The sequence below is a fragment of the Acinetobacter sp. A47 genome (assembly GCF_000805455.1).
In the GTDB taxonomy this organism is placed as follows: domain Bacteria; phylum Pseudomonadota; class Gammaproteobacteria; order Pseudomonadales; family Moraxellaceae; genus Acinetobacter.
Genome location: NZ_JSUS01000071.1, coordinates 519,044 through 634,386 on the forward strand (window position 1 = coordinate 519,044; position 115,343 = coordinate 634,386).

General features: G+C 45.6%; 111 protein-coding genes (2 of these 111 running past the window's edge). 49 read left to right on the top strand and 62 right to left on the bottom strand.

What is annotated here, in order from left to right; translation table 11 throughout:
• The 4 genes from OC23_RS17865 to OC23_RS17880 form a co-directional block, all read right to left on the bottom strand.
• A protein-coding gene (locus OC23_RS17865; RefSeq protein WP_038346315.1) for a hypothetical protein crosses the window boundary here: on the bottom strand, nucleotides 1–68 show its 5' end (the start). It extends 220 nt beyond the left edge of the window; the window shows 68 of its 288 coding nt (coding positions 1–68); it begins with the start codon at nucleotides 66–68; its stop codon lies beyond the left edge, outside the window.
• A gap of 136 nt (nucleotides 69–204) precedes the next feature.
• The gene (locus OC23_RS17870; RefSeq protein ID WP_038346316.1) at nucleotides 205–2,154 is read right to left on the bottom strand and encodes a 2-oxo acid dehydrogenase subunit E2; all 1,950 of its coding nucleotides are present in this window, start codon (nucleotides 2,152–2,154) and stop codon (nucleotides 205–207) included.
• 2 nt (nucleotides 2,155–2,156) lie between these two features.
• Nucleotides 2,157–4,874 (bottom strand): pyruvate dehydrogenase (acetyl-transferring), homodimeric type, encoded by a 2,718-nt coding sequence (gene aceE / locus OC23_RS17875; protein ID WP_038346317.1) that lies wholly within the window; start codon nucleotides 4,872–4,874, stop codon nucleotides 2,157–2,159.
• A 204-nt stretch (nucleotides 4,875–5,078) separates the two neighbouring features.
• On the bottom strand, nucleotides 5,079–5,780 hold the full coding sequence (locus OC23_RS17880) for a M23 family metallopeptidase (RefSeq protein WP_038346318.1): 702 nt from the start codon (nucleotides 5,778–5,780) through the stop codon (nucleotides 5,079–5,081).
• Nucleotides 5,781–5,885: 105 nt separating this feature from the next.
• On the opposite strand from OC23_RS17880, the gene OC23_RS17885 reads away from it, so the two are divergent.
• Nucleotides 5,886–6,326, top strand: a complete 441-nt coding sequence (locus tag OC23_RS17885; RefSeq protein WP_038346319.1) for a hypothetical protein — start codon at nucleotides 5,886–5,888, stop codon at nucleotides 6,324–6,326.
• Between the two features lie 98 nt (nucleotides 6,327–6,424).
• On the opposite strand, the gene lpxC is transcribed toward OC23_RS17885, so the two are convergent.
• The 9 genes from lpxC to OC23_RS17930 form a co-directional block, all read right to left on the bottom strand.
• Nucleotides 6,425–7,327 (bottom strand): UDP-3-O-acyl-N-acetylglucosamine deacetylase, encoded by a 903-nt coding sequence (gene lpxC, locus OC23_RS17890; RefSeq protein ID WP_038346320.1) that lies wholly within the window; start codon nucleotides 7,325–7,327, stop codon nucleotides 6,425–6,427.
• Nucleotides 7,328–7,438: 111 nt separating this feature from the next.
• A complete protein-coding gene (ftsZ, locus tag OC23_RS17895; protein ID WP_038346321.1) occupies nucleotides 7,439–8,620 on the bottom strand; it encodes a cell division protein FtsZ in 1,182 nt (393 codons plus the stop codon).
• Nucleotides 8,621–8,784: 164 nt separating this feature from the next.
• Entirely contained in the window at nucleotides 8,785–10,047 is a 1,263-nt protein-coding gene (gene ftsA / locus OC23_RS17900; RefSeq protein ID WP_038346322.1) for a cell division protein FtsA, read from the bottom strand.
• A 61-nt stretch (nucleotides 10,048–10,108) separates the two neighbouring features.
• Entirely contained in the window at nucleotides 10,109–10,966 is an 858-nt protein-coding gene (locus OC23_RS17905) for a cell division protein FtsQ/DivIB (protein ID WP_038346323.1), read from the bottom strand.
• A gap of 6 nt (nucleotides 10,967–10,972) precedes the next feature.
• Nucleotides 10,973–11,899: a D-alanine--D-alanine ligase gene (locus tag OC23_RS17910; protein ID WP_038346324.1), complete on the bottom strand. Its 927-nt coding sequence runs from the start codon at nucleotides 11,897–11,899 to the stop codon at nucleotides 10,973–10,975.
• Between the two features lie 109 nt (nucleotides 11,900–12,008).
• Complete coding sequence (gene murC / locus OC23_RS17915) at nucleotides 12,009–13,454, bottom strand: UDP-N-acetylmuramate--L-alanine ligase (protein ID WP_038346325.1); 1,446 nt, start codon at nucleotides 13,452–13,454, stop codon at nucleotides 12,009–12,011.
• A 13-nt stretch (nucleotides 13,455–13,467) separates the two neighbouring features.
• Nucleotides 13,468–14,565 (bottom strand): undecaprenyldiphospho-muramoylpentapeptide beta-N-acetylglucosaminyltransferase, encoded by a 1,098-nt coding sequence (gene murG / locus OC23_RS17920; protein ID WP_081407343.1) that lies wholly within the window; start codon nucleotides 14,563–14,565, stop codon nucleotides 13,468–13,470.
• A 226-nt stretch (nucleotides 14,566–14,791) separates the two neighbouring features.
• Nucleotides 14,792–15,739, bottom strand: coding sequence for a glutathione synthase (gshB, locus tag OC23_RS17925; RefSeq protein ID WP_038346326.1), 948 nt, complete (start codon nucleotides 15,737–15,739; stop codon nucleotides 14,792–14,794).
• 392 nt (nucleotides 15,740–16,131) lie between these two features.
• A complete protein-coding gene (locus tag OC23_RS17930; protein WP_038346327.1) occupies nucleotides 16,132–16,614 on the bottom strand; it encodes a glutathione peroxidase in 483 nt (160 codons plus the stop codon).
• A gap of 178 nt (nucleotides 16,615–16,792) precedes the next feature.
• On the opposite strand from OC23_RS17930, the gene OC23_RS17935 reads away from it, so the two are divergent.
• The 3 genes from OC23_RS17935 (at nucleotide 16,793) to ddlA (ending at nucleotide 18,804) form a co-directional block, all read left to right on the top strand.
• A complete protein-coding gene (locus OC23_RS17935; RefSeq protein WP_038346328.1) occupies nucleotides 16,793–17,245 on the top strand; it encodes a MarR family winged helix-turn-helix transcriptional regulator in 453 nt (150 codons plus the stop codon).
• Nucleotides 17,246–17,443 carry a DUF3565 domain-containing protein gene (locus OC23_RS17940; protein WP_038346329.1) on the top strand — a complete coding sequence of 66 codons (198 nt, stop codon included), beginning with the start codon at nucleotides 17,246–17,248 and terminating at the stop codon, nucleotides 17,441–17,443.
• Nucleotides 17,444–17,694: 251 nt separating this feature from the next.
• On the top strand, nucleotides 17,695–18,804 hold the full coding sequence (gene ddlA / locus OC23_RS17945) for a D-alanine--D-alanine ligase (RefSeq protein WP_038346330.1): 1,110 nt from the start codon (nucleotides 17,695–17,697) through the stop codon (nucleotides 18,802–18,804).
• 245 nt (nucleotides 18,805–19,049) lie between these two features.
• Here the strand turns inward: ddlA and OC23_RS17950 are convergent, their stop codons facing one another.
• Complete coding sequence (locus OC23_RS17950) at nucleotides 19,050–19,883, bottom strand: GNAT family N-acetyltransferase (protein WP_052209192.1); 834 nt, start codon at nucleotides 19,881–19,883, stop codon at nucleotides 19,050–19,052.
• Between the two features lie 460 nt (nucleotides 19,884–20,343).
• On the opposite strand from OC23_RS17950, the gene OC23_RS19555 reads away from it, so the two are divergent.
• Nucleotides 20,344–20,559, top strand: a complete 216-nt coding sequence (locus tag OC23_RS19555) for a hypothetical protein (protein WP_227505576.1) — start codon at nucleotides 20,344–20,346, stop codon at nucleotides 20,557–20,559.
• A 35-nt stretch (nucleotides 20,560–20,594) separates the two neighbouring features.
• Entirely contained in the window at nucleotides 20,595–21,239 is a 645-nt protein-coding gene (locus tag OC23_RS17960; RefSeq protein ID WP_038346331.1) for a hypothetical protein, read from the top strand.
• Nucleotides 21,240–21,295: 56 nt separating this feature from the next.
• On the opposite strand, the gene pyrE is transcribed toward OC23_RS17960, so the two are convergent.
• Nucleotides 21,296–21,946: an orotate phosphoribosyltransferase gene (gene pyrE / locus OC23_RS17965; protein WP_038346332.1), complete on the bottom strand. Its 651-nt coding sequence runs from the start codon at nucleotides 21,944–21,946 to the stop codon at nucleotides 21,296–21,298.
• 41 nt (nucleotides 21,947–21,987) lie between these two features.
• On the opposite strand from pyrE, the gene OC23_RS17970 reads away from it, so the two are divergent.
• Nucleotides 21,988–22,812 (top strand): exodeoxyribonuclease III, encoded by an 825-nt coding sequence (locus OC23_RS17970; RefSeq protein WP_038346333.1) that lies wholly within the window; start codon nucleotides 21,988–21,990, stop codon nucleotides 22,810–22,812.
• 415 nt (nucleotides 22,813–23,227) lie between these two features.
• Entirely contained in the window at nucleotides 23,228–23,578 is a 351-nt protein-coding gene (locus OC23_RS17975) for an arsenate reductase (protein ID WP_038346334.1), read from the top strand.
• A gap of 68 nt (nucleotides 23,579–23,646) precedes the next feature.
• On the opposite strand, the gene OC23_RS17980 is transcribed toward OC23_RS17975, so the two are convergent.
• Nucleotides 23,647–24,084, bottom strand: coding sequence for a DUF2147 domain-containing protein (locus OC23_RS17980; RefSeq protein WP_038346335.1), 438 nt, complete (start codon nucleotides 24,082–24,084; stop codon nucleotides 23,647–23,649).
• Between the two features lie 204 nt (nucleotides 24,085–24,288).
• Between OC23_RS17980 and OC23_RS17985 the strand changes: the two genes are divergently transcribed.
• Together OC23_RS17985 and OC23_RS17990 are read left to right on the top strand one after the other, a co-directional pair.
• Nucleotides 24,289–25,200 (top strand): alpha/beta hydrolase, encoded by a 912-nt coding sequence (locus tag OC23_RS17985; protein WP_038346336.1) that lies wholly within the window; start codon nucleotides 24,289–24,291, stop codon nucleotides 25,198–25,200.
• A gap of 273 nt (nucleotides 25,201–25,473) precedes the next feature.
• Complete coding sequence (locus tag OC23_RS17990) at nucleotides 25,474–26,661, top strand: GGDEF domain-containing protein (protein WP_038346337.1); 1,188 nt, start codon at nucleotides 25,474–25,476, stop codon at nucleotides 26,659–26,661.
• Between the two features lie 37 nt (nucleotides 26,662–26,698).
• Here the strand turns inward: OC23_RS17990 and OC23_RS17995 are convergent, their stop codons facing one another.
• The 5 genes from OC23_RS17995 to OC23_RS18015 form a co-directional block, all read right to left on the bottom strand.
• Nucleotides 26,699–27,394 (bottom strand): glutathione S-transferase family protein, encoded by a 696-nt coding sequence (locus tag OC23_RS17995; RefSeq protein ID WP_038346338.1) that lies wholly within the window; start codon nucleotides 27,392–27,394, stop codon nucleotides 26,699–26,701.
• Nucleotides 27,395–27,399: 5 nt separating this feature from the next.
• Nucleotides 27,400–29,247, bottom strand: a complete 1,848-nt coding sequence (dsbD, locus tag OC23_RS18000; protein WP_038346339.1) for a protein-disulfide reductase DsbD — start codon at nucleotides 29,245–29,247, stop codon at nucleotides 27,400–27,402.
• A gap of 79 nt (nucleotides 29,248–29,326) precedes the next feature.
• A complete protein-coding gene (locus OC23_RS18005) occupies nucleotides 29,327–30,094 on the bottom strand; it encodes a transporter (RefSeq protein WP_161792310.1) in 768 nt (255 codons plus the stop codon).
• A 31-nt stretch (nucleotides 30,095–30,125) separates the two neighbouring features.
• Nucleotides 30,126–30,671, bottom strand: a complete 546-nt coding sequence (locus tag OC23_RS18010; protein ID WP_038346341.1) for an ankyrin repeat domain-containing protein — start codon at nucleotides 30,669–30,671, stop codon at nucleotides 30,126–30,128.
• 142 nt (nucleotides 30,672–30,813) lie between these two features.
• Nucleotides 30,814–31,188 carry an HPF/RaiA family ribosome-associated protein gene (locus OC23_RS18015; RefSeq protein ID WP_038346342.1) on the bottom strand — a complete coding sequence of 125 codons (375 nt, stop codon included), beginning with the start codon at nucleotides 31,186–31,188 and terminating at the stop codon, nucleotides 30,814–30,816.
• A 370-nt stretch (nucleotides 31,189–31,558) separates the two neighbouring features.
• On the opposite strand from OC23_RS18015, the gene OC23_RS18020 reads away from it, so the two are divergent.
• The 3 genes from OC23_RS18020 (at nucleotide 31,559) to OC23_RS18030 (ending at nucleotide 33,794) form a co-directional block, all read left to right on the top strand.
• On the top strand, nucleotides 31,559–32,284 hold the full coding sequence (locus tag OC23_RS18020; RefSeq protein WP_038346343.1) for an outer membrane protein OmpK: 726 nt from the start codon (nucleotides 31,559–31,561) through the stop codon (nucleotides 32,282–32,284).
• Nucleotides 32,285–32,421: 137 nt separating this feature from the next.
• A complete protein-coding gene (locus OC23_RS18025) occupies nucleotides 32,422–32,970 on the top strand; it encodes a GNAT family N-acetyltransferase (RefSeq protein WP_038346344.1) in 549 nt (182 codons plus the stop codon).
• An 83-nt stretch (nucleotides 32,971–33,053) separates the two neighbouring features.
• Nucleotides 33,054–33,794 carry a hypothetical protein gene (locus tag OC23_RS18030; RefSeq protein WP_038346345.1) on the top strand — a complete coding sequence of 247 codons (741 nt, stop codon included), beginning with the start codon at nucleotides 33,054–33,056 and terminating at the stop codon, nucleotides 33,792–33,794.
• Between the two features lie 291 nt (nucleotides 33,795–34,085).
• Here the strand turns inward: OC23_RS18030 and urtE are convergent, their stop codons facing one another.
• The 7 genes from urtE to OC23_RS18065 all read right to left on the bottom strand — a co-directional run bounded on the left by urtE (nucleotide 34,086) and on the right by OC23_RS18065 (nucleotide 42,422).
• On the bottom strand, nucleotides 34,086–34,784 hold the full coding sequence (gene urtE / locus OC23_RS18035) for an urea ABC transporter ATP-binding subunit UrtE (protein ID WP_038346346.1): 699 nt from the start codon (nucleotides 34,782–34,784) through the stop codon (nucleotides 34,086–34,088).
• A gap of 9 nt (nucleotides 34,785–34,793) precedes the next feature.
• The gene (gene urtD, locus OC23_RS18040) at nucleotides 34,794–35,621 is read right to left on the bottom strand and encodes an urea ABC transporter ATP-binding protein UrtD (RefSeq protein ID WP_038346347.1); all 828 of its coding nucleotides are present in this window, start codon (nucleotides 35,619–35,621) and stop codon (nucleotides 34,794–34,796) included.
• A complete protein-coding gene (gene urtC, locus OC23_RS18045) occupies nucleotides 35,622–36,692 on the bottom strand; it encodes an urea ABC transporter permease subunit UrtC (protein WP_038346348.1) in 1,071 nt (356 codons plus the stop codon).
• 4 nt (nucleotides 36,693–36,696) lie between these two features.
• Nucleotides 36,697–38,319, bottom strand: a complete 1,623-nt coding sequence (gene urtB, locus OC23_RS18050) for an urea ABC transporter permease subunit UrtB (protein WP_038346349.1) — start codon at nucleotides 38,317–38,319, stop codon at nucleotides 36,697–36,699.
• 81 nt (nucleotides 38,320–38,400) lie between these two features.
• Entirely contained in the window at nucleotides 38,401–39,681 is a 1,281-nt protein-coding gene (urtA, locus tag OC23_RS18055) for an urea ABC transporter substrate-binding protein (protein WP_038346350.1), read from the bottom strand.
• 252 nt (nucleotides 39,682–39,933) lie between these two features.
• Complete coding sequence (parE, locus tag OC23_RS18060) at nucleotides 39,934–41,817, bottom strand: DNA topoisomerase IV subunit B (RefSeq protein ID WP_038346351.1); 1,884 nt, start codon at nucleotides 41,815–41,817, stop codon at nucleotides 39,934–39,936.
• A gap of 14 nt (nucleotides 41,818–41,831) precedes the next feature.
• On the bottom strand, nucleotides 41,832–42,422 hold the full coding sequence (locus tag OC23_RS18065) for a YqiA/YcfP family alpha/beta fold hydrolase (protein WP_038346352.1): 591 nt from the start codon (nucleotides 42,420–42,422) through the stop codon (nucleotides 41,832–41,834).
• Nucleotides 42,423–42,683: 261 nt separating this feature from the next.
• Between OC23_RS18065 and OC23_RS18070 the strand changes: the two genes are divergently transcribed.
• A complete protein-coding gene (locus OC23_RS18070; protein ID WP_038346353.1) occupies nucleotides 42,684–44,030 on the top strand; it encodes a hypothetical protein in 1,347 nt (448 codons plus the stop codon).
• Between the two features lie 156 nt (nucleotides 44,031–44,186).
• On the opposite strand, the gene OC23_RS18075 is transcribed toward OC23_RS18070, so the two are convergent.
• The 8 genes from OC23_RS18075 to gshA form a co-directional block, all read right to left on the bottom strand.
• Nucleotides 44,187–44,666, bottom strand: a complete 480-nt coding sequence (locus OC23_RS18075; RefSeq protein ID WP_038346354.1) for a hypothetical protein — start codon at nucleotides 44,664–44,666, stop codon at nucleotides 44,187–44,189.
• A gap of 100 nt (nucleotides 44,667–44,766) precedes the next feature.
• A complete protein-coding gene (locus OC23_RS18080; RefSeq protein WP_052209193.1) occupies nucleotides 44,767–45,642 on the bottom strand; it encodes a hypothetical protein in 876 nt (291 codons plus the stop codon).
• Nucleotides 45,643–45,740: 98 nt separating this feature from the next.
• Entirely contained in the window at nucleotides 45,741–46,235 is a 495-nt protein-coding gene (locus OC23_RS18085) for a hypothetical protein (protein ID WP_038346465.1), read from the bottom strand.
• Nucleotides 46,236–46,343: 108 nt separating this feature from the next.
• Nucleotides 46,344–46,697, bottom strand: coding sequence for a hypothetical protein (locus OC23_RS18090; protein WP_038346355.1), 354 nt, complete (start codon nucleotides 46,695–46,697; stop codon nucleotides 46,344–46,346).
• Nucleotides 46,698–46,713: 16 nt separating this feature from the next.
• Nucleotides 46,714–48,849 carry a LysM peptidoglycan-binding domain-containing protein gene (locus tag OC23_RS18095; protein ID WP_227505577.1) on the bottom strand — a complete coding sequence of 712 codons (2,136 nt, stop codon included), beginning with the start codon at nucleotides 48,847–48,849 and terminating at the stop codon, nucleotides 46,714–46,716.
• Complete coding sequence (locus OC23_RS18100) at nucleotides 48,846–52,169, bottom strand: type VI secretion system Vgr family protein (protein WP_038346356.1); 3,324 nt, start codon at nucleotides 52,167–52,169, stop codon at nucleotides 48,846–48,848. The genes OC23_RS18095 and OC23_RS18100 overlap by 4 nt, the downstream gene beginning before the upstream one ends.
• A 176-nt stretch (nucleotides 52,170–52,345) precedes the next feature.
• Nucleotides 52,346–52,852, bottom strand: a complete 507-nt coding sequence (locus OC23_RS18105; protein WP_038346357.1) for a disulfide bond formation protein B — start codon at nucleotides 52,850–52,852, stop codon at nucleotides 52,346–52,348.
• A 69-nt stretch (nucleotides 52,853–52,921) separates the two neighbouring features.
• On the bottom strand, nucleotides 52,922–54,499 hold the full coding sequence (gene gshA, locus OC23_RS18110; protein ID WP_038346358.1) for a glutamate--cysteine ligase: 1,578 nt from the start codon (nucleotides 54,497–54,499) through the stop codon (nucleotides 52,922–52,924).
• Nucleotides 54,500–54,768: 269 nt separating this feature from the next.
• On the opposite strand from gshA, the gene OC23_RS18115 reads away from it, so the two are divergent.
• The 5 genes from OC23_RS18115 to OC23_RS18135 all read left to right on the top strand — a co-directional run bounded on the left by OC23_RS18115 (nucleotide 54,769) and on the right by OC23_RS18135 (nucleotide 60,112).
• Nucleotides 54,769–55,308 (top strand): DUF924 family protein, encoded by a 540-nt coding sequence (locus OC23_RS18115; protein WP_038346359.1) that lies wholly within the window; start codon nucleotides 54,769–54,771, stop codon nucleotides 55,306–55,308.
• A gap of 36 nt (nucleotides 55,309–55,344) precedes the next feature.
• Nucleotides 55,345–55,902, top strand: a complete 558-nt coding sequence (locus OC23_RS18120; RefSeq protein WP_038346360.1) for a CC0125/CC1285 family lipoprotein — start codon at nucleotides 55,345–55,347, stop codon at nucleotides 55,900–55,902.
• Nucleotides 55,903–55,919: 17 nt separating this feature from the next.
• On the top strand, nucleotides 55,920–57,227 hold the full coding sequence (locus tag OC23_RS18125; protein WP_038346361.1) for a DUF445 domain-containing protein: 1,308 nt from the start codon (nucleotides 55,920–55,922) through the stop codon (nucleotides 57,225–57,227).
• Nucleotides 57,228–57,494: 267 nt separating this feature from the next.
• Nucleotides 57,495–58,649 carry a methionine aminotransferase gene (locus OC23_RS18130; protein WP_038346362.1) on the top strand — a complete coding sequence of 385 codons (1,155 nt, stop codon included), beginning with the start codon at nucleotides 57,495–57,497 and terminating at the stop codon, nucleotides 58,647–58,649.
• A 95-nt stretch (nucleotides 58,650–58,744) separates the two neighbouring features.
• On the top strand, nucleotides 58,745–60,112 hold the full coding sequence (locus OC23_RS18135) for an MATE family efflux transporter (protein WP_038346363.1): 1,368 nt from the start codon (nucleotides 58,745–58,747) through the stop codon (nucleotides 60,110–60,112).
• A gap of 51 nt (nucleotides 60,113–60,163) precedes the next feature.
• Here OC23_RS18135 and OC23_RS18140 read toward each other — a convergent pair whose 3' ends face one another.
• Complete coding sequence (locus OC23_RS18140) at nucleotides 60,164–60,991, bottom strand: SDR family NAD(P)-dependent oxidoreductase (protein WP_038346364.1); 828 nt, start codon at nucleotides 60,989–60,991, stop codon at nucleotides 60,164–60,166.
• A 302-nt stretch (nucleotides 60,992–61,293) separates the two neighbouring features.
• Here OC23_RS18140 and OC23_RS18145 point away from each other — a divergent pair, with 302 nt between their 5' ends.
• The 3 genes from OC23_RS18145 to phoR all read left to right on the top strand — a co-directional run bounded on the left by OC23_RS18145 (nucleotide 61,294) and on the right by phoR (nucleotide 64,298).
• On the top strand, nucleotides 61,294–61,968 hold the full coding sequence (locus OC23_RS18145; RefSeq protein ID WP_038346365.1) for a TetR/AcrR family transcriptional regulator: 675 nt from the start codon (nucleotides 61,294–61,296) through the stop codon (nucleotides 61,966–61,968).
• A 250-nt stretch (nucleotides 61,969–62,218) separates the two neighbouring features.
• The gene (phoB, locus tag OC23_RS18150; protein WP_004776327.1) at nucleotides 62,219–62,929 is read left to right on the top strand and encodes a phosphate regulon transcriptional regulator PhoB; all 711 of its coding nucleotides are present in this window, start codon (nucleotides 62,219–62,221) and stop codon (nucleotides 62,927–62,929) included.
• Nucleotides 62,930–62,939: 10 nt separating this feature from the next.
• Nucleotides 62,940–64,298: a phosphate regulon sensor histidine kinase PhoR gene (phoR, locus tag OC23_RS18155; RefSeq protein WP_038346366.1), complete on the top strand. Its 1,359-nt coding sequence runs from the start codon at nucleotides 62,940–62,942 to the stop codon at nucleotides 64,296–64,298.
• A gap of 65 nt (nucleotides 64,299–64,363) precedes the next feature.
• Here the strand turns inward: phoR and OC23_RS18160 are convergent, their stop codons facing one another.
• Nucleotides 64,364–64,816: a PACE efflux transporter gene (locus OC23_RS18160; protein ID WP_038346367.1), complete on the bottom strand. Its 453-nt coding sequence runs from the start codon at nucleotides 64,814–64,816 to the stop codon at nucleotides 64,364–64,366.
• A 94-nt stretch (nucleotides 64,817–64,910) separates the two neighbouring features.
• Between OC23_RS18160 and OC23_RS18165 the strand changes: the two genes are divergently transcribed.
• Both OC23_RS18165 and OC23_RS18170 read left to right on the top strand, forming a co-directional pair.
• Nucleotides 64,911–65,804 carry a LysR family transcriptional regulator gene (locus OC23_RS18165; protein WP_038346368.1) on the top strand — a complete coding sequence of 298 codons (894 nt, stop codon included), beginning with the start codon at nucleotides 64,911–64,913 and terminating at the stop codon, nucleotides 65,802–65,804.
• Between the two features lie 402 nt (nucleotides 65,805–66,206).
• The gene (locus OC23_RS18170; protein ID WP_038346369.1) at nucleotides 66,207–67,058 is read left to right on the top strand and encodes an ADP-ribosylglycohydrolase family protein; all 852 of its coding nucleotides are present in this window, start codon (nucleotides 66,207–66,209) and stop codon (nucleotides 67,056–67,058) included.
• 261 nt (nucleotides 67,059–67,319) lie between these two features.
• Here the strand turns inward: OC23_RS18170 and OC23_RS19605 are convergent, their stop codons facing one another.
• Nucleotides 67,320–67,448, bottom strand: coding sequence for a hypothetical protein (locus OC23_RS19605; protein WP_264673654.1), 129 nt, complete (start codon nucleotides 67,446–67,448; stop codon nucleotides 67,320–67,322).
• Nucleotides 67,449–67,540: 92 nt separating this feature from the next.
• Here OC23_RS19605 and OC23_RS18175 point away from each other — a divergent pair, with 92 nt between their 5' ends.
• Together OC23_RS18175 and OC23_RS18185 are read left to right on the top strand one after the other, a co-directional pair.
• Nucleotides 67,541–68,446, top strand: a complete 906-nt coding sequence (locus OC23_RS18175; protein ID WP_038346370.1) for a LysR family transcriptional regulator — start codon at nucleotides 67,541–67,543, stop codon at nucleotides 68,444–68,446.
• Nucleotides 68,447–69,471: 1,025 nt separating this feature from the next.
• Nucleotides 69,472–70,071 (top strand): LysE family translocator, encoded by a 600-nt coding sequence (locus OC23_RS18185; RefSeq protein WP_038346372.1) that lies wholly within the window; start codon nucleotides 69,472–69,474, stop codon nucleotides 70,069–70,071.
• Here OC23_RS18185 and OC23_RS18190 read toward each other — a convergent pair.
• Together OC23_RS18190 and OC23_RS18195 are read right to left on the bottom strand one after the other, a co-directional pair.
• Entirely contained in the window at nucleotides 70,049–70,954 is a 906-nt protein-coding gene (locus OC23_RS18190; RefSeq protein WP_038346373.1) for a LysR family transcriptional regulator, read from the bottom strand. The two genes, OC23_RS18185 and OC23_RS18190, sit on opposite strands and share 23 nt — an antisense overlap.
• A gap of 56 nt (nucleotides 70,955–71,010) precedes the next feature.
• On the bottom strand, nucleotides 71,011–72,138 hold the full coding sequence (locus OC23_RS18195; RefSeq protein WP_038346374.1) for a multidrug effflux MFS transporter: 1,128 nt from the start codon (nucleotides 72,136–72,138) through the stop codon (nucleotides 71,011–71,013).
• A gap of 47 nt (nucleotides 72,139–72,185) precedes the next feature.
• Between OC23_RS18195 and OC23_RS18200 the strand changes: the two genes are divergently transcribed.
• On the top strand, nucleotides 72,186–73,001 hold the full coding sequence (locus tag OC23_RS18200) for an AraC family transcriptional regulator (RefSeq protein WP_264673655.1): 816 nt from the start codon (nucleotides 72,186–72,188) through the stop codon (nucleotides 72,999–73,001).
• 73 nt (nucleotides 73,002–73,074) lie between these two features.
• Here the strand turns inward: OC23_RS18200 and asd are convergent, their stop codons facing one another.
• The 5 genes from asd to OC23_RS18225 form a co-directional block, all read right to left on the bottom strand.
• Nucleotides 73,075–73,926: an archaetidylserine decarboxylase gene (asd, locus tag OC23_RS18205; RefSeq protein WP_038346375.1), complete on the bottom strand. Its 852-nt coding sequence runs from the start codon at nucleotides 73,924–73,926 to the stop codon at nucleotides 73,075–73,077.
• Nucleotides 73,923–74,771, bottom strand: a complete 849-nt coding sequence (locus OC23_RS18210) for a sulfurtransferase (RefSeq protein WP_038346376.1) — start codon at nucleotides 74,769–74,771, stop codon at nucleotides 73,923–73,925. The genes asd and OC23_RS18210 overlap by 4 nt, the downstream gene beginning before the upstream one ends.
• A 320-nt stretch (nucleotides 74,772–75,091) precedes the next feature.
• On the bottom strand, nucleotides 75,092–76,315 hold the full coding sequence (pncB, locus tag OC23_RS18215) for a nicotinate phosphoribosyltransferase (protein ID WP_038346377.1): 1,224 nt from the start codon (nucleotides 76,313–76,315) through the stop codon (nucleotides 75,092–75,094).
• A gap of 116 nt (nucleotides 76,316–76,431) precedes the next feature.
• Nucleotides 76,432–76,941, bottom strand: a complete 510-nt coding sequence (locus OC23_RS18220) for an ankyrin repeat domain-containing protein (protein ID WP_038346378.1) — start codon at nucleotides 76,939–76,941, stop codon at nucleotides 76,432–76,434.
• Between the two features lie 128 nt (nucleotides 76,942–77,069).
• Nucleotides 77,070–78,593 (bottom strand): catalase, encoded by a 1,524-nt coding sequence (locus tag OC23_RS18225; RefSeq protein WP_038346379.1) that lies wholly within the window; start codon nucleotides 78,591–78,593, stop codon nucleotides 77,070–77,072.
• Nucleotides 78,594–78,790: 197 nt separating this feature from the next.
• Here OC23_RS18225 and dtd point away from each other — a divergent pair, with 197 nt between their 5' ends.
• Nucleotides 78,791–79,231: a D-aminoacyl-tRNA deacylase gene (dtd, locus tag OC23_RS18230; protein WP_038346468.1), complete on the top strand. Its 441-nt coding sequence runs from the start codon at nucleotides 78,791–78,793 to the stop codon at nucleotides 79,229–79,231.
• A gap of 47 nt (nucleotides 79,232–79,278) precedes the next feature.
• On the opposite strand, the gene OC23_RS18235 is transcribed toward dtd, so the two are convergent.
• The 3 genes from OC23_RS18235 to serB all read right to left on the bottom strand — a co-directional run bounded on the left by OC23_RS18235 (nucleotide 79,279) and on the right by serB (nucleotide 81,870).
• Nucleotides 79,279–79,758 (bottom strand): hypothetical protein, encoded by a 480-nt coding sequence (locus OC23_RS18235; protein WP_005228046.1) that lies wholly within the window; start codon nucleotides 79,756–79,758, stop codon nucleotides 79,279–79,281.
• Nucleotides 79,759–79,906: 148 nt separating this feature from the next.
• Nucleotides 79,907–80,242 carry a ciprofloxacin tolerance protein AciT gene (gene aciT / locus OC23_RS18240; RefSeq protein WP_038346380.1) on the bottom strand — a complete coding sequence of 112 codons (336 nt, stop codon included), beginning with the start codon at nucleotides 80,240–80,242 and terminating at the stop codon, nucleotides 79,907–79,909.
• Nucleotides 80,243–80,649: 407 nt separating this feature from the next.
• On the bottom strand, nucleotides 80,650–81,870 hold the full coding sequence (serB, locus tag OC23_RS18245) for a phosphoserine phosphatase SerB (RefSeq protein WP_081407345.1): 1,221 nt from the start codon (nucleotides 81,868–81,870) through the stop codon (nucleotides 80,650–80,652).
• Nucleotides 81,871–81,938: 68 nt separating this feature from the next.
• On the opposite strand from serB, the gene OC23_RS18250 reads away from it, so the two are divergent.
• From OC23_RS18250 to glmS, 8 genes are all read left to right on the top strand, one after another.
• Nucleotides 81,939–83,231 (top strand): hypothetical protein, encoded by a 1,293-nt coding sequence (locus OC23_RS18250; RefSeq protein WP_171194823.1) that lies wholly within the window; start codon nucleotides 81,939–81,941, stop codon nucleotides 83,229–83,231.
• 254 nt (nucleotides 83,232–83,485) lie between these two features.
• Complete coding sequence (gene ribBA / locus OC23_RS18255) at nucleotides 83,486–84,607, top strand: bifunctional 3,4-dihydroxy-2-butanone-4-phosphate synthase/GTP cyclohydrolase II (protein ID WP_038346383.1); 1,122 nt, start codon at nucleotides 83,486–83,488, stop codon at nucleotides 84,605–84,607.
• 11 nt (nucleotides 84,608–84,618) lie between these two features.
• Nucleotides 84,619–85,089: a 6,7-dimethyl-8-ribityllumazine synthase gene (gene ribE / locus OC23_RS18260; RefSeq protein ID WP_038346384.1), complete on the top strand. Its 471-nt coding sequence runs from the start codon at nucleotides 84,619–84,621 to the stop codon at nucleotides 85,087–85,089.
• Nucleotides 85,090–85,092: 3 nt separating this feature from the next.
• Complete coding sequence (gene nusB, locus OC23_RS18265) at nucleotides 85,093–85,542, top strand: transcription antitermination factor NusB (protein WP_038346385.1); 450 nt, start codon at nucleotides 85,093–85,095, stop codon at nucleotides 85,540–85,542.
• Between the two features lie 15 nt (nucleotides 85,543–85,557).
• On the top strand, nucleotides 85,558–86,475 hold the full coding sequence (gene thiL / locus OC23_RS18270) for a thiamine-phosphate kinase (protein ID WP_038346386.1): 918 nt from the start codon (nucleotides 85,558–85,560) through the stop codon (nucleotides 86,473–86,475).
• Nucleotides 86,453–86,974 carry a phosphatidylglycerophosphatase A gene (locus OC23_RS18275; RefSeq protein WP_038346387.1) on the top strand — a complete coding sequence of 174 codons (522 nt, stop codon included), beginning with the start codon at nucleotides 86,453–86,455 and terminating at the stop codon, nucleotides 86,972–86,974. The genes thiL and OC23_RS18275 overlap by 23 nt, the downstream gene beginning before the upstream one ends.
• Nucleotides 86,975–86,995: 21 nt before the next feature.
• On the top strand, nucleotides 86,996–88,360 hold the full coding sequence (gene glmU / locus OC23_RS18280; protein ID WP_038346388.1) for a bifunctional UDP-N-acetylglucosamine diphosphorylase/glucosamine-1-phosphate N-acetyltransferase GlmU: 1,365 nt from the start codon (nucleotides 86,996–86,998) through the stop codon (nucleotides 88,358–88,360).
• A 12-nt stretch (nucleotides 88,361–88,372) separates the two neighbouring features.
• Entirely contained in the window at nucleotides 88,373–90,211 is a 1,839-nt protein-coding gene (glmS, locus tag OC23_RS18285; protein WP_038346389.1) for a glutamine--fructose-6-phosphate transaminase (isomerizing), read from the top strand.
• 83 nt (nucleotides 90,212–90,294) lie between these two features.
• On the opposite strand, the gene OC23_RS18290 is transcribed toward glmS, so the two are convergent.
• From OC23_RS18290 to pncA, 3 genes are all read right to left on the bottom strand, one after another.
• Complete coding sequence (locus tag OC23_RS18290; protein WP_038346390.1) at nucleotides 90,295–90,933, bottom strand: YitT family protein; 639 nt, start codon at nucleotides 90,931–90,933, stop codon at nucleotides 90,295–90,297.
• A 210-nt stretch (nucleotides 90,934–91,143) separates the two neighbouring features.
• Complete coding sequence (locus OC23_RS18295; RefSeq protein WP_038346391.1) at nucleotides 91,144–91,608, bottom strand: Lrp/AsnC family transcriptional regulator; 465 nt, start codon at nucleotides 91,606–91,608, stop codon at nucleotides 91,144–91,146.
• A gap of 90 nt (nucleotides 91,609–91,698) precedes the next feature.
• Nucleotides 91,699–92,331, bottom strand: coding sequence for a bifunctional nicotinamidase/pyrazinamidase (pncA, locus tag OC23_RS18300; RefSeq protein WP_038346392.1), 633 nt, complete (start codon nucleotides 92,329–92,331; stop codon nucleotides 91,699–91,701).
• A gap of 292 nt (nucleotides 92,332–92,623) precedes the next feature.
• On the opposite strand from pncA, the gene dapA reads away from it, so the two are divergent.
• From dapA to purC, 3 genes are read left to right on the top strand one after another with little or no spacing between them, the layout of a single operon-like run.
• Entirely contained in the window at nucleotides 92,624–93,517 is an 894-nt protein-coding gene (gene dapA, locus OC23_RS18305) for a 4-hydroxy-tetrahydrodipicolinate synthase (protein WP_038346393.1), read from the top strand.
• A gap of 15 nt (nucleotides 93,518–93,532) precedes the next feature.
• Nucleotides 93,533–94,138, top strand: coding sequence for a hypothetical protein (locus OC23_RS18310; RefSeq protein WP_038346394.1), 606 nt, complete (start codon nucleotides 93,533–93,535; stop codon nucleotides 94,136–94,138).
• A 37-nt stretch (nucleotides 94,139–94,175) separates the two neighbouring features.
• Complete coding sequence (purC, locus tag OC23_RS18315; protein ID WP_038346395.1) at nucleotides 94,176–94,895, top strand: phosphoribosylaminoimidazolesuccinocarboxamide synthase; 720 nt, start codon at nucleotides 94,176–94,178, stop codon at nucleotides 94,893–94,895.
• A 54-nt stretch (nucleotides 94,896–94,949) separates the two neighbouring features.
• Here the strand turns inward: purC and OC23_RS18320 are convergent, their stop codons facing one another.
• From OC23_RS18320 to OC23_RS18350, 7 genes are all read right to left on the bottom strand, one after another.
• Nucleotides 94,950–96,689 carry an amidohydrolase gene (locus tag OC23_RS18320; RefSeq protein WP_038346396.1) on the bottom strand — a complete coding sequence of 580 codons (1,740 nt, stop codon included), beginning with the start codon at nucleotides 96,687–96,689 and terminating at the stop codon, nucleotides 94,950–94,952.
• Between the two features lie 141 nt (nucleotides 96,690–96,830).
• Nucleotides 96,831–97,949: an acyltransferase family protein gene (locus OC23_RS18325; protein ID WP_038346397.1), complete on the bottom strand. Its 1,119-nt coding sequence runs from the start codon at nucleotides 97,947–97,949 to the stop codon at nucleotides 96,831–96,833.
• Between the two features lie 131 nt (nucleotides 97,950–98,080).
• On the bottom strand, nucleotides 98,081–100,339 hold the full coding sequence (locus OC23_RS18330) for an ATP-binding cassette domain-containing protein (protein ID WP_038346398.1): 2,259 nt from the start codon (nucleotides 100,337–100,339) through the stop codon (nucleotides 98,081–98,083).
• A 144-nt stretch (nucleotides 100,340–100,483) separates the two neighbouring features.
• The gene (locus OC23_RS18335) at nucleotides 100,484–101,758 is read right to left on the bottom strand and encodes a replication-associated recombination protein A (protein WP_152607861.1); all 1,275 of its coding nucleotides are present in this window, start codon (nucleotides 101,756–101,758) and stop codon (nucleotides 100,484–100,486) included.
• An 83-nt stretch (nucleotides 101,759–101,841) separates the two neighbouring features.
• Nucleotides 101,842–103,029: a class C beta-lactamase gene (ampC, locus tag OC23_RS18340; protein ID WP_038346400.1), complete on the bottom strand. Its 1,188-nt coding sequence runs from the start codon at nucleotides 103,027–103,029 to the stop codon at nucleotides 101,842–101,844.
• A 24-nt stretch (nucleotides 103,030–103,053) separates the two neighbouring features.
• A complete protein-coding gene (locus OC23_RS18345) occupies nucleotides 103,054–104,217 on the bottom strand; it encodes a PQQ-dependent sugar dehydrogenase (protein WP_038346401.1) in 1,164 nt (387 codons plus the stop codon).
• Nucleotides 104,218–104,327: 110 nt separating this feature from the next.
• Nucleotides 104,328–104,780, bottom strand: coding sequence for a YcgN family cysteine cluster protein (locus OC23_RS18350; RefSeq protein WP_038346469.1), 453 nt, complete (start codon nucleotides 104,778–104,780; stop codon nucleotides 104,328–104,330).
• Nucleotides 104,781–104,963: 183 nt separating this feature from the next.
• On the opposite strand from OC23_RS18350, the gene OC23_RS18950 reads away from it, so the two are divergent.
• From OC23_RS18950 to ahr, 7 genes are all read left to right on the top strand, one after another.
• A complete protein-coding gene (locus OC23_RS18950) occupies nucleotides 104,964–105,122 on the top strand; it encodes a DUF1328 domain-containing protein (RefSeq protein ID WP_004776391.1) in 159 nt (52 codons plus the stop codon).
• A gap of 162 nt (nucleotides 105,123–105,284) precedes the next feature.
• Nucleotides 105,285–106,022, top strand: a complete 738-nt coding sequence (locus OC23_RS18360; protein ID WP_038346402.1) for a dienelactone hydrolase family protein — start codon at nucleotides 105,285–105,287, stop codon at nucleotides 106,020–106,022.
• A gap of 225 nt (nucleotides 106,023–106,247) precedes the next feature.
• Nucleotides 106,248–107,285: an A/G-specific adenine glycosylase gene (gene mutY / locus OC23_RS18365; protein WP_038346403.1), complete on the top strand. Its 1,038-nt coding sequence runs from the start codon at nucleotides 106,248–106,250 to the stop codon at nucleotides 107,283–107,285.
• A gap of 39 nt (nucleotides 107,286–107,324) precedes the next feature.
• Complete coding sequence (locus OC23_RS18370) at nucleotides 107,325–107,861, top strand: M23 family metallopeptidase (protein WP_038346404.1); 537 nt, start codon at nucleotides 107,325–107,327, stop codon at nucleotides 107,859–107,861.
• Between the two features lie 9 nt (nucleotides 107,862–107,870).
• Nucleotides 107,871–108,116 carry a hypothetical protein gene (locus OC23_RS18375; RefSeq protein WP_038346405.1) on the top strand — a complete coding sequence of 82 codons (246 nt, stop codon included), beginning with the start codon at nucleotides 107,871–107,873 and terminating at the stop codon, nucleotides 108,114–108,116.
• A 34-nt stretch (nucleotides 108,117–108,150) separates the two neighbouring features.
• Complete coding sequence (locus OC23_RS18380; protein WP_038346406.1) at nucleotides 108,151–108,705, top strand: DNA-3-methyladenine glycosylase I; 555 nt, start codon at nucleotides 108,151–108,153, stop codon at nucleotides 108,703–108,705.
• A gap of 38 nt (nucleotides 108,706–108,743) precedes the next feature.
• The gene (gene ahr / locus OC23_RS18385) at nucleotides 108,744–109,769 is read left to right on the top strand and encodes an NADPH-dependent aldehyde reductase Ahr (RefSeq protein ID WP_038346407.1); all 1,026 of its coding nucleotides are present in this window, start codon (nucleotides 108,744–108,746) and stop codon (nucleotides 109,767–109,769) included.
• Here ahr and OC23_RS18390 read toward each other — a convergent pair.
• A complete protein-coding gene (locus OC23_RS18390; protein ID WP_038346408.1) occupies nucleotides 109,736–111,181 on the bottom strand; it encodes a PLP-dependent aminotransferase family protein in 1,446 nt (481 codons plus the stop codon). The two genes, ahr and OC23_RS18390, sit on opposite strands and share 34 nt — an antisense overlap.
• 90 nt (nucleotides 111,182–111,271) lie before the next feature.
• Between OC23_RS18390 and OC23_RS18395 the strand changes: the two genes are divergently transcribed.
• Nucleotides 111,272–111,658 (top strand): hypothetical protein, encoded by a 387-nt coding sequence (locus tag OC23_RS18395; protein ID WP_038346409.1) that lies wholly within the window; start codon nucleotides 111,272–111,274, stop codon nucleotides 111,656–111,658.
• On the opposite strand, the gene OC23_RS18400 is transcribed toward OC23_RS18395, so the two are convergent.
• Nucleotides 111,630–112,532: a LysR family transcriptional regulator gene (locus tag OC23_RS18400; protein WP_038346410.1), complete on the bottom strand. Its 903-nt coding sequence runs from the start codon at nucleotides 112,530–112,532 to the stop codon at nucleotides 111,630–111,632. The genes OC23_RS18395 and OC23_RS18400 overlap by 29 nt on opposite strands.
• A 135-nt stretch (nucleotides 112,533–112,667) precedes the next feature.
• Between OC23_RS18400 and dkgB the strand changes: the two genes are divergently transcribed.
• Together dkgB and OC23_RS18410 are read left to right on the top strand one after the other, a co-directional pair.
• Entirely contained in the window at nucleotides 112,668–113,474 is an 807-nt protein-coding gene (gene dkgB / locus OC23_RS18405) for a 2,5-didehydrogluconate reductase DkgB (RefSeq protein ID WP_038346411.1), read from the top strand.
• Between the two features lies 1 nt (nucleotide 113,475).
• On the top strand, nucleotides 113,476–114,663 hold the full coding sequence (locus OC23_RS18410) for an MFS transporter (RefSeq protein ID WP_038346412.1): 1,188 nt from the start codon (nucleotides 113,476–113,478) through the stop codon (nucleotides 114,661–114,663).
• A 39-nt stretch (nucleotides 114,664–114,702) separates the two neighbouring features.
• Here the strand turns inward: OC23_RS18410 and OC23_RS18415 are convergent, their stop codons facing one another.
• Nucleotides 114,703–115,343, bottom strand: the 3' portion of a protein-coding gene (locus OC23_RS18415; RefSeq protein ID WP_038346413.1) for an START domain-containing protein. It continues 10 nt past the right edge of the window; only the last 641 of its 651 coding nucleotides appear in the window; its start codon lies beyond the right edge, outside the window; the stop codon is at nucleotides 114,703–114,705.

Below are 115,343 nucleotides of genomic sequence, written 5' to 3' on the forward strand. Positions count from 1 at the left end.
ACCCATACGCCCATTAATACAAAAACGCTGAGTAATAAGGGTAGCATCACCCGATAAACCACTAACATCCTTGCTCCCTGATCCAAAAAATCGTTATCAATACGAATTTATTTTAGGCAAAAGTATTCTCAAATAAAGCCATATCTTTGTCACCCTAAAAACAGAAAACCCCGCTGATGCGAGGTTTTCCAGATTCAAAAACGATTACAGCAATAAGCTACGAATGTCTTTGAGTAACTTGGTCAGTTTATTGGTAAAGCGTGCTGCATCGGCACCATTAATGACACGATGGTCATAAGACAATGACAATGGCAACATCAAACGCGGATCAAAGTCTTTACCATTCCATACCGGTTGCATGGTTGCAGGTGAAATACCTAAAATCGCAACTTGTGGCCAGTTCACCAATGGGGTAAATGCGGTTCCACCAATACTGCCTAAGCTGGTAATAGTGAAATTGGCACCTTGCAGGTCTTTCGGCGACAATTTGCGGTCACGTGCTTTTTGACTGAGCTCAGCCAGTTCAGTGGCAATTTGCTTAATCGACTTCTGGTCCGGATTACGCAGTACCGGCACAGTCAAACCATCTGGCGTCGCAACCGCAATACCCATATGGATTTCATTACGCAACAGTACTGACTTCTGATCATCCGCCAAATGCCCGGCAAAATAAGGTTCTTCTTTTAGCAGGTGCGCCACAGCCTTGGCAATAAAGGCCAAGATCGTTAAGCTGATCCCCTGCTTTTTGAAGCCGTCCTTCAGCTCGCCACGCCAGGCTTCAAGCTCGGTAATATCAGCCAAATCAAACTGTGTGACTTGAGGAATGAAATTATTCAATGACAATTGCGGTACAGACACTTGCTGTAAACGCGTCATTGCTTTCACTTCACCGCCACCAAAGGCACTAAAGTCTGGCAACTTCGGTAAGCCCGACGCTACTGGCGCTGCTTGCGTAGCAAGCGCTGACTGAGAGGCGGTTAGACGTGATTTTACATAAGCAAATACATCGTCTTTCATGACACGGCCATGTTCACCGGATGCCTTGACCTGACCCAGACTAACACCTAATTCACGTGCCAGTTTACGCACCGCAGGACCTGCATAAACCTTCGCATTTTCAGCTTCTTGTTCTTTGGTCAGCTTTTCTGCTTGCACTGGTGCACTCGGTACTGCGGTCGCTGCTGGCTGCGGTTTTTCAGCAACTGGCTTCTGCTCTGTTGCTGGCGTTGCAGCTTGTGCTTTTGGTGCTGCTGGTGCAGCAGCCTGACCACTGACTTCAATCGTTGCCAAAGCTACGCCCTGACGCACTTCCTGATTGGCAGATACATGAATTGCCTTCACAATTCCTGCAACTGAACTCGGGACTTCAACTGAAGCCTTATCTGACTCAACCACACATAGGCTTTGCTGGGCTTCGACACGATCCCCCACATTGACCAGAATTTCTGAAACCAGCGCCTTGTCTACACCCAGATCAGGCACTTCGATTTCAACATTACCCGTCGTGGTATTGCTTGCAGCAGGTGCTTCTGGTTGGGCCGGTGCTGCTTGTGGCTCTGGTTCGGATGCGGCATGACCAGCTGTCTTGACCTGGATCAGGACCACACCTTCTTTAATGCTATCGCCTTCCTTGATCTGGATGGCTTCCACAATCCCTGCAACCGAACTCGGGACTTCAACCGTGGCCTTGTCTGACTCCACCACGACAATACTTTGCTCGGCTTCAATTTCTTCACCGACCTTAACCAGAATCTCGGCAACCAACGCTTTTTCTACGCCAATATCCGGAACTTTAACATCCACAACCTGGCTTGCTGTCGCTGCCGGAGCGACGGCAGCTTGAGCTGGTGATTCAGCTGCTACCGCTTTGGCTTGTGCTTGCGGCGCTTCCGTCTGCGGTGCTTCTTTCGCAGGTGCTTCGGCAGCAGACTCGGACTCCAGCTCAATCAATGCAACGCCTTCGGTGACTTCATCACCCTGCTGCACCAGAATACTCTTCACAATGCCGGCTGCCGTGCTTGGTACTTCAACCGTTGCCTTATCGGACTCCAGAACCAGAAGGCTATCGTCAACCGCGACATGGTCGCCTACTTTAACCAGGACTTCTGCTACCAGAGCCTTATCTACGCCAATATCAGGTGCTTGGATTTGCATGATTATTTCCCCTCACCTGCTTGATTTTCATGATATTCAGCAACAGCCTGTACTTGAGGATGTGCTTGAGGTGCCCATGCCACCGGACGGTCAGTATCCAGCTCAAAAGATGAAATTGCATCTTTCACCAAGCGATTTTCAACTTCACCTTCATCTGCCAGTTTTTTCAAGGTTGCCACCACGATATGTGCGGCATCGACGCCAAAATAGCTACGTAAGTTGCCACGTGTATCTGAACGGCCATAACCATCTGTACCCAGCGTCACATATGGACGGTTGTCCGGTAGGTAAGCACGGATCTGTTCACTGTAAATACGCATGTGATCTGTTGCAGATACCACAATACCATCCGTATTGCGTAACTGTTGAGAAACCCAAGACTCTTTCGTAGTATCGCTCAATGGATGCAGACGGTTATATTCATCGCATGCCATGCCGTCACGTGCAAGCTCGTTAAAGCTGGTCACACTCCAGACATTGGAATGAATCTGGTATTCATCACGCAGGATCTTGGCAGCCTTGATAACTTCACGCAAGATCACACCGGAACCGAGCAACTGAACGGTTGCCTGTTCATCTTTCTCGAACAGGTACATACCACGTTTAATGCCTTCTTCAACACCTTCTGGCATGGCTGGATGTTCGTAATTTTCGTTCATTACGGTCAAGTAATAGAACACACGTTCCTGATCCTGATACATGCGTTTTAAACCGTCATGTACAATCACTGCCAGTTCATAGCCAAAGCATGGGTCATAAGCGACGCAGTTCGGAATCGTACCCGCCAGGATGTGCGAATGACCGTCCTGATGCTGCAAGCCTTCGCCATTGAGTGTGGTCCGGCCTGCGGTTGCGCCCAACAAAAAACCTTGAGCCTGTGCATCACCTGAGGCCCATGCAATATCACCAATACGCTGGAAACCGAACATGGAGTAGTACATGTACATCGGAATCATTGGCAGGTTATTGGTTGAATAACTGGTGCCCAATGCCGACCAGGCACTCATTGCACCGGCTTCATTGATCCCTTCCTGTAACATGTGGCCATCTTTGGCCTCACGATAGTTCATCAACTGTTCATTATCTTCCGGCGTATATTGCTGGCCATGAGCAGCATAAATACCCAATTGACGGAACATGCCTTCCAGACCGAAAGTACGTGCTTCGTCCGGAACGATAGGCACTACATGATCCTTGATGGCTTTTTCTTTTAGCAATGCCGAAATCAAACGAACCATCAGCATGGTGGTCGATTGTGCCTTGTCACCGCTGCCTTTGAGCACGCCATCAAAAATAGAAAGCTCAGGAATCGGTAAAGACGCACTGTCTTTACGACGTGCTGGCAAATAGCCTCCCAAGGCCTCACGGCGTGCCTTCATGTATTTCAGCTCAGGCGAGTTTTCAGCCGGACGATAGAATGGCAACTCTTCAAGCTGCTCATCATTAAACGGCAGGTTAAAGCGATCGCGTACATACTTGAGGGAGTCAAGCTGCATTTTCTTGATCTGGTGAGTTTTGTTAACCGCTTCAATTTCATCGGACAAACCATAACCCTTAATGGTTTTTGCCAGAATGACGGTTGGCTGGCCATTGCTCTTGGTGGCTTCTGCATAAGCTGCATAGACCTTGTACGGATCGTGTCCACCACGGTTCAAGGCATCAATATCTTCATCGCTTAAGTTCTTCACCAGCTCTGCAGCTTCAGGGTATTTACCGAAGAATTTCTCGCGTGCATACGCACCGCCCTTCACCTGATAACGCTGGTAGTCACCATCTACGGCTTCTTCCATACGTGCTTTTAAGGCACCGGTCGTGTCTTGTGCCAGCAATGGGTCCCAATGACGGCCCCACACCACCTTGATCACACGCCAGCCTGCGCCACGGAACAATGACTCAAGTTCCTGAATGATTTTGCCGTTACCACGTACCGGACCATCCAGACGCTGCAGGTTACAGTTCACCACCCAAATCAGGTTATCCAGTTTTTCACGGCCGGCCAGTGAAATGGCACCCAGACTTTCAGGTTCGTCCATTTCGCCATCACCCAGATAAGCCCAGACTTTACGGTCTTCTTCTTTAATCAGGCCACGATTCATCAGGTATTTTTGAATATGGGCCTGATAGATAGACATGATCGGTCCCAGACCCATCGATACAGTCGGGAACTGCCAGTAGTCAGGCATCAGATAAGGATGCGGATAACTCGGAAGACCATTACCGCCCACTTCACGGCGGAAATTATTTAATTGATCTTCGGTTAAACGGCCTTCCAGGAATGAACGTGCGTAAATACCAGGAGCACAGTGACCTTGGTAATAAATCATATCGCCGCCAAAGTTGTCGGAGGCTGCACGGAAAAAATGGTTAAAGCCAACATCGTACAAGGTTGCAGATGATGCGAAACTGGCAAGGTGGCCACCCAGATCATCACCGGTTTTATTGGCGCGCAATACCATTGCCAGCGCATTCCAGCGAATCAGGGCACGGATACGGCGTTCCATATCCTGATCACCTGGCATTGCAGGTTGCTCTTCAACTGAAATGGTGTTGAGGTAAGGTGTGTTTAAGCGCTGGATTGGCACATGTTTCGCAATTGCCCGTTGATAAAGTTTTTCTAGTAAGAAAGCAGCCCGTTCCGTGCCCATGTGTTGTAATACAGAATCAAATGCTTCTTGCCATTCTTGGGTTTCTTGCGCGTCAGAGTCGCCATAAAACGCCATACAATTCACCTTTTCCCTTAAGTTATTTGTCGACCCTATTTTTATCATGTTTTGCTTTATAAGGGGTATTACCCTGGCTGAATGGAAAACGCCTTATTATTTTCTGATAAAATAGTCATTGACCGAACTGAAACAAAAAACATAAAAAATCGCCAATCAAGGCGATTTTTCTTAACATTTATATACAACTGTCAATAAATTGCCTTAAGGCAACATTGCTAAATAAGTTGATGGGTTTTTACGCTGTCCGTCTTTTACGACTTCAAAATGTAAATGCGGCCCGGTACAACGGCCGGTACAACCGACATTGGCAATATGCTCACCTGCACTTACGCGGTCACCGGCATTTACGATTAAACGCGATGCATGGGCATAACGTGTGATATAGCCATTGCCATGATCAATTTCAACATACTGGCCATATCCTGTACCCCAGCCCGATTTTGTGACCACACCCGGACCTGTTGCATAAATTGGCGTGCCAGAAGGCGCTGCCAGATCTACTCCGGAATGATGCCGGGTTGAGCCTAGCAAGGTACGGTTACCCCAGGAAGAGCTGACCCGCCCTTCTTGCAAAGGATGACTGACTAACCAGGAATAGCCTGTATTGGCAGAGAAAGAGGACGCATTGTCCTGAGACGAGATGGCAGAACGGCCATATTTCTTCTCAATGGTCGCATTGTTCAGTTCAATGGTTTTTTCACGTAATTTAACTGACACATTTGATATGGCCGGCAAATCCATATCAGCAGAATGAGTATAAGAACCTTGGGCCAAGGTTTTGGATAATTGCTCTAAACGGTCATCCCCAGTGGCCTGACCAATATTCTGATAATCTGCAAAAGCAACCGAAGCAGCTGACGCAGCCAATGAAAATGCGAGTAAAATACGACGCGTATGATGCATAAAAAACCTCTTGAAACCGTCCTTCAAACGTTCCTTTATCATCTCTTCCTTGATAACAGCTGAACCAAACGCTTAAGATGGACACATCACCTCCGAGGAAGTTCTATGTCTGAACCTAACAACGTTTTTCAACAGAAAGGACAACACATAAAAACTGGAAACTTGACGTTTCTGACAACGCAAGTGACCCAATGGAAACAACTTACGAAAATTATTCAACCTTTACTGCCCCAACCGGAGCAATGGCAAGTTGTTTGTTATCAACACGGGGTTTTGATCATAACGGGTGAAAATCAGGCCATGATTAGTCAACTCAGCTATTTACAAAGCCACTATGTTGCGCAGTTAGCTCAGCTCGAAGGACTCAAGGAATTACGAAAAATTCAAGTTCGTTTAAGAAACAAACCTGTTGTCTCTCGTGAACCCTCTCCCCCAACAAAAACACTTACATCAGAGACCCAAGAGCAATTACGCAGCGCCGCTGAATATGTGAGCGACCCTAAGCTTAGCCAAGCTCTACTACGTTTGGCAAGCAATAAAAAGTAAACTTCATACATTAGGTAGCAAAGCCTAACAGTATATTTTGTGACAAAAATCTCAGTTTCAATTGTTATAATATAACATAGCCAATAAAAGACAATGACTTATGTCACACTCACATAAGGAATTGGACAGTCATTCTCGTTATTAAATGTTACAATTTCATAGCAGCTTGGATCATTTTGAACATTGCGTAATAGCTGGTTATTCAAGGCGTGGCCCGATTTATAACCGTCAAACTTGGCAATGATCTGATGACCAAGCAAATATAAGTCACCGACTGCATCCAAAATCTTGTGGCGGACAAACTCGTCTGCAAAGCGCAAGCCTTCTTCGTTAACCACACCGGTATCGTCAACGCCAATGGCATTGTCCAGACTGGCTCCCAATGCCAGATTATTGGCTTTCAGATAGTCCAGATCTTTCATAAAACCAAAGGTCCGTGCTTCACTGACCTCGTAAACGAAGGTTTCTGTTGAAAAATCGATGGTGGCAGACTGATATTCCTTGGCAAAGGCAGGATGATCAAAATCAATGGTAAAATTGAGCTGGAAGCCGGCATGCGGTGAAAAAATGGCTTTCTTGTCATCGATTAAAGCCTCAACCGGCTTTAAAATGCGGATAAACTTCTTGGGTGCATCTTGTTCGGCCAGTTCACCTTGCATCAGCAAATAGATAAAGGGCCCTGCACTGCCATCCATAATCGGCACTTCAGACGCCGAAACTTCGACGATCAGGTTATCAATCCCCAAGCCGGCAATTGCACTCATGACATGTTCAATGGTGCCTACCTTGATATCTTCGCGCACCAGATTCGAGCACATGAATGCTTCCTGGATTAGCAGGGCATTGGCCGGAATATCTACCGGAGGGTTCAAGTCGATACGGCGAAAGACAATACCTCCATCAATATGGTGTGGAACAAAATTGATCAGCACCTTTTGACCACTGTGCAAACCAATCCCGCTCGCTTTCACCACACGTTTGAGAGTACGTTGTTTCAACATGCCATACCAACTTCATTTGCAAAAACCGATATAACTTAGCATATTTTGCCATTTTAAAAAAATAAAAAAGGAGGCAATTAATTGCCTCCTTTCTCTAAATATATGATTTTATTATTTACGTTGCTGATTTTTCAGGTAGTCCTGAATGCTCATTGGTGACGAACGTGGCGTAGAACTTGGTACTGCAGCTGCTGGTGCATCAGCATTTGTACGTTTACTAATCGCAGGAACATCATCTTCATCTACCGGTTGCTGCGCCGCTTGTGAAGAGGTGACATGCGAAGCGGCTGTACGTCTCTTCTGGTCAACTTCACTTGCATTACGCGTTAAACCGGTCGCAATGACCGTTACACGTAATTCATCACGTGCATCCGGATCAAATACGGTACCGTAGAAAATTTCACCTTCATCGAGGTCAACAATCTGGTTCACCACATCGGTAATGATCTCAGTTTCACGCAGGGTAATATCATCCCCACCGGTGATATTGATCAATACACCTTTCGCATTGATAATATTGACATTATCAAGCAACGGACTACGGATAGCCTGTTCAGCAGCCTGACGTGCACGATCTTCACCGCGTCCCAGACCCGCACCCATCATCGCATAACCACGGGTACTCATCGCTGTTTTCAAGTCAGCGAAGTCGAGGTTAATGTGACCACGGTTGACCACAAGGTCAAAAATACTGCGTACCGCATTTAACAATACATCATCTGCCTTTTTATAGGCATCTTTCATTGAAATATCACCGTAAACGCTTAACAGGCGCTGGTTCGGGATAATAATGAGTGAGTCAACATGAGCTTCTAAGGCATCAATCCCTTTTTCAGCAGACTTTTGACGGCGACGGCCTTCAAAGTTGAATGGGGTGGTTACCACACCAACGGTCAGGATTCCCATTTCCTTGGCCACTTCGGCAACCACAGGAGCTGCACCGGTACCTGTACCACCACCCATACCGGCAGTTACGAATACCATATCGGTGCCTTCAAGGTGCTGACGGATGACTTCACGGCTTTCTTCTGCCGCAATCTGGCCCACTTCCGGATTAGCACCGGCGCCCAGACCGCGGGTACTTTGCTCGCCCAATTGAATTTTGAATGGCGCGTTCATGCTATCCAGTGCCTGTTTATCTGTATTTGCACAAACGAACTTCACGCCTTGAATATCTGATTGCGCCATGTGCTGCACGGCATTACCACCGCCACCACCTACGCCAAATACTGTGAAACGGGCTTGACCGTTGCCATTGTCTAGTTCATCTTCTATAAATTCAAATGAGGCCATGACCTTTAGATTTCCTAATATTAATGGCAGTTACTTCAGCCCGTTACTGCCCTGATTTTTAAACAACTGATGTTTAGGATGCTGTTCAATAATCGCTAGCTTGTCAAGTACAGTGGCTGATTTAGAACAACTTCCTAACAATTTTTCCCAAAAATAACTACAACTTAAAAGATGGCCTTTAACTTGCTATTTAATGCATTCCAACCATTGGCTACCCGGTCAACAAAACTGCGTTCACTGGCTTCTTCCGGTTCTTCCACCGTATCTTGCAAATCACTCTGGCTAAACATCAGCAGGCCTGCTGCAGTGGCGTACATGGAACGACGCAAAGCAGGCAAATGCTGATCATCAGCATACACTTGCAACGGCGGATTCCCCAGATGGGCAGAGACCCCGAGTGTACGGCGTGCCAGATTTACCATGCCTTCAATCTGGCAGGCATCACCGGTCAGTACCACGCCATGGTATAGGCCATGGATCGCACCGCTATGTTCCAGCTCCTCACGGATTGAAGCAAAGATCTCTTCATAACGTGCAATGATGATTTCAGCAAGCTCAATACGACTGATGGTTTGTGTACCATCAATCCCCTGAACCTGAATCATGTGATCCGGCTTGACCACACTCAGGTCAACGCACCCATGTAAAATCTTGATGCGTTCTGCTTCTTCGGTGGTGGTCTGCAAAACGGCAGCAATATCACGGGTAACATTCTCGCCACCACGCGGCAAGGTGCGTGCCAAGGCCAGACGCCCGTCCAGATATACCGCAATATTGGTAATGCCGGCACCAATATCAACCAGACAGACTCCATATTCCTTTTCATCTTTGAGCAGGCTGGCTTCAGCCGTTGCCAGACAAGACACCACCATCTTTTCAACCCCGATATTTGCCCCTTTCATGGCGCGATCAAGGTTTTGCATGGTGCTGATGGGCATCATCATTAACTGATAATGTCCTGTCATGCTATGGGCAGACATATTGACCGGATTCTGCACCCATTCAGCCGAATCACCGAGCTCAAAGCCTAGTGGCACAGCGCTGGCAAGATAGTAATCCGGTGAGACATGACTGGCTTTGGCCAACTCCAGTGCACGCACCACTTCATTTGTCGTAATAATATGATCGTGGTTGGCAACAGGGGTACGGCCTGAGGCATAAAAACTTTGTAATTCAGTACTCGGAATAGACACCCACGCACTATGGATACGGCACTCTGCCATATCCTCTGCTTCGGATACTGCATTCTTAATCGCAGCAATGACCTTGTCCAAGCTGACAATCTTGCCTTTAACCATACCTCGGTTGCGAGCAGTTGCCATGCCAATGACCTGGATCTTGTCCGGTGCATGGATCTTACCAATCAAAACTGAGACTTTATGCGTCCCAATATCAATCGCAACAACTGAGGGAACAGCTTCACTCATTACTTCAATACCATATCTTTAGTGTTGTTTAGGACCACTGCCCTTTATTTTAAGCCACGTATTATGGCTTTGCCTGAATTGCCCCTGCAAGGCTTGTGTCATCAATCGTTACAACTAACTGACCATTGACAATCTTGGGCGGAGCTGCGTTTTTCCACTGAATGGCCAGGCCATTGCGGTAACGCAAGTCAATTGCCGTGATTTTCGGCCATACAGGTTTGAGATCTGTTTGTGCCAAATGGCTCAAGCGCTGGAGCTTGTTCATGGTTTGATCTTGATCGACAATAATGCGTAAACCTGAATCAAACTGCATAAACCAGGTCATGCGCTCGGTTAAATACAATTCTTTCAACCGTAAATTGACCGGATGAAATAATTGATTAATTTCATTATAGCGGCGCATCATCATTTTGGATTGGCTGACCGGCCCGTGTAACAGCGGCAGGTTTGGATGGGCTTGTGGTACAGCCTCACTGAACACATCGCCATTGTCACTGAGCAAGCGCCCTGTTCCCCAACGTGCAATTGCATGACGCGGCATCACCCGCACCCGGATTGCATTTGGCCAAGCTCGTGACACCACCACACGATCAACCCAAGACACTTTTAATGCCTGATCGCGAATCTGTTCCAAATCAGAAGTGAAGTAATTATCTTTAATGACTGGATTCAGGTATTTGACTAATTGTTGGTTTTCAACCTCGGAATGAGTCCCCACGACCTGCAACTCGGCCACCTTGGCATCGGTCATGACTTTATATAGACCGAACACCCCCAAGGCCAGTACAACAAAGGCGATAACAAGCAGTGCCCAGCCGCCCGCGTTCACCATCTTTTGTCGGGGTGAAGGCGGTTTCTCGTGAATCGAGCTAATGGCCGGTCGCGCTTTGCGACGCATAGATGCAGGAAGTTGAGCCATGAAGAATTAAGCCGACTTTGCCAAGGTTTGCTCTAAAATTGCAACACAGAGCTGATCAAAGTTATAACCGACAGCTTGCGCTGCTTTCGGGACCAAGGAATGGCTGGTCATGCCCGGAACCGTATTCACTTCCAGCAACCAGAAATTGCCCTGTTCATCCTGCATGGCATCAATACGGCCCCAGCCCTCCGCTCCTACTGCCTGGAAAGCACGCAAACACAAGGCTTGCAGGCTTTTCTCTTCCGTTTCGCTTAAACCGCAAGGGATGCCATATTGCACATCATTACGTTGGTATTTTGCCTCATAGTCATAGAAGGCCACATCTGCTGGCGGCTGTAAACGAATCACCGGCAAAGGCTGGCCATTCAGGAATGAAATGGTAAATTCACGACCCGTAATCCATTTTTCGGCCATCACCACAGCATCGTGCTGGGTTGCTTTTTCAATCGCAGCGGCAAAGTCTTCTGCTTTTTCAACCTTGCTCATGCCAACGCTGGAACCTTCATGCACAGGCTTGATAATGACTGGTAAACCCAGCTCAGCAATCACAGGCTCCAGATCGGTGTCTTTGGTGATAATGCGGTAAGGTGCGGTCGGCAAATCACTGCCTTGCCAGATCTGCTTGGTTTTGACTTTGTCCATACCAATTGCAGACCCTTGCACGCCAGTCCCGGTATACGGGATATTCAACCATTCCAATACGCCTTGTATCTGGCCATCTTCACCGCCACGGCCATGCAATACGATAAAGGCACGGTCATAGCCCACCAGTTCAGTCACACTACGATCTTGCGGATCAAATGCTTCTGCCTGTACACCCGAACGCAACAAGGCCTCTAATACGGCCTGACCACTGTCTAATGACACAGCACGCTCAGCCGATTTCCCACCCAATAACACAGCAACTTTGCCGAATTTTGCAGCATTTGACACGTTTATATCCTTAAAACTTTTCTAAATTTCTAAATCTTCCCAAACGTCCCTTTATGAAAAAGGCGCACTCCTTTTTTTAATGAAGGAGGCCGGGATGAATTTTCTAAAACTATTCGGCATACAGGCGATGCTGGGCCAATTCTACCGAAATTGCCCCCACGTTGCCTGCGCCTTGTGTTAATAACAGGTCATTTGCTTGTAACACTTTTTGTAAAACGTTCGGCAAATTGCCTTCTACCGGATCGACCAGAATCGGTTCGACCTCACCACGCAGGCGAATGCTACGGGCCAGCGCACGGCTATCGGCACCGACAATCGGCTTTTCACCAGCAGGATAAACTTCTAGCAATAATAACTGATCGACTTGCGATAACACATCCACAAAGTCATCAAAACAGTCGCGGGTACGGCTAAAACGGTGGGGCTGGAACAGCATCACCAAACGGCGGTCCGGATGGCTGGCACGGGCTGCCTTAATGGTTGCTTCAACTTCTTTCGGGTGATGACCATAATCATCTACCAGTTTCACCAGACCGTCACCCACTTCAAACTCGCCCTGTACCTGGAAGCGGCGGCCTACCCCGCTAAAACCTTCCAGTGCACGGCAAATCGCACCATCAGACACCCCTTCATCGGTTGCGACCCCAATTGCAGCCAGTGCATTCAGGACATTATGCAGACCCGGTTGATTGATGGTGACACGTAACGGTTCGCGATCCTTACGCAATACGGTAAAGTGTGAGCGCATACCTTCCTGCTCAACATCAATCGCACGGATGTCATTACCTTCATCAAAGCCGTAAGTTAATACCGGACGCCCCACACGCGGTAAAATCTCGCGAATATTGGCATCATCCCCACACACCACAGCCAAGCCATAGAATGGCAGGTTATGCAGGAACTGGATAAAGGTATCTTTTAATTTGTCAAAGCTACCTTCATAGGTATCCATGTGATCTGCATCGATATTGGTTACAATTGCGGCCATCGGCTGCAAATATAGGAAAGATGCATCTGACTCATCCGCTTCTGCCACAATAAAACGGCTTTCACCTAAAGCAGCATTCACACCGGTACTATTCAGCAAACCGCCAATCACATAAGTTGGATCAAGGTTTTCTTCTGCCAGCATGGTGGTCAATAAACTGGTGGTGGTGGTTTTACCATGGGTTCCAGCAACGGCAATACCATGGCGGTAGCGCATCAACTCACCCAGCATTTCTGCACGACGCACGATCGGGGTACGCTGTTCAATTGCTGCCTTGATCTCCGGGTTTTCAGGGTCAATCGCCGTCGAAACCACCAGCACATTGGCATTTTTAATATTTTCTGCCGAGTGGCCGATATAAACTTTAATTCCGTTGGCTTCAAGCTGAGCTGTGGTTTTTGAAGCTTTGATGTCCGAGCCCGAGATTTTATACCCCTGGTTACTCAGGACCTCGGCAATACCGCACATCCCCGCCCCTCCAATACCAACAAAGTGGATATTTTTAATACGGCGCATTTCTGGCACTTTAATCAGCTTTTTGGCTTGGTTTGGATTTGTAGGAGACATAAATAAACTCGAATTACAATTTCTTAATCAGTTCAACCACATGCTGTGTTGCATCCGGTTGTGCTTGTTGACGTGCTTTAATCGCCATTTCAGACAGGAGCTGGCGATTGAGCAGACTGGCAAATAGTTCATCCAGAACCGCAGGACTCATTTCTGCTTGCTGGCAAATCTTTGCAGCACCGGCATTGGCCAGATGTTTTGCATTGGCAGTCTGATGGTCGTCCACCGCGATCGGTAAAGGAACAAATACTGCTGCCAGACCCGCTGTTGCCACTTCCGTCACGGTTAAAGCACCAGCACGGCAAATAATCAAATCAGCATCACTATAGGCCTTGGCCATATCATGGATAAATGGCTCAACCTGGACATGCAGGCTTTCAGGCGCACCTTGATATAATGCACGCGTGGCATCCTGCTTATTTTGCCCGCACTGATGAAACACATTGAGCGGGACATTGACCTTTTTCAAGGCTTGCGGCAGGCGTTCATTTAAGGCCTGTGCCCCCAGTGAGCCGCCTACAATCAATATATTCAGGGGCTGCTGTTCCTGTTCACGGCTCTGGTAGCGCCATGACGGATTCAGAATCGCAGTGATTTCGGCACGGACCGGATTGCCTGTGGTGACCACTTTATCACTGTTTGGGAAAGTCTCCGGAAAAGCCTGACATACGGTCTTGGCAATACGTGCCAGCTGGGTATTGGTAAAGCCGGCAATGGCATTCTGTTCATGGATCAGTACGGGAATGCCGAGTAACCGTGCCGCCAAACCGCCAGGACCAGCCACATAGCCGCCAAAACCGGCCACAGCATCAACTTTCAGCTGTTTCATATAGCGCATTGCGCTTAAGGTTGCTTTTAAAATTTTAAACGGCGCACTGAGTTTGCGGATCAGGCCATTGCCGCGTACACCTTGGATATCGATCTGGTAAATCGGGATATTTTGATCTTTGAGCAACCGGTTTTCCATACCCGTAGGCGTCGCCAACCAAGAGACCTGACAGCCCTCTTGTTGCAGTTGTCTGGCAACCGCAAGCGCAGGAAAAACATGTCCACCTGTACCAGCGGCCATCATCATGACATGTTTGGGTTTGTTCTGTGGTGAATTGGTCACGGTTTAATTCTTCAACTCAAAAAAAGGTTATCGTCTATTGTTTTCGGGCGTTATTTTAATCCTAAAGCCTTATTCACGAAAAGCGAATTTCACTTGTTTACAACAGAAAGCCCGGCTTTTTTCGATTGTTTGTTAAAAACAAGTGACTGCCGATATCTAAATGCCCGTTTGCATCCAGAATTCGGGTTTATGCAAACGGGCAATTGGGTCAAAAAACAGAATCGTGCTACTTGTCTGGACGGCCAGCTTCCAGTACTGCAAACAGGTCATCGGCGATGGAAGTGCCAAATTGGCTATCAATTTCGCGGATACAGGTTGGACTAGTAACATTAATTTCGGTCACATAATTACCGATCACATCCAGCCCCACAAACACCAGCCCCTTTTCACGCAGGAAGGGTCCGACTTTGGCCGCAATCAGTTTATCGTTTTCAGTCAGTGGTCGTGCTTGACCTAAGCCACCTGCTGCCAGGTTACCGCGTACTTCACCATTTTGCGGAATCCGTGCCAGACAGTAAGGCACCGCTTCGCCATTGACCATCAGGATACGTTTATCACCTTCTACAATCTCGGGAATATAGCGCTGTGCCATGATTGGACGTGTACCCATCTCGGTCAGCATTTCCAAAGTCGACCCGATATTGACCCCGTCCTGATACAAACGGAAAATCCCCATGCCGCCCATACCATCTAGAGGCTTCACAATCACGTCGCCATGTTGCTTGATAAATTCACGAATCAGGCTTTGTTGTGAGGTCACCAAGGTTGGGACCTGCAGCTCCGGGAACTGCGTTGCAAACAGCTTTTCATTACAGTCACGCAATGATTGTGGTTTATTGATAATCCACGCTCCTTCACGCTCCGCCTGTTCCAGAATATAAGTGGTATAGACAAAATTCATGTCAAATGGCGGGTCTTTACGCATCAGTACCACATCGTAATCGGCCAGCGATTCTTTGCGTTTCTCCCCTAACTCGTAATAGTGGCTGTAATCTTCAAATACCTTGAGTGGCGAGATCAGACCGAAGGCTTTACCCTGATCGATATATAAATCGTGCTGCAATGCATAACCCAGTTCATGTCCGCGACGGCTGGCCGCCCATAACATGGCCATGGTGGAATCTTTTTTAAGATTCACGGTTTCGATCGGGTCCATCACTACCAGTACACGCATAATCTGACGCTCGTATTTTTTAATCTTGGCAAAAAGTATAGCGAAGTTTACGCTCAATCGTGAAACAAGTTGTGTAGGCGCTGCTTTTGACCTGAGCTGCCATAGCGCTGATTGCAACGGGAGGGTATTTTTTTATTATTCGGCGCCAGCTGACAGGTTTGGCACACTTCAATACAGCTAAATGAAGCCGACATAATACCGTCACTGGCACAGCGTTTGGCAAGTTAAACCGCCCCTTGCCTAGCGCTGAGAGATTTAAAAAATCATCCTTTCAAACCATTATCACCTGTTTCACAGATTTGGGCTTATCGTGTCATTTGCTTCGGATAGGGAAATCACCCGTTGACCCGGCTTGAACCCGTCATTTCCCTTCTCCATAGCTTAAAACAGCCTTAGCCAAAAAGCCTTTGAATATCTTGGGCAATCTTTTCAGGCTTGGTGATCGGTGAATAGCGTTTGATAACCTCACCCTGCTGATTGATCAGGAATTTGGTGAAATTCCATTTAATACGTTCACTGCCCAAAATTCCCTTGGCTTCAGCAGTGAGATATTGATACAGAGGATGTGCGGTTGGACCATTTACATCAATCTTGGCAAACATCGGGAAAGACACACCATAATTACGCTGACAGAAGCTGCCAATTTCTTCATTGCTGGACGGGTCCTGATTGGCAAACTGGTTACACGGAAAACCTAGAATCACCAGACCTTGCTGTTGATAGTCCTGATATAACTTTTCCAGCCCTTCAAATTGTGGGGTCAGACCACACTGGCTGGCCGTATTGACCACCAATAATATTTTACCTTGATATTCGGAAAGCTTTTTCTGCTCACCTTCTAACAGTTCCGCCTGAAAATCATAAATCTTGCTCATCGATATGCGCTCCTCTATCCCGTTACGGATGTACTCAAAAATATGCTGCTTAACAAGTCAGCCTGCTTATTTAATATTGCACACAATTATCTTGCACACAAGTTAATTATGCACAATATACTTTTAGTGCATTTCAATTTATACTAATGGCCTAACAATCGAGTCGAGGAAAATCATCATGGCTGAAGTGTCATTTCTGGATAATCAAGTATGTTTTGCCATGTATTCCGCGACCAATGCCATGATTCGCCAGTATCGCCCCTTGCTTCAGCAACATGACCTGACCTATCCACAATTTATCGTGTTGCTGGCTTTGTACGAACAGGACAATGTGATGTTGTCAGAGATTGGGCAAAAGACTTTTTTTGACTCGGGGACGCTGACACCGATTATTAAAAAACTTGAAGAAAAACAGTTTTTAAAGCGTGTTGCAGTCAAAGAAGATGAGCGCATGAAAAAAGTGGTGTTGCTGGAAAAAGCACTCGCTTCAAAAGACGAGATTACCGCGATTCCGTTTAAACTCGCCTGCGCTTTAGGCATGGAGCAGAATGATCTGCTGGCGATTCATAACTTATGTCATCGTTTTTTAAACGGTTTGGAAAAAGCTAAAAACCAAAGTCTGGACAATTAAATGCAGCAAGCCATTGTCGGTTTCCATCTCGATGAACAAGCACATTGGGTTGCTGATCTCGCCTGTGGGCATGGGCAACATGTGCGTCATGATCCACCGTGGCAAAATCGCCCGTGGGTGTTGACGGAGCAAGGACGAAATGAAAAATTAGGGGTGATGCTGGAATGCAAGAGGTGTGAACAGATAAAATCCGGGTAAGTGAACGTGTATTCAGTTTGTATTCGATCAGAAAAACCGGAGCGTATTTTCAAACCAAAAGGTCAAAGCCTTGCATGGGGTATTTAAAAAGTCTGGGGCTGATCAGCCGTGGTTTTTTTACGCTTATCATTTAAACAGATTGTCTCTACTTACCCACCACAAATATTCATCAGGATGCTACACCGTTCAGGGCTAAATTAAGATTTAATTTTAAATACAAGAAATTTGCAAAGACCTCAGGAGATCAGAATATGCAGAAGAAAAATGTTGGCATTATATTTGGAGGAAAATCTACCGAGCACGAAGTTTCGCTCCAATCTGCAAGAAATATTGTTGATGCAATAGACCGAGAAAAATTTGATGTGACATTAATCGGTATCGATAAAAATGGAATATGGCACCTCAATGAAAGTACACATTTTTTATTAAACTCGGACAATCCTTCTCTGATCGCACTTCATCAATCTGGACGCAATATTGCGTTAATTCCAGGAAAAAATGAGCAGCAGATTATAGAATTTCAAAACAAGACCCTCTCTCAACTGGATGTCATTTTTCCAATCGTCCATGGAACACTTGGAGAAGACGGTTCATTACAAGGACTGCTAAGAATGGTGAACCTTCCTTTTGTAGGTTCCCAAGTCCTCAGTTCAGCGATGTGTATGGATAAAGATATAACAAAAAGATTATTAAGAGATGCAGGTTTAAACATCGCACCTTTCATAAAATTAACGAAAAAGCATAGAAAGGACATAAACTTTGAAACTGCCAGTGCCCAGCTTGGCTGCCCATTATTTGTAAAACCGGCCAACCAGGGGTCTTCTGTGGGGGTCAGTAAAGTCACGTCCCGAGATGAATTTGAGGCAGCCTTAGATACGGCATTCAAGTACGACAATAAAATATTGATTGAACAAGGTATTGATGGCAGAGAAATTGAATGTGCCGTTATCGGTAATGCCGAGCCTTTAGCCAGCGTTTGCGGAGAAATCGAACTGGAAGATAGCTTTTATTCTTATGACACAAAATATATTAATGACAAAGGTTCCACAGTCACGATACCTGCAAATATTCCAGATGAAATCAGCCAGAAAATCAGGGCTATCTCGATAAAAGCTTATGAGGTTCTGGAATGTACAGGACTGGCACGCGTTGATGTTTTTTTAACAAAAAATGGAGATGTTTTTATTAATGAAATAAATACCTTGCCAGGTTTTACCAATATCAGTATGTTTCCAAAACTATGGGAAGCAAGCGGGTTAAATTACTCCGATCTCATTACCCGTTTGATAGAACTGGCAATTGAACAGCATCATCATGATGCCCAGCTCCAAAATACTGTTTTGTTAAATAGCAGTATATAAGTTTTTGATGGTATCTTATTATTTTGATGTCAGTTTTATTTAGCTGTAGCAGTTATTTCCTGCTGCCACAGCTTTGCTCTTTTACTTTTACACTATTGTGCTTAAAACCCCCAAAGCCTTGTAGCAGCTTTAAACATTAACACTTGGCTCATCTCATTCAGGCGTTGCTTTTTATGATTTCAAGCAGTAAAGTAGCGGCTGTTAAAAATACGCCTGTAGTGGTACCAAACCAGAATATTTAGCTTTTATGAATAGGCCAAATAACCTACATAAGATGAACCAATACTTTTAAAACCTATTTGCCGATAAAGCGCTACCGCAGAGTGGTTATCCCGATCAACAATCAGATGTGCCATACGACCACGATCAATGATCTGGTTCACTGCAAATGCCAGTACACGCGCAGCATAACCCTGCCGCCGATAGCCGGGAAATGTATATGTTCCACCAAGATTCACCAGACGGCTGGTTTCAATCCCGAAGCGGACGATAGAAACGATCTGTCCCTCAAGTTCATGAACAGCCACTTTAGCCTGCTGTATAAGCAGCTCCCAATCCGGGGTTTCAGCCACCGAACGTTCCTGATTATAGAGATGCTGGTATTCAATCAGCCGCGGAATATCTGATCGAGTTGCCATGCGTCCCTCCGCCTGAGGTAAGTGAAACTCCCTGACCATGACCGATTGCTCATATCCTTGCAACAGGTTTACTTGATCTGTCAGCATAGAAGGCAATATCTCACCTCCAAAAGAGGTCGTGACAATCCGGCGGGGTTGAAGTTTAAACATTTCCGAACCAAGTAATCTGGCCGAGTCACTCTGTTCTGGTAACCAGAAACAGGTCCCGCCAGCACAGACGACTGCAACCTCCAGGAGCCTATCTTGTTGTTTTGAATCATATGACCGTAGCAGTTGCCAGGGCGCCTCAATGCCTTGCGTCTGTGGCAAAAATGCAGTAATCGCTATTGAGTGCTCGAATCGGCTATCCAGCCACTGGGCAATCAGCCGGGCTTCTTTCTGCGTGGTGAGAGGGCCTGTTCTTATGCTCCCAACCGTATCTTTTGGCCATCTTTTTTGCATCCTGTTTTAACTCCCGTAACTCTTCATTTTTATCTTGTGATGTTCCATTTGCTCCCCCCTGTTCTATATTCTGTTTTTTATAAAGACACCTCTGTATACTGTGTTACTGATAGAGCTATTGATCAGTCCAATGTTCCAAAAACGAAAAATTCAATGTATAAAATTCTTTTCATCCTGTTGTTAGGCTGCTTAGCTACGGCCTGTATGAATTCAAGCTATATTGACCGCCCCGATCAATACTTCAATCTGCTGGGTGAAAGCAAAGCTTTCGAAAATTTCGTCAATCAACTTGAACCGAAAGAGACACCGCAGCTCAGCAATCAATTTTGGAATGACGAATTTCCCAAACTTGATTTTTATGACCAAAGCCTAATATTTCCACAAAATGGCATCGAAATGCTGTTAAAGAATAAGAAAATTGTCTCGATCAAGTTATATCTTCCTGACCAGGCAGTTTCTTTTGCCAATTATAAAGGACACAAATTACCCCCTCGGTCTTTTCAGTGATGACTCCGAAAAACAGGTAACGGAAAAACTGAAAACCCATAAAGATACCAATACCAATCCTCATCGGCACGTCAAAGAATTTGAAACGGAAAAAGCCAGTGTGGCGATTGATCAGGCAACCGGAAAAATCATTTACATCGAACTACATGAGCATCCCCTACAAAACTAGAACATTAAGTGATTAATTAAAATGGATAACCTAGAATGAAAAAGCGACTTAAATCGATATGCGCCGGTATGCTGCTACTGCAAGCGAGTCACAGTTTTGCAGATCAAAAGATCAGCGTAGAAGAAAAAGCCGTTTATCAAGATATCGGTGCATTATTGTTAGGGCAGTCAAAAGATACTCAAGTGACCTCCACCCCTGACGGTGTTTATATTGAATCGTTATTTTGCAGAAAGCAGACCCCAGCATTGACCGCTTTATTAAAAGACCGTCTGGCCATCCAGCAGGATCAGGCCCTCATTGCTCTTTTCCAGAAGATGTTTTGTGCACCGGCAGATGCTGACTCGCAAGTGAACTTAAGTGCTTTTTCAAACCAAATTCAGGATCCGCTTCCCTTTAGTTTGGCTACTTATAGGGGAATGCAAGCATTAGGACACTGGTCTCTCAATGATTCTATCGTCCTTTCCACCACCCCGGCCAAACAAGTTGAAGTCAATATGTTTGGAATCAATCCTAGACTGGTGTCAAACTCGGTGCTGTACTGGGAAGTTGTATCCCCAATCCATGTCCGGGTCTGGTATGGCATGTTTAAAATGGCGCCTTCCGATGCGATCATCTATGAATTTGAATATGCTGACCAGCACTGGACACTGACTCACTTATGGTCAAGTAGCCGCTTGTAAGAGAGCCGCCAGAAATAAAAAAAGGAAGCCTCTGCTTCCTTTTTTACACCTAAAACCTAGATGCCATATTTTTCACGATACGCCTGCATATTGGCCAAAGCGTCTTTTTCGCCTTTGGCATCCAGATAATCCATCAAATCTGTCATGGTAATTAAGGCATGCACCGGAATTTCGAGTTCTTTTTGCACTTCCTGAATCGCAGAAAGCTCGCCCTGACCGCGTTCCTGACGATCTAGCGCAACCAGCACACCGGCAATTTCCGCACCGGCATTTTTCAAGATGGTCACCACTTCACGGATTGCAGTCCCTGCCGTAATCACATCATCAATGATCCAGACTTTTTGACCCGCAACTGAGGCACCCACCAGTACGCCACCTTCACCATGATCTTTGGCTTCTTTACGGTTAAAGCCCCATGGCACACTTTTGCCATGAACCTGAGATAAAGCCACGGCGGTTGCGGCCACAAACGGAATCCCTTTATAGGCCGGGCCAAAAATCACACCGACATTGTCACACTGAACCAGTTTGTCGGCATAGCCTTGTGCCAGCAAAGACAGTGCTTCACCATCGTTGAGCAAACCCGCGTTAAAGAAATAAGGACTGACACGGCCTGATTTTAAGGTAAACTCACCAAATTTAAGCACACCACGTGATAATGCGAGTTCGATAAAAGCTTGCGGATGAAATGACACAGGCGTTGTCATATAAGGTGCTCCAAATTCTTCAATTGAGGTTAAACAGACGTATGATACCAAAGGATAGCTATCCAAGTGATGTAAAAATTCTTCGAGTCGTTTCAATTAACGTAAATGGCCTGCGTGCTTCTGTCACCAAAGGCCTGCTCGAATGGCTGGAGCAGTCTGGTGCAGATGTGGTGTGTATGCAGGAAAGCCGCATTACCCATGAGCAATGGACCGATAAATTTAAGCCTGAAGGATGGTACACCCACTTGTTCCCTGCCGAACGTGCAGGCTATGCAGGTACAGCCATTTATAGCCGCTTACCTTTTGTATCCGTGACCACGGGGCTGGGCTTTGAACTGGCCGATACGCAAGGCCGCTTTATTTCGGCCGAATTTGATTTAGGGCTGTCACAAACCGTTCATATTGCCTCGTTATACTTGCCATCAGGATCAAGTGGTGATGAAGCACAGGCACGCAAAGACGTGTTTTTGAAAGAGTACGCGCAAGTACTGAAACAATGGCGCGACCAGAATAAATCCATCATCGTATGTGGCGATTACAATATCGTGCATAAGCGCATCGATATTAAAAACTGGTCGGGTAACCAGAAATCGTCTGGCGTATTGCCGCATGAACGTGCCTGGCTCGACCATATTTATGATGAACTGGGCTATGTCGATACCTTCCGTGAGGTGCGACCTGAAGCAGAGTTGTACTCATGGTGGTCAAATCGTGGTCAGGCCCGTGCGAAAAATGTCGGGTGGCGTATCGACTACCATGCCTGCTCGCCAGACTGGAAAGCCCGTACTGTAAATGCATGGGTATATAAAGATCAATGGTTTAGCGATCATGCGCCCGTAATTATCGACTATAAAATACACGAATAAGTGAACACTTGTTCACTTTGACCGCTTCTTTAGCTTACATAACTTGTCGCTTTTGAGTATTTTTATTTACCTGCTAGAACGGCATTATAGCTTCACGGCACAGGGAAGCGGTCAGGATGACCAGAAAGGGATAGGACGCCGTAGGAAGATAAAATAAACTTGGTTCAAGTTTATTTACATGGATGAGACATTGGACGTTGAAATGAGACCCGCATAATCAGGAAGATTAAATGCGGGTTTTCTCTTTTTTGATATTAGATATTTTCTGTTTATTTTGTCATTCGCCATTTTGAGCATTGCATCACGATTGAACCGCTCTACCGATAAACTTAATAAAAAATTTCAACTGGCGTACCGGCTGCTTTTTGCGTTAGGCTTTCATCCATATTTTTCACTCTTTCTATGGTTTTTTCTCATGTTTAAAATTTATGGTATTAAAAATTGTAATTCGATGAAAAAAGCCTTTGATGCATTACAGGCAAAAGGGATCAATTACGAGTTTCATGATTATAAGAAACAAGGCATTGATGCCGACACTTTAGCAATCTGGTTAAAAGAAATTGGGGCAGATAAAGTCTTGAATAAAAAAGGCACCACCTGGCGCAAATTAACTGCTGACGAGCAAACACACGCGACCAGCAATGAACATAACCTGATTGCAACCCTGATGGCCCAGCCTAGCCTGATCAAGCGTCCTGTACTGCAAACCCCAAACGGCTTTGTGATTGGTTTCGATGAAGCAGCTTATCAAGCGCTATCTGCTTAAACCAGAATAAACGGCAGATACAAAAAAACCGGGTCATGAAACCCGGTTTTCTTATTTATATCTTGTATTTAGTTGGCACGAATCCAGGTCTGGTTACGGCCCAGTGCAGCTACACCAATATAACCACGCAGTTTCAGCTTTTTACCGCCTTCAAGAATTTCAGCTTTTAACTTGTAGGTTTTGCCATTTTTCGGATCGATGATCGAACCCTCATCATAATTGACGCCACCAACATTTTTCAGGCCATGCACGATGGTCACGCCTTTTAGCGGCTTGTTGTGATAAGGGCCTTCGCATTTAGAGCAGGCATTTTCCTGACCTGCTACCAGATATTTCTGAATAGACGCCGTGAGAGTGCCATCCTTTTGCTCGGTAAACTTTACGATCGCCTTGGGCTGCTTTGTTTCATCATCAATGGTTTGCCAAACACTGCCGTTCAGCGCATCTGCCGCATTGGCAAAAGTTGTTAAACCAAGCAATCCAAATGCTAAAGCAATTTTCTTCATTTTTGTAATATCCTTAAGGGGTCTTTCAAACTCAAAGTATTGAGAAGTTCAAACAATATTGCAATTCTTGATTATGACTATTTGGTATAACCTGCGTAAGAGTGACATACCCCACTATTTTTCATTTTTTATCATCATGCGTAGGCGCTACTTATATTCAAGAACTTTGTTATTGCTCTACCTCTCTAACAATATGGAAAAATTATGAAATTTGCTACTGTTTGGAAATATTATTTTACTGAATCTTTACTTAAAGCCACGATACGTACCCCCAGCCAGCTGAACCTGTCTCCCAATGCCCTGCGTCCTCTGCTCGACCAGTTCTGCCGGGTATTTCCACACAATCCAACAGTACAAATCCGTCCGTTGCGGTTAGCAGGGGTACGGGGCGAGGAAATCAAGGCACAAGCTGCAGCGACACAGCTGATATTCCATATTCACGGCGGAGCCTTCTTTCTGGGCAGTCTCAATACCCATCGTGCCCTGATGACCGATATTGCAGCACGTACCCAGATGCAGGTGATTCATGTTGATTACCCGCTGGCACCGGAACATCCTTTTCCCGAGGCCATTGATGCGATTTTTGATGTCTATCAGGCCTTGCTGGTACAGGGCATCAAACCCAAGGACATTATTATTTCCGGAGACTCATGTGGTGCCAACCTCGCTCTGGCACTGTGCCTGCGCCTGAAGCAGCAAGCGGAACTGATGCCAAGCGGTCTGATTCTGATGTCGCCTTATCTGGATCTTACCCTGACCAGTGAATCATTGCGCTTCAACCAGAAACATGATGCATTGCTTTCCATCGAGGCCCTACAGGCTGGCATCAACTACTATCTTGGCGAACATGTTCAGGCCGACGATCCGCGTGTTTCACCATTATTTGACGATCTGGCAGGCTTACCCCCAACGCTGGTACAGGTCGGTTCCAAAGAAATCTTGCTGGATGACTCCAAACGCTTTAGGGAAAAGGCGGAACAGGCAGGTGTTGCAGTGGACTTCAAGCTTTATACCGGGATGTGGCATAACTTCCAGATGTTTAATGCCTGGTTCCCTGAAGCTAAACAGGCACTGGCCGATCTTGCCGAATTTGCCCATGCCCTGGATCGCGACTAAAACCGGATAAAGACATGTAAAAAATGGTCAGCTGATGCTGGCCATGGTCATTGTTCTTCCACTTTGGTCAGATGCCAACAAAAACCATTGAATATTATAATAACCAACTATTTTTTAAGATATTTTTCCGGTAAAAACGGGTATATTTTGTCTTGGCAGCAGACTTCTTTCCCGCGCTAAAGATGCTATTGTTATTTTCATCAGCCTCCCTCAACAGGTTGATGACGGATAACCAGTTACCACGAATCTGATTGCATAAAAGGATGCATGCCCATGATCAGGATTCATTTACACCGGTCAACTGAGGCAAGAAGATGGAGCTGGGAGCTGTCCTGGAAACGTCATATTGTCGCCAATTGGACCCAGCTTAAAAAAAGTATTTTATTACTGATACTCGCGGCCTTGATGAACCTGTTCTGGATCATCTGGGATATTGTGGTGTTAATCAATCCTGAGTATGCCGAATGGGTACACCTCAGACTGGTTCGGTCCCAGTTATGCACCAGCCTGATCATGCTGGTTGTTCTGAGCGTGCTGGTTATTCCCTGCCATCTGTTTAGGGAGCAGCACTGGGCACAGGAAATACTGCCAATCCTGAATGTACAGGTCTTTACTGCCATGCTGTGCCATAACAGTTATCTGGTCGGCAGTTTTAGCCCCGCAACCATGGTGGGCTATGTCAGTATCGTCGGGGTCGGGCTGGTACTATTTGACCGGCGCATGGTGTATTGCGCCCTGATTCCTGCCACACTGGCACTGCTATTTTGTAATTATCTGAGCATGACGGGTGTTCTGACTTACGCACCGCTATTTAATATGCAGCATCTTAATCAGACGGTCATGCACCCCTTCTGGGTCGCCAGCATGCTGTTTTTTCTGGTACCGATCTTGCTGGCCTGCCTATTTCTGTTTGAAGTTTTACTGACCCAATGGCGCACCCGCGAGCAGACGATCCAGAATTTAAGCCGTCTCGATCCATTGACCAATGTCTTGAACCGGCGCAGTATTGGCCATTATCTAGACAGATTACACCAGCAACCGGAGCAACAATATTCGATTGTGCTGCTCGATTTAGACCATTTTAAAAATATTAATGATCACTTCGGGCATACGATGGGAGATCAGGTTCTGATCCGGGTGGCGCAATGTCTCACAGCCCATGTCCGGGAACACGACCTTATTGGACGTTTTGGCGGTGAGGAATTTATCGTGTTACTGCCCAATACCGCGACTGCTCAGGCACATCAGCTTGCCGAACGCTGTCGGCTAGCGATCTCCCGGTTAGGTTTTATTACGCAGCAGCGACAGGCATTTACCGTGAGCGCCAGCTTCGGGGTCAGCAGCTCACTCAGTGACGATGAGCTACATCTGGTTATTAGTCAGGCAGATCAGGCCCTGTATGCAGCAAAAGCCGCAGGGCGTAATCAGGTCAGAAGCTTTACTGACCTGATCAAGAGTTAGAAAGTGCAGGATTGATTTGCCTTCACTTGAGTGCCGGTCAGACTTTTAAAAATTCTGTACGCTGTTGGCGGTAGGGTTCGTCAAAAGGCACAAACTGCTGTTCTTGCCTGGCTTCGGCAATCCATTGCTGCACTGAAGGCAAAGCCAGTATGGTCTGCATATAATTTTGGCTGGATGCCGAAAGTGGCAACTGATAACAGTCAAAGCGCATCACCACTGGCGCGTAAAATGCATCTGCAATACTGAATTCGCCACATAAAAAGCCATCTTCTGTCGCACGCTGTGACCAGATCTGCTCAATCCGGGCCACATCAGCACGCAACTGGGCATGGTCAGACCAGAGCTGCCGGCCAATATGCGTCAGGTCAGCCTCGACATTCATGGGACAAAGATTGCGTAATGCCTGAAAGCTGCTGTGCATTTCGGCACTGATACAACGCGCCTTGGCACGTAAGCTTTGATCTTGTGGCCATAAGCCATGTTCAGGATGCTGCTCTGCCAGATACTCACAAATCGCCAGCGTATCCCAGACCACCCGTTTTCCATCTACAAGTGCAGGTACTTTGCCGGTCGGATTCAGTTTGAGAATTTCTGTTTTAAACTGGCTATCTGCGTCAAAGCTATCAAACCGGATCAGTTGTTCCTGAAATGGTATGCCCGCCTGTTTCAATAAGATCCACGGACGCATGGACCAGGTTGAGTAGTTTTTATTGCCTATAAAGAGTTGGTACATATTTATTATTTTCCTTTAAATAAAGCCAGTTGTTGTAATAGCTCTGCTTTCTGGAAGGCACCGGTTAAACGTAGCGAGCGAATTTCCTGTTGCTGCTGGTCCAGAAATAAATAGGTCGGCGGTCCCAAAATATCCCACTGGGCTAACAGGGCCTGATGTGATGCATCGTATTGGCTTAAATCCAGTTTAATCAGATAATAACCCGCTAACGCCTGCTGCACCTCGGCATCTTTTAAAATACGATGCTCAATCGGCTGACATGCCACACACCAGTCTGCATAGACATCAATCACGATGCCACGGTCTTTCGGGGCATGGGCGAGAATCTGCCGGAACTCGTCTGCTGTGTGTGCCACATGCCATTCAGCCAGCTTGTCTGCCTGAACTGAACTCAGGCTCTGGATATGCTGGTATTGGTTAAAAGCCAAGCCGGGAATCACTAAAACCAGCAAGAGCGCATATAGCCATTGCAGTCTGGATTTCTGCCCGAACAGGCGATAAACCGCATAGATAATAAAGGCCAGCCCCAGAATTAAACTCAGGATCTGAATGACAAGTTCTGGCAATAAAGGACGAATGAAATAAATGCTCAAGGCCAGCATCAGGAATGCAAAAATCACCTTGATCTGGTTCATCCAGTCACCCGCCTTAGGTAAGGCTTTTGCCCCTAACACGCTGGCCAGCAGCAAGGGAATACCCATCCCGAAGCCAAGCGTAAAGAGTAGTAATGCGCCCTGCCATTGATTTTGTGTTTGCGAGATAAACAGCAATACCCCGGCCAGCGGTGCTGTCATGCATGGCCCAACCAGCAGTGCGGAGATCATGCCCATGGCACCGGCGCCGACCAGCGTGCCACCTTTTTGATTGGATTGCATCTGATCAAGCCGGTTGACCCAACGCTGTGGCAGTTTGAGTTCAAACAGACCAAACAGGTTCAGGGCAAACACCACAAACAACAGACTAAACGCAATCAGGGTTGCAGGTTGCTGTAACCAGCGCTGGAAATTCAGTCCTGCTGCAGAGGCAATTAAACCGAGTACCGCATACACCAGTGCCATGCTGACCACAAAGGTCAGCGCAATTGACCAGGCTTTCACGCCTTTATTGTCACGTACAATCAACGAGGTCAGGATCGGCAGCATCGGCAAAGAACACGGCGTAAAAGCCAGTAAAATGCCTAGGCCCAAAAATAATAAAAGACTATAAGCGAGCGAATGTTGTTCCAGCGCACTTGACCATTTCTGGTCTTGGGCCAGCACACCCGGGTTGCCTGATGAGGTTGGCTCTGCGGCTGTTTCAGCCTGTACTGCCTCATCTACAGGCTGTTGTGCATTAAAGGCACTGGAAGAACGTGCCACATCCAAAAAGCTTTTTTGTGTATTAGCGCTGACATTCTGGGCACTGACCAGACCATCCGCATCGGTCTGGAATTCAATATGCTGTGGCGGATAGCAAATCCGGTCTTTGGCACACCCCTGCCAGGTGACACGATAGTGCTGCGATGCCTGAGTCGGAATACTGAATTCAGCTTGCTGATAATAAACCTGGCTATGGCCATAGTTTTCATCATATTGCTCAACCGCTTTGGGCAGTTTCAGGGCAACCGGTTGATTGCCCTGCCTTACTTCAAATTTATGCTGATAGAGATAGTAATTGGGCTGAATCGACCAGTGTAACCGTGCCTGATTCACTTGAGTCGATTCAACCGTAAATGCAAATGCCTGTTCAGGACTGAGTAAGGGTGCCGATACATGCTCCTGGGCATAGGTCAATGACCCACATAACCATACTAATGTCCCCAGAAAATAACGCATCCGTGCAGAACCTTCTCCACCTTGAACAGACAATTTCATGCTCATCTCACTCGTTTTCTCCCGAATCTCCTTCCCACTGCTGTAGAAGTGAATTTAAGAGAATTCAGGTGCATTGTTATTAGAATAAAACCGATACGCCGAAGCCACCGTTATAGCTTTTCTGGTTGCCATTGAGATCCACTCCAATGCTGGCATCCAGTTGCGTACGGTTATTCAGGGCATAGACCAGACCTGTACCTAGACCATATTCATAGTCCTGACTCTCGGCTTTACGGTAAATAAATTCCGAGAACCCGGACAATTTACCTGCGATCTTATAGTCAATTGTTGGGACAGCGGTCACCGCCCAATTGCTGTTTTGCGCTTCATAGCGCATGGTAATCGAAGTCCCGATCAGGTCGCTGAACTCATAAGCAACTGCTGAGCTTAAGCTATAAATATCATCATGATTGCTAAACTCATCATTACCCGTTGCAATGATGGCTTCTGCCAGTACAGCCATAGATAAGCGGTCATCATTGAGATCAATGGCTTTTTTCAAACCAATGCTGACATCCCCCAAACCATTGGTTTCCTTTTTCATGCCGGCACGTTTGTATTGCTGCCAGACCGGTCCTTGCCAGCCCAGTTGCAATTCAAGACCATCTGCCAGACCGGTACGCAACAACATATCGCCATTCAAGGTCAGGGTCTTATCTTTGACGCCATCGACATTGCCTTCCTGATAGCTGACGCTTGGCAGGCTTTGTTCCCATGCCAGTTTGCCAACAGGAGTAATGCCTGTGCCCATACCTGCACCAGGACGGTCAAAGGAGAAATCAGCCGCAAAAGCTGTGCTTGCCATCAGCGATACCGCAATCACGCTTAAAGTTTGAAATGTTTTCATCATGTTCCTCTTGCTTTGGTGTAGGCTGGGCTTATGCACCTAGCTCTTTTGACATTTTTGCGCCACGTTGACGTAACAATTTCAGTGTTGCCCGCTCTTCTGGCAATGATTCTGACCAGTCAATTTCATCAAACTCACAATCAAAGAACAGCTGGCTGATTGAGGATAAAACAGTTAAGCCTTCTTCATCACGGGTGTTTGGATCGACATCTTCGTCAAGTAAACGTTGTACCACCGGCACACAAGCCGAACTTGCAGCATCCCAAAGCGGCCCATAAAACTCTTCAGCATCCCATAAGTGCAAATTGGCTTTGGCCTGAATCAGGGCATCTAAAATATCCAGATAAACCTGAAGTGATTGTTGCTTTTCTTGTTCGCTTAATGGCTGGCCTGCTTCATACGCTTCGCAAATTGTTTCCCACCAGCTGAATAAACCATCACAAATCACCGATACAGGTGGCCCCTGTTCCGGATCAATAAAATTCGGGTCGAGACCTTCAGCAAGTAAAGATTGCACCTGGTCCACATCGAGTTGTTGTATGGCTTGCACCAAGGCCTGCTGTTGGTTATTTAACATGACCAGTTCTCACAATATTTTTTAATGCAGGTATTATGCCGAATATCCTGACAGGTTTTTATAAAACCGCTAAAAAATCATGTATAAATTTGATACAGGCATAAAAAAAGCCCCAAATGAGGCTTCTTTTATGCGTTGATGTTTACGCTTCGTCATCTACTTTTACAGCATCATCTGCATCGACATATTCGGGTAAACCGCCACGGTGATGATCTTTTTTCTCATAAAGATGCTCCAGACTGCGTTTTAATTTATCAATTGCACCATGAATCGAGTTATCAATATTTGCTGCTTTATGTGTTACGGCCACAGGTTTCAGACCTGCCGGACGGGCCTCGATCATACAACGCTTGTCATGCTCGCCCGTTTTATCCCCATTTTCATCACTAATATGAACCGAAAAATGCGTAATACGCTCGCTATAACGCTGGAATTCCTGTGTAAGTTCTGCACGAACATAACTAATTAAACGTTCACTACCTTGAATGTTTTTATCTGTACGGATTTCAATATTCATAAATATCTTCCTCTCTTTTTCGGTGAGACGGTGCTACAAAACTTTCTTATTCAGCACACTTCGAGCATGCAATCATTCAATGCAGTTGTATATTCTGATTATGTAAATGCTGCTGGTCTCCTCGCTTTTCATCTATTGATTTTCAGTGGTTAAGAAGATCTTCTATAATTCCAATATCTGTCTTTCCTGCAAAATATGCAAGCTGATTTTTGACATTTTTATTAAAACGTAAACAAAAACTCCTTTAACTTTACAGCTTTTTCGGCATGACCTGCCTTCTATAATTATTTTGTACTTTCGCTCCGATTTGGCTTTATTTTTGCTTAATACCTTGTATGCTTTACACGCCTTTTTGGGGGGAGATTTTTAAATGCAATTGAAGCAAGTTACAGCGGCATGCTTACTGGTATCTACAGCAGCTTTAGCACAGGCAAAACCGATCTGGCAGGACTTTAGCCTGACCGGTTTATACGGTGAAAACTACGAAGTTGTTGATGAAAAACAAACGACATTAACGATTGAATATGCGGCAAAAGTAAAATATGCCGATGTATTTTTCTTTATGGACCGTATGCGCGGCAACGAAGACCATAAAGTGACCTATTTCGAACTTTCTCCTCGGTTTAGCTTGGGCGAGATTTCAGGCCACAAACTTGCTTTTGGTCCGGTTAAAGATGTGTTGATTTCAACCACATGGGAAAGCAACAATGATGACTTTTCCAGTTTTGACAACTTCTTGTACGGCGTAGGTTTTGATCTTGCAGTTCCATATTTCCAATATGCAAATGTAAACTTCTACCGCGCCAACAATGAAAACACATCTGATGACTATCAAATGACCATTGCCTATGCATTGCCATTTAAAGTCTCCAATGAAGATTTCCTCGTCGATGGTTTCCTGGACTGGTCTACTGGTGAAAAAGATCACGCCAGTGAACTGAACTGGACCACACAATACAAATGGAACGTGGGTAAACACATTTCACCCGATACCCGCCTTTATTTAGGTGTGGAACATTCGGTCTGGAATAACAAATTCGGTATGAAAAACCGTGACGAAAACAATGTCAGCGCATTAGTCAAATATCACTTCTAAACCTTTAGACCGTGAAAAAAACAGCAAGGAAATCCTTGCTGTTTTTGTTTGTATCAATAATAGTTAAGTTATGGAAGAATCATTGGCTGTAACAAGGATTCACTGTTTCTTTTGGCTTACCTTGATGGCTGTTACTCATGTCTGTGAATATTGCGCTTGCACCTTATTATCTCGCTCCCCGGTTCCAGATTCGCTTTGCAACCGCCGATGATCTGGAAGCAATTCTGGCGATTTACAATGCTGAAATTCTCAATGGTACCGCCAACTGGAATGATCAGGCTGTCTCGCTGGCAGATTACCAGCAACGTTTCCAAAGCATGCAACAGCAACAATTTCCAATGATTGTGGTCGAAGATCAGCATCGCCAGCAAGTCGCGGGTTATGCCTATTATGCCGCGTTTCGTGCCATCAGTGGTTATCGCCAAAGCATTGAGCATTCTGTTTTTATTGATCCAGGCTATGCACGACAGGGGCTAGGCAAGGCGCTGATGCAACAACTGATCCATCTGGCTATACAGCAAAATATGCATATTATGGTGGCCGCAATTGACAGCGAAAATAAAGGCTCGATCGTGCTGCATGAACAATTGGGCTTTGTGCAAACCGGGTATATGCCACAAGTGGGTCAAAAGTTTGGGCAATGGCGCGATCTGGTCTGGATGCAACTGCAACTCACACAAGCCTAATAAAACATCACTTTTGTCATACGATCCTGACCGCAATTTTTGGCTTAAAATGAACGACATAGATTATTTCAAAAATAGCCACAATGATTAAAACATCCCAACTCGGCCTAGGTCTTACAATCGTCCTTGCTTCAAGTGCCAGCTTTGCCGAACTGTCCTTCGAGCAAGAATTGCAGCAAGGCTGCGCCAAAGTGAAGCACTATGCCCAGACAGGTAAAAAGCTTTACGATCAAAAGCAATACCTCAAGGCCGCCAAGCAATTTGAAGATCAGGCTGCATGGGCACATTTCTGTCAGGCCAATGCAGATGAAAGCGGGATTCAGGTCAGTGACCGGGACATTGAAATCGCCAATAATAATGTCGGTTTAAGTTATGCAAAACTCGGTCAGCCGCAATGGGCCAGAGTCTGGTTTTTACGTGATAAAGACTCGAAAACCAGCCAATACAACCTAAAACAGCTCCCAAAACCCGAACTATCTTCTGATTTACAAGGGACTTATGTGCGTGCCAATGGCTTTGGGCAATGGGACTATATCAAGGTCAGCAAAAAAAAGAATCAATACCAGATTGCCTTCGATGGCTACTATTTCGGCCCACGCGGCCTGATCTATGGTCCCAATATGGGACAGTTTGAAACCAGCATGCCACTCAAGTCCAAACAGGCAAACTATCGCAATGAAGACTGTGTGATTAAACTTCAATTTGCCAATGACGCAAAGCTTGGACAAAAAATTGAAGTTGAACAGCGCAATAGCGAGTCCTCATGTGGCTTTGGACATAATGTCTATGCTGGCGGAACGTTCTATAAGGTTGAAAACAAATGAGTGATCTTTACACCCAAACTCAACAAAAATTTAAGAAAAAGTATGATACTCGGAAACGTCATTCACAACCTGCGTGATCTTTGAAAGATATTGTTTCTGCGAAACAATAGAAAAAATCCAAGAATTGAACAGGTTTTGTGAATGACAATGCCTTTGGTTACTTTGGGCAAATCCAAAGTAACTCCAGCCGAAGGCTTATTTAGAAATTAGAAAATTGCTTGGTATGACTCCGTAAAGATAATCATTTTTTTAATATCTACTTTTCTAAATAATGATATGTAGAGATTGATATTAAATCGCCACCAACTCCCGAATCCCCTTCTCAGCCATCTCCTCCCCCCGCCCTTGTGCAATCACTTGTCCACGTGCCATCACGGTATACGCATCGGCCAACTCTTCGGCAAAATCATAAAACTGCTCCACCAGAATAATCGCCATCTCGCCTTGATCTGCTAACTTGCGAATCACCCGGCCAATATCCTTAATAATTGAAGGCTGAATCCCTTCGGTCGGCTCATCCAGAATCAAGACACGTGGTTCTGACGCCAACGCCCGGGCAATCGCAAGCTGCTGTTGCTGACCACCGGATAAATCCCCCCCACGGCGGTGTTTCATTTCATCCAGTACAGGGAAAATTTCATATAAATGCGTCGGCACCTTACCCGTCTTGGCACCCGAAAATTTAGCCATGCCAATTAAAATATTTTCTTCAACCGTTAAAGTCGAAAAGATATCACGACCTTGCGGCACATAGGCCAGACCGGCACGCACCCGTTGCTCAGGAGACATCTTGGCGATGTCTTTACCATCTAACAGAATCTGCCCTGACTTGATCGGCAGAATCCCCATCAGGCATTTCAGCAAGGTAGTTTTGCCTACACCATTACGCCCCAGCACCACACTACATTCACCCACAGGCGCGTTAACAGACACATCACGCAGAATATGACTGCCACCATAGAACTGGTTAATTTGTTTCACTTCCAGCATGTGCCTCTCCTAACGCCCTAGATATTTTTCAATCACATCTTCATTGGCCTGAACCTCTGCCAATGTGCCCTCAGCCAGAATCGCGCCTTGCGCCAAGACCGTGACTTTTTCACTGATGGTGTCAATGAAACTCATGTCATGCTCCACCACGACCAGCGTGTGATTTTTTTTCAGTTCCAGACACAGTTCAGCCGTGCGCTCAGTTTCAGCATCAGTCATGCCTGCAACCGGCTCATCCAGCAAAATCAACTTGGGCCGTTGCATCAGCAGCATGCCGATTTCCAGCCACTGTTTTTGTCCATGTGACAGCAGCCCTGCGGGCTTGTGTACAAATTCCTTTAAACGGATCTGCTCCAGACTTTCATCCAGTGCCAGCTGCGCTTCTGGGTCTAAACGGGAAAACAAGCTTTTTTTCACCCGCTTATCTCGTGGCGCTGCCAGTAGCAGATTTTCCATCACGCTAAAATTTTCAAACACGGTGGGTTTCTGGAATTTACGTCCAATCCCCGCTTCAGCTATTTGCTCGGTACTCATTTTGGCAAGATCATGGTTTTGCCCAAAGAATGCGGTGCCTGTGGTCGGACGGGTTTTACCGGTAATCACGTCCATCAGGGTGGTCTTGCCTGCGCCATTCGGTCCGATAATACAGCGTAACTCCCCCTCGGCAATGTACAGTGACAAATCATTCAGGGCCCGAAATGAATCAAACCAGACGCTGACTTTTTCCAGATATAAGGCAATGCCGTGACTAAAATCCGCACCTTGCGGTTTGGCACGTCCATACCCTTCACCGAGTTGACCGCCATGTTGAGCAGCGTCTATTAATACATCACTCATCTAATTACGCTCCTTTTTAAAACGGTCGAATACCCCAATCACACCCTTAGGCAAGAACAAGGTCACCACGATGAACAGTGCACCCAAAATCAATAACCATGCTTCTGGTGCAGCCACGGTAAAATAGGTTTTCACGGCATTGATTAAACCGGCCCCTAAAATCGGGCCAATCAAGGTACCGCGTCCACCTGCAGCCACCCACACCGCCATTTCAATCGAATTCACCGGATTCATTTCACTTGGGTTAATAATGCCAGCCTGCGGCACATAGAGCGCCCCGGCAATGCCGGCAATCACCGCGGACAGCACCCATGCCGACAGCTTGTACCAGAGCGTGCGATAACCGAGATATTGCAGCCGGTTTTCACTGTCGCGAATGGCTCCCAAGACCCGTCCATAAGGCCGGTTCATCAATTGACGTAACCCGATAAAACACAGCATCAGCATCAACGCTGTGACAAAGCACAAGGTTGCGCGCATCGGTGCCGAGGTAATATCAAAACCGAGAATGCTCTTAAAACCGGTAAAGCCATTATTGCCACCAAAGCCTGTTTCATTGCGAAAGAACAGCAAGGCTGCGGCAAAGGTCATGGCTTGAGTAATGATGGAGAAATACACCCCCTTGATTTTGGAGCGAAAGGCAAAGAATCCAAAAATAAATGCGATCAAGCCGGGGATCAGCACCACCAAGGCCAAAGCCCAGGCAAAATGCTCCGTCCCGACCCAATACCAAGGTAATTCGGTCCAGCTGAGGAAGCGCATAAAATCAGGCAGTCCATCCCCTGCAGATTGACGCATCAGGTACATCCCAAAGGCATAACCGCCCAGAGCAAAATACAAACCATGCCCCAAGCTCAAAATTCCGGCATAGCCCCAGACCAGATCCAGTGCCAAAGCCACCAAAGCCAGACACATGATCTTGCCAATCAGGGTAATCCAGTAAGCAGACAGATAAAACGCCGAGTCAGGAGACAACAGATGCAACCACGGCAGCAGCAATAACACGCCAAAACAGAACGCAATCGCCATGGCGCTATACGGTTTGTCAGCAAATAAATAAGTGATTTTCATTGGCTTACTCCACAAAACGGCCTTTGATGGCAAACAAACCTTGTGGACGCTTCTGGATAAACAAGATCACAAGCACCAGAAGAATAATTTTGGCCAGAACCGCACCGACACCAATTTCCAGCACTGTGCCACTGATGCCCAATCCGAGTGCGGCCAGTACCGCGCCCCACACTTGCCCCACGCCACCGACTACAACCACAAGGAAAGCGTCAATAATGTAGTTTTGACCAAGATCAGGTCCGACATTACCGACTTGAGCCAAGGCGCAGCCTGCCAAACCCGCCAGACCTGAACCGAGGCCAAAAGCCAGCATGTCAATCCGTGCAGAGCGAATCCCGACCGCACGCGCCATTTGACGGTTTTGTGTCACGGCACGAACGAATAAACCAAATCGGGTCTTATTGAGTAAAAATACCAGCAGCAATAACACGGCGACGGTAAACGCAATGATGGCAATCCGGTTATATGGCAGCATCAGGCTCGGTGTCACCGCAATCCCGCCACTCAACCAGCTCACATTGGAAACTTCGACATTCTGCGCACCAAACACCATCCGTACCAGTTGCATCAGAATCAGACTCACCCCAAAAGTGGCGAGCAAGGTTTCCAGTTGACGACCGTATAACGGGCGAATCACGGTACGTTCAATCAACATCCCGATCAAGGCACTCACCAGAAAGGCCGCAGGAATGGCTGCCACCAGATACCAGTCCACCCACCCTGCAAAATGGCTTTTAAAAAAACTTTGCATCACGTAAGTGGTATAGGCACCGATCATGATCAGCTCGCCATGTGCCATGTTAATTACCCCAAGCAGGCCATAGGTAATGGCTAAACCAAGCGCGGCAAGCAGTAAAATGCTGGCGGTACTCAGACCTGAAAACACATGCCCTGACCACTCACTGATTTGTAGGCGGGTTTTAATTTTATGTTGTGCATCCAGCAAGGCAGCCTTCAATGCAGGACTGAGTTGTGGTTGTTCTAAAGTTTGAGTGATCAAAGCGAATACGTCAGGCCGATTTGAATCTGCCAAGATTTTCACGGCTTCAAGCTTGGTGAACTCATCAGGGCTATTAAAATCCAGACGGGCCTTGAGCTGTGCTAGACGCGTTTTGACCTGATCATTTTTTTCGTTGACGTAGAGTTGCTTGACAGTTGCCAGCTCTAACTCATCCAGATTATTTTCTAAAATATCGACCGCGGCCAATCGTTGCGAGGCATCGCTTGAATTAAGTTTAGCCTTGGCTTGACCAAAATTCAGGGCCTTGCGTAAGGTATTGACCAAAGTCACTTGGGATAAATCGGCAGGCCATTGTTGCACGACATGTTGCTCAGGATAACGCAACAGTTTTTCATCATTTTCCAGCAAATAGGTATGGCCAGCACTATCGGTATACAACTCATTTTGATCAATATAGGTCACCAGTTGATCCAGTTGTTCAATACTGGCAGGCCACTGATTGAGCATGGCCCGACGTGTGGCAAAATCAGCCTTTACAAAGGTCTGAATGGCATCCGGAGAAGCTGTAGACGTCACAGGTGCTGTGGATGTGGCCTCTGCCCAGGCCGGGCTCAACATCAGCTGTGCCATGATGCAAAGCAGTGCCAAGACAAAATGTTTCGCCATAGAACGCCCCTTATGTATGATTAAAAAATGGATCAAGCAAAAGCATAGAAAACCTGCTACCGGTGCAGCAGGCAAACCGTCTTATTTAGGGATATACGGACTCCAGGGCTCTGCCTTGAGGGTTTGCGGGGTTTTGTAGACCACATCAAACTGGCCATCGCTACGGATCTGTCCAATCATCACCGGCTTATGCAAGTGGTGATTGCTTTCATCCATTTTGAGGGTATAGCCTGATGGTGCAGCAAAAGTCTGACCGGCCATCGCATCACGAACCTTATCCACCTCAGTGGTGCCCGCTTTCTCAACCGCCTGCTTCCACATATTGATCCCGACATAGGTCGCTTCCATCGGATCGTTGGTCACCACTTTGTCAGCATTTGGCAGTTTGTATTGCACTGCATATTGTTTGAATTTATTCACAAACTCAGTGTTTTTAGGATGCTTGACCGACATGAAATAGTTCCATGCCGCTAAATGCCCCACCAAGGGTTTGCTATCAATACCACGTAATTCTTCCTCCCCCACCGAGAAAGCCATGACCGGAATATCGGATGCCTTAATGCCCTGGTTCCCCAGTTCACGATAGAACGGCACATTGGAATCACCATTGATGGTCGAGATCACGGCTGTCTTTTTACCTGCGGAGAATTTCTTGATATTGGATACAATGGTTTGATAATTGCTGTGACCAAACGGGGTGTATTCTTCCATGATATCGGCATCGGCGACGCCCTTCGATTTGAGGAAAGCCCGCAGGATTTTATTGGTGGTGCGTGGATAGACATAATCGGTACCCAGCAACACAAAGCGTTCTGCCTTACCGCCTTCATCGCTCATCAGATATTCAACAGCCGGAATCGCCTGCTGGTTCGGAGCGGCCCCGGTATAGAAGATGTTTTTCGATTGTTCCTGACCTTCATACTGCACCGGATAGAACAACAAGCCGTTGAGTTCTTCCACCACAGGCAATACAGATTTACGTGACACCGAGGTCCAGCAACCAAAAATCACTGCGACTTTATCCTGGGTAATCAGCTGACGCGTCTTTTCTGCAAACAATGGCCAGTCCGATGCCGGGTCAACAATTACCGGTTCCAGTTTTTTGCCCAGTACCCCGCCATTGGCATTGATTTCATTGATGGTCATCAAGGCGGTGTCTTTCAGTGAGGTTTCAGAAATCGCCATGGTGCCTGAAAGCGAATGTAAAATCCCGACCTTAATGGTGTCCCCGCCAGCGACAGGTGTGGTTGGGGCTGCCGTTTTGGTTTGTTCTGTTTTTTCGGCCGGTTTGGAACAGCCCACCAGACCAATCCCCAGCATGGCTGCCATGAGCACTGACATCGACATCAATTTGTTTTGCATCATTCTCTCCACCCATCAATATTGTGATTTTTACTGGATGGTGTTATTCAATTTTTATGCCAATGTTTTAATTGATTGTTTTTTCTATCATTTAATGAATTTTGTTGATGACTTTCTGCATCTTGTATACAACATTGCATACAAAAAATACGCAGCGACCTAAAATGATGCGAATGTGTTCAACTCACAAAGCACTCTTAAAGAAAAAGCCAGACGGGTGTCTGGCTTTAGAATGTTCAATCATCTACCTGCTTAAACGGTAATATCAGCAAGGTTGCCTTTTTGTTCCAGCCAGTGCTTACGGTCTGCCGAACGTTTTTTGGCCAGCAACTTATCCAGCAAACCTGCAGTTAAATGGGCATCGTCCAGATCCAGCTGTACCAGACGACGGGTATCCGGGTCCATGGTGGTTTCACGTAACTGAATCGCATTCATCTCGCCCAGTCCCTTAAAGCGGGTGATTTGCGGGTTCTTATTGCCTTTGACTTTTTTCAGGATGGCGTCAAGCTCGTCATCATCCAGCGCATAATACACATCCTTACCAATATCGATACGATACAGCGGTGGCATCGCCACAAACAGGTGACCTTCCTCGACCAAGGCAGGGAAATGTTTCACAAACAATGCACATAACAAGGTCGCAATATGCAGACCATCCGAATCCGCATCGGCCAGGATACAGATCTTGCCATAACGCAATTCAGACAAATCATCACTGCCCGGATCAACCCCGATCGCGATGGCAATATCATGCACTTCTTGCGACGCCAGAACCTCATCGGAAGACACTTCCCAGGTGTTCAGGATTTTTCCGCGAATCGGCATAATCGCCTGAAAATTCTTGTCACGTGCCTGTTTGGCACTACCGCCAGCCGAGTCCCCTTCCACAATAAACAGTTCACTGTCTTCACGGGTCAGGCCTACACAGTCGGCCAGTTTACCCGGCAGCGCCGGACCTGCGACGATTTTCTTACGTTCGACTTTTTTGGCTGCTTTAAGACGACGTCCCGCTTTGGCAATTGCCATTTCCGCCAGCTGTGTTGCAATTTCGGCATGCTGGTTTAGCCATAAGGCAAATGCATCTTTGGCAATGTTCAGCACGATATTGGAAGCTTCACGGCTAGATAAACGTTCTTTGGTTTGACCTGAAAATTGCGGTTCCTGAAATTTCAGCGATAAAATGAAATTTACCCCATCCCAGACATCTTCCGCCGACAGCTTCATATTACGCGGCAACAAATTGCGTAATTCACAGAACTCACGCAGCGCTTCGGTGACACCTGAACGCAGACCATTGACATGTGTTCCGCCCTGGGCCGTAGGAATCAGGTTGACATAACTTTCCTGAATCTGTTCACCGCCTTCCACATTCCAGCAAATTGCAAATTCACAGGCTGCCCGATCCGCCTGTCCACTACTGACAAAGGCCGGATCAGGCAGGATTTCACGATCTTGCAGTTCATCCATCAAATAGTCGACCAGACCATTTTCAAACTGCCATTCAATTTTTTCTTTATTGATCTTATCGTCATAAATAATTTTCAAGCCCGCAGCTAAAACCGCTTTGGCTTTCAAATTATGCTTCAGTGCCTTCAGCGCAAACTTGGGACTGTCAAAATACTTGGCTTCAGGCCAGAAACGAACCGTTGTTCCTGTGGCACGCTTGGGCACCTTGCCTTGCACAACAGCTAAAGGAGCGACCGGCTCGCCCTGCTCAAAGGCCATTTGATACAGGTTACCCTGACGCTGTACCGCCACTTCCACACGGGTCGACAGGGCATTGACCACCGAAATACCCACGCCATGCAAACCACCCGAGAACTGATAGTTATCGGTACTGAATTTGCCACCAGCATGCAGCTTGGTCAGAATGATTTCGATCCCGCTTTGACCATATTCAGGATGGATATCGACCGGCATCCCCCGGCCATTGTCCTCTACTGACAGCGAACCATCTTCGTAGACCGTCACACAGATCTGGTTGGCATGACCCGCAAGTGCTTCATCGACTGCATTATCAATCACCTCTTGCGCCAAATGGTTTGGGCGTGAGGTATCGGTATACATGCCTGGTCGACGACGAACAGGATCTAAACCAGAAAGAACTTCAAGGGATTGGGCCGTGTATTGTGTCACTTGGTCTGACTTCCTTATTGGAGGGCTGCCGATAAAAATTCGAGGACTAAAGGTAATTTTTCTTCAAAATCATCCATTGCATGATTACCACCAGCATCAGTTAAAATCAATGATGATGGATGAACTGCACTATAATAGCGTTGAGCCTGACGATAATCCAAGACTTCATCGCCTTGTTGCAAAAGCACGAGAATTTTATCAGCATGCTTTAACTTCGTGTCAGCAATCGATTGTAATTGCCGCAATTGATCGGTATCAAGTACCCATGACCCGGTGACTTTGAGCGGGATTTGTTCAATCCCGAATAAATCCTGAAACAGCTGCCATGGTTGCATAGCAGGATTGATCAGTACAGCCGGACAGCCATATTTAGCGACAAGATACGTCGCATAAAACCCGCCCAGGCTGCTCCCGACCAAAACGACTTTATCAGCCGGTAAATTTTCGATAAGCTGGGACAGCTGTAATATCACCTGTTCCGGTGCCCGGTTGAGATCTGGCAAATGAACCCGGACATGTGGATGAGCGGCACAGTAGTGTCGCAACTGTTGACCTTTTTTGGACATGGGACTGCTTCGGAAGCCATGTAAATAAATAATTTGCATATATACCAGATGAGGCAGCGCCTTGACTTGGGGTGAAATAAATCACATTATTTTGATTAAACGTTATGCAAATAACAATATTAAACCCAGATAAGCTCAACATTGTCAGACATAAATAACCATACTGTCTTCCATTCATCAGTATTCTAAAAAAATTAGCTATGAAAGACATAAGATGTAAAGGTTTGTTGTAGTTTATCTAAACAGTCTCATGTGAATCACGACAAACTTTGGACATAGATCAAGGATGGGGAAATCAATATGCCAAGTTTAACACCTCTGCATGAAACCTACTGCAAATGGGACCGTACCCCCCCAAGTCAGGCAGATGTTCTGGAAGGTTTGGCGCAACTGGTCAGCACCAGTCTGAGCGGAGTACATGATTTGGTGCAACTGGTACAAACCGAGGTATTGAGAACAACACTCGGTTTAAGTGCCCAAAAGGCCAAGAATCTGCAAAAGCATCCACAATTGCAGAAGTTCTACCAGTTTTCCTATGTCGCCTTACAAAAATATGGCAGTCATTTTCTGGCGCCCAATTTACGCCGTATTATTGCCAAATTCCCGGCTCTGCATGACAAGCCGCTGACCCCGACTTTACATTTTGTGGTTGGCGCACTGAATGGCATCTTCGGTGATTTCTTTCTAAAACAGCATAATCCCATGGCCTTGCCGATGGTGCTGTATGATCACTATGGTTCTTTGCAACAAGGTGAACTGACAGGTCGTGTGGTGATCCTGACACATGGGTTATGCATGAACCATCTGACCTGGTCCAACCACCGTTATGGCGGCATTGGCGAGCGCCTGCTTGCCCAGCGCGATAACAACACCATGTTGTATCTGAACTACAATACCGGGCGCCGGATTTCAGCCAATGGCCGTAGTTTTGCCAATACGCTGGAAGATCTGGTACAGCGTAATCCACGTATTACCAGTATTGACCTGATTGGACACAGTATGGGCGGGCTGGTTTCACGCAGCGCCCTGTTCTATGGCAAGCAGAATCTGTATCAATGGGTGCATATGGTTGAGAATCTGGTCTGTATCGGTTCGCCTCATCATGGTGCCGTACTGGAACGTTTCGGTTTTGTCTTACAGGATAAACTGGGCGCCTTCCCGTTTATCAGCCTGATTGGCCAGCTGGTCAATGTACGCAGTAACGGCATACTCGACCTGCGTTATGGCAGTGTCCGTGATGATGACTGGGAACATAATGATGCCCGTATCGGTTTTGCCGATGATAATCGTAAGCCAGCACCACTCCCATCACATATCAATACTTTCCTGATCGCGGGCACACTGGAATTTGAAAAGCTGCGCAATAAAGCCCTGACTGTGATTGGCGATTATCTGGTCAGTGTCAAAAGTGCCTTGGGCGAGCATCCAAATCCCCGTTTTCAACTCAAACTGCCCGATACGCATAAGGCTGTTTTTTATGGACTGAACCATTTTGAAATCCAGTATCACTCAAGCGTAGCCGAGCAGATTACGCGCTGGCTGTATCCTGATGCGAGAGAAAAAGTGGAAGCTGGGGTACAGACCCATATGATCAATGTACCGAACAACTACACTTTTGATGACTTAGAAGGCATTGTTGAGACCTGAAATATAGAAGCTCAGTTAGGTTCTAGCTGAGCTTTTACGACCAAAAACTGTAACAAGCTTAATCGCATTATGAATGGCCCTTTAATTAATAAACTCACCTGGTTTATTTGGCTTAAGCTTGTGATCTTTACCCGATTCTTTATATAGAGCCGTATATTATTTTTTTAGAATATTTAACAAGTTAGTATTATTATAGCCTATATCTTTAATTACTTTACACATATCTTTATTTTCTATATAAAAATCAATAAAATCTCCATGCGTTGGTGTATCAAATTTCACAGTCACAATATTGTTTGTTGCTTGCAATATTTTAAAACTTCCAAGATCATCTTGAGAATTACTTAATATATTAAAATCTATATTACATACGCTACCAGTTTTTTCTCTACACCTATAATCGCTTAATAACATGTTAGTCAGACCACTCGAAAAGAATTTAGATATTATTTTCTTGTCAGAACTTTCAACAATTTTATTCCCATCAATAGGAAAAGTCGCATATAAATTTTGTATCAGATCTTTTGAATTCAAAAAACACTCTACCTCATTTTTTGTATTAGCAGCTGAAATACAGAAAGATGACAAACCAACTAGGCTAATCATGCATAATTTTAAAAAGATTTTATTTATCATTAGGAAACACCGACGACTTCAAAACTATTTATCAACAGCAATATTCATAATGTTATAAAAAACAAAATCATTAGAACATAAATATAATATAAGAATACTCTTATTTTAAATTTTTCTTTAATAATTTTCCATTTTCATCTTCATAACCAATTATTCCTGAGCTATCAATTGAGTAATAATTACCTATTTTCTCCACCACCAGCTCAGGTTTTATTTTTATTAGATAAAATTCAGAATTAGATTCTTCATCTGTATCAATATACTTTTCGGCAATAGAATAAAAACTATCTTTAATTTTAGGAAGAAATCTAAATGTATCTGCATTTAATGATTTTACTTTTGAGTCGTTTAATAAAATCACTAAATCAGGAGATATTTTTTGTAACTCAGATAAAGTATAAGGTCTATTATTAGATCTTTCAAGTTGTTCACACTTTTTCACTGGATTTTTCTCAGTACAGTTAGAGAAAAAATCAGACGATATTGGTGTTTTTATAAAAACTAAGTTATTATCATTATTTTTTTGACTTATATTTTCTATAACACTTACCTTTACAAAAGCGTTATCAATAATTTTAAAGCATGCTTTTGAGTTTAAATAGGTATCTCTATAAGAATATAAATCCCCAGATATGCACAACTCATCTTTTTCAGCAGAGTAATTAAAATCAGCTTTCGCCTTATTTACTTGATAATTCAAAGGGTAAACTTTATAATTTTTTTGATTTAAAACAGCTAACCTAAAATATTTACCATCATCAATTTTTATTACAGAATAATCTTTATTAAAATCTGGTTTCATTCCAATATTTTTTTCAAAAATTTTAATCTTATCCGTTTTACAGTAATAATTATCTACATCATAGTCAAAACCACAAGGCTCAACTTTAATATTTTTATTATTCTCTTTAGAGAATCCATAACTTGATACTACTAAACCAATAAAAAATATCATTACTTTTTTTAAAAATTTCATTTCAAACTTCCTATTAGTTTAAGTCAATTACTATAAATTTTTTATTTTAAAAGATATACCCCAACTTAGTTAGGGTATATCCAATATTAATTTATTTTTTATTTCAATTTTTTCTTTAATAATTTTCCGTGCTCATCTTTATAACTAATTATTCCTGAGCTATCAATTGAGTAATAATCACCTATTTTTTCAATTTCTATTTTTGGATTAATCTTAATCAAATAAAATTCTGATTTAGCCTCTTCATCTGTATCTACATATTTTTCAGCTATAGAGTAAACTATATCATTACCTTTAGATATAAATCTAAAATTGTCTACATTGAGATCTTTTATCCTACCATCTGATAAAATTTTTCCTTCCAATGGAAGTTCATCTAAAATTTTCGTTGACTGATAAGAATAATCTTTTATATTACTTATTTTTCTACATTCTTTTTCAGATTTATTTTCTCTACATTCTGAATAAAAATTTGATGATATAGGATATTTAATTACTTTAACATTCTCCTCTGTTTTATTAAATTCTTTGGCAACTGACGAACTACTTGAGCAACCAATAATAGGAGTTAGCATTAATATAGCTAAATACATTTTTACAGGATTAAAAACTTTCATAAAATTACCTACTTATATTTACACAACACAAATTCTTAACGAAATAAAAACACTTATTTAAGATTTCGATTATCTTTATAAAAACTAAAGACATCTATCAATATAATCTTTTTTATCTAAAACATTCATTGGAATTTGATTTTCATCATCATAAGTAACATTATATAATTTATTATTTTTTTTATCAATTTTAATCCATCCAAATGTCGCCCCATTGTTTACCCCATTTTTACTTTTCACAAATATTTGTATGTAATCCTTTTCTGAAAAATCGAAAGTAACATCTTTCTTATTAATTTTTTTCATATCAAAATTTTTATAAATGATATCCTTAAGATCATTATCACATTGAGAGTATTGATCTGAACTATTAATATTTATTTTTGCACTGCATCCGCTAGTTAATAAAATAGCAAATAAAAAACATATAAATTTCATCAGCAAACTATCCCTATTAAAATGTTGATACAATCCTAACTTTAATTTTACTTAATTCATTTCTATAAACCTCTTGTTTGTCCTTTTCTTTTGAAAACCATCTAGCATAATTCCCATTGTATTTTTTAATGTACTCAGAAACATATGTCATACCAACCAAAACAGATGAGACACAAACAAATACTTTTTTCTTATTTTTTTCTTGAGCATTTCCTCCAGATCCACTCAAACCTTTATTTTCATATGCTGACCATGTTCCTGTAGGTGGCTCAATAAATAATGATGAATCCCAACCATAATAAGGCGCAGAACCATGTACTTCCATACCGGGGGTTCCGCCATATTTATATTGCTCTGAAGAAAAATGTCTAGTCTCTGCTCTATACATTCTTTCTACTATTTCTGCTATTTCTTTACCATATTTATCGTAAATAATTTTTAAAGCTTTTCTTGCATCATCTTCATCAAATAGTTTATTTTTCTTTTGTTCTAATTCGGCCAATTTATTTGAAACAGGAATAATACCACTGCATGATAATAAATTCTGCAAATTGCTTTCCTTAATAATTTGAGAAAAATAACGACCATTTAAACCATCTTTAGTTTCAGAAAATAGATTATCAACTTTATAAATATCTATAAATTCTCGTACATCTAAATGCACCCATGTGGTTGCCCCATCAGATAAACGCTCTAAACCAAATTTATTTGTAGACCAGCCTAAACTAGTATTTAAATATTTACAAAACCATTCTGTTCTTACTTTATTCTCAAGTTCATTCATACTAACTACTTGATTATTTTTATTTTGAACTACGATATCTAAAGCACACCCCATATGATTAGTTGTTGCACGTCTTTTTTTCCAGTTATTATCAATACAACGATAACCTGATGATATTCCTGTAATTTTATAACCATTAGGATTAGCTATTTTTTTAAAATAAAATAGCATTGCTTTTAACCCCCATATGAGACTCTTATGCATACCTTTGTATTCATGTGCAGGTCTTGTAACCTTTATATATCGCCCTGAACTTTTTTGATAACTCTCAAATTCAAAATTATCATTTCGCCCTTTTCCAAAACCCGAGCAAACCCCACAAGGACATTTCATTGAATCAAAGAAGGGAGCTATTCCATATTCATCTCTAAACTTATCTAAAGCAGCTAAAACAGAACCACAAATTTTCCCCGTCTCTGGTACCCCCATATAATCCCTTTGGAATTGCTTAATACATTTTGTAGTTAGTTCGGTAAACTCATCCGTAGGTAAAGCTCCACCAAAGCCTGCCAAACGAATATTTACTTCTCGGATCAGCTCACTCTTACCACTTGAAATACATTGTGGGTTAGTTTTACATAAATTTGGTGCATCTACTTTAGGTGTCCCGCCATCCTGACTACGGTCATCCACTGTCAGTATCTTGGAAACCGTTTTTGTAGCTTCGTTCAGCGTTTTTTTACCTTCTTCATAAAGTTCATTTACTTGATCGAGGATTTTACTACCAAAATTTGCTCCAAAAATTCCTTCTTCCTGCTTTTTCTGAGGTAGTGTACTAGAAGGCTTTACAGGTGGAGTCTGTGATGGTTTTGGTTTAGTAGTAGCTGAAGGTTGTGTTCTCGGCTGAGTAGCTGGTTTAGATTTTTCTTGATGGGCATTATTTCCTGCAGCAGGAATATTTACTGGTAACTTAATAACTTGGCCAATATTAATCTTATTCGGATCATCTATTTTATTCAAACGCTCTAATGCTCGAACTGTTGTGTGATTTTTTTGAGCTATTTCAAATAAAGTTTCACCCTTTTTTACAACATGCGTTTTTCTTTTATATTGGCCACTATTACCTTGAGTTGTTAATGTTTTTAAATCTAACATTACTTTTGGGCTTGTAATTTTTACGAGCATGCGATCTCTAGACATTACAAAGCTTTGTACCTTGACCATCAGGCCATTAAACATACTTTTAATATAAACATCTAAAGCCGTACCTTTATCCCGGCTAATTTCAACAATACATCCTGAAGAATTTGTTGCTCCAGCAGCAATAACTTGCCCTGTTCTCTGATTTTTTACTTCATATTGTGCTTTTGAGATTGGACGACCAAATAAGTCTAAGATTTGTATGGTAACCAATGATTTTTTATTCATTTCCAATCCCCACTTTCTACATTATTATCTGTTTCTGAATCATTCACATTTTGCTCGATCCAGAAATCATCCTCATCAAAACTGTCAATGACTAATCCCCATTCATCATTAGAGCCAACCAGAACTTGAACCTGTGTTGGATCTGGGGTAGTAATTTTCCCTGTACGTCCATGTTCATCTATTGATCCTGAAGTAAACGAGTTTGTTCCAGGGACAAAAGCTTTATAACTAAGCTTGCTAAAATCACTCTCCCAGAATAAATCGTAAATATCTAAACGATTACTAAAAGTTGGCGTATTAGGTAATTCGGGTACCTCATATGAAACTTTAGCGCCACTGGTAAATAGATGCTGCCCAGCCTTGCTCTCAAACTTACCACCTGTGGTTGAAAACACACCGTTGGCATTAATCTTCAGCTGAGAACCTCCTGCTGTCAGGACAATCTCTTTCGGACTAGTGATTTCAATCTTATCTTCAGTAGAAATCAGTTTAATCACCTTCCTCGCAATCGCTTCAATCGCATCATCCTGCGCCTGCAACTCCAGCTTCCCTTTTGCTGCATAGGCTCTAAAGCCTTTCTGTGCGGCAAACAGACTGATCTTGTCCTGTGCATGTCCGATAATATTCTTTTGTGCACTCAGGTTAATTGAACCACTGGCACTCTCGGCAATATCCTGAGAAGCCTGCAAAATAATATTTTCAGGTGTCGTTAATGCAATCCCGTTCGGTGATGCCAACAACATCAGCGCCTGTCTGAAAATCTTGCCTTGTTCTTGCTGCCTGGCATCGGAACTGCTTTCCAGACCCTGGGTATACCCCTCCATAAACCCCTGTAACGAGCTCAATGCTTTAGAGGGGGTAATATCTAACTTGCTGCCTTTACTAAAAGTCCCACAGGTACTCATCAGCTCAAAATCTTTAATATCGACATTGGCCAAGACTTTTCCCACTTCTTTAATACTCTCGAACGGGTTCTGCTCAATCCGGTCTTTAATACTGGCCAGCTTGCCTTTCACAAGATCAGCACCATGCTCTTCGACGTTTTCGATAAACTGTTTTAGATTTTCAACCGCATCTTTGGCATCACTAAAGAAAGCATTAAACTCCTCTACCACACCTCTGGCATCACCGCCGAGAGCACCAATATCTTCAATAAAACCACCGCAGTCCTTTAAGGCATGAATCGGGTCATGACTCATGCCCTGTTTAAACAGGTTTAAAGTCCGATCAAGTGCCTCTCCACTGGTTTTGAGTTCTAGAGACTGGATAAACTTCGGTAAACGGTTAATCACGTTCAGCGCATCAGTTTGCTGCTTTGCAGCCATTTCGCTGAGCATTTTCATGCTGTCATAACCCTGTGACAGCAAAGATTGTGCCTGAGCAGCTTCCAGATGATCAGCAATTGCCTGTTCCTGGGCATAGGTACTAATCAGCATGCCTTTACCTGCCCGCACCGCACCCCAGGCATCCGTTCTGAGTTCAAAGCCTTCTCCACGCCCTTCACTGGTCTCTTGGGTTTTGGGATGGCTTAAATTACCCAGATTCAGCTGTGATGCTGCATGGCTACTTTGTAGCTGGGTGCTGATTTGCCCGGTGGTATCATCAAAGCGCAACTGGTTAAAACCACTGCCATTGACTTCCTGACTGCGGATCCCACTGAGCTTTTTGGTGTCAGGCAGTTGTCCCTTAACGTCAAACTTGGTCGGGGAGCGTTGTGCTTCATGGATACGTCCAGTCACAAAAGGACGATCAATGTTGCCATCAAAAAAGTCGATAACCACCACCTCTCCAATACGCGGCAAGAAGCGTGCTCCATAGCCTTCCCCCGCCCAAGGCGTGAGCACATCTACCCATGCGGAGTCGGTGTCATTGTCATTGCTGCCAGCACCTCCATCATGGCCATGGTCATCACTGCGGGTAAACAGAAAGCGAACCTTGATCCTCCCCCACTCATCCACATAAATGCTTTCACCTTCAGGCCCGACCACTTTGGCACGTTGCGGATAGGCAATCGGACGATGCTGTTCTGGATCATATTCAGGAATGATTTTGACCTGACGGCGAATCAAGGTCAGTTCATTGCCCTGACGTTCTGACTCATGCTCCGGCTGTTGCCAATGGCTCTGGCTTAACAGCTGACTAACCTGTTGCTGCAAATCTTTGGGTAAATTATTCTGGTTATAAAAATGCTTGGCAATAATCAGGAACTCCTGATCGGCCCCTTGATGCAGATCAATCTCAGGATGTTCCCTAAACTTGAACCAATAGCCGACCTGGCTATCGCGCACGCTACTATAAGCCTTAAAGTACTTGGCCTGACTGGCGTACATGTCATTGAATTGCTGATTCAGTTTTTCTAACTGCTGGCTACCTGAAGCAGTGGCCTGGTCTTCGCCCTTTAAGTCCTGCATCCAGGCGGGGCTGATATGCCACGCCTGCTCCAGACTTAAGCTGGCCGAATCAAAATTTTCAGAATGACGATGGGTGGTGACAACTGAACCTGCACCTTCTTCTTGAGCCAAGGCATCAGGTTGCCAGCGTTGCAAATGCACAGCTGTCGGTTGCAAGCTTCTTACCGCTACAAAGCCGGTAATGCTGTCCTGAAACTCTGTGGCACTGCTCCGGTGATAACGAATACTTCGTCGAGGCAAAGCCTGATACTCGCTATTGTCGTCCATTAATCTAAGCTTTTGCGCCTGTACTAGCGTACTTGAATGCGGCACAAACAGCTCGGCTTCATCAATCAGCCAGCTTATGCCTTCACTGCGCCATAAGCGGGTAAGAAAGGTATAGTCTGATTCATTGTGCTGCATCACAAATGGCCGAATATCATAATTCTGGCTTAGCCCATCCAGATCAAGGCTCAGACTTGCCGCAAAAAGCGGGCTGTTTTGCTGCCATTGCTTGAATAGAACTTCAGTAATCTCGACCACGGTTTTATTCATAAAAACACGGCTGTTACGACGCTTATGCCATAAACTGGTCGCATCTTTTAAGCTCAGCTTGTACAGGGTTAAAGCCCCATCACTCTGCCCGTAACTCGCTTCTGTCACGATTCCTGTGGTACGGAACAGTTGTCCTGCATCGGTAACCTGATCCACCGCCACCTGAACGCCGATAAATTGTTTTAAAGCAATCCGGGTATTGGTCGACAGACAAATCAATTCGGCTTCCAGCCCTTCATTGAGCTGGTGCTGTCCTTGTATACGTTGTAAAAAAACTTGATGATTCAGTAAATTATTAGAAAATTGTACGTGAATGGCACGTTGCTGTGCATTTAGCCCCATTTTTTCTAATACGTTAAATATATTAAAAAGCATTTTTTATAATCAGATCGTACGGGAAATCGGCTGAACTTTACAAAAAACAGACCTATCTGTCTATAAAAATATCTTTTGGATAAAAAAATGGCACAAATTATTGAATGATCGAGAAAATAAAACCCAAAATATGTTTCCATATTTCAGGTTTGAGCAAGGTATTGAGAAAGTTGTTGTTATTTTGAGGTAGGGGTGTAGCGTCTAAACAATTGCCATAGGCAGATCAGCAAAATCAGGCTGAAATACAGTAAAGACCATACCGGTAAGGATTGTCCCAGAAAAGTCCAGTCCACCACCGCACACTCTCCTGAACCGGACAGTACTTCTTGTAATACTGCTTTCATTGGCAAGACATCGACCAGATAGTCCAAACCGGGCCCGCAGCTTGGTACCTTATCCGGTGGTAAATGCTGCAACCAGATATGACGTGCGGCAACACCGACTGACCAGCCAATCGACAAGGTGGCAAGCAAGGCATAAAAGCGCTTGAATACGCTTGAAACCGGATTATGGATAAACGCAACCAAGGCTACCAGCCCCATCCCGATCAGGCCAATACGTTGGAAAATGCAGAGTGGACAAGGATTCAGTCCTTGCACATGTTCTAAATACAACGCAAATGAGATACCAATAATGCTGGCCAGTACCAGTAATGCACTGACTAAGCGGTAATTCCATCGCATGGGAAATCCTCTAAAAAATGCCCACTACCGCGATGCAAGCGATAGCACGTAAGATGTAATAGCAACAGGCTAGCGGTATTGTGCAAGATATTGTTCAAAACTCATGTCGTTATCTTGTTCAAGTTGCGCCTGTTTTTGCAACGATATTTGTGCCAAGCGTGTAAAATATTGCTTGCGTTCCTCGCTGAGCGGATGCTGGTCATAATGATCAACATGCTGCTGTGCCATAACGCTGCCAAAGTTCCAGGTTCCGCCATGTTGTAAGGTATCGGCAATTACCTGGGCAGACAGTGTCTCTTCAATGTGATCCAAACGCTGCTGCATCACCTGTAAGGCAGCTTGATATAGTTGTGTGCCTTCCATCTGGTCCAATAAAGTTGCACAACCCCGGATCGCATTTAAATGCGCTTGTGCCCATACTTTAAATGGTAGTGTCTCATTGCCTGCTTCGATTCTGGCATCTGCTGCGCGGCCGCGATTTACCACTTCGGTCTGGTTCCGGTCAATCTGCTCCTGTTCTTCAGCAAATAATTCCGGGCTGTCCTTTAACAGGCAATACAGGGCCAAACTTTCTAGAAAACCTGCCGAAACCTCGTCAATCCCAATTGCACTATAAGGGTTAACATCGACCGCACGCAGCTCTACATACCCCACCCCGCGATTTTTCAAGGCCTGTGAAGGTGTTTCACCTGCTTGAGGCACCTGTTTAGGGCGAACCAGACTATAGTATTCATTTTCAATTTGCAGGACATGATCATTGATCTGGATCGGTTGCCCCTGTTCATCATTCAAGCCAAGCCGGGTAAATTCCGGATAAGGCGTATGTACCGCTTTTTGTAAGCCATCCAGATAATCATGCAGGTCGTTATAATGAATACCCAGTTCTTTTTGTGCCGAGTTCTGGTAGCCCAGTCGTCCCATCCGTAGCGCGGTTGCTTCAGGCAGGTATAAGGTTCCTTTGACCAGCGGTTGTAAATGATGCTGGCGTCCGGTTAGGAAACAGCGGCATACCGACGGACTGGCCCCTAGCATATACATGACCAGAGGAATCAAACGGATAAAATTCCGGATCAGGCCAAAGTAACGGTGGCTACGGTAGTCTTGCAGGCTCAGCTGTTTGAGTTGCGGATTATGTTCATGCTGCTGTAAAACCGCAAAAAGCGGATCAGGGAAAGATAAATTATAGTGGACCCCTGAAATGGTCTGCATACGGCGACCATAACGCACTCCAAGCCCACGGCGATAAAGTGTTTTAAACCGACCGATATTGGAAGATCCGTATTGAGCAAGTTTAATATTTTCTTCGTTATCATCCAGCATGCACGGCATGGACAATGGCCAGAGCCGTTCCCCGTCTTCAAGTTGCTGATGCACCACACTATGAATATCGCTTAATTCATTTAAAGCCGCTGCAATACTGCTTTGAGGCGTAGTGATAAACTCCATCAACGCTTCTGAATAGTCGGTGGTGATATGCGGGTGTGTCAGTGCCGAACCCAAAGCTGCCGGATGATTTTTTTGTGATAAAAATCCATTGCTTTGCATACGCAAACTTTCACGCTCAATCCCTCGTAACATCCCTTTTAATAGCGATGCATCTACCCAAGTTGGTATCACAGAGGAAGTAAGTGTGCTGGGTTGATTCATATTATAGGCTCGCTTATTCAAGAACAGCCGACCACATCAAAGGTAGCGACTACGTCGATTATATAGACATCATGACAATGCCAATCCCTTCGACTCAGGCAATTATAACGACAATTATGATCTAGTCATCTAGGCTCTGTTAACATTTCATAAAAGCTTGCAACAGAAATCCCTGTTTAGTCTGGCAATTTTTATCACAATCTTGTTACATAAGACACGCCGAAATTGTGATTTTATTGAAAAATAAATCTTCCCGAGGATACTCGCCCATGCAAGCGCAAGACATTCTTAATTTTTGGTTTGACCCGGCACACCGCTCACTCTGGTTTGCCAAAAGCGAGGATTTTGATGCAAAAATCCGCGAGTCATTTCAGGAGATTCATCATCGGGCGGCTCAGGCGGAACTATGGTCTTGGCGCAACACGCCTGAAGGCCGTCTGGCCGAAATTATTATACTCGACCAGTTTTCCCGCAATCTGTACCGCGATCAGGCACAGGCATTTGCCTATGACAGCCTTGCCCTGGCCCTCTCACAAGAAGCGATCAGCTTACAACTTGATGCCCAGCTCAGTCCCGAACAACGTTCATTTCTATATATGCCATTCATGCATAGCGAATCCAGACGCATCCATGAATTTGCCCTCAAATTATTCCAACGCCTCGGCAATGAAATTAATTTAAACTTTGAGAAAAAGCATAAAGTGATTATTGATCGTTTTGGACGCTATCCGCATCGCAATAAAATTTTAGGGCGAGACTCTACTCCAGAGGAAACAGAGTTTTTAACCCAACCCAATAGCAGTTTCTAAGTCGACCAGTCTCGACCCTCTATACAGGAATGGCATATGAAAGCTTTATTAATATGCACCCCGCTCCTTGTCGCATTGACATTTGCAGGATGTGCAACGGTTCCGTCCAAACCCAGAACCTTTGACCAGCTGGGCCAGTTCACCGCTTATCCGTTAAATAACAAAACCTTCCGTGTCGGTTTTCAGGCAGATAACAATTTGAGTTATGGTAGTGCAGAAGAAATTACCTTGCTCAAGGCTGCGCAGACCACGGTTAAAAACGGTTTCCGCTATTTTAGTGTGGTGGATGACCCAAGTAATGCCCGGCACAAAGCGCCACGTCAGGCCGTGATTTATCCGACACCGTCGTACTACCCTTATGGCTACTACCGTCGTCATCCGGCGTTTTGGCCTGATCCATTCTACGATACCCCGCAGGTGGTCAATATTGATCCAGTGCAAGTGTCGTATACTATCGAGTGTTTCAAGACTCAGCAGCAAGCACCAGATGCCTTTGATGCCCAACTGATTTTACAATCCTTGGGGCCAAAATACGGTCTGGGTCCCACAGGAGACGTGTTGCAGCCGCCTGCACCACCTCAAGAGAAAAAGTAAATTAAAAGGATGACTCAATGAGTTCAGTCGAAGAAATTCATGTACCCAGCCTGCAAAGAAGTAAATACTTCGCCACCCTGGCCTTGATCATTGCCGTCGTGTCATGGATTGCTTTCATGGTCGCGGCGCATTTTCTTCCTGAATATAAATGGCTCATCCATATTTTCATGCTCGGGGCAGAAGCAGGCGTGGTAGGCGGTTTGGCCGACTGGTATGCGGTCACGGTCCTGTTCCGCAATCCCTTTGGCAGAATGCCTTTACCGAAACTATTGCGTGACCACACTGAAATTATTCCACGCAATAAAGCACGCATTGCCGAGTCGATGGGACGTTTTGTGCAGGAAAATTTCCTGTCCCCGCAGATTGTGGAACGGAGTCTGCAAAATACCGATATCAGTCTGGCTGCCGGACAATGGCTGGCCAGTCCAAACAACAACCAGCAAGTGGTACAGATGATCCAGCACACCGTACCCAAAATTTTTGAATTTGTCAGTCAGGATCAGATTGCCCGCTTTGTCCAGAATAACAGTGTGCAATGGGTCAGAAGCACCAAAGTCAACAAGCTGGCCAGCGAAATGTTGCGCGCGGTACTGGAAAATGATTTCCATCAGGATGTGTTGCAACGTGGCCTCGATCTGGCACATGAATGGATGGTCTCGCATCCGGAGGAAGCGCGGGACCTGTCACGTAAACTGTTTCAGGAACTGGGAGTCTGGAAGCTGGCCAAAGGTGCCAGCTGGATCGGGATTGATGTGCAGCAACGGACCATTGACTCCCTGATTGAAAAAGTCGAGTCGATGCTGGCTAATCCCGAACACCCGTGGCGTCAGGACATTGAGACTGCCACCCACAACCTGATGCTGCAACTGGCCAATCCCGACAGTGAAGCCAGCCAGCGTTTAAATCGTGGCAAAGATGCGCTGCTGGATAGCCCACAGGTGTTAAACTTTATCAGCGGTACTGTGGCAATTTTATGTGATGCCATCAAGACCGATTTAATGCAGCCCGATTCCGGCATCGCCACCAATTTACAGGCCGCGATTCAGCAACTGGGTGAAAGCCTGATCCAGAATGAAAAAGTACGCCATGTGTTGAATGAAAAAATGGTGGGCTTGGCAACCAATTTCAGTGAGCAATATAGCGACAAGATCATCCGTTATATCAGTGAGCGCATTCATGAATGGGATTCACGGGAAATGATTGCCAAAATCGAAAGCGAGGTGGGCGGTGACTTGCATATGATCCGCGTTAACGGCGTAATTGTCGGTGCCTTTATTGGTTTAGCGCTTGGTGTAATTCGTGCTATTGTGGAAAATGTTTTGTGATATCGAATAAAAAACTGTTCCCTGTTCTAAATAAGATATGCGGGACAGGTTATTCGCAACCTGCGTGGTTTCAATTCAATGTTGTTTCTGCGAGGTAATCGAAACAATGCAAGAAGTGAACAGGTTTTGCGAATGACAATGCTTTTGGTTACTTTGGGCAAAACCAAAGTAACTCCAGCTGAAGGCTTATCCTGAAATTAGGTGAGTACTCGGCAAGACACCGCCACAATAAATAATTCATTAAAATTTAATTAGGTAATTTCAATCATGTTGCAACTTCAGTCAAAACTCCCAAGCCAAGGCGTGACCATTTTTAGCATCATGACTGAACTCGCACACCGGCTCAACGCTCTCAACCTGTCCCAGGGTTTTCCCGATTTCCCGGCCCCGCCTGCCCTGCTGGAAGCACTGACCCGGGCCACCCTCTCAGGCTATAACCAGTACCCGGCAGGTGATGGTGTCATGGCATTGCGTGAACAGCTCGCCGCCCAGTTTTTACAACGCGACCACCTCCCCTTGGATCCTGCCACAGAAATCACCATTACTTCAGGCGCAACCATTGCCATCTTTTGCGCCATTCAAGCCTGCATTCATGCAGACGATGAAGTGATTATTTTCGATCCAAGCTATGACAGCTATGCCCCTGCGGTTCAACTGGCGGGAGGAAAATCCATTCATCTCAATCTGGAAGCACCTTCTTTTCAGGTGGACTGGCAAAAAGTCAAAGACCGTATCAATGCCAAAACCCGCATGATCATTGTCAATACTCCGCATAACCCAACCGGTGCCATCTGGTCAGAACAGGACTGGCGTCAACTGATTGAACTGATTCAAGATAAAAATATCGTGGTGCTGTCAGACGAAGTCTATGAGCATCTGGTCTTTGATGGGCAGAAACACTATAGCGCCCTCCAATTCCCAGAACTAAGAGAGCGTAGTTTTGTCATTGGCTCTTTTGGTAAAACCTATCATGTTACCGGCTGGAAAACGGGATATTGTGTAGCCTCACCACAGCTGATGCGCCTGTTTCGACAGATTTACCAGTTTGCCAATTTCTGTGGCAATATGCCGTGTCAACTGGCACTGGCCGAATACATGCAACAGCATCCTGAACATATTCAACAGCTCCCTAGCTTTTATCAGGCGAAACGGGATCTGTTGAATACCCAGCTGCAACACTCACGTTTTCAGTTCAGGCCTTCGCAAGGCACCTATTTCCAGAATCTGGACTATAGCAAGATTCGCCCTGATCTGAATGATGTCGAGATGTGTCAGTTTCTGGCAGAGCAACACAAGATTGTGGCGATTCCGATTTCCGTGTTTTACCGACAAGCGCCAGAATCACTGCGTCTGATCCGTTTCTGCTTCGCCAAAACCGACCAGACCCTACAACGTGCAGGAGACATTCTCCTCCAGTGTTGATCAACAAAAAATAAACCGAACCATAAAGCTTTCCCTGCTGCTGATGATGCTATGTTGACAATGAGAGACATGCAGGAGAGGGTAAAGGAAACCGAATGACTCCACGTCAACCGCTGGTGATGCAACCGAATCTCTGGAAAACTTTTTTTGTATTTCTGGTGCCTTTGATTGCCACCAATATTTTGCAGAACTTATCAGGTACCATTAACACCGTTTTTGTCGGGCAAATGATGGGCGTAGATGCCATTGCCGCCGTATCGGTCTTTTTTCCGATCCTGTTCTTTTTACTGGCCTTTGTGATCGGGATTTCAGCCGGTACCACCGTGCTGGTCGGACAGGCCTGGGGGGCACAGAATCTTGAAAAAGTGCGCTGTGTCATCGGTTCTACGCTGTTCATGACCTTGATTGGTGGCTGTATCATTGCCGTGCTTGGGCTGGTGTTCGCCCGGGATATTCTGGAGCTGCTCGGTACGGATGCCCGGGTCATGCATCTGTCCTTGCCCTATATGCAATGGATGCTGGTGGGTAGCCCGTTGCTGTTTGTCTATATTATCTATACCTCGATTTTGCGTGGTGTCGGCGACAGTGTCACCCCACTGATTGCATTAAGCCTGACCAGCCTGATTGGGCTGGCAGTCACCCCGGTCCTGCTCAAAGGCTATTTCGGTTTTCCTGCTTTAGGTATTGTTGCCCCGGCTATTGCAACCATTCTCGGCTATGCCTTGGTGCTGATTTTTTTAACATTTTATCTGAACCATAAAAATCATCCCCTGAAGATTGATCGCCAGTTAATCCGGCATATCCGACATGATGCTACGTTAAGCAAGCTCATTTTGAAGCTCGGGATTCCCACCGGAGTCCAGATGGTCACCACCTCTTTAGCCGGACTGGTCATTGTCGGCCTGATTAACCATTACGGCGCGCATGCCACCGCTGCCTATGGTGCCGTGAATCAGGTGCTGAACTATATCCAGTTCCCAGCGCTTTCCATTTCCATTGCAGCCTCCATCTTTGCCGCACAAGCCATTGGTGCAGGCCAGCCCGACTTACTGGCCAGAGTGACCCGTACCGCCCTGGGTATGAATATCCTGTTTACCGGAACCCTGATTGTACTGGCCTATCTGTTTTCCAAATATTTAATGGCCTTATTCATTACCGATGAAAGCGTGATGATACTGGGGCAAAAACTGTTATTTATTGTGCTGTGGTCAATCCTGTTCTTTGGCGCCAGTGCAATTTTTGCTTCAATCATGCGTGCCAGCGGTACAGTCAACATGCCGATGCTGATCAATATTTTCACCATTCTCCTGATCGAAGTTCCCTGTGCCTACTGGTTTAGCTCAATGTGGGGCTTAACCGGGATCTGGATTGCCTATGCACTGTCCTTTGTCAGCCTATGTATCTTCCAAGGCTTTTATTATCAATTCTTCTGGAAAAAATCAAAAATCAAGGTCCTGATTTAAAGAAAATAAAAAAGCCATTCACAAAGAATGGCTTTTTTATGGCGGGACAAATTACAGCATTTTGGTCGCAAGCGCCGCAATGCGTTGATAACCAGTCGGGAACAGGCGCTGGAAAGAATCCACAATACGTGCATCGGTACCAATCAATAAACGGCGTTTGTCTTTGAGTACTGCATTCAAGATCTGGCGCGCAGCTTCTTCTGGCGGAGTACGCAGGAATTTATCAAATTGTGTAATCGACTTGCCCGGGTCCATGCCCAGACTCTTCAGGCTGTCATTCATTTTTGCGGCTTTGGCAATATTGGTACGAATCCCGCCCGGGTGCACGCAGAGTGAGCTGACACCGCTCTTTTCAATGTCCAGTTCCTGACGCAATGACTCTGTAAAACCACGCACTGCGAACTTGGTTGCATTATATGCAGACTGGGTCGGCTGTGAGGTTAAACCAAAAATACTGGAAATATTGATGATATGCCCATCTTTGGTTTGTTTAATCAGCGGCAGGAATTCCTTGGTACCGTAAACCACACCCCAGAAGTTAATTCCGACAATCCATTCCAGATCTTCATAGCTGGCACCTTCCACCGTTGAACCCAGTGCCACACCTGCATTATTGAAGATCATATTTACCGAACCATGATCCTGTACGGTGTCCTGTGCCCACTGCTTTACCGCGTCACGGTTTGAAACATCAACCACCTTGGTGGTGACGGTTACAGGATACTGTTTTACCAGCTCGACAGTCTGTGTCAGGCCTTTCTCATTGATATCACTCAACGATAAATGGCAGCCCTGTTTCGCCAGCAAAACGGCTAACTGTTGTCCAATCCCAGAACCTGCACCGGTGATCGCTGCGACTTTATTTTTAAAATTTTTCATTGCCTATCCTTTGTATTGCGAATGATGTGCACATATTCACCGAGACCATGTGCAGTTTAAGCTGTAACCAATATAATTTTGACAATACAGGTTGTCAATATAGTACAGCCGGGCGTTAAGACAAATAGCAATAATAGACATCCAGCATGTCATAATAGGCCTATTTACATTCCTGAGCGAAGCGGGTTAAAACAGACAAGGCATATTTTCAAAATTGCGATATGCTAGTCCAATAGTGCATGGCAACCCGGTAAAAAAGCACCAGTGACACGATTTAGAGAATTTTAGGGAACGGTTTTTTAATGGCAAAACAGCAAGCGACAGACAAGAAAAAAAAGACAGCGACCAAAGAGCGCCAGTTCAAGGGGCTCTCTTTAACCGAACGTAAAGAGGCACGGCGTGAAAAGCTGATTGAAGCAGGGATTGCGACTTATGGCACCCATGGCTTCTTCTCGGTCACGGTCAAGGACGTCTGCAACGAGGCCAAGCTGACAGAGCGCTACTTTTATGAATCGTTTAAGAAAAGTGAGGAGCTGTTCCAGACCGTATTCCTGAAAATGATTGAAAAGATGCAGAGTTGCCTGACTCAGGCCGTGCTCATGGCAGCACCTGAACCTAAAAATATGGTCAATGCCGGCTTATCCGCATTATTAAATGCCATCAAGGATGATCCGCGTATGGCACGGATTATTTATATTGATGCCATGCTGGTGCAGGACCTGCATAATCAGGCCACCATTCAGGAAACCCTGACCCAGTTCGACCGTATTATCCAGGGCTTTGTGATGATCACCATGCCCAATGCACCGCAGAGCACGGAAGAAGTATCGCTGATGGCAACCGGCTTAAACGGTTATGTAACCCATATTATTATCCGCTGGGTCTCGGAAGGCTTCAAACAACCGCTCGAAGATGTTTTATCTGCCTGTTGTGCGGTATTTTTATCCTTTATCGAAACCACCTCGCAAAAAAGATAAAATCATTTTACAGTTTTGTGACAGGCAGCTGCATGAAATGACAGTTTAGTTAAACAAATGAATTTATTTGCTTTATGGCTAGATTCACTGTCATCATATGGTCATTGTGCTGCCCCACAATTGTCACAATTTATTGCTAAATTCGACTTTATTCCCTCTTTTGCAATGATATTGTCATAATTAATCTTTGTAATAAGCCTGTCATAACAACAAAACGGTTCACCGTTACAGATTTTAAGGGTATTGCGCTGTGAAAGATGACTATATTTTAATTGTCGATGATGAGTTACCGATCCGCGAAATGATCCATACCTCTTTGGATATGGCAGGCTTCCAGTGTTTACAGGCGGAAGATGCCAAACAGGCGCATCAGATTATCGTTGACCAGCGTCCTGCACTTATCTTGCTGGACTGGATGTTACCGGGCGGTGTCAGTGGTGTAGACTTATGCCGTCGCCTGAAGCGCGACGAAAACCTGTCTGAAATTCCTGTGATCATGCTGACGGCACGGGGTGAAGAAGACCATAAAGTCCAGGGGCTGGATGCTGGTGCAGATGACTACATGACCAAACCCTTCTCGACACGTGAACTGGTTTCCCGTATCAAGGCGGTATTACGTCGTGCCAATGCCCTCAGCGGTGAAAAAGTCATTGATGCCAATGGCCTGTTACTGGACCCGGTCAGCCAGCGCGTCAGTTTTGGCAACAGTATTTTAGACATGGGGCCAACCGAATACCGTCTACTGGCCTTCTTTATGACGCATCCGGAACGGGCCTATACACGCGCGCAACTGCTCGACCAGGTCTGGGGTGGCAATGTCTATATTGAAGACCGTACCATTGATGTACACATCCGCCGTTTACGCAAAGTACTGGAGCCTTTTGGTGTTGACCGCTTTGTGCAGACGGTTCGTGGCACCGGTTACCGTTTCTCGACACGAGCTGATTTAGCAGTAGGTTAAAAAATCTTTTATGTACGAACCGTATCCCGTTCCTGAACTCGCACGTGAACACCAGCGTTTTCGCTACAGCAGTTTATGGACGTTTGCAAAACAAGATTTAAGGCTGTTACTTTTTTTCTTGGTGATTGCAAGCTTAATCGGATTGGGGGCCGGTTACTTCTGGAGCTGTATCTTTGTTGCTTTTGTGGTGTTCTTTGCCTTGCAGCTCCGTTCACTTTATCTGGTCAATGAATGGATTTCAAACCGTCCTTATGATGTCCCACCCAACCTGAACGGGATCTGGGGCGCATTACTGTTCAATGTCTACCGTGCACAACGTCAGGAACGTATCGTTCAGGCCGAAATGGTCGGCCTGATTGACCGTGCCCAGTCTTCTCTGGTGGCACTGGCCGAAGCCGTGGTACTGATTGATGATCAGCACCAGATCGAATGGTGGAATCCGGCAGCGGAAAAACTGCTCGGGATTAGCCCGCTGGATCGTGGCCGCAATTTATTGTCTATTCTGCGCCAACCCAGCTTTATTGAATATTTTAATCATAGCGAACAGTCTCCTGATGGCATTCGTCTGCAAGCCCAAATGGATGAAGAACGTTATGTACAGGTCAAGCTGACCCGCTTTGGAGGCGAAAGCCGTTTGCTGGTCGCCTATGACACGACCCGTGTCCATAATCTGGAACAGATGCGTAAAGACTTTGTTGACAATATTTCCCACGAGTTACGTACCCCGTTAACGGTATTGAGCGGTTATATCGAAACCTTTACCGATCAGGATGATATTACCCCACGCTGGAAACGTGCTTTCACGCAAATGCAATCCCAGACCAAACGTATGAATGCCTTGGTCAATGATCTCTTGTTATTGTCCAATCTGGAAAACAATAAAAAAGTTGCAAAGAACCAGATTATTGATATGGCCAACCTGATGAACCAGATCTTTGATGATGCCCGTGCCTATAATCTGGATTATGGTCATACCCTGAATCTGGATATTGATAGCCATTGTGACCTGATTGGCTCGGACATCGAGATCGCCAGTGCATTCAGCAACCTGATCACCAATGCAATTAAATATACCCCGCCCGGCGGCATTATTACCATTGGCTGGCATGAGGCCGGCGATCATGCTTTCTTTAGCGTACAGGATAATGGAATCGGCATTGACCCCAAACATTTACCGCGCCTGACTGAACGCTTCTATCGGGTGGATAGCGCACGTAGCCGGCAAACCGGCGGTACCGGCTTGGGACTGGCCATTGTCAAGCATGTCCTGATGCAACATGGTGCCCATCTGGAAATCACGTCCAAGGAAAACGAAGGCTCGACCTTTACCGCAGTCTTTCCGAAAGAACGCCTGTATCGTATGCTGTAGCAAGAGCATGCTGATAAAAAAAGCCGATTCTTCCTGATCGGCTTTTTTTGTGTGACCCGTTTCGGTTAGTGACTGGCAGTCGCCTTAGGCTCTGTTGACTCGAGCAAATGACTCGGCAACCCAAAAACATGATCAAAAAAGTAATTATAAACAAAGGTATAGCATGGGATCAGCACCATCAGGCTAAAGTCCAGTAAAAAGGCCTTGACCAGACTGATTTGCATCCACCAGGCGATCAGTGGAATCAAAATCATCACCAGCACAACCTGAAAACCGATCGCATGAGCGACCCGTCTTAATACAGTACGTTTTTTCAAAGACTGTGTTTTTTCCCACATCTCAAACACGTAGTTATAAAAAAAGTTTACCGTCACGGCGATGACTGCAATTAAAATTGATAATGGGCCGGTATGGCTAATGGTGGTACCTGACAGTACTGCCAGCACCATTGCACAAATAAAAAAGCTAAAGACTTCATAGAAAAAGACATACGTGATTCTTCTCTTGGTTCCTTGCATGAGCACACCTTAAAATCAATAATGAGTGGATTTTACGCTTAAATTTTGATAAAAAAAGTCAATCGTTATCAGTATGACTGACAAGGAAACAGACATGAAATTGACCAGTGAACAGCTTGAGCTGATTCTGGAAATTATTGATCGTGGTAATTTTTCGGCGGCTGCACGGGCGCTAAACCGGGTTCCTTCCGCAGTCAGTATGGCGATTGCCAATCTGGAAGCAGAATTAAATTTAAAATTGTTTGAACGCAGTAAAAATCATCTGGCCCCGACTGAGATTGCCTTATCGATTGAGCCGCATGCCAGACTGGTGGTGACCAAGCTACGTCAGCTGGAAATGCATTTAACCGAGCTTTCAACAGGACTGGAAACCCGGATTGCGCTGGGAATCGCAGCCGATGTTAACCAGAGGCCGCTATTGTCGGGCATACAACATCTGTTGCAACGTTATCCCCTGTTAGATATTGAAATGGTCAGTGCGCCACAACAGGAATTAAAAGCACGTTTACAGCGACATGAAATCGATCTTTATATTGCCTATAGCTCATCCGAACTTGACCTGAATGAACGTTTTCGCTTACTGGGTATGGAAAAATTTGTGGCTGCAATTTCTCCCCAAGGCGCACAACAGCTCAAGGAAAATCATAAAAATGAGCTGACCATGCTCTCTGAGCTCCGGCAAATCATTGTAGCGAGCAAGCATTATCCACTTCCCGACCGGCGGGTTCTGGTATCCGACTCATACTGGTATAGCGATAGTTTATTGATGGCAATCAATATGGTAGAACAGGGCTTTGGGTGGGGAAATTTTCCGCTCTCTATCGTACAGGAACATTTCGCCAAAGGCAGTTTGATTCGGCTGGAATTTGACGACACCACCAACCGGCTGGATATGCCCATTCATGCCATCTGGCCCAGCCATAAGCCGTTAAGCCAGACCATCCGGATGCTGATTGAATTGTGGAGTAAAGAAATCCTGATTGAATAAAAAAAGCCCGACATCCTGTCGGGCTTTTTCGTATTTCGTGATTAGGTGCAACTCCTGTCATACCTCACGTCCTGGTGCGCAAACTTATCATTCTTGTTTTATGTTCTGGAACTTCCTGTTCCTGATGAGTTCATATTAGACAATTCAGCTCTGCCTGAAAATGGGACATTGACCTTGATTGGTGTAAGCAAAAGCGTACACAATTTTTATGATATTCATTAAATGAAATTTGCTTTAATAAAACAGTAATACTTCAAAATACGCCGTTCCATTAGTTTATTTGATGATAAAGTAACTAAACGTAGAGGGATTTTCTTAACTCATTTTACTCAAGATATGAAATAGATTATTTTTTCTGCTTAGATTTTATTAAAAATATGGTGGAAAAGAGGGCTAATTTGCGTGTTAACTGAAATAGCTATTGCAGATGCATATGGTGCAGGATTTGAGTTTTGTACCACAGAAAAAATTAATGCTCATAATAACTTAGGGTCATACTGCCAACATGAGTTATACGATATTTCAGGTCAATATACAGATGATACTCAAATGTCGATTGCTATAGCTGAATTTATCTTGTCTGGAGCAGAATGGACTAAAGAAAATATAGCTACAAAATTTATAGAATGTTTTCAAAGAGATATTAGGTTCGGCTATTCTGAAGGTTTCTACAATTTGTTAACTCAAGTTAAATCTGGGAAAGAGTTACTTAATATGCTGATCTCAACCAGTGAAAGAAATGGTGCAGCTATGCGTTCAGTACCTATAGGTTTTTTAAAGAATAGGAGTGATGTTATTACGTTTGCTACATTACAAGCACAAATAACACATAACACTAAACTAGGGATATCTTCTAGTTGTGCAGTAGGTTTAGCAGCATACTTTGGCTTACAAGAGAAAGGTCCATTAGCAGAGTTAAAGAGTCTCTTAGAATGTGAAGGCTTGAATAAATGGGATTTTAATTGGCAAGGAAGGGTTTCTTTAAGTGCATATGATACCGTTAGTGCGGCTTTTACCTGCTTATTAAAACATAACTCAATGAGTTCACTTTTGAAAGCATGCATTCAATTAGGTGGAGATACTGATAGTGTTGCTTCTATAGCTATAGGCCTAGCCACATGCTTTACAGAATATAAAAATGATTTACCAAATCATCTTTTTGAAATGCTAAAAGAAAATGTTTATGGAATCCATTTTCTAAAGAGCTTGGATAGTGATTTGATTAATTTACTAAATCCTATTGATAATCATTAAAAAAGCCCGACATCCTGTCGGGCTTTTTCGTATTTCGTGATTAGGTGCAACTCCTGTCATACCTCACGTCCTGGTGCGCAAACTTATCATTCTTGTTTTATGTTCTGGAACTTCCTGTTCCTGATGAGTTCATATTAGGCAATTCAGCTCTGCCTGAAAATGGGACATTGACCTTGAATGGTGTAAGCAAAAGCGTACATCGTCATACACTCATCTCATTGATACAATTGGTCATGATCTCAAAGAGGATTGAAGCTTTAGCTAATCTCCTGATAAATCAGTCTGCTGTGATAATGCCCGTACATTCATATAACGATCATAGTCCTGTGCAAGCAAACAGATCAGCACGGAGCCCAGCAAAATCATAATCTGCTTTTTCAGTCTCATCATTTGTCCCCTCATAAACATGTCTATAAAAAGGTATAAGATTTTTTCCATCTCATCTAATATAGAAAAAGCAGCTACCAATCTAATTTTGAGATATGTGGACCTTTAAACAATTCAATTATCTAATCACGATTGTCGAAACGAGCGGTTTTGTGGCCGCTTCCGAGCAGCTGTTTATTGCCCAATCGGCCTTAAGCAGACAAATTAAAAATTTAGAAGAAGAATTAGGCTTCGAGATTTTCGACCGCTCTGAGAAAAAGATCAAACTCACCGTTGCAGGAGAAGCACTGTATAAAAGCTTAAAAACCAGTCTTGATCACTTAAAAAGTTCTATTGCCAGTGCCCAAAGTATCAGTCGGGGGGAAGGCCGTATTCTTAAAATTGCACATTCCAGCAGTATCGTGCTGGATCACAGCAAACTGGATATCTTTGAGCAACTCTGCAATACCCATCATATTGATATTGAGATGAATACTTTATCCTCTGAATTACAGCTCGAATATTTATTAGATGGCAGTATTGATCTGGGTTTTATCCGGCCGCCGATTTATCACAATTTAGATGAAGTGAATTCGATCAGTTTATACACTGCCCCGCTCTATGTTGCTGCCCATATTGCCGACCCAGTTTTAAGTGAAAAAGAAAGTATCTCGATCCGTGAATTAGCGTCATTAAATTTTGTTTCTGTACCGCATAAAGCGCGTGGCGGTCTCAGCTATCTGGCCGCCAACTTATGTCTGGTCAATGGTTTTTCTCCGAAAAGAAGCCGAATTTATTCAAGGAAAAAGTCTCAACTGGAACTGGTTGCCAATGGCTTTGGCATTTGTATTGTGCCTGAAGAGTTTAAAATGATTCTGCCTGGCAATGTCCGGCTGATTCCGATTCAGGATGAGAACACACTCAGCGAAGTGAAACTGATCTGGAAAAAGGATGAAGATATACTCATCGAGCAGTGTGCAGCCTCGATTCATGCTTATTACCGTGCCCAGTCCATAACATAAGTTGGCATTTAAAGCTGAAGATCAAATGAAAAAAGCCCGACATCCTGTCGGGCTTTTCCGGTATTTCGTGATTAGGTGCAACTCCTGTCGTACCTCACGTCCTAGTGCGCAAACTTATCATTCTTGTTTTATGTTCTGGAACTTCCTGTTCCTGATGAGTTCATATTAGGCAATTCAGCTCTGCCTGAAAATGGGACATTGACCTGAATCGATGTAAGTAAAAGCTTACAAGGTTTAGGTTAAATTTCTATCAAAGTTAAATAAAGTCTATTCCCTTTTTAAAAGATAAAAACTACTGAAAACCAAGAACGCTAGCTGAAAAATAAACCATATCAGCACGGAATAATTAGCACAGTATGTAATTGAATCATAAATAATTTCATTATAGGGCACGGTTTCCATCATATTTAATAGAATCAACTCTAAAACAAGTAATAGAAATGCCGTAGCAACATAAACGTATTTGTTTTTTATGAAGGTTAAAATTATTGAAAAGATGATGGATACTCCACCACACATCACTAACATAGATGGATCATTAGCGGAGACCCCATTTAACTGGTTAAAATAGGTAATCGTTGCTATCGCGATATATTCATTAATACATAAATCCTGGCCAAATTTATCAATCGTATATCCACCTATACCTGATAGGAATAAAAACACTATAGCTACATATCTAATCATACGTTATAGGCTCAATTTTAATGATGGATCAAATTTCCAAGTTTCAACTTGTCTTTCAGGATCTATACGACACGTCTCTTCACACCCATCAGGTATGGCAATAACATCGCCCTTTAAGGCTGATTTTATGAATTATTGCCATTTTTAGCCGTACTTTGACAATATCCTCTATTTACCAGCGATCTTATGCCTTTTCAACGCGAGGAATAACAACTCAACCTAGTTCGTCATACGGAAGAGCAAAAAATCAAAATCAGTTTTTGATAAAACCCGTCTAATCTTCTTTGAACTACACGATATCATTTCAATCTAATAATTAATTTTAAAAGTCCAAAACAATGCCAATCTCTGTACTTATCAGCATGTTTATATTTTCACTTACAATGTCCATTTCACCAGGACCAATCAATATTACAATCCTTTCCACCAGCTTAATGCATGGATTTCGAAAAACACTGCCCTTTATTTCAGGTGCAACCATTGGCTTTAGCTTACTGCTTATATTTTTAGGTTTTGGATTTAGTCAAACGATTAGCCAATCTCCTGTTTTTTTCAAAATACTAGAATGTGCAGGTGCATTATTTATTTTTTATCTGGGTCAGAAGATTATTTTTTCTAAACCACAAATTGAACTTGTAAAAAATATATCTGTTGCCAGTTTTACAGAAGGATTCCTCTTACAATGGCTCAACCCTAAAGCATGGATTGCATGTCTCTCGGGCATCTCCTTATTCACCTCACCCGTCAGTTATTTTCCCCTTATTCTGTTTATTCTTATTTATTTTATTACTTGCTATCTCTGTTTCATTGTTTGGGGTGTTTCAGGGCATAAGCTCGCAAAAATCTTAACCAACACACATCAGCTCAGGCTCCTGAATATGTTGATGGGCGGATCTTTAGTCATGCTATCTATCTTTATGCTGATCCAGCTATTCTAGAATTAAATGATTGATAAATTCGCTCAATCAAAGCATGGACAATCCCATTAACGGGTATATTCGCAGGCCAAACGGCATATACACTCAAGGGTTCAAGTACCCAATCCGGTAAAACTTTCACAATATGCTGCTGTTCAAGATCAGCCTGAATTAATTCATCAGGAGGCGCTGCCAGTCCCGCATTTAATTTTGCCAGCTGATACGCAGCTTCAACATTATTCACATAAATATGAGGCTGATATGAGATTTCGACCTCTTCTCCGGTATGTTGATGCCGTAATATTCTCTTATTTTTTCTCATACTTAAACCCAGCCATTTCATATTGGCCAGCTGTTTGGGATGAGTAATGGGGGGATATTGTCGTAAAAAATCCGGCGTCGCAACGATACTTCGGGCTAAGGGAAACAGATAACGCGCTTTAAATGAACTATCTGCAAGCTCACCAATTCGAAAAGCAATATCCACATTTTCAGCGATCAAATCTGTTCGGCTATCATCACAAGTGATGTGTACAGTTAAATCCTGATACATCTCAAAAAATGTCGTGATACATTGCATAAACTCGCTATGGATAAAAACTGCAGGGATGGAGATATGCAATTGTGTTTTTCTAATAATCGAACGTTGTTTGAAATCTGAAATACCCGACTCATAGGTTTCCAGCATGCCTTTGGCCGTTTCTAAAAGTTTTTGCCCATCATGTGTTAAGGTCATTTTTCGTGTACTACGATAAAATAAGGCACATTCCAAATTTTTTTCTAACTTGGCTAAATGCATACTCACTGTCGTGGTAGATAGGCCTAATGCTTTAGCACCTTTTGAAATTGAACCAAATTCAGCAATTTTTGCGAAAATAATTAAATATCTTATATCTTCAATCATATTTTAATATAGAGTCATTCTTCAAAACTAAAATATACTTATACATTCTGACGATTTCAAAATAACCTTTTTCGCAACGTTAAAAAACCCGCAATACATGTACAAACAACCAAAACAAGACCTAAGTTCTGAACAAAACCTGCAATAGCCAACATCACACTCAGTAATAAATAGTAAGTCAGTCCCAATATTGCGCCTGCGGTTCCCGCATTCTGCCGATAATCAGTTAATACGGTACTGAGCACATTTGGAATAACAATATTATAAGCCATCACGATTCCCATCATCGGTGCTAAAAACCATGCAGCGTCTTGTAAAGCAAAAACCAATAGACTCGATAATATTGCAAAAAGACAGGCATATCGAATCAATAATTCAATCTTCCAGCCTTTCATTAACATCCTGCGATTGAAAAAACTTCCCGTTAGCGAGAAAATCGCCAACAATCCTCCTGTCCATCCAAACTCTCGTACGCCCCAACCCAAACGCTGAAACAGAAATGGAGCAAGACCGTAATAGCTAAAAATCATTGTATTGAATAATGAAACTAAAAGAACACCTTTCCAGATCTTTGAATCTCTTAGCATAATAAAACCCAGCCTAAAAAACATAGGCTTCACCATTTTTTGCGGACGAGTTTCTGGTAGTGCAACCGCGGTAACCACAAATAAGCCTATGGCTAATATAGACAACCCAATAAAAATCCCCATATGCCCATACAGAGAAACGATCCAGCCGCCACTCATTAAGCCAAAGACCGGACTGATTGCAAGTGCAGCTCCCAATACGGAAAATACACGTGCCAAAGCTTTTGACTCATAGCTATCGTGCAAAATCGTTTGGACCACAACTGATCCAGCAGCAGCGCCTAAGGCTGCAATCATTCGAGCAAGCAACAGAATATTAAAATCAGTGCTAAACATTGCCAGTACAGCACCGCATGCATAGCACATTAATCCCAACAGCATTGTAGGACGACGGCCGATCCAATCGCTTAACCAGCCCCAGAGGGCGACCCCTAAGGCAAAAGCAAAAAAATAGACTGAAAGCGTTTGGGAACTTTGTTCATGACTGACATGAAATGAGGAGGCAATACTCGGTAAAGCAGGGCTATAAATCGTTTCCACCAGTTGCGGAAACATGATCAATAAAATTAATAACCATAGCGGAGGTTGTTTCTTCATTTGCACAATTTTTATCTATTGACTGAGTTCTACCTATTGTTGTGAAAATGAATTCGTCTGATTACAATGATTCAGACTTAAACTATAAAAAAACGGACAAGATGGCGAGAATCAGTCCAACCACCTGTTTTAATGCCGATCATTTTCATCTTCCCGTGATTGGTATTGCTGCTGATATGCCTGTACATGACTCGGGCCAACACAGTCATGGGCGACATCAACTCCTGTTTTCTGCAGCAGGCTGTATTAGCATCGAAATGGACACAAAAGTTTATTTACTTCCCCCTGGCCGGGCGGCATGGATTCCAGCAGGTGTATTACATCGTGCAATCATGCGTGGGGTCATCGCTTATCGCTCTTTATACTTCTCAACGGATTTACCCCTGAGACAAATCCCACTTCAGATTTTTACGGTTAATCCGCTTTTATTTGCAGTTATTGAACGAATGGCATTTTGGCCTTGGGATATGTCTGCGGAATCTCAAAACAGTCTTTTGACCGTATTTATGGAAGAATTAAAGACAGCGCCAAAAGAAAACTGGAGACTATCATTTCCCCAAGATCGCCGTTTATCTGTCTGGATAGAACGTATTCGTCAAGGTGAACTACCCTTACGGTTAAATGTATTCGCCCAACAAGCTGGTGCCTGCGAACGCACCATTAGCCGAATATTTATAAAAGAAACAGGGATGAATTATCAAAATTGGCGTCAGCAATGGAGATTATTGAAAGCCATAGAAATGTTAGCTGAAAAGGAAACAATCAGTAAGATTGCTCAGACGCTAGAATTTAGCAGTGACAGTGCATTTATTGCTTTTTTCCGCCAACATACAGGCGTGACACCCACATGCTATATCTGTTAAGAAAAAGCATAATGCAGATAAAAGCCTCTCAAATATACGCTTTGAGAGGCTTTTATTTTTAGTTCAAAACAACTTAAACCGAATGACCTAAACGCTCACCCATCACCACAGTCGAATTGGCCTTGAACTGCTCTTCCCAAACCATTTTATCTTTTTCAAATAAAACCACAGCAGTTGAACCTAAATAGAAGCGGCCTAACTCAGCACCCTTATCTAAATGCATTTGATGATGCTGCAACTCGACACGGCCTGTCGGTTTGACCTTACCTGTCGCAACGGTTTCAATCCCGGCCACAATCATGGCGCCCACCAAAACCACTGCCATACGGCCCAGTTCGGTATCAAATAAGCAGACCATACGTTCGTTACGCGCAAACAGGCCCGGTACATGTTCAGCCGTCACCTGGTTCACTGAAAATAATTCACCCGGAATATATAAGGTTTCGGTCAATGTACCCGCCAAAGGCATATGTACGCGGTGATAATCTTTCGGTGATAAATAAACGGTCGCAAACTGTCCGTCATGGAACGGTTTGGCCAACTGCGGATCACCAATCAGTTTCTCGACTGAAAAGCTTTGTCCTTTGGCCTGAAAAATATCACCTGCTTCAATTTTACCGAGCTGTGAAATCGCCCCATCGGCAGGACAGACAATACTATCGGCCTGTTCATCAATGCCACGCACGCCTTCTTTCAAGGCACGGGTAAAAAATTCGTTAAAAGATTTATAGTGTTGTGCATTGCTTTGCTCGGCAATGCTCATATCAATTCCATATTTGGCCTTAAATGCCTGAATCACAGCAGTTTTGACTAAAAGATTTTCACTTGCGGCAACCTTGCCAATCACACGGCTGAGCTGATGTTGCGGCACAAGGTTTTGTGCTTTGATAAATAATTGTTTTTTTAAATCTGCTGCAAAACTCACAACGGCGACTCTCCTGAAATAATAGGACTATCGAGGCGATTGCCCCACTCACTCCACGCACCGTCATAGGCTCTAACTTGCCAGTTCAGCAACCTTGCCAGAATATATGCCAATCCAGAACGATGATGAGACTGACAGTACACCACCACAGGTTGCTGTAAATTAAAGCCTAATTGTTCTAAACGTTGTTGTGTGCGTTCAAGCGGGTGTAATTTTAGATGATTTTCACGGTTTAGGGCAGTACTCCACTCAAAATGCAGTGCATTTGGGATGTGACCGCCGCGTCGCGCAGCCAGACGCAAGCCTGTATATTCATCATTGCTGCGGCAATCCCACAGCTGGATATGGTTTTGTTCGACCTGTTTTAACAATTCTTGATATTCGACCCGATATTGCTGCACCGCAGCTAAATCAACCTGCAACAGATCAGTTACAGCTTGAACCGGATCCACCTCGGTGGTGGTTGGCAGCCCGGCCCCCAGCCAGCCATGAATTCCACCATTTATCAGACTCGTCCGGTGAAAACCCAGACAATGTAAATTCCAGATTAATCGCCCGGCCCAGGCACCGCCTTCATCGTCATACACCACCACATGATGTTGCGGTGAAATATTCAATTTCCTGATCAAGGCCTGTAGACCGTCCAGATCAGGCAGTACCCCGTTGGCTTGTTCTTGTTGTGCCACCAGATATTTAGGCTGCAAATGGATTGCATGGGGAATATGCAGTTGTTCGTACACCGAAGCCCGGCTTAAATCAACAATACGAATGCGTTCATGTCCTAAATACGGAACCAGTTGTTCCGGTTCAATCAGTAAACCCAGTTTAAAATCTACATCAGTCATTGTTATGCTGTTTCGTCATCCGCCTTGTACATAATTTTAACATAGCCGACTTTTTATCTTTGTCTGATTTTTTGCATTGATTTAGCAGAAAAGAAGATATAGAGAAGTTAAATAATTGAATTTTCATTACAGAGTCTTACTGTGTTCTCATCCTATTTCGGGATAAGCCTTCGGCTCGACCTACTTTTGTTTCGACAAAAGTAGGCAAAACCATTGTCATCCACAAAACCTGTTCACTTCTTTCATCTATTTAACTGTATCGCAAAAAAGACGTCTTGCTTATATCACGCAGGTTGTGGATGACGTTTACGCGTATCGAATTAAAGTTTTAAAGTCTTACTTGTTTCTTCAATATCAAACACCTGACGCAAATACGCCAAGAAGGTATCATTATCGGTCATGGTCTTGCCCGGACTATCCGAAATTTTCGCCACCGACTGACGGTTACACTCCACCAGTTTCAACACAATATTCAACGGCTTTTGCCCCATATCATTGGTCAAATTGGTGCCAATCCCGAAACTCACCTGAAAACGGTCTTTAAAATATTGGTGCAATAACCAGGCTTTTTCCAGATTCAGGCCATCACTAAAGGTCAGCATCTTGGTCTTGGTATCAATCTTGAGTTTGCGATAATGTGCAAACGCCTTATCGCCCCACTCATACGGGTCACCACTGTCATGACGCAAGCCATCAAACAGCTTGGCAAAGTACAAATCAAAGTCACGCAAGAAAGCATCCATGCCAACCACATCAGTCAAGGCAATACCCAGATCGCCCCGGTATTCTTGTACCCATGCTTCGAGGGCGGCTTTCTGGAAATTACGCAGCCGCACATCAAGCGCCTGAAAGGCTTGCAAAAATTCATGCGCCATGGTGCCAATCGGGCTAATTCCTAACTGTTTCGCCAACAACACATTACTGGTGCCGCGGAAGACTTTTGGTGCTGCAGTATGAAAGGCTTGTACCACGTGTTTTTGCCAGTCAAAACTATAACGACGACGTGTCCCGAAATCAGACACTAAAAAAGGTGGGACATCATCTTGCTGTTGTTGTGCATAGTGTTGCAGCTGTACCAGTTTTTGCTGCAAACGGCGCTCACCTTCAGCCATGACCTCATCCGTACGGATACGACGGAAATATAGTTCATTGACAATCGCCAGCACAAAGATTTCAAACATCATCGCCTGGACCATAGGCCCTTCAATACGGATATCCAGTCGACCCGCTTCATCAATGCTGGCCTGAATAAAGCGGCGTTTCAGCTGGAACAGCTCCAGATAGTCAACGAAATCACTTTTAATGAAGCGTAATGAACGCAGGTATTGCAGTTCATCTTCGGCAAAACGTAATTCACACAGCCAGTCTAACTGCTGATTCAAGTCATCCAGAATTTCAACCAGTGGATAAACCGTATCTTCCAGATTTCGGCAACGGAATAAATACACGCTATGCGTTTGTGGAAACTGATGCAAGATCACCTGCAACATGGTGAATTTATATAAGTCGGTATCAAGTAATGATTGAATAATTGGTGTAGACATGACTGACTTGAATCTATTCTCGTTCAAGCATTAAAGCATACTTTTACCCAGAAATGAGTTTATCGATTGCAATGGATGACTTTTCAAAAAAGTAAAAAAATAATGTTTCTTTAGATTCAATCGATTAGCTCAGCCTTATGCTCTTTTTGTTGCGGTGGCAGAATCTCTTTTAAACGTTGCTGCTGCCCAAATTGCAGCGCAAACTGTTCTGCGGTAAGTTGTCCATCTTTGCCAGCATTGGCATCACAGTCCACCTGACGCAACTGTCTGGCAATGCCCCACTCGGCTTTGACAATTGCTCCCATCAGCGCCGTATGTCCACGCTTGTCCCGGAGACACCGATTGGCCCCGTGTTGAATCAAGACATTGACGGCTTCTTTTTGCCCGTAATAGCTGGCCATCATCAATGCGGTATAACCCGAATGATCCTGCACATTGACCGGAAAACCATGCTTTAAAAACTCTTGCAAGACTTCTGTATTTCCCACCTTGGCCGCAGAAAAGAACAGCTCAATCACTTCATCTGATCCGTTGACTGTGGCAGATGGCGTCCCCGCATAGGCTGAGGCCGATACACCGCTACAGAGTATGCTGATCACAAATAATGCAGCTCGTAAATGAATCATCACAACATCCTGAAAATCTAAACAAGGAGTGCCTGTAACACTCGCCCTAGGTGCAGGAAAGGCTATTGAGGTTACAGGACTTTCTGGGGGTAACTTTCAGGCACCTGTTACCACGTCAACGAAAGCGTTTATTCGTCTTTCAGCTGAGCTGCCTTGCTCTGTACATTTTTAAGGTTAACGCCTACGGCTTTGGCCAGACGCGTGCCATAGTCGGCATCGGCCTTATAGAAATAAGACACCATAATGCTCTTGGTTTCGGCATCTTTGACTTGGCCCAGATCCGCTGCAAGGTTACGGATCAGGTCATTCTTTTCCGCTGCCGAATAACTGCGGTAAAGCTCGCCGGCCTGTTTAAATGGCTGCTGTTTTTGAATGGCATGCTGCATGACCGTGCCTTCGAGCGGCGTAGCGACTGCACGTGCAATCTCGGTTGCAGGCTTTGGCTCGATCGTACTTGGCTCATAATTGACATGAGATTCTGTTTGTCCCATGTTCATCGCACCTTCCTGATTGTTGTTGTTTACCGCAACACGAGGACGGTTCACAGGAATTTGCTGGTGATTGGCCCCCAAACGGTACATCTGGGTGTCTGAATACGAGAAGATACGGCCTTGCAGTAAACGGTCTTCCGATGGCTCGATGCCCGGAATCAGGTTACCTGGTGCAAAAGCAGACTGTTCGGTTTCCTGGAAGAAGTTCTTCGGCATCCGGTTTAGGGTCAAGGTACCGACTTTCATTTCAGGTACCAGATGCTCTGGCCAGATCTTGGTGGCATCTAATGGATTGAAATCAAATTTATCCAGATCTTTCGGGTCAAGCACCTGAATATACAAATCCCATTTCGGATAATTGCCGGCGTAGACATTTTTATACATGTCATTGGTCAGGTGGTTCCAGTCGCGCCCTTGCACTTCTTTTACCTGATCCAGATTCAGGCCTTTCAGCCCTTGCTTGGAGCGCCAGTTAAACTTGACGTATTTATACTCACCCTTGGCGTTATATAGCTTGAATGCATGCACACCAAAACCGTCCAGGGTACGGTAGCTTTCCGGAGTCCCCAGGTTTGAATAAACATAGGTCAACATATTGATTGACCACGGCTGGCTCTTCAAGAAATCAAAAATACGGTTCGGGTCCTGTACATTGGTCACAGGATCCGGTTTCATCGCATGGATAAAATCAGGAAACTTGATCGCATCACGAATAAAGAATACCGGCAGGTTATTGCCGACCAGATCCCAGTTACCTTGCTGGGTATAGAATTTCACGGCAAAGCCATGCGGATCACGGGCCGTTTCCGGTGAACCTTTTGGATGGATTACGGTCGAGAAACGGACAAATACCGGGGTGGTTGTCCCGGCCTTAAACATCGAGGCAACAGTTAAGTCCGACAAATCTTTTGTGGCAACGAAATCACCATATACGCCTGTACCACGTGCATGCACGACACGCTCAGGAATACGCTCACGGCCAAAGCGCTGTAATTTTTGAATGAGCTGTACATCTTGCAGCAAGGTCGCACCATTTGCACCTGCTGTAGTGGAGTTCTGGTTATCACCGACAGGCGCACCGTTATCTTTTGTCAAAGGCGCTGCATACGCGGTGCCCAGCGTTGCTGCCATTATTGTAAATAAAAATGTTCGCTTAAACATAATGTTAAATCCAAAATCAAATGCCTTTCCTGCACGGGGACTATACAAAGATTTTAACAATAGATAAAAAAGATAATTTTAATTAAATAAATCGAAAAATAAGATCAAGGCCTCAAAGCAGCATGTTTGCTCAGTTTATCCGGCCTTTAAATCTGCTAGACTGCATCACTGACGGAACAGGTAATCTAAGTTTTATTATGCGTGCACTCATTCAACGCGTCCTCGAAGCCAAAGTTGTGGTTGAGGGCCAAACCACTGGCGAGATTCAACACGGTTTATTGGTTTTTTTAGGTTTGGGCAAGGAAGATACCTTAGAAAAAGGCCAGAAACTGATTGACAAGATTCTGAAATACCGGATTTTTGACGATGAGCAAGGCAAGATGGGCTGGAATGTAGGCCAGGCCAATGGCGGTATCTTACTGGTTTCCCAATTTACCTTGATGGCCCAAACCCAGAAAGGCTTACGGCCAGACTTTGGCCCGGCCATGCCACCTGCAGAAGCCAAAGCATTATATGAGCAGCTGGTAGCCTATACTCGCCAGCAATTTCATCATGTGCAGACGGGAATCTTTGCAGCAGATATGAAAGTCCATTTAATCAATGACGGACCCGTGACCTTTAATCTGGAAGTTGAATAATTCAAGCATAAAAAAACTCCCGAATCGGGAGTTTTTTTATGGCCTTTTTATTTGCCGGTTTTTTCTTTAATAAATGCACGTGCCTGACGGATTTTTTCTTTTACCGGTTTTGGCACTTTAGGTGGAATCAGTTTCGCAGCCTGGTTAAACCATACCAGCAGGCTAAAATCCCCTTCCATTTTGATGCTGCCATCCTGCATGCCCGTCATAAATGCAGTCGGGTCGCCTTTTAGCAAGGTTTTTACCCCTTGCTCGCTTGAAGCAAACTGCAAAATAAAATCGGCCTGTTCCGGTTGACCAGCCACCGTATCAATTTTACCACGATTCACAATAATCTGGCGGGCAAAACCGGCATCTGTACCAATCTGGATACGGAACTCACGGTCATGAACCAATTCAATAAACTTCGGGCTAGTGCGTGCCAATTGCTTCATACGTAACGCCAAACCTGCCACCAGCAGATCGAGTGGATCAGTGCTTACATCAACGATAGGTAACTTAACCACAGGTAAAGAAGAAAGCTTCATGACATTTATGCCTACAGTATTATGATGAAAATTAAGACAACTGTATCCTAGCACAATTGTAGAAAAGTCGGAAAAAGCTTTGTTGCAGAACGTTAGTGCAAAAAAGGCATGCCAAGCATGCCTTTGATGTTATTAAAATTATTATCATTTAACGACTAGAACATTGTTGCTGGTCATCCTTATAAACAGGTGTGTGCTCAATATACTGACGATTTGCCAGCTGTTTTTGAGCTTGTTTATCTTCACGTAACAGAATAAATGTAACCGTCATCATCGCGAGGCTCAATGCGGTCAGATAGCTATAGGCGACTGACATCTCGAACATGGTTTGCACACCGAAGCGTACCACTTCCAACAGTCCCCAGCAGAGCATACCTGCCATCATGAAACCTAACCAACGACGATAAGGAGAAAAGAAAACAGCAATCAGTGCGACAGCGATTAAGCCAAATCCAACCAACATGGTGAAATTCGCTGCTTCCATAGAAACCTCCGTCTTAAAAAGGGTGGCCGGCAATTGTGTCCAGACCTCTATCTTGTTCTGTAATCTCAAACAGTACTTGGTGTTGCATTAACGTCTTTATGCATTATGGAGAGTTTTTTTTAGAAAAAAAGAGCCTGAAATTAACCTTACGACATAAGCTGTCGCAATATGCTTTTGTAATTACATTTTTTCAAATTACAAAAGTCCCGAATCTCCATATAGCATCAATTGCGGCGTGTCATTACAAAAAAATATCGTTGTTTTCGACCGTAAAAAAACTTTTTTCAGAAATTTTTTATTGTTGTTTTTCTATACATTTAGACATAAATATGACGGAATCGTGACGGATGCAAAATAGAGAAAGCCGCCTTGCAAGGCGGCTTTCTCCAAATCAAAAAATAAAGGATTTAAGCGCGATTAAGATCCTTGTCGTGCATACCTAACAGGTACAACACCCCATCCAGACCTACACTCGAAATCGCCTGATTGGCATTTTGGCGCACCAGTGGCTTGGCACGGAATGCTACACCAAGGCCTGCAATCGAGAGCATCGGCAGGTCATTGGCACCATCTCCCACCGCCATGGCCTGTTCTAAAGAAATGCCCATTTTCTCAGCCAGCTGGCGAAGCAGCTCGGCCTTGCGCGCGCCATCCACAATAGCGCCCTTGACTTCACCTGTGACCACCCCATTTTCAACATCCAGAATGTTGGCATGGACTTCATCAATTCCTAATTTTGCTTGCAGGTATTCAGCAAAATACTGGAAACCACCCGATAAAATTGCGGTCTTGTAGCCCAAGGCTTTCAGCGTTGAAATCAGGCGTTCGGCACCTTCGGTTATGGTCAGGCGCTCTGCAATTTTAGGTAACACCGAAGCATCCAGCCCTTTGAGCAAGGCAACACGGGCGCGGAAACTCTGCTGGAAATCCAGCTCGCCCTGCATGGCACGTTCAGTAATTTCTGCCACCTGCGCACCCACGCCAGCTTCTAACGCCAATTCATCAATCACTTCCTGCTCGATCAGGGTCGAGTCCATATCGAAGCAGACCAGACGGCGATTGCGGCGATAGGCGTTATCTTCCTGCACTGCAACGTCGATATTCAACTCGCCAGACAGGCTCAGGCAGGCAGCGCGCATGGCCTGCGCATCCAGCATCTGTCCGCTCAGTCCAAACTGGACACAGGCCCGGCGCGGGAACGTACTTTGCTTTTCCCGTTCTGAACGGCCAGATAAACGGGTTACTGTTTCAATATTAAAGCCCTGACCTGACACAATCTGTGTGACGGCCTGCAAATGCGCAGCCGTAAGTTCGGGGGCCAGTGCGGTCACGATATAACGGGTTCGGCCGCCTTCACTGACCCATTGATCATATTCTACGTTGGAGATTGGTTTAAATCGCACAGTTAGGCCAATATCATGTGCTAAAATCAGGATCTCTTTCATTGCCAATGCTGTCGCAGTCTCATTATCCGATGCCACAACGATCCCGAGGGTCAGTTGATTATGGATAACGGCCTGACCGACATCAAGTATTTGCAAAGAATGTACGGATAGTACCTGCATTAATCGAGTAAACTGATTCGGTTGATCGGGTCCTAGAAAGGATATAAGAATGATTTCTCGCATGAATTGACTCGTGGTTGAGCGACAACTATTGTATGTAAGAATCATAACATAACCGAACCTAAATCTATTTGCCTTGGAAGTTTAACTTGAATGCGCCTCGCCAAGGGCTATTTGCTAGCCTACTGATCGTAAGTTTTGCATTGCATACCTTTTTATTGGTGATTGCAACGACACACCAACTCAATGAAAACCGCGCCAGCCAAGGGCAACTGATGACCAGTCAGCTAGTGGCTGATACGCTTTCCGAGCTGGAGCCTGCCAATACCGTTTCATTGGCACTGGTGGCCAACCGTTATGCCACCAACCCAAGTGTTGCTTCAATTCGTATCCTGGACGCCAACAAGCAGGTGCTGGCCACCAGCGGCATGTCGAAAACCCGTCAGGGTGAAGTGTTCGTCCGTGATGCGTTGCAAAATGAGAAGAAAGTTGGCACGGTGGAAATTACCCTGATCCAGCCAAGTATCGGTGAAATCTTACGTACCCAGTGGCTAGCAATTTTGGTTTCGCTATTTATCCATGCCCTGATCTGGCTTGCCTATCGTGCCATTGCCCGTCCAACACGCAGTGAATATCTGGCCCGTATCAATCAGGAAAATCATCTCAAGCATGAAATTCAGCGTTTAACCCAGGCATTGGCGCTGGAAAAACAGAATACCGTAACGTTGGTGGCTCAGGCCCAACAGCAGGCTAAAGCGCAAAGCAAGGCCCGTAGCGAGAAGCGCCCGGCAGAAAACGTACAGCTGGATGGACAGGCATTGGCACTGAATATCCAGTTCTACGATCCGAAACAGCTGCTCAATAGTGTCAACCAGTCGGTGTCGGTGCCTTATTTTAAACTGTGTCAGTTATTCCTCGACAAGAGTATTGACCTGTGTGCCAAGCATTATCAGATTGATGCGGCTAAAATCCAGGTGGCTCAGGAATTTGACCGTGAAGGTGCAACATTAACCACCAATGCCGAACAACCGCAGGCGCTAGAATGTCTGATGATGGTCGGGGCCGTGTTCCAGCTGTTGTCGGATGTGCTGTATAAGCGTTATCGCGAAGATAAGCGCTTTGCCTTGCAAACCCGGGGTGCGGTTGCCAGCGCGGTCGAAGCCATGCAGCTGGATGCAGTTGAAGCAGCGAAACGCTTAACCCAGCATTTACATGCTAAAGAAGCGGCATTACACCTGAACCACGAACAGCTTAAAATCATCCAGAATCATTATGAGCTGGTGGCGTTGCCAAACCCAAGCAACATCATGACCCGCCATGCATTCATGATTAATGGCATGAACGAAGCCTGTGCAACCGTGGCTCAGACGCTACGTACTGAAATCCTGATGGGCAAAAAAGCCAAGGCAGCGACTGAGTCCTGATTCAGGCGTCGCAGCTTAAATTTAAATAAGGCTCTGTTGAATGACAGAGCCTTATTTTTTTCCTCTGTCCATTCATCATGCCAGCCTGTTAAAAAGTTCAAGGCGACAGCTGCCGATCAGGCCAGGCTGTGCTTTTCCAGCCTGCATACGGGAATTGATCAAGAAGCACAGGCGAAATTTTTTAAAATGCGGTAAACTATGCCAGATTTATCGAATACTAGAGCCTTAAAAGGCAACATCAAAGGTGAAAGCGAATGCCGCTGAGTCGTGTTGAAGAGCTTGTCGCAGATATTCGTGCAGGCAAAATGGTCATCCTGATGGATGACGAAGATCGTGAAAATGAAGGTGACCTGGTCATCGCCGCGACGCATGTCCGCCCTGAAGATATTAACTTCATGATTACCCATGCACGCGGTCTGGTCTGCCTGACCCTAAGCCGTGAACGCTGCAAGCAACTCAACCTGCCGCTGATGGTTGATCAGAACGGCGCACAGCACGCCACCAACTTCACGCTTTCCATTGAAGCAGCAGAAGGTATCAGCACCGGTATTTCAGCAGCAGAACGTGCGCATACCATCCGTACTGCGGTGGCTGCCCACGCCAAGCCAAGTGACATCGTCCAGCCAGGGCATATTTTTCCGTTGATGGCACAACCGGGTGGTGTGTTACACCGTGCCGGCCATACCGAAGCAGGTTGTGATTTAACCCGTTTGGCCGGCCTCGAACCGGCATCCGTGATCTGTGAAATCATCAATGATGACGGCACCATGGCACGTCGCCCTGATCTGGAAGTATTTGCAGAAAAACATGGTTTAAAAATTGGAACCATTGCAGACCTGATTCATTACCGCATGACCAATGAGCAAACCGTTGAACGTTTGTCTCAAGAGACCATTGAAACTGAATATGGTACCTTTGAGCTGTACAAATACCGTGAGCTTGGCAATCCGGACATTCATGTTGCCTTGGTCAAGGGTGAACCGAAACAGGGAGTTACCACTGTTCGTGTACATGGGTTCAGCCCGGTTCGTGACCTGTTAAAACTCAATAAAGCAGACGGTTCACCGGCATGGAATCTTGATCTGGCCATGAAAACCATTGCTGCCAGCGAGCGCGGTGTACTGGTCTGGATCGGACAAGATCACCTGGAAGATTTAGGTCCGGCCTTAAACAGCTTGAATCAGCCAAAACCGCTGAAATCCAATGCCGCACTGTCTCACCAGTACCAGACCATTGGTGTCGGTGCACAGATTTTACGTGACCTGGGTGTTGAAAAAATGAAGTTGTTGAGTTCACCGCTTCGTTTCAATGCCCTGTCAGGATTTAATTTAGAGGTGGTGGAATACATCACTGCCGATCAAATCACAGCAAAATAATCGAGGTTGCTATGGCAATTCGCCGTATTGAAGGTTTATTACATCTCGCCAGCGAAGGTCGTTATGCGATCTTAGTCGGTCGTTTCAACAGCTTCGTGGTTGAACATTTACTTGAAGGTGCCATCGACACATTAAAACGTCATGGCGTTTCAGAAGAAGCGATCACCGTTATCCACGCACCAGGTGCATGGGAACTGCCGGTCGTTGCAAAAAAACTAGCGGCTTCAAATAAATTTGATGCCATCATTGCCCTGGGTGCAGTAATCCGCGGCAGCACGCCACATTTTGATTTTGTTGCAGGCGAATGTGCAAAAGGTTTAGGTGTGGTTGCACTTGAAAGCACAATGCCGGTCATCAATGGCGTGTTGACAACAGACAGCATTGAACAGGCAATTGAACGTTCTGGTACGAAAGCAGGTAACAAAGGTAGCGAAGCTGCATTGACTGCAATCGAAATGGTTAACTTATTAAAGGCAATTTAAAGCATGTCGCAAACACTTCAGGCCGCTTATGCAGCGAAACGCAAAGCACGTCGTTTTGCTGTACAAGGGATTTATGAATGGCAAATGAGTCATAACCCTGTACATGAAATTGAAGCACGCACCCGTGTTGAAAATGCGATGCACAAAGTTGACCTCAACTATTACCATGAATTGCTCACTCAAGTGGTTGCTCAACATGAAGCTTTAGATGAGTTACTCATCCCGGTACTTGACCGCGAGCTTGCTGCACTAGATGGGGTCGAACTCGCCACATTAAGACTCGGTGCATACGAGTTGCGGGATCATCTCGAAATTCCATACCGTGTGGTTCTTGATGAGGCAATCGAGTTAGCAAAACACTTTGGTGGTGCAGACAGCCATAAATATATCAATGGTGTATTGGACCGTCTTTCATCAAAGCTTCGTGAAGCTGAAAAAAAACAGGCAAAATAACAGGCTTGATGTGACATGGCTGAGTTTTCCATTATTGAACGTTACTTTAAGCGTCCATCCCGTACAGGGGTCAGCTTAGGTATCGGTGATGATTCAGCCATCGTCACCCCTCCTCCTTCCCAACAGCTGGTGATCTGTGCCGATACACTGGTTGCGGGTCGTCATTTTCCCCTAGATACAACAGCGCATGCCATTGGCTGGAAAAGTGTCGCCGTCAATTTATCGGATCTGGCGGCTATGGGGGCAAAACCCCACAGCATTTTACTGGCACTCAGCTTACCAACCGTTGATCATGACTGGCTGGCGGGTTTTAGTCAGGGATTATTCGACTGCTGCGATCAGTTCGGGGTCAGCCTGATTGGGGGCGACACCACCCAGAGCACCCAGCTCACCATCAGTGTCACTGCCCTGGGCTGGATTGAACAGGGACAGGCAATTACCCGTGCCGGCGCACAGGTTGGTGACTATATCTGTGTCAGTGGACAGATCGGCGATGCCGCTTTTGGCTTGCAACATTCAGGTCATGCCTTGCAACAGCGTTTGGATTATCCGACACCACGCTGTCAGTTAGGACAGCAACTCAAGGGACTGGCTTCCAGCATGATTGATGTGTCTGATGGTCTGGCGCAAGATCTGGGCCATATCTTGAAAGCCTCTCAAGTAGGTGCAAAATTACAGCTCGAACAGCTACCGTTAGATCCATCACTAAAACAGCTCAATCTGCAACAGGCTTGGCATTATGCCCTGGCTGGCGGGGATGATTACGAATTATGCTTTACAATATCACCGCAAAACTTTAAAGAACTATCGCGACAACAATTAGATGTTCCGCTTACAATAATCGGCGAAATTACCCAACAGTCCGGATTGTTATTTGAGTATATGGGCGCCCCCTGCCCGTTACATGTTCATGGATACCAACACTTTGCATAAACCGCCCATTCACTTTAGCCAAATGACTTGGTTTGACCGCTTCATCGTTTTTTGTGGTGTGGGTTTCGGTTCTGGTCTGGCACCTAAAGCGCCAGGCACCTTCGGTTCGGCTTTTGCTTTGCTGTTCACCCCCCTATGGCTCTATCTGGGTCTGTCCGCAAGCCTTCTGGTTATCATCGGCATGTCTCTCATCGGCATTTATATCTGTGGACATACAGCAAAAGTCATCAATGTCCATGATGATGGGCGCATTGTCTGGGACGAATTTGCAGGACAATCGATTACCCTGCTGCCTTTGCTTTATTTACAACAGCTGAACTGGATATGGGTCATTGCCGGATTCGTATTATTCCGTATATTTGATGTCTGGAAACCGTTCCCGATCAGTTGGGCCGACCGGAAAGTATCCGGCGGTTTCGGGATCATGCTGGATGACATTATTGCAGGGCTTTGGGCAGCCATCTGTATTCTTATTATTCATTTTTATATTTTGACTTAAGCCATTACATTAGAGTTAGTTATGTCAACAACTGTTATTATTCTTGCAGCAGGGAAAGGAACGCGGATGCGTTCAAAATTACCAAAAGTATTACAGCCACTGGCAGGTCGTCCATTATTGGGTCACGTCATCCAGACAGCCAAAAAACTCAATGCCGATAATATCATTACCATTTTCGGGCATGGCGGCGAGCTGGTTAAACAAAGCTTTGCTGCAGAACAGGTCGAATGGGTCGAGCAGGCTGAACAGTTAGGTACCGGGCATGCCGTTCAAATGACTTTACCGGTCTTACCACAAGATGGCATTTCCCTGATTTTATCGGGCGATGTACCTTGTATCCATGCCAATACCCTGCAAAAATTATTGGATGCCGCTACACAGACCGGCATTGGCTTGGTCACACTGACCGTGGAAGACGCCACTGGCTATGGCCGCATTGTGCGCCAAAACGGTAGAATCCAGGCCATTGTTGAACATAAAGATGCCACCGAAGAACAGCGCCAGATCCGGGAAATCAATACCGGTATTTACTGTGTCAGCAATGCAAAACTGCATGCGTGGCTGCCTAAACTTTCCAATGATAATGCCCAGGGTGAATATTACCTGACCGATATCGTGGCAATGGCCATTGCAGACGGTCTGGAAGTTGCCTCGGTTGAGCCGGAACTGGCCTTTGAGGTCGATGGTGTCAATAATCGCCTCCAGCTTGCGACCTTGGAACGTCAGTTCCAGCAACAGCAGGCCAAAGCTCTGATGGAACAGGGCGTGCATTTAATTGACCCGAGTCGTTTTGACTTACGTGGTAGCCTTAAATGCGGCCAGGATGTGCAGATTGATATCAATGTCATCATTGAAGGTGACTGTGAACTTGGCGATAACGTCCAGCTGGGTGCAGGCTGTATCTTGAAAAATACCCGCATTGCAGCAGGTACCAAGGTCCAGGCCTATAGCATTTTTGAAAATGCAGTGGTGGGAGAAAATACCCAGATCGGGCCTTTCGCGCGTTTACGTCCGGGTGCCAATCTGGCCAATGAAGTGCATATCGGTAACTTTGTAGAAGTCAAGAATTCCAATATCGGTCTGGGCTCCAAAGCCAATCACTTTACCTATTTAGGTGATGCAGATATTGGTGCGGGCTGTAACATTGGTGCAGGTACCATCACCTGTAATTACGATGGTGCCAACAAGCACCGTACCCTGATCGAAGACAATGTCTTTATCGGAACCAATAATTCACTGGTTGCACCGATCAAAATCGGTCAGGGTGCAACAACAGGCGCAGGATCAACCTTAACCCGAGATGTGGCTGAGCATAGTTTGGCTGTCGAACGATCAAAACAGTTTGAAAAAGCAAATTATCAACGTCCCCAAAAACTGAAAAAATAAGAGGATAAAATTATGTGTGGTATTGTTGGTGGCGTTGCTGAACGTTGTGTAACCGATATCCTGATTGAAGGACTCAAACGTCTGGAATATCGCGGTTATGACTCTGCAGGTTTGGCATTACTCAATAACCAGAAAATCCTGCGCGAACGTCGCGTAGGTAAAGTGGCAAATCTGGCCGAAGCGGTGGCAGAACAGCATTTGACCGGTAACATCGGGATTGCACATACCCGTTGGGCAACCCATGGTAAACCGACTGAAAACAACGCGCATCCGCACGTGTCAGGTAATGTGGCCGTTGTACATAACGGTATTATCGAAAACTACCAGGAACTGAAAGATCAATTACAAGCTTTGGGCTATGTATTTACCTCCCAGACCGACACTGAAGTTGTTGCGCATCTGGTCAATGATGCACTCAAGCAAACCGACAGTCTGCTTGAAGCTGTACAACAGGTCATTCCCCAGTTGAAGGGTGCCTATGCCCTAGGCATCGTACATACCGCACATCCGGACGAGCTGATTACCGTACGTGAAGGTTCTCCGCTGGTGATTGGTGTCGGGATTGGCGAGAATTTTATCAGTTCGGACCAGCTGGCCTTATTACCTGTGACCAATCGCTTCGTCTATCTGGAAGAAGGTGATATTGCACGCTTAACCCGCAACAGCATTGAAGTTTTTGCAAATGGTGAAGCGGTTGAACGTCCAGTAAAAGAACTGGATGCAACCGTCAGTAACGCTTCCAAAGGCGAATATAAACACTTCATGCTCAAAGAGATTTATGAGCAGCCTGAAGCCATCCAGCAAACCATTTCTCAGGCATTGAATGGCAACAGCTTACGCGACGATTTCCTCGCTCATGCCGATGCTGATTTCAGCAAGATCCAGCAGGTTCAAATTATTGCCTGCGGTACCAGCTACCATGCCGGCATGATTGCCAAATACTGGTTCGAGCAGTTGATTGGCGTACCTTGCCAGGTCGAGATTGCCAGTGAATTCCGCTACCGCACGCCTGTTATCGTTGCCAATACCCTCTATATCTGCATTTCTCAGTCTGGTGAAACGGCAGATACTTTAGCTGCGTTACGTGAAACCCAGAAACGCGCCAAAGCCAACAACATTGACATCAGCACCATGACGATCTGTAACGTTGCGACCTCGTCAATGGTACGTGAAACAGATCATCACTTATTGACACTGGCGGGCCCTGAAATCGGGGTGGCTTCAACCAAGGCTTTCACAACCCAACTGGCTGCCTTGATGTTATTGATCCTGAAAATGGGTCAGGTGAAGCAACGCCTGTCTGATGCACAGCTCAATGAAATCACCACCGCATTATGGCACTGCCCGAAAGTGATTTTAGATACCTTGCAGGGTGATACTGAAATCTTGCGTTTATCTGCTCTTTTTGTTGAGAAGAACCATTGCCTGTTCTTGGGTCGCGGTACACACTTCCCGATTGCACTGGAAGGCGCTTTGAAACTGAAAGAAATTTCATATATCCATGCTGAAGGTTATGCAGCAGGTGAATTGAAGCATGGCCCTCTGGCATTGGTAGATAATGAAATGCCGGTGGTGATCCTGGCTCCTCACGATGAAATGCTTGATAAACTCAAATCCAACATGGAAGAAGTTCAGGCGCGTGGCGGTGAATTATTTGTTTTTGCCGATGAAAACAGTGGTATTCATGGTAAAGAACGCCAGCACGTGGTGCATGTGCCAGCCGTCAATGAATGGTTGGCTCCGATTGTTTACAGCATTCCTGTACAGCTGCTGTCTTACCATGTGGCGGTATTACGCGGAACTGATGTCGACCAGCCACGTAACCTTGCCAAGAGTGTAACGGTAGAATAATCATGTACAGAGAAGAAGGGTTCGCCCTTCTTCTTTGTGTTTAGCCTTGATCAAGCCATACTGAACAAGAATGCCGGGCCGGATCAGGCAATATAACGCGTGCTTTTGTGGTTCAGCAAAATAATCGAATTTAGAATAATTACGCCCATAATTGAAACCAGAATCAGCTTCCAGTCCACGAACAGCAATGATGTCAGCAAGATAGCCATATCAATCCCCAACTGTACCTTGCCTGCCGGAATGGCAAAGCGTTCCTGTAAATATAAGGCCAGCAAGTTAATGCCACCTAGACTGGAACGGTGTCTAAATAAAATCAGGAAGCTCACGCCCATCAGGACATTGGCAAAAATCGCCGCATAAACCGGATTGACATCGGAAAGATGAAAAAATTGCGGAATGATGGCGCTAAAACCAGCCAGCAAGGCCACCGCAATAAAGGTTTTGACCACCAATGCCATCCCCATCTTTTTATAGGCAAAATAATAGAACGGGATATTGATCAGGAAAAATAAAAGTCCAAACTTGAGGTCAGTAATATAGTGCAGCAGTAACGCCAGACCTGCCGTTCCCCCGGTCATGATCCCGGCTTGCTGTAACAAGGTCATGGCAAAAGAAAGGATAAATGTTCCTGTCAGCATCGCCAATACATCTTCCATCTTGGAATGTTGGTCGATGACAGGCACAACTGGACTGGCCAGAGTGACATTTTGCTCGGCATTCATAAGGATTAAACTCAATTACAGAACAGCAGAAGGGAGAGAAGCCTTCAAAACAAAGGCGGGGCATATTTGAGCATTTTTCTCTTAAATACGCAATTTATTCTTATATTTTTGCCATAAATGCAATTTATATTCAGAATCACCGTTGCAGCATACAACCCGGCTTTAACAAGGAAATGCTTTTTTATCTGCCTGCAGGCACAAAACGGCTTTTTACTTAATGGCAATTCCGTTTTCTTTGATTTTTTCCAGCACGATAGAAGTATTCAGGTTGCTGACCCCAAAGCTTTGTGACGAAAGAATACCGATCAGCTTGACCATTTCATCCAGATTTTTTACCGCAACCTTGAGGGCAAAATCATAGCTGCCGGTCAGTTTATGAATGTCTTTCACTGCCGGTTCATTCAGCAGAAATTCGACAAAACGGTCATGCGTAGCATCATGATAATTTTGCAACTTTACTTCAATGATCCCCATGATCGGTGCCGGATCGGCACTCAATGCAATTTGTGCATAATAGCCGGTAATGATTTTTTTCTGCTCAAGGTTCACCCGACGGCGTGAACACTGGGAGGTTGACAATCCTACCAGCTCAGCCAGTTCCTGATTGGCCAAACGGCCGTTCATTTGCAGGTGATGGATAATTTTCTGATCAAAATCATCAAGTTCTACGCTCATAGCACGCTCAACACAGCTTAAAATCACAATTTGACTGATGTTTGTTCATCATCGGGCAAGTTTAACGCCTTTCGCTCTGGCAGCTCAAGCTTATGCCAAGATTGCATCCGAATGAATGCGTTGAACGCCCTGTGCCGACATGCTTTGCCATGCATGTTGCAATGAACCTTGCAGATCTATGGCTTTACAGGCATCTTCAATCACATAGGTGTTAAACCCCAGTGCCACGGCATCCAGCGCGGTCCAGGCCACACAAAAATCTGTAGCAATACCAACGATATAGACGGTATCGACCTGATGCTCTTTCAGATAGCCATTCAGTCCGGTCGGGGTGGTTCGATCCGCTTCCATAAAAGCCGAATAACTATCAATCTCCGGGTGAAAACCTTTCCGGATAATCAGCTGGGCAGCCGGAATGTCCAGGTCTGGATGAAATTCGGCATCTTGCGTGCCCTGTACACAATGCTTGGGCCACAACACTTGTGTGCCATAGGGCAGTTCAATGGTTTCAAAAGCGGCTTTATGTTCATGGTTATCGGCAAAGGAAATATGCTGCTCGGGATGCCAGTCCTGCGTCAGCACTACCCTTTCAAACTGCCGTGCCAACCGGTTAATCAGCGGAATGATCTGGTCGGCTCCTGCAACAGCCAGATTTCCGCCGGGTGTAAAACCATTCTGGACATCGACAACAATCAGTGCGGCATGTTTCGGAAGTGTATGCATATTGTGTTTCATTCTGGATTGATCACTGCTTTTTAACATACGCTGCTCTTTATCGTCTGGCTACTTGAGACTTCACTTTTCTTCACATGAAAAAAATTCAGTCCCAAGTTGAATTAAAGTTTTCGGCTGTTTGACTAAAGCATATTGTTCTTATGCCGCTGATCAGTCATAATTTGCATAATTGTCATTCAATCGAATTCATTCTTGGACGACGAATCAAAATACTGCAACCATCCAATATTTCGTTTCAACTACTTCAATCTCGGATGGGAAAATAGGATAGTTTTTTAAAATGACTCAGCTAGCACAGAATATTCAAGGCTCAATTGTCGCACTCGTCACCCCAATGTTTGAAGATGGTCGCGTAGATTGGAAGAGCCTTGAGAAGCTCGTTGAGTGGCACATCCAACAAGGTACACATAGCATTGTTGCTGTTGGCACAACGGGCGAAGCTTCGACATTAAGCATGGAAGAACACACACAAGTCATCAAAGAAGTGATTCGTGTAGCCAATAAACGCATCCCGATTATTGCGGGTACAGGTGCAAATTCAACCCGTGAAGCAATCGAGCTCACCAAAGCAGCAAAAGAGCTGGGTGCAGATGCTGCTTTGCTGGTTACGCCATATTATAATAAACCGACCCAGGAAGGCTTATATCAGCACTACAAGGCAATTGCTGAAGCCGTTGATATTCCTCAGATCCTATACAATGTCCCAGGCCGTACCGGTGTGGACATGCAAAATGAAACCGTCATTCGTCTTGCTGAAATCCCGAACATTGTCGGCATTAAAGATGCAACTGGTGATGTGCCTCGTGGTCAGGCGCTTATCGAAGGCCTGAACGGTAAAATCGCGGTTTACTCGGGTGATGATGAAACCGCCTGGGAATTGATGTTACTGGGTGCACAAGGTAACATCTCGGTTACAGCCAATGTTGCCCCGAAACAGATGAGCGAAGTTTGCGAAGCTGCTCTGGCAGGCGATCAGGCAAAAGCGCAAAGTCTGAATCAGAAAATTGCAAATCTACACAATATTTTGTTTTGCGAATCAAACCCAATTCCTGTGAAATGGGCATTGCATGAGATGGGATATATCAGTACAGGTTTACGCCTGCCACTCACCGCTCTAGCAGAACAATATCGTGAACCGCTCCGCACAGATTTAAAAACTGCGGGAATTATTTAATACGAGCAATTTATGATGCAATTACGTCTTGGTGTTGTCCTAGTCATTTCAGCTTTAAGTTTGGCTGGTTGTGGTCGTTTTGCCCTCAATAATCATTCTTTAGATTATAAAAAAGCGCAAGCGCTTGAACCACTCAAGTTTCCTGACAATGCGACGGTAAGACCATTTACGCCATTGTATCCGGCACCAACGGTTGATCCGCTTGCAATTGAACATGCACCGACATTTGAAAACAAAGCGGGTACCCGTTATGCCCTGCCTCGCCCTGAGGCCATGCAGGCTGCAGCCAATACAGCAACAACCGCAACGGTCAGCAGCTTAGGCCGCCCACAGCTGGTAATGGATGGCAACAAGAACCCGTTACTCAAGGTGGAAGGACCAACCGCAACCGCTTGGCAATATACCTTTGCAACGCTCAGCAGCCTGAATTACAAGGTGATCTCACAAGCTGATCATGGCTATGAAGCCACGATTAAGGTGGGTGACCAGAATTACCTGTTGAAGCTTTCAGCTGTTGGTTCAAACAATACCATTGCTCTTTTTAAACTTGACACGACCTTTGCAGACCCTGCGGTTGCAACTGAAGTGTTAGCCCAGATTTACCAAAACTGGCCAGCCTAGTCGTTTACTAGGCATTTTTTTTTCAAAAGGTTCCCTCATGTTAAAACAAACCTTGCTCTATACTGGTAAAGCAAAATCTGTATATGAAACAGATAACGCTGATCACCTGATTTTAGTCTTCCGTGATGATGCCTCGGCATTCAATGGCGAAAAAATCGAGCAACTCGATCGTAAGGGCAAGGTCAACAACCGTTTTAACGCCTTCATCATGGATAAACTGGCTGAAGCGGGTATCGAAACGCATTTTGAAAAACTGCTTTCACCAACTGAGGTATTGGTTAAAAAACTTCAGATGATTCCGGTTGAATGTGTCATTCGTAACTATGCTGCCGGCTCTCTTTGCCGTCGTTTGGGCGTTGAAGAAGGTAAGGAACTCACCCCACCAACGTTTGAATTGTTCTTCAAGGATGACGCGCTTGGTGATCCAATGGTGAATGAGTCTCAAGCGATTGCTTTAGGTTGGGCGACTGCTGCACAGCTTGAAAAAATGAAAGAACTGACTTACCAGGTCAATGATGTACTGAAGGCATTATTCGATGCGGGTAATATGATTCTGGTCGATTTCAAACTTGAATTCGGTGTGTTCCACGACCGTATCGTACTGGGTGATGAATTCTCTCCAGACGGCTGCCGTTTATGGGACAAAGACACCAAGAAAAAACTGGATAAAGACCGTTTCCGCCAAGGTTTAGGTGGTGTGGTTGAAGCCTATGAAGAAGTTGCAGCACGTTTAGGCATTAACCTGGACGATATCTAAGCCTAGCTTAGATCGCATCAAAAAACCGAGCTCAATGGCTCGGTTTTTTTATCTTTAATTTTTTGAAGCCTGATAAATCAGCTGACCTTCTTTATAGGTCGCCATCACCTTGATGTTTTTAATCTCGCGGTCTGGAATCGTCAGCGGATTCTGATCCAGAATCACCAGATCTGCCAGTTTACCTGAGGCTAATGTTCCCTTGTGCTGCTCTTCAAAGTATTGGTAGGCAGCCCAGTCCGTCATGGACTTCAGCGCCAGATAAGGGCTGACCCGTTCATTTGCACCCAATACATAATTACTCCGTGTGACCCGGTTTACCGTCGCATCGAGCATCATCATACTGCTGGGTGGTACCACAGGTGCATCATGATGTTCGGTAAAGATCAGATGCTTTTTTAAAGCTGTTGCGGTTGGTGAAATATGTGCAGCCCTGTTTTCACCTAAGGTTTGCTGACGATGCCAGTCTCCCCAATAAAAAGTATGCAACGAGAAAAAGGAAGGAATAATATCCAGGGCCTTCAGCTGATCCAGCTGATCATCACGGATGGTTTGCGAATGGATCAGTACACTGCGTCGATCGGCTTTACCTTGCTTCTCGGTCGCATCTTTTACCGCTGCAATAAACTGGTCAATTGCGGCATCACCATTGGCATGGGCAAGCACCTGCCAGCCTTGCTTAAAGGCTAAATTGATATAGTCCTTCACCTGTTGATCATTACTGATTGCCGCATAGCCTTTGTAGCTTTTATCCTTGCCTTCGGGTGGCACGACATAGGGTTGAGTTAGCCATGCGGTTTTGCCCTGAGGTGAACCGTCCAGACTGATTTTCACCCCACCAATACGGAAATGCTGGTCATAGTGATGACTGCTGCCCTGTTTGAGCATGTAGTCCTTACTGGTGGTAATATCCGGATAAGACACCACATCAATCGGCAGCCGATTCTGTTTGGCTAAGGCATGCCACATCTCGGTCGTGCCCTGATCTGCCCGTCCTTCCTGCACGGTGGTAAAACCATTTTTCACATAGGCATCTATGCCTTTTTGTGCAATCTGCAGCATCACCGCTGGAGGGACATCTTTAAAAATTGAGCCAATGGCGCTAAATAAAGCGGATTCTTCTAACACGCCATTTGGAATATTTGAATGGTCTTCACGGCGAATCACCCCACCCGCTGGATTCGGCGTGTTCTGATCAATCTTCAGCAATTCAAGGGCTTTATGATTCACAGAAGCCAGATGTCCGGATTGATGCAGAATCATCACCGGCTGCCCGGTTGAGACGCGATCGAGATCGGCTGCGGTAGGATGTCTTTTTTCATTGAGTTGTGCGTCATCATAGCCATTGCCCAAAATCCAGCCGCCCATGCTTTTAATCACAGCCGGATTCTGGGCTATCCATTGCTTCAATACATTCACCAGTGAATTGATATCCGAGACCTGTCCATCGGGCTCCGGATACAGATTGGCAACCATCTGGTGGAAACCCACCATATTCACATGGCTATGCGCATCGATAAAGCCGGGCAGCAATATTTTATTTTTTAGATCAATCGATTGAACGGTTTTATCCGCCAAACGTTGGGCCTGCTGTCTGGAACCCACAAAACGGATTTTTCCATCTTTGACTAACAGCGCCTCTGCATATTCAGGTGTATTGCCCGACATGGTCAGAATCGGGCCACCATAAAACAGTTTTTCACTGGAACTGACGGGGATGGAAGACATTGCACAGCCAGATAGCACAATCGAAAAAGAAGTGACCCATGCACATTGACGCAGATGGTTACGGTTCATATTTTTAAACCCATATTTTTATTATGCCTTTTCTGATTAAAGCTGATTCCGGGCCGAATAGAAAGCATTCACTGAGTATTTTTGTAATGTTTGTTCAATTTTTTATGTGCTACCCCACAGAATCTGATTGGGCTCTAAAGACTAAAATAATTTTGCCAGTTTGTTTGAGAGCTTGATTGCGGCATCATCAACATAATGGCTATATAACTGCGCCAGCACGATACTGACCGACAGGGTAAACAGGCTCGCCAGCAAACCTGCATTGACATAGGACAATGCCAGCTGCACATGTAAAAGATTAAAGAATGGAATCCCCAGCGCATACAGGATCGCTAGGTGAATCAGATAAATTGAAAAAGACACTTTGCCCAGAAACACCAGAACATGCCGGTCAAAACACCGGGCCAGCCATTTGCCTTTTAATACCGCATAGACCACCAGAAAACCGCCGAGAAAATTTAAATAATCATAGGTCTGTTCGCCAAGGAATGCCGTAAAAAACTGATAGCTCAAGCTACTATTATGTGCCCCGCAAAAGTACAGTCCTGACAAGAACAACAGGATAGACAGGGCCGTGCCTAACTCTGCCGCATATAGAAATAGCCCCATTCCCAGGATAAAGCTGAGTATGCCAAGCAATACGGTTTGCGAAATCATGGAAGCGGCGGCAATACTGATTAGCAAAAAGAGGCCAGATACAAGGGGCTGTTTGCCATACAGATAACAGGCCAGATAAATCACCAATGAGCCAAGCAATTCAATTTGCATGGTCCACAGGACCCAGTTGTAGCTTGAATCTCCAAACAGAAATGCCCCGATACTGCCCTCATAAAGTGCCGTGGTCAGCTGGGGATGAGGATTGGCCAAAGCCGCTCCCCATTCTGAAACATGCGAGACATCAACAGGCACGAAACAGACCAGATAGGCCACAATACATGAGACAAACGCCGGAATCGCCAATCTGGGATAGCGCTTGACCAGTGATTTTTTCAGTTGTGCTGCGGTATTGTGTTTTTTAAAACTGGATAAGGTCAGCACAAAACCGCTTAAAACAAAAAACACAAACACCGCGCCGGTGCCTGAATAAAAAAAGGCCAGCGGAGAGTGATGCAACTGTGCAAAAACAGGATATCCGGGAACCTTGCTCCAGCCAAAATTATGCATTTGCGGAAAAAAGGTCAACGACAGATGTGACAACACAACGGCGAGACATGCCAAGCCCCGGATACTTTCCGCTGCATTAATTTTGTTTGTGGTCATAGGGGTGCTTTATCATCCTTGATCAGCGGGGATGATGCGATTTTTTCAGTCAGGTGTCCAGTGCCCACTTACAAAAATATCATGACCAGTCATAAGCCCTTGCCTGTCCTGCCCTGTTCCCGGTCTGGTATTTAACGATTTAAATAGCGTCTTAGATAATGCGCCGTATAAGATCCGGTGTGCGCAATAAACTGGCTAAGCGGGCCGGCAAACATCAGTTCGCCCCCCTGTTCCCCAGCCAGTGGCCCGATATCAACAATCCAGTCAGCCTGAGTCATGATATCCAGATTATGCTCAATCACGATAACCGTATTGCCCTGATCAACCAGCCGGTTTAACAACCGGATCAGTTTAACTGTATCAGAGGGATGCAGACCTGAACTGGGTTCGTCCAGTACAAATATATGATCATTTTCATTCAGCTCCCGGGAGAGCTTCAGGCGCTGCCGTTCTCCACCGGAAAAAGTATTCAGGCGCTGGCCAATCGCAATATAGTCCAGCCCCAAATCCATCAGGATATTAAACTGTTGCCTTAATTTAGCGACCTCAAAAAATTCATACGCCTCTGCCACCGTCAGTTTTAGGGCTTCGGCAATATTCTTGTCTTTATACAGATAATCCAGTACCTGCACCGCATAACCGGAACCGTGACATAGCTCGCAGACCAGCTCGACATCGTCCAGAAAAGCCAGCTCGATTTTCTCGATGCCTGAACCTTTACACTGCGGGCAGGCCCCTTCACTGTTAAAACTAAACAGTTTCGGACTCACCTGATTATGTTGTGCATAAAGCTGGCGGATACTGTCCAGCAAATCCAGATAGGTCAGCAGATTTGACCTGTGATTTGCACTGATGGCAGATTGATCAATAATTTTCACTTCCGGATACTGTTGTGGCAACACTTTGCGCATCAGCGTGCTTTTGCCCGAGCCGGCAACACCGGTCACCACGGTCAGGCAATGCTTGGGAATCTCGACAGAGATATTTTTCAGGTTAAAGCATCGCGCATTTTTGATGGAGATTGTTTCCGGGCTACTGCGGGGCACCTGTTTATAGCCATGAGGACGCTGGAAAAACTGTCCGGTTAAACCGGAGGAATTTTTCAGCCCGGCAAAACTGCCCTGATAAATCACTTCGCCCCCGTTTTTTCCGGAACAAGGCCCTATATCGATCACCTGATCTGCAATCCGGATCAGGTCCGGATCATGTTCCACCAACAGTACAGTATTGCCCTTGTCCCTGATTTTTTGGATGATCTGGATGATATTGTCCAGATCTTTGGGATGCAGGCCGATGCTCGGCTCATCGAAAATATAGAGCAGGTCGACCAGACTGTTGCCCAGATGTTTGACCATTTTGATCCGTTGCGACTCGCCCCCGGACAGGGTATTACTGACCCGGTCCAGTGTCAGATAACTGAGTCCAACCAGATTTAAATTATGCAGTTTATTGCGAATTTCATGTAACACCGTCTCCAGCCTGTCATTCCCGATCGATTCGATAAAGTCCAGTAATTGAGTCACCGACAACGCCGTGCAGTCGGAAATATTTTTACCCTGTATTTTACAGCTCAGTGAGGTCTGATTCAGACGTTGCCCGTGACAGAGGCTGCATTTTTCAACGGTAATGATCTTGTCTAAAAGCGTACGGTAACGGTTGCGCTCCTGGGCTTCACCTTTTAAAAAATTACGTTCAAACCGTGGAATCAGGCCTTCATATAAGGCGGTTTTTCTCCAGTTCTTGCGCGGATGGCGCGGTTTATGCTGCGCTGCATTTAACAACAGCTCCCACTCTTCGGCATTATAATCCTTAAGCTTTTTGTCCAGATCAAAATAGCCCGAGTCGGCATAACGGGTCCAGCGCCAGGCATGGGGCTGATAGGTCGGAAAATTGATTGGCCCTTCATTGAGCGATTTTTCCAGATCCAGAATCTGATCAATATCAATGGTCTGTTGCAATCCAATCCCGTCGCATTGCGGACACATGCCATTGGGATGATTAAATGAAAAAACATGTGAATAGCCAACAAAAGGCTCCCCCATGCGTGAAAACAGCAACCTTAAATTGGCATATATATCGGTAATGGTGGCGATGGTTGAGCGGATATTTCCGGTCAGGGGTTTCTGGTTAATGATTACCGGTACATTCAGGTTTTCAATTTTGTCGACATCCGCCACACCAAAGTGCTGCAAACGGTTACGCACAAAACTGTCCTGTGTTTCATTAATTTGCCGTTGCGCTTCGGCGCCAATGGTTTCAAACACCAGTGAAGATTTACCTGAACCTGAAACACCGGTGAACACAACGATTTTATTTTTGGGGATGCTTAATGAAATATTTTTAAGATTGTTTTGCCGCGCGCCGTAAATATTGATTGTTCTGCTGCTCATCTGCCGTCTCGCTGTACCCTTTAAAACCACGATAAGCCAAAAAGAATGACAGAGATGTAGCTGTTTTTATTGATAAATGAAATTGATGTAATGAGCGGATATCGGACTTGTGCGCTATCCGCCATATTACAGGACTGGAAGATGTTATGACTGCTGCTGTTCCTGCTGCCATCGACGCTGCTGCAACCGCTCAGCCTCTACCTCACGCTTGTTTAAGGCCCGCTCATACAGTCTGGTGCCACGTAACTCAGGGGGCAGGTATTCCTGTCGTACAAAATGTTCAGGATAATTATGCGGATACAGATAATCGGCTCCGTAACCCTGCTGTTTCATCAGCTTGGTCGGTGCATTACGCAAATGTAAAGGCACAGGCAGGTTCGCCGTTTTTTCAGCAAGCTCCAAAGCCCGGTTAATTGCCAGATAAGTACTGTTACTTTTCGGACTGGTCGCCAGATAGACCGCACATTGTCCCAAAATAATCCGTGCTTCCGGCATACCCACCGCCTGCACCGACCGGAAACATTCACCCGCCAGTAACAGGGCATTGGGATTGGAGTTACCAATATCTTCCGATGCTGCAATCAGCATACGGCGTGCGATAAACACCGGATCTTCACCACCTTTCAGCATCCGCGCCATCCAGTACAGCGTGGCATCCGGATCGCTGCCGCGGATGGACTTGATAAAGGCCGATACCAGATCGTAATGCTGCTCGCCGGATTTGTCATAGCGGGCAATATTCTGCTGCGCCACCTTGACCACAATCGCATTGGTAACCATGTTTTCCACGTCAGGCTCAAAAGTACTGGCGATCAGGTCAATCAGGTTCAAGGCCTTGCGCGCGTCACCCGCTGCAAACTGGATCAGCGCATCATATTCTTCAATATGAATAAAACGTTCTTTTAAAAACTTATCGGTTTGAAGCGCCTTATTCAGCAAAGTCTGGATTGCATCGGCATCCAGACTGTTCAGGGTGTAGACCTGACAGCGCGATAGCAAGGCACTGTTTACCTCAAAGGACGGATTCTCCGTGGTCGCGCCAATCAAGGTGATTTTGCCTTTCTCAACGGCATTGAGCAGGGCATCTTGCTGCGACTTGTTGAAGCGATGAATCTCGTCGATAAACACCACAGGCGTCAACAGGTCACCACTTTCGGCAATCACTTCCCGTAGCTCTTTCACGCCGGTATTGAGTGCAGACAGGCTCACAAAAGGACGGTCTACCGCTTGCGCCAGTAATAATGCAATTGTGGTTTTCCCTACCCCGGGCGGGCCCCAGAAAATCACCGAAGGCAAATGCCCCTGATCGATCATCTGGCGTAAAGGTGCATTTTCGCCCAGCAAATGATCTTGTCCGATAATTTCTGACAAATCACGAGGACGTAAACGTTCAGGTAAAGGAATATGCGTATCTGACATCATCAATGGCTTTATGCTGTTTTATCCTAGTCTATTGTGTCTGGCACAAATCTACAATTTGAATCTGCACACACTGCGTCATTCTATCGCGCACTGTTGTGCTGAAGCAGCTGCTGGATCACCTGATAGCTGGCCTTAATCCGTTCTTCATTGGGAAAATTGGTATTGGCCAACATCACAATCCCGATCTTTTGCTGAGGAATAAAAGCCACGTAAGCACTAAAACCGTTGGTCGCTCCGGTTTTATTAAAGAATGTTGCTGCCGGCGCAACTTGCGGCTGCCGGATCGGGGTGACTGCATGACTTTCCAGGGCCATTTTGCTGGAATTACCCTGTAACAGGGTTTCCAATTTCGCCGGATAGGCATATTGCTCCCACCCCAGCCCCTGTGTCATCGCGCCGACTTTAAAATAACCCACATGGGTATTTTCAATGGCTTTACGCAGGGGTTGCGGCAACTGTTGCGGGTTGATTTGTGCATCCACAAATTTCAGCATGTCTGCGCTGCTACTTTTCACGCCATAAGCTTCGGCATCAAACATGCCCGGAGAAACACGCATGGCCTGATCGGCTTTATATCCCCAGGCATAGTCCGGCATCTGTTGCTCAGGTACCTGAATGAAACTCTGCTTCAGGCCTAACTGCGGAAAAAGTGTTTGCTCCAGCAATTCGGTATAGGGCTTTTTCATTGCCAAGGCCGTGACATGGCCCATCAAGCCGATACTCGGGTTGGAATATTGACGGGCCGCACCGATTGCGGTCTTCGGCTGCCATGTCTGAAAATACTTGAGCATATCCTGCTGCTGAACCACATTATCAGGGAACTGCAACGGAAAACCGCCTGCCGTGTAGGTGCCCAGATTCAATAGGCTGGCACGGTTCACTGCACTATTTTTCAGTTCCGGAAAATATTGGGCAGGATGATCAGCCAAGGAAAGCTGGCCTTGTGCCTGTGCATAGCCTGCCAAGGTTGCATTGAAGGTTTTGCTGACCGAGCCAAGTTCAAATAAGGTATTGTTGCGAACCGGCTGCTGGCTCTGTTTCGAGGCCACCCCATAATTAACAAAATAATGCTGTCCATTCAGGGTGATGCCAACCGCCATTCCCGGAACGTTGTAGCGTTGCAATAGCGGTTTAAATTGCTGGTCAACCATCTCCTTGACCTGCTGTTCGCTCAATGGTTGTGCCCAAAGCGGCATACTGCAAGAGATCAGTCCTGCCAGCATCAGTAATTGTTTAACAGGTCCAGAAAAAGATTGTGTATTTTGCATGAATCATTTCACTTCAAGTTAGTTTTAAGGGGCACTGAGTTTTAATAATCGGGCTTGCGAACCATCCTCCATGACCCAGATCGTCCCGTCCTGCGCCTGGTGTAGTCCCCGAACCCGCTGCTGCATATCCAGTCGCTGAATCTCGGTTACAGGTTGTGCTTTCAAGTCTACCACCACAATCGCTTTGGAAGACAAGCCCCCAATCAGGGCCTTATGTTGCCATAAAGGGAGCTGCTGTCCCGAATAAATGATCAGGCTGGACGGAGAAATCACCGGTGTCCAGTCAATTGCCGGGGCTTTAAATTCGGGACGGGTACTGTGGTCAGGAATTGGCAAACCTGAATAATGGTCACCATTAGACACTATCGGATATCCATAGTTGGCCCCTTTCAGGATCAGGTTCAGCTCATCGCCGCCTTTAGGTCCCATTTCGACCACCCAGAGTTGTCCTTTCTCATCAAAAGCCATGCCGAGTGGATTACGGTGGCCCAGAGACCAGATTTCGGCAGACACACCGTCTTGCTGTTGAAATGGATTCCCCTCTGCAGGGCGACCATCATCATTCAGGCGCAAAATTTTGCCCAGATTGGTGTTGAGATCCTGAGCCGGGTCAAACTTTTGTCGCTCCCCTGAGCTGACCCACAACTTTCCATCGGTCCCAAACAGCATCCGGTGTGCATAATGCCCTTGCCCCGAGACCTTCGGCACTTGCTGCCAGATGGTTTTTACCCCGGTCAGTTTAGGTTGCTGCGGACTGGATAAATCCAGTTTGGCACGCGCAATCACCGCGCCGTATCCACCTTGTCCCTTGCTGGCATAACTCAAATAGAGCCAGTGATTGTTCTGGAAATCGGGATGCAATACCACATCGCCAAGGCCACCCTGCCCGCCATAACTCACCGCAGGAACGCCTGAAACATTCAGGCTGGTTCGGGTTGCAGGATCAAATAATTTTAATTGTCCTTTACGTTCTGTAATCAGTAAACGCTGGTCTGGCAAGCTGGTCATTGCCCAAGGCTGATCAAATGTCGCTACGCTCTGGAGGCGATAGTCCTGTCTGACCGTACTGCTGGAAGCGTGTTGTCCTGCATTTTGTTCAGGTGCTTTAGAATTGGCAGGGTTCGGGTTGCAGGCCAACAAAAATAAAAAGCTGCTACACATCAAGGGTGTTACGAGTAATTTATTCATTGTCTATCTCCCTGTTTATAAGACTTATCTTACGGAGATACACCGATCAGAATACGGTAAAAATGTTGTTTTATGCAAAGCCGGGATTAAATACCAGCATAATGCTGGCCTTAGCGGACCCAACGCACAATATAGTCTTCGATCTGCTCTTCATCGATCTCGCTTTCTGAAATACAGCGTCCGGCAGCAGATTTTTTGGCCCGGATCACACTCTGGCGCGAACCGGTATTTAGGTAATGCCATGAGGGCAAGTTCTTGCCTTCACTCAAGCGCCGGTAAGCACAGCTCGGCGGTAACCATGAAATTGTGCCAAGCCGCTCGGGGGTCAGCTGGATACAATCGGGAACCTGTTGCTGGCGGTGCGCGTAATCAGAACAGCGCGCCGTTTTACAGTCCAGTAATTTGCAGGCCACTTTGGTATATGCTACTTCGGCGGTCTCTTCGTCTTCAAGTTTGATTAGGCAGCACAAACCGCAACCGTCACACAAAGCCTCCCACTCAGCCGTATTGAGCTGATCGAGCGAATAGTGTTTCCAGAAGTTGGGGCGCAGTTCGATGGACATACCAGTGGTTTCAAGTTCAGGCGGGTTTGTATTATAACATTGCTGCCCGGTCTCTTTACGGTAATCTGGTTTTTGATTTAACACTTTGTTAAGTATTAAACATTTGAACCACAGAAACGCCACACTCCGCTTAAAAAACGCACGTTATAGTGAAAGCATAACGAAAAATTAGGAGGACACGACATGTTCCGTTGGGCCATTATTTTTGCTGTAATCGCACTCATTGCCAGTTTATTAGGTTTTGGTGGGGTTGCGGGTTTATCCAAAGATTTCGCGGTCATCTTGCTGGTTGTCGCGGTGATTCTGGCAATCGTTGGTTTTATCTCCAGAGGTAAAGTCTAAGGATTGAACCCGACTCAAGAAAAAAAAGAAGAATCCTGTATTCTTCTTTTTTTATGTCGGAACCAACGCCAGACAGCCGCTTTTCATGTTTGACAATATCTTCATTTTTGCTTTTTTATGCTTTAATCAAGGCAGGCTAAAAATACAGATCAGGATTAGAGAATGAGCTTTACAATCAACACGCGTGAAATTGAATACACTGCTCCGGATGGCCAGCGCTTGATTGGTTATTTTGCAGCGCCGGTCACCGACCAACCTGTTGCCGGAGTGATTGTGGCACCAGAATGGTGGGGCCGTAATGACTATACCGAACAACGCGCACGTGAGCTGGCAGCGCATGGTTTTGCTGCACTGGCCATTGATATGTATGGCGACAAGAGAGTCACAACGGCTGTACCACAGGCCTCAGCGTGGATGAACCAGACCTTTGAACAGCCAGACACGATTGTAGACCGTGCTCAGGCAGGCCTGCAGACTGTAGCAGCCCAACCTGAGGTCAATGCGGAAAAGCTGGCTGCGATCGGTTTCTGTTATGGCGGAAAAGTCGTGCTGGATCTGGCGCGCTCTGGTGCAGCGATTGAAGCCGTGGCCACCTTTCATGCCGTGTTGAGTCCAAAAGCCCCTGCTGAAAAAGGTCAGGTCAAGGCTGAGATTCTGGTTCTGCATGGTGAACTGGACAGTATGGTAACGCTGGATGACGTAGCCAGCTTCCGTCAGGAAATGCATGATGCCGGAGTCGACCATGAGGTGATTATTTTTGAAGATGCCAAGCATGGCTTTAGTAACCCGCTGGCCGATGAACGTGCCAAAGCCAACAATGTTGACCTGGGCTATAACGCAGAAGCAGAGCGCCAGGGGCTGGAAGCGATGTATGAGCTGTTGGACAAGCATCTGAAATAATCAGAAACCATCCGCTTTTATCTGCTATGAAGTAACTTGAGTAAACACTTACCAGTGTAAAGGCGGCATTGATGCCGCCTAACCAAAAACAATAATGACTGAAATTTAATACAAGTTTGAAATGCTTTACTGTCTCTACACGGTTTATGTTTCAACAGAATTTTAACGCCGCAAAAAAGTCCCATTTCCGCTATACTACAGTCCTGCTTTTTACTGACCTGATTCATGCCTGATTTCTCATTTTCTGATGCACTGCTTCACTGGTACGACCAACACGGGCGCCACGACTTACCTTGGCAGGTCGCCGATGATCCTTATAAGGTCTGGGTCTCGGAAATCATGCTGCAACAGACTCAGGTCAAAACGGTCCTGCAATATTTCGACCGTTTTATCGAGCGCTTTCCAACCGTGGAAAGTCTGGGACAAGCCAGCTGGGATGACGTCGCCCCCTACTGGGCTGGCCTCGGTTACTACGCCCGGGCACGCAACCTGCATAAAGCGGCGGGAATCGTCAGCCAGCAAGGCAAATTTCCCGAAACGCTGGAACAATGGATAGAACTTCCGGGCATTGGCCGCTCAACCGCCGGAGCACTGATGTCACTCGGCCTGCGCCAGTACGGCGTGATTATGGATGGCAATGTCAAACGTGTTCTGGCGCGTTTTTTTGCCATTGAAGATGATCTCTCCAAGCCTCAACATGAACGGGCCCTGTGGCAGATTGCCGAACAACTTTGTCCCAAAGAGCGCAACCATGATTACACACAGGCAATCATGGATCTGGGGGCGACGGTGTGTACCCCGAAAAAACCGCTATGTCTCTATTGCCCGATGCAACAGCATTGTCAGGCATACCAGCAAGGTCTGGAACAGGAACTCCCTTTTAAGAAAGCCAAGAAACCGGTGCCGGTCAAAACGGCCAGCATCCTGCTGATCCAGTCGGGAGATGAATGGCTATGGCAGCAGCGTGAGGCACACGGGTTGTGGGGAGGCTTGTATTGTCTGCCCATCATTGAACAGGCAACCGAATTACAACAGATTGAACAGCACTTTAACCTGCAAGCTCAAGTATCATCCTTGCAGATTAGCCATAGCTTTACCCACTTCACCTGGTTACTGAATGAGCGGCTGTTCCACGTGGAACACGACCAGAAAGAACAGCTCGGTATCGAGCTCAATGGCGTATGGCTAAGTCCTGAAACAGCAATTGCCAAGGGAATACCTACGGCGATGAAAAAACTGATTACAGCAAAGCAAAAAGCTTAAATCTCCTCGATGCTGTATCTCAAAAGATAAGGAGTTTTTGTGCGCCATCCGATTTCTTATACGCTGCTGGGTGTATTCATTCTTTTAATTTCAGCATGTGCCACAGCGCCCAAAAAACCGACACCGTTGCCTCCGGCACAGGTCAATAAACTGAAAAACATGCGTCTGGACAGCCGCTTGCCTGTTCCGGTCAAGGGTGTCAGCCGCAATGAGCTAAAAGATACCTGGGGCGCTGCCCGCAGTCAGGGACGTAGCCATGAAGGCATAGATATCATGGCAGAGCGTGGCACCAGGGTGTATAGTGCAACCGAAGGCTTAGTTGCTGATTTGCGTAATAATAATTTAGGCGGCAAGGTCATCTGGATTATTGGCCCGGCAGGTTCATGGCATTATTATGCCCACCTTGACGGCCATAAACGCGGGCTCAATGTTGGAGATTATGTCCGTAAAGGCGACCTGATCGGCTATGTGGGCAACACCGGTAATGCACGTTACACCGCGCCACATTTACATTATGGAATTTATTTAAATGGCAAAGGGCGTGGAGCAGTCAATCCATACCCGTATTTACGTTAGGAAGCTACAATGTCTGAAGCATTGATTGAACGTCTGGTTGAGTTTGCAGAGTCAGGTAACCAGCAAAAAATCATTCTGGATGGTACCAGCTACCAAGGCTGGATCATGGAAATTAGTGAAGATGCCTTACTCATCAGTACAGGCTTTGCCGATAAATCGGGAAAAGACTTCTGGCTTAAATTTGCTGATTTAAACCGTGCAGAACTGTATTATTGGGATACACGCCCAAATGAGTGGGTGGCATTCAAACTTTAATTATTCGTACCCATAACAATAAGGAGCACCCGATATGTCAACTCAACGCTGTGGCTGGTGCTCCGATGATCCTCTCTATATGGCTTACCATGATCAGGAATGGGGCAAGCCCCAACACGATGAAGCGCAGCTGTTTGAAATGCTGTGTCTGGAAGGTCAGCAAGCGGGGCTGTCTTGGATCACGGTGCTGAAAAAACGCGAGCATTACCGCGCCCATTTCTTTGACCATCCCATCACGGCGATTGCAGCACTGAGCGATGATCAACTGCAACTCAAGCTCAGTGATAGCGGTTTAATCCGTCATATCGGCAAGCTGAAAGCGATTCGCGACAATGCCATTGCCTGGCTTAAACTCAAAGATGAAGTGACCGATGTTCCAGCCTGGTTGTGGAGCTTTGTCGATCAGCAAACCCAGCATAATGATGTCAACAATTATCGCGAGGCACCTGCACAGACCGCAACCAGCCAGAAACTCTCCAAGACCCTTAAAAAGCATGGTTTTAAATTTGTCGGCCCGACCACCTGCTATGCCTTTATGCAAGCGGTGGGTATGGTCAATGACCATGAAAATCATTGCCATTTTAAATAACCAAAACGATAGATTTTCCTTCAACAGGAGTTTCCCGAATGAGCAATAACCAGATTCGTGCCTACGCCGCCATGCAGGCGGGCGAACCGTTGGTTCCTTATCAGTTTGATGCAGGCGAGTTACAGCCCCATCAGGTTGAAGTCAAGGTCGAATATTGTGGCCTGTGCCATTCCGATCTTTCCGTGATTAATAATGACTGGCGCTCATCGGTGTATCCGGTTGTCGCCGGCCATGAAATTATTGGGACTATTGTTGCGCTCGGTTCAGAAGCCAAAGGGTTACAGATCGGCCAGCGTGTCGGGATTGGCTGGACCGCTGAAACCTGTCAGGCCTGTGACCCGTGTATTGGCGGGAATCAGGTGCTGTGTACCGGTGAAAAGATTTCAACCATTGTCGGGCATGCCGGCGGCTTTGCCGATAAAGTCCGCGCTGGCTGGCAATGGGTCATTCCCCTGCCAGAAGGTTTAGATCCGGAAAGTGCCGGCCCACTGCTCTGTGGCGGGATTACCGTATTTGATCCGTTATTGAAACATAAAATTCAAGCCACCCATCATGTCGGGGTGATTGGAATTGGTGGCTTGGGTCATATGGCCATTAAACTCCTCAAGGCCTGGGGCTGTGAAATTACAGCTTTTAGTTCAAGTCCGGACAAAACCGAAGAGCTCAAGGCTATGGGCGCAGATCATGTGGTGAATAGTCGTGATGCCCAGGCGATCAAGGCTCAACGCGGCAAGTTTGACCTTCTGCTCAGTACCGTCAATGTCACCCTGAACTGGCAAGCCTACCTGAGTACGCTTGCAGCAAATGGCAGCCTGCATTTTCTGGGCGTGACTTTGGAACCGATCCCGGTTTCGGTGGGAAGCCTGATGAGTGGTGCCAAATCAGTCACCTCCTCACCTACAGGTTCCCCTTTGGCACTGCGCCAGCTGTTACAGTTTGCCGCACGCAAAAATATTGCCCCACAGATTGAACTCTACCCGATGTCTCAACTGAATGAGGCCATTGAACGACTGCATTCAGGTCAGGCACGTTATCGCATCGTGCTCAAAGCAGACTTCGACTGATTCAGGCTGTTTCTGGTCCAGTCCGCCAGTTGCAGTATGGCCTGGCGGATTTCTCGGGTTAAGGCATGGCCTGCATTTAAGCGCAGAAAATGCTGGTAACGCCGGTCTTCTCCGAACACTTCACCCGGCACAATATTAATGCCCTGTGCCTGCGCCAGATAATACAGTTGCAGACCGGTAATGCTTGACGGGAGTTGCAACCACAAGGCATAACCGCCCTGCGACTGGCTCAAGGCAATCGGCATCCCCTGAAATGTCTCCAAAATAAAAGACCGGTACTGTTCTACCTGCTGCATAAGCTTGGGTCGTAGCTGCTCGAGATGCTCGCGATAGCCCCGGCTATAAATAAAATCAGCCAGACCGAGCTGTAAGGGCGTATTCACCCCGACGTTATTGGCCAGTAATTGTGGTCTTAAATATTGTAATTGTTGACCCAGACAGAACCAGCCGACACGATAGGCCGCAGATAACGATTTGGACATTGATCCACACCAGATCACATAGCCTTCCTGATCCCAATACCGGATGGGTAGAGGCCGCGCCTTCTGGAAACTGCATTCTCCATAAATATCATCTTCCAGAATAAAGCACTGATACTGCTGGGCAAGTCTGGCAATATGCTGCTTTTCCTGATTGCTGAGACAATAGCCCAACGGATTCTGGAAATTGGCCGTCATCAGACACAGCTTGGCACTGCCCTGCTGCATAAAAAACTCTAGACGCTCCAGATCAATGCCACGATGGTCGGCCGGAATTTCAATAATCTTGCGCTTCAGGCTGGCCAGCATTTGCAACTGCCCGTTAAAGGTCGGGGTGGGAATCAGGATACTATCGCCTTGCCGGGTCAGCTGCTGGATCAGCAACGATAGCGCGGGCATGCAGCCATTGGTAATAAAAATATCCTCCTTGGCAACATACAGTCCATCTTCACGCCAATGATCGGATAATGCCTGCCGCAGCTGCTGATGCCCCTGTTTATTGCAATACAGAAAATCTTCTGGCTGGCAGTGCTTGAGTGCACGTTGCAGGGAACGGCGCAAGCCATCCACGGGGATCAGATGCGGCGATAGCTGAATGGCTCCTAAAGGAGTGAGATGGTTCTGGATAGAAGCCGCCTGAATCTGGTTTTGCAGATCTAAATTTGAAACCTGCCGGCTGACCGACTCAAAGCCCGGACTCTCCGGTGCTGGACTCTGGTATTGCCGGGAACTGACAAAATAACCCGATTTTGCTTTGACATAAATCAGTCCTTTGGCTTCCAGTAACTCATAACACTGTTGTGCCGTACTCAGGCTAATGCTCTGCTGACGGGCAAATTCCCTTAAAGAACTGAGCTTCTGCTGCGGCTGTAATTCATGTTGATAGATCTTATGCGCCAGCTGTTCTGCCAGACGTTGGTATTGGAAGGCCATTTCTGTACTGCTTTTTTATAAATTTCTGTATCTGTAATGGTTTATACAACACCGTTAAGCTATAAAAATCAACAGCCAAAGGATAACACCATGAAAAATAAAATTTTATTTATATTTAGCTGTATTGTACTAAGTGGCTGCGAGCTCAGTGACCAGGCCACCTATCCGCAACAGCAAGTATGTAAGTCACTCTCGGAAGGCTACTTGCGCATGCAGAACCAGATGACTTATGAATTATGGAAAATGGAAAAAGGTGAAGCTGTGGCACCAGCCCGTATCATCAGGCTGACCTATAAAAAACCCAATGAAAACGGGGTCATGCTTTCCAGTCAATTCCTGCCAACGGTTGAACTGGAATGCACGCTACGACAGCAGCAGATTGTGGTGTCCGTGCTCCCCAAAACTGGCCAGCCCATACCTGTCCTGAATGTACAGCTTCAAAATGATGCTATTGGCACACCGAAAAGCCCTGACTGAGTTGCTCAGTCAAAAATTCGATAAATAAACGGATACGTTTTGGCAAGTGTTCTTGCTGATAATACACCGCATGGATGCGTTGATAAGAATGTTCGATCTGGTCTTCAAATAAGGCCACCAGCCGCCCCTGTTGCAAGTCTTGCCAGACCATGAATTCAGACAGGCAGGTAATGCCATGTCCCCTGATCGCCAGCTGGCGTACCGTTTCCCCGTTCGAGGCCTTGATCGTAGGCACTGCAGTAAAATAATGCGCTCCGGTTTTTAACGGCCAGGTATTCAGATGCTGTGGCTTGGTAAACCCGATTAAATCATGCCGGGCCAGGTTATCGCTTTGTGGTGGTTCGGATAAGGTCGCCAGATAATCCGGGCTTGCCACAATATAAAGACGGCTTTGACACACCAGTTTGGCATGTAGGCTGGAATCATTCAGCTCACCAAAGCGAAAAGCCACATCGGCCTTGTGCTGCAACAGGTCAATCACCTGGTCATTATTGCTCAGCTCAATGTCGATATTGGGATAGCGCTGGCGAAACAAATGCATCAAGGGAGCGATCACATGCAAGATAAAGGGCGTCGCCGAATCAATCCGGATCAGGCCGGAGGTGTCCTGATCCGACTTTTGCAGCGCCTCTTCTGCTGCATTTAAATCGGCTAAAATTTTACGGGCATGGTTCAGGAATTGCTGCCCTTCCTGGGTCAGTTTTAATTTGCGTGTGGTTCTCTCTAACAGGGTCACTTCAAGCTTGGATTCTAAGCGGCTAAGTGCACGGCTGAGACCCGATGCGGTCTGCCCGAGTTTTTCGGCTGCCGCAATAAAGGAACCGGTATCGACAATGGTGATAAACGCAAGTAATTCTTCAATGGTTGATTTCATTGAATCTATCCATTATTGATATTTAGTCAACTATATTTTGCAAATTCATCTATTTTTTAGCAACAATAATTATTGCAAAATTCTCCTCATCAACAGAATACGCTCAATCGAGCATGACAAGATTAGGTGAATCATATGCGTATCCCTCAATTTGGTTTAGGTACTTTCCGTCTTAAAGATCAGGCCGTGATTGACTCGGTTAAAACAGCCCTTGAAGTCGGCTATCGTGCCATTGATACTGCCCAGATTTATGAAAATGAAGCGGCTGTAGGCCAAGCCATTGCTGAAAGCGGTGTGGCCCGTCAGGATTTGTTTTTAACCACAAAAATCTGGGTGGATCACTTTGCCGAAGACAAATTTATTCCCAGCTTAAAAGACAGCTTACAAAAACTTGGTACCGATGCCGTCGACCTGACCCTGATCCACTGGCCGGCTCCAGCACTGGGTGTCTCGATCCCCGAAGTAATGCAGTTGCTGCTGGAAGCCAAACAGCAAGGTCTGACCAAACAGATCGGCATCTCAAACTTCAATATCGCCTTGACCCAGCAAGCGATTGACAGTATTGGCGCGGAGCACATTGCCACCAACCAGATCGAGCTTAGTCCGTATTTACAGAACCGTAAGCTGGTAAATTATTTACGTGAACAAAATATTGACGTGACCTCGTATATGACTCTGGCCTATGGCAAGGTGCTGAACGATCCAACCCTGACCGAAATTGCTGCACAACATCAGGCCACCACGGCGCAAGTCGCACTGGCGTGGGCACTGCAAAATGGTTTTGCCGTGATTCCATCGTCAACAAAACGTGAAAACCTGATCAGCAACTTAAAAGCACAAGACTTAAGCCTCACTGCAGAGGAAATGCAGCTGATTGCTCAACTGGAACGTAATGGTCGTGAAGTGAGTCCTGAACCATTTGCGCCTGAATGGGACCAGTAACATGAGCAGCCGCATCAATCTTCCATTGCTGGCACTGGCGATTGGTGCCTTTGCCATCGGAACAACCGAATTCTCCCCTATGGGACTGTTGCCCAATATTGCCAGTGATCTTGGCGTGTCGATCCCCAGTGCAGGCATGCTGATCACCGGCTATGCGCTGGGCGTGATGCTCGGTGCGCCGATCATGACCTTATGGTTTGGTGGTTTTGCCCGCCGTAACGCATTGATTGTACTGATGGCAATTTTTACCATTGGCAACCTGATCGCAGCCTTTGCGCCAAACTACATGAGCCTGATGGGGGCGCGCCTGCTGACCAGCCTCAACCATGGGGCCTTCTTCGGGATTGGTTCGGTGGTCGCAGCCAGTGTGGTGCCGGCCAATAAACAGGCCAGTGCGGTGGCGACCATGTTTATGGGGCTGACCATCGCCAATATTGGCGGCGTACCTCTTGCCACCTGGGTCGGGCAAAATATTGGCTGGCGCATGTCTTTTCTGGCAATTTCAGCACTTGGTGTCATTACCATGCTGTCGCTGTGGAAAGCGCTGCCTGTCGGTTCAGCCGGTCAAAAACCGAATGTAAAAATGGAACTGAACGTGCTGACCCGCCTGCCGGTGGTGCTGGCCCTGTTGACTACCGTGTTTGGTGCTTCGGCCATGTTCACCTTATATACCTACATTGCGCCGAGTCTGGTCGAATTTAGCCATGCTTCACCGACCTTTATCACCCTGATGCTGGTCTTGATCGGGATTGGTTTCTCTGTCGGTAACCATTTCGGCGGTAAGTTTGCAGATCTGTCGATCGATAAAACCCTGATCGGTTTTCTGCTCTTGCTGATCAGCCTGATGGTGATTTTCCCATTTTTGGCGCAATCACAACTGGGTGCAGCCATAGGTCTGGTGATCTGGGGTGCAGCAGCATTTGCAATTGTTCCTCCCTTGCAAATGCGTGTCATGTCGGTTGCACATGAAGCCTCCGGTCTGGCATCTTCTGTCAATATCGGCGCCTTTAACCTGGGCAATGCCATTGGTGCCGCAGCAGGTGGCGCAGTATTGAGTTTCGGATTGAGCTACACCGCGGTTTCCATGATCGGCGCGGTACTGGCAGGTATTGGCCTCATGCTGGTGTTGATCCAGATCAGGCTGGCCAACAAACCGGCGGCGCAACTCAAGCAGTGCCCGCAAGCCTAAGATGCATAAAAAAGCCTGATTGAATATCAGGCTTTTTTATTATTTTAATAACTCTGGCAGCTTCGGCTGCGCATAGATCGGATTGAGCACTTCTTTTTTCATTTTCATCAGCATCTGATAGGGTTGCTGCTGTACAAACATGTTCACAAAGCTAAGCGGAATCGAACCTGCCGGATCGGCATAACCACTGGTGGTGACCTTGACCCGGTTATTGGCCAGTTTCTGGAAAGTCCAGTCACCCGCATATTTGCTCAGACGCACTACATCGGGCTGTTCCGGATAATTGTTCTGAATGGCATTGTTCTTGATACTGATGCTGCCATCCGCATTCTTGGTCATTTTGCCTTTAATGACCACATCACGGTCTTTGAGGGGAAAAGGAAAATCCAGCACCATATACAGGGTAAACTCGCCTTTCTTGTCATCACGGGAGAGCATCTGTGCCTTGCCCACATACGGGACCCATTGCGGCGTACGTTCAACATCCAGTACCACGGCAACGGCGCGTTCTAGCGGCACATCAAAAATCGTTTCTGCTTTATATTGGATAATCGGATTGTTTTCTGTCTGGTAAGTCCAGACCTTAATATTATTACGGTGCAAGCTGAGTTTGGCAGTATCTGATGCGGCAGTCACCGTGAAGCTGCTGATACCGAGCAGTGTAGCAAGGACGATATGTT

Coding starts and splice junctions, on each gene's coding strand:
- OC23_RS17870 (WP_038346316.1), bottom strand. CDS start 2,154: ATGCAAATCCAAGCACCTGATATTGGCGTAGATAAGGCTCTGGTAGCA.
- aceE (WP_038346317.1), bottom strand. CDS start 4,874: ATGGCGTTTTATGGCGACTCTGACGCGCAAGAAACCCAAGAATGGCAA.
- OC23_RS17880 (WP_038346318.1), bottom strand. CDS start 5,780: ATGCATCATACGCGTCGTATTTTACTCGCATTTTCATTGGCTGCGTCA.
- OC23_RS17885 (WP_038346319.1), top strand. CDS start 5,886: ATGTCTGAACCTAACAACGTTTTTCAACAGAAAGGACAACACATAAAA.
- lpxC (WP_038346320.1), bottom strand. CDS start 7,327: ATGTTGAAACAACGTACTCTCAAACGTGTGGTGAAAGCGAGCGGGATT.
- ftsZ (WP_038346321.1), bottom strand. CDS start 8,620: ATGGCCTCATTTGAATTTATAGAAGATGAACTAGACAATGGCAACGGT.
- ftsA (WP_038346322.1), bottom strand. CDS start 10,047: ATGAGTGAAGCTGTTCCCTCAGTTGTTGCGATTGATATTGGGACGCAT.
- OC23_RS17905 (WP_038346323.1), bottom strand. CDS start 10,966: ATGGCTCAACTTCCTGCATCTATGCGTCGCAAAGCGCGACCGGCCATT.
- murC (WP_038346325.1), bottom strand. CDS start 13,454: ATGTCTCCTACAAATCCAAACCAAGCCAAAAAGCTGATTAAAGTGCCA.
- gshB (WP_038346326.1), bottom strand. CDS start 15,739: ATGCGTGTACTGGTAGTGATGGACCCGATCGAAACCGTGAATCTTAAA.
- OC23_RS17930 (WP_038346327.1), bottom strand. CDS start 16,614: ATGAGCAAGATTTATGATTTTCAGGCGGAACTGTTAGAAGGTGAGCAG.
- OC23_RS17935 (WP_038346328.1), top strand. CDS start 16,793: ATGGCTGAAGTGTCATTTCTGGATAATCAAGTATGTTTTGCCATGTAT.
- OC23_RS17940 (WP_038346329.1), top strand. CDS start 17,246: ATGCAGCAAGCCATTGTCGGTTTCCATCTCGATGAACAAGCACATTGG.
- ddlA (WP_038346330.1), top strand. CDS start 17,695: ATGCAGAAGAAAAATGTTGGCATTATATTTGGAGGAAAATCTACCGAG.
- OC23_RS17950 (WP_052209192.1), bottom strand. CDS start 19,883: ATGCAAAAAAGATGGCCAAAAGATACGGTTGGGAGCATAAGAACAGGC.
- OC23_RS17960 (WP_038346331.1), top strand. CDS start 20,595: ATGAAAAAGCGACTTAAATCGATATGCGCCGGTATGCTGCTACTGCAA.
- pyrE (WP_038346332.1), bottom strand. CDS start 21,946: ATGACAACGCCTGTGTCATTTCATCCGCAAGCTTTTATCGAACTCGCA.
- OC23_RS17970 (WP_038346333.1), top strand. CDS start 21,988: ATGATACCAAAGGATAGCTATCCAAGTGATGTAAAAATTCTTCGAGTC.
- OC23_RS17975 (WP_038346334.1), top strand. CDS start 23,228: ATGTTTAAAATTTATGGTATTAAAAATTGTAATTCGATGAAAAAAGCC.
- OC23_RS17980 (WP_038346335.1), bottom strand. CDS start 24,084: ATGAAGAAAATTGCTTTAGCATTTGGATTGCTTGGTTTAACAACTTTT.
- OC23_RS17985 (WP_038346336.1), top strand. CDS start 24,289: ATGAAATTTGCTACTGTTTGGAAATATTATTTTACTGAATCTTTACTT.
- OC23_RS17990 (WP_038346337.1), top strand. CDS start 25,474: ATGATCAGGATTCATTTACACCGGTCAACTGAGGCAAGAAGATGGAGC.
- OC23_RS17995 (WP_038346338.1), bottom strand. CDS start 27,394: ATGTACCAACTCTTTATAGGCAATAAAAACTACTCAACCTGGTCCATG.
- dsbD (WP_038346339.1), bottom strand. CDS start 29,247: ATGAAATTGTCTGTTCAAGGTGGAGAAGGTTCTGCACGGATGCGTTAT.
- OC23_RS18005 (WP_161792310.1), bottom strand. CDS start 30,094: ATGAAAACATTTCAAACTTTAAGCGTGATTGCGGTATCGCTGATGGCA.
- OC23_RS18010 (WP_038346341.1), bottom strand. CDS start 30,671: ATGTTAAATAACCAACAGCAGGCCTTGGTGCAAGCCATACAACAACTC.
- OC23_RS18015 (WP_038346342.1), bottom strand. CDS start 31,188: ATGAATATTGAAATCCGTACAGATAAAAACATTCAAGGTAGTGAACGT.
- OC23_RS18020 (WP_038346343.1), top strand. CDS start 31,559: ATGCAATTGAAGCAAGTTACAGCGGCATGCTTACTGGTATCTACAGCA.
- OC23_RS18025 (WP_038346344.1), top strand. CDS start 32,422: ATGTCTGTGAATATTGCGCTTGCACCTTATTATCTCGCTCCCCGGTTC.
- OC23_RS18030 (WP_038346345.1), top strand. CDS start 33,054: ATGATTAAAACATCCCAACTCGGCCTAGGTCTTACAATCGTCCTTGCT.
- urtE (WP_038346346.1), bottom strand. CDS start 34,784: ATGCTGGAAGTGAAACAAATTAACCAGTTCTATGGTGGCAGTCATATT.
- urtD (WP_038346347.1), bottom strand. CDS start 35,621: ATGAGTGATGTATTAATAGACGCTGCTCAACATGGCGGTCAACTCGGT.
- urtC (WP_038346348.1), bottom strand. CDS start 36,692: ATGAAAATCACTTATTTATTTGCTGACAAACCGTATAGCGCCATGGCG.
- urtB (WP_038346349.1), bottom strand. CDS start 38,319: ATGGCGAAACATTTTGTCTTGGCACTGCTTTGCATCATGGCACAGCTG.
- urtA (WP_038346350.1), bottom strand. CDS start 39,681: ATGCAAAACAAATTGATGTCGATGTCAGTGCTCATGGCAGCCATGCTG.
- OC23_RS18065 (WP_038346352.1), bottom strand. CDS start 42,422: ATGCAAATTATTTATTTACATGGCTTCCGAAGCAGTCCCATGTCCAAA.
- OC23_RS18070 (WP_038346353.1), top strand. CDS start 42,684: ATGCCAAGTTTAACACCTCTGCATGAAACCTACTGCAAATGGGACCGT.
- OC23_RS18075 (WP_038346354.1), bottom strand. CDS start 44,666: ATGATAAATAAAATCTTTTTAAAATTATGCATGATTAGCCTAGTTGGT.
- OC23_RS18080 (WP_052209193.1), bottom strand. CDS start 45,642: ATGAAATTTTTAAAAAAAGTAATGATATTTTTTATTGGTTTAGTAGTA.
- OC23_RS18085 (WP_038346465.1), bottom strand. CDS start 46,235: ATGTATTTAGCTATATTAATGCTAACTCCTATTATTGGTTGCTCAAGT.
- OC23_RS18090 (WP_038346355.1), bottom strand. CDS start 46,697: ATGAAATTTATATGTTTTTTATTTGCTATTTTATTAACTAGCGGATGC.
- OC23_RS18095 (WP_227505577.1), bottom strand. CDS start 48,849: ATGAATAAAAAATCATTGGTTACCATACAAATCTTAGACTTATTTGGT.
- OC23_RS18100 (WP_038346356.1), bottom strand. CDS start 52,169: ATGCTTTTTAATATATTTAACGTATTAGAAAAAATGGGGCTAAATGCA.
- OC23_RS18105 (WP_038346357.1), bottom strand. CDS start 52,852: ATGCGATGGAATTACCGCTTAGTCAGTGCATTACTGGTACTGGCCAGC.
- gshA (WP_038346358.1), bottom strand. CDS start 54,499: ATGAATCAACCCAGCACACTTACTTCCTCTGTGATACCAACTTGGGTA.
- OC23_RS18115 (WP_038346359.1), top strand. CDS start 54,769: ATGCAAGCGCAAGACATTCTTAATTTTTGGTTTGACCCGGCACACCGC.
- OC23_RS18120 (WP_038346360.1), top strand. CDS start 55,345: ATGAAAGCTTTATTAATATGCACCCCGCTCCTTGTCGCATTGACATTT.
- OC23_RS18125 (WP_038346361.1), top strand. CDS start 55,920: ATGAGTTCAGTCGAAGAAATTCATGTACCCAGCCTGCAAAGAAGTAAA.
- OC23_RS18130 (WP_038346362.1), top strand. CDS start 57,495: ATGTTGCAACTTCAGTCAAAACTCCCAAGCCAAGGCGTGACCATTTTT.
- OC23_RS18135 (WP_038346363.1), top strand. CDS start 58,745: ATGACTCCACGTCAACCGCTGGTGATGCAACCGAATCTCTGGAAAACT.
- OC23_RS18140 (WP_038346364.1), bottom strand. CDS start 60,991: ATGAAAAATTTTAAAAATAAAGTCGCAGCGATCACCGGTGCAGGTTCT.
- OC23_RS18145 (WP_038346365.1), top strand. CDS start 61,294: ATGGCAAAACAGCAAGCGACAGACAAGAAAAAAAAGACAGCGACCAAA.
- phoR (WP_038346366.1), top strand. CDS start 62,940: ATGTACGAACCGTATCCCGTTCCTGAACTCGCACGTGAACACCAGCGT.
- OC23_RS18160 (WP_038346367.1), bottom strand. CDS start 64,816: ATGCAAGGAACCAAGAGAAGAATCACGTATGTCTTTTTCTATGAAGTC.
- OC23_RS18165 (WP_038346368.1), top strand. CDS start 64,911: ATGAAATTGACCAGTGAACAGCTTGAGCTGATTCTGGAAATTATTGAT.
- OC23_RS19605 (WP_264673654.1), bottom strand. CDS start 67,448: ATGATGAGACTGAAAAAGCAGATTATGATTTTGCTGGGCTCCGTGCTG.
- OC23_RS18175 (WP_038346370.1), top strand. CDS start 67,541: ATGTGGACCTTTAAACAATTCAATTATCTAATCACGATTGTCGAAACG.
- OC23_RS18185 (WP_038346372.1), top strand. CDS start 69,472: ATGCCAATCTCTGTACTTATCAGCATGTTTATATTTTCACTTACAATG.
- OC23_RS18190 (WP_038346373.1), bottom strand. CDS start 70,954: ATGATTGAAGATATAAGATATTTAATTATTTTCGCAAAAATTGCTGAA.
- OC23_RS18195 (WP_038346374.1), bottom strand. CDS start 72,138: ATGAAGAAACAACCTCCGCTATGGTTATTAATTTTATTGATCATGTTT.
- OC23_RS18200 (WP_264673655.1), top strand. CDS start 72,186: ATGAATTCGTCTGATTACAATGATTCAGACTTAAACTATAAAAAAACG.
- OC23_RS18210 (WP_038346376.1), bottom strand. CDS start 74,771: ATGACTGATGTAGATTTTAAACTGGGTTTACTGATTGAACCGGAACAA.
- pncB (WP_038346377.1), bottom strand. CDS start 76,315: ATGTCTACACCAATTATTCAATCATTACTTGATACCGACTTATATAAA.
- OC23_RS18220 (WP_038346378.1), bottom strand. CDS start 76,941: ATGATTCATTTACGAGCTGCATTATTTGTGATCAGCATACTCTGTAGC.
- OC23_RS18225 (WP_038346379.1), bottom strand. CDS start 78,593: ATGTTTAAGCGAACATTTTTATTTACAATAATGGCAGCAACGCTGGGC.
- dtd (WP_038346468.1), top strand. CDS start 78,791: ATGCGTGCACTCATTCAACGCGTCCTCGAAGCCAAAGTTGTGGTTGAG.
- OC23_RS18235 (WP_005228046.1), bottom strand. CDS start 79,758: ATGAAGCTTTCTTCTTTACCTGTGGTTAAGTTACCTATCGTTGATGTA.
- aciT (WP_038346380.1), bottom strand. CDS start 80,242: ATGGAAGCAGCGAATTTCACCATGTTGGTTGGATTTGGCTTAATCGCT.
- serB (WP_081407345.1), bottom strand. CDS start 81,870: ATGCGAGAAATCATTCTTATATCCTTTCTAGGACCCGATCAACCGAAT.
- ribBA (WP_038346383.1), top strand. CDS start 83,486: ATGCCGCTGAGTCGTGTTGAAGAGCTTGTCGCAGATATTCGTGCAGGC.
- ribE (WP_038346384.1), top strand. CDS start 84,619: ATGGCAATTCGCCGTATTGAAGGTTTATTACATCTCGCCAGCGAAGGT.
- nusB (WP_038346385.1), top strand. CDS start 85,093: ATGTCGCAAACACTTCAGGCCGCTTATGCAGCGAAACGCAAAGCACGT.
- thiL (WP_038346386.1), top strand. CDS start 85,558: ATGGCTGAGTTTTCCATTATTGAACGTTACTTTAAGCGTCCATCCCGT.
- OC23_RS18275 (WP_038346387.1), top strand. CDS start 86,453: ATGGATACCAACACTTTGCATAAACCGCCCATTCACTTTAGCCAAATG.
- glmU (WP_038346388.1), top strand. CDS start 86,996: ATGTCAACAACTGTTATTATTCTTGCAGCAGGGAAAGGAACGCGGATG.
- glmS (WP_038346389.1), top strand. CDS start 88,373: ATGTGTGGTATTGTTGGTGGCGTTGCTGAACGTTGTGTAACCGATATC.
- OC23_RS18290 (WP_038346390.1), bottom strand. CDS start 90,933: ATGAATGCCGAGCAAAATGTCACTCTGGCCAGTCCAGTTGTGCCTGTC.
- OC23_RS18295 (WP_038346391.1), bottom strand. CDS start 91,608: ATGAGCGTAGAACTTGATGATTTTGATCAGAAAATTATCCATCACCTG.
- pncA (WP_038346392.1), bottom strand. CDS start 92,331: ATGCATACACTTCCGAAACATGCCGCACTGATTGTTGTCGATGTCCAG.
- dapA (WP_038346393.1), top strand. CDS start 92,624: ATGACTCAGCTAGCACAGAATATTCAAGGCTCAATTGTCGCACTCGTC.
- OC23_RS18310 (WP_038346394.1), top strand. CDS start 93,533: ATGCAATTACGTCTTGGTGTTGTCCTAGTCATTTCAGCTTTAAGTTTG.
- purC (WP_038346395.1), top strand. CDS start 94,176: ATGTTAAAACAAACCTTGCTCTATACTGGTAAAGCAAAATCTGTATAT.
- OC23_RS18320 (WP_038346396.1), bottom strand. CDS start 96,689: ATGAACCGTAACCATCTGCGTCAATGTGCATGGGTCACTTCTTTTTCG.
- OC23_RS18325 (WP_038346397.1), bottom strand. CDS start 97,949: ATGACCACAAACAAAATTAATGCAGCGGAAAGTATCCGGGGCTTGGCA.
- OC23_RS18330 (WP_038346398.1), bottom strand. CDS start 100,339: ATGAGCAGCAGAACAATCAATATTTACGGCGCGCGGCAAAACAATCTT.
- OC23_RS18335 (WP_152607861.1), bottom strand. CDS start 101,758: ATGTCAGATACGCATATTCCTTTACCTGAACGTTTACGTCCTCGTGAT.
- ampC (WP_038346400.1), bottom strand. CDS start 103,029: ATGCAAAATACACAATCTTTTTCTGGACCTGTTAAACAATTACTGATG.
- OC23_RS18345 (WP_038346401.1), bottom strand. CDS start 104,217: ATGAATAAATTACTCGTAACACCCTTGATGTGTAGCAGCTTTTTATTT.
- OC23_RS18350 (WP_038346469.1), bottom strand. CDS start 104,780: ATGTCCATCGAACTGCGCCCCAACTTCTGGAAACACTATTCGCTCGAT.
- OC23_RS18950 (WP_004776391.1), top strand. CDS start 104,964: ATGTTCCGTTGGGCCATTATTTTTGCTGTAATCGCACTCATTGCCAGT.
- OC23_RS18360 (WP_038346402.1), top strand. CDS start 105,285: ATGAGCTTTACAATCAACACGCGTGAAATTGAATACACTGCTCCGGAT.
- mutY (WP_038346403.1), top strand. CDS start 106,248: ATGCCTGATTTCTCATTTTCTGATGCACTGCTTCACTGGTACGACCAA.
- OC23_RS18375 (WP_038346405.1), top strand. CDS start 107,871: ATGTCTGAAGCATTGATTGAACGTCTGGTTGAGTTTGCAGAGTCAGGT.
- OC23_RS18380 (WP_038346406.1), top strand. CDS start 108,151: ATGTCAACTCAACGCTGTGGCTGGTGCTCCGATGATCCTCTCTATATG.
- ahr (WP_038346407.1), top strand. CDS start 108,744: ATGAGCAATAACCAGATTCGTGCCTACGCCGCCATGCAGGCGGGCGAA.
- OC23_RS18390 (WP_038346408.1), bottom strand. CDS start 111,181: ATGGCCTTCCAATACCAACGTCTGGCAGAACAGCTGGCGCATAAGATC.
- OC23_RS18395 (WP_038346409.1), top strand. CDS start 111,272: ATGAAAAATAAAATTTTATTTATATTTAGCTGTATTGTACTAAGTGGC.
- OC23_RS18400 (WP_038346410.1), bottom strand. CDS start 112,532: ATGAAATCAACCATTGAAGAATTACTTGCGTTTATCACCATTGTCGAT.
- dkgB (WP_038346411.1), top strand. CDS start 112,668: ATGCGTATCCCTCAATTTGGTTTAGGTACTTTCCGTCTTAAAGATCAG.
- OC23_RS18410 (WP_038346412.1), top strand. CDS start 113,476: ATGAGCAGCCGCATCAATCTTCCATTGCTGGCACTGGCGATTGGTGCC.